The 102,477-nt window shown below is 37.9% G+C and carries 88 protein-coding genes, 1 tRNA gene and 2 pseudogenes; 30 read left to right on the top strand and 61 right to left on the bottom strand.

What is annotated here, in order from left to right; genetic code table 11:
* Positions 1–273: 273 nt before the first annotated feature.
* Entirely contained in the window at positions 274–705 is a 432-nt protein-coding gene (locus JEM65_RS09880; protein WP_199598991.1) for a TerB family tellurite resistance protein, read from the bottom strand.
* A gap of 233 nt (positions 706–938) precedes the next feature.
* Between JEM65_RS09880 and mfd the strand changes: the two genes are divergently transcribed.
* Both mfd and JEM65_RS09870 read left to right on the top strand, forming a co-directional pair.
* A complete protein-coding gene (gene mfd, locus JEM65_RS09875) occupies positions 939–4,298 on the top strand; it encodes a transcription-repair coupling factor (RefSeq protein WP_199598990.1) in 3,360 nt (1,119 codons plus the stop codon).
* 55 nt (positions 4,299–4,353) lie between these two features.
* Positions 4,354–5,676, top strand: coding sequence for a TlpA family protein disulfide reductase (locus tag JEM65_RS09870; RefSeq protein WP_199598988.1), 1,323 nt, complete (start codon positions 4,354–4,356; stop codon positions 5,674–5,676).
* Positions 5,677–5,830: 154 nt separating this feature from the next.
* Here JEM65_RS09870 and lysM read toward each other — a convergent pair whose 3' ends face one another.
* Positions 5,831–6,328 carry a peptidoglycan-binding protein LysM gene (gene lysM, locus JEM65_RS09865; RefSeq protein ID WP_199598986.1) on the bottom strand — a complete coding sequence of 166 codons (498 nt, stop codon included), beginning with the start codon at positions 6,326–6,328 and terminating at the stop codon, positions 5,831–5,833.
* A gap of 161 nt (positions 6,329–6,489) precedes the next feature.
* Complete coding sequence (locus JEM65_RS09860) at positions 6,490–7,443, bottom strand: nicotinic acid mononucleotide adenyltransferase (protein ID WP_199598984.1); 954 nt, start codon at positions 7,441–7,443, stop codon at positions 6,490–6,492.
* A 52-nt stretch (positions 7,444–7,495) separates the two neighbouring features.
* On the opposite strand from JEM65_RS09860, the gene JEM65_RS09855 reads away from it, so the two are divergent.
* On the top strand, positions 7,496–7,654 hold the full coding sequence (locus JEM65_RS09855; RefSeq protein WP_199598982.1) for a hypothetical protein: 159 nt from the start codon (positions 7,496–7,498) through the stop codon (positions 7,652–7,654).
* Positions 7,655–7,666: 12 nt separating this feature from the next.
* Entirely contained in the window at positions 7,667–8,668 is a 1,002-nt protein-coding gene (locus JEM65_RS09850) for an NAD(P)H-dependent glycerol-3-phosphate dehydrogenase (protein WP_199598980.1), read from the top strand.
* 160 nt (positions 8,669–8,828) lie between these two features.
* On the opposite strand, the gene JEM65_RS09845 is transcribed toward JEM65_RS09850, so the two are convergent.
* Complete coding sequence (locus JEM65_RS09845; RefSeq protein ID WP_199598979.1) at positions 8,829–9,224, bottom strand: hypothetical protein; 396 nt, start codon at positions 9,222–9,224, stop codon at positions 8,829–8,831.
* Between the two features lie 244 nt (positions 9,225–9,468).
* Between JEM65_RS09845 and JEM65_RS09840 the strand changes: the two genes are divergently transcribed.
* Positions 9,469–9,642, top strand: a complete 174-nt coding sequence (locus JEM65_RS09840) for a hypothetical protein (RefSeq protein ID WP_199598978.1) — start codon at positions 9,469–9,471, stop codon at positions 9,640–9,642.
* Positions 9,643–9,657: 15 nt separating this feature from the next.
* Here the strand turns inward: JEM65_RS09840 and JEM65_RS09835 are convergent, their stop codons facing one another.
* The 7 genes from JEM65_RS09835 to JEM65_RS09805 all read right to left on the bottom strand — a co-directional run bounded on the left by JEM65_RS09835 (position 9,658) and on the right by JEM65_RS09805 (position 18,121).
* Positions 9,658–10,257 carry a TetR/AcrR family transcriptional regulator gene (locus JEM65_RS09835; RefSeq protein WP_199598977.1) on the bottom strand — a complete coding sequence of 200 codons (600 nt, stop codon included), beginning with the start codon at positions 10,255–10,257 and terminating at the stop codon, positions 9,658–9,660.
* Between the two features lie 11 nt (positions 10,258–10,268).
* A complete protein-coding gene (locus JEM65_RS09830; protein WP_233530600.1) occupies positions 10,269–11,687 on the bottom strand; it encodes an efflux transporter outer membrane subunit in 1,419 nt (472 codons plus the stop codon).
* Positions 11,684–14,836 carry an efflux RND transporter permease subunit gene (locus tag JEM65_RS09825; protein ID WP_199598976.1) on the bottom strand — a complete coding sequence of 1,051 codons (3,153 nt, stop codon included), beginning with the start codon at positions 14,834–14,836 and terminating at the stop codon, positions 11,684–11,686. The genes JEM65_RS09830 and JEM65_RS09825 overlap by 4 nt, the downstream gene beginning before the upstream one ends.
* A 19-nt stretch (positions 14,837–14,855) precedes the next feature.
* Positions 14,856–15,980 (bottom strand): efflux RND transporter periplasmic adaptor subunit, encoded by a 1,125-nt coding sequence (locus JEM65_RS09820; RefSeq protein ID WP_199598975.1) that lies wholly within the window; start codon positions 15,978–15,980, stop codon positions 14,856–14,858.
* 3 nt (positions 15,981–15,983) lie between these two features.
* Positions 15,984–16,484, bottom strand: a complete 501-nt coding sequence (locus tag JEM65_RS09815) for a GbsR/MarR family transcriptional regulator (RefSeq protein WP_199598974.1) — start codon at positions 16,482–16,484, stop codon at positions 15,984–15,986.
* A gap of 124 nt (positions 16,485–16,608) precedes the next feature.
* Positions 16,609–17,628: a phenylalanine--tRNA ligase subunit alpha gene (gene pheS / locus JEM65_RS09810; protein ID WP_199598973.1), complete on the bottom strand. Its 1,020-nt coding sequence runs from the start codon at positions 17,626–17,628 to the stop codon at positions 16,609–16,611.
* A 136-nt stretch (positions 17,629–17,764) separates the two neighbouring features.
* Positions 17,765–18,121 (bottom strand): hypothetical protein, encoded by a 357-nt coding sequence (locus JEM65_RS09805; RefSeq protein WP_199598971.1) that lies wholly within the window; start codon positions 18,119–18,121, stop codon positions 17,765–17,767.
* Positions 18,122–18,241: 120 nt separating this feature from the next.
* Between JEM65_RS09805 and JEM65_RS09800 the strand changes: the two genes are divergently transcribed.
* Positions 18,242–18,787 carry a CvpA family protein gene (locus tag JEM65_RS09800; RefSeq protein WP_199598970.1) on the top strand — a complete coding sequence of 182 codons (546 nt, stop codon included), beginning with the start codon at positions 18,242–18,244 and terminating at the stop codon, positions 18,785–18,787.
* A 62-nt stretch (positions 18,788–18,849) separates the two neighbouring features.
* Here the strand turns inward: JEM65_RS09800 and JEM65_RS09795 are convergent, their stop codons facing one another.
* The 5 genes and pseudogenes from JEM65_RS09795 to JEM65_RS09770 form a co-directional block, all read right to left on the bottom strand.
* A complete protein-coding gene (locus JEM65_RS09795) occupies positions 18,850–19,476 on the bottom strand; it encodes a carbonic anhydrase (RefSeq protein WP_199598969.1) in 627 nt (208 codons plus the stop codon).
* Between the two features lie 210 nt (positions 19,477–19,686).
* Complete coding sequence (locus JEM65_RS22865; RefSeq protein WP_199598968.1) at positions 19,687–19,878, bottom strand: Na+/H+ antiporter NhaA; 192 nt, start codon at positions 19,876–19,878, stop codon at positions 19,687–19,689.
* Positions 19,875–19,973, bottom strand: a pseudogene (locus tag JEM65_RS23560) (Na+/H+ antiporter NhaA); the annotation flags it as partial. The gene JEM65_RS22865 and the pseudogene JEM65_RS23560, both read right to left, overlap by 4 nt.
* A gap of 125 nt (positions 19,974–20,098) precedes the next feature.
* Positions 20,099–20,759: pseudogene (locus tag JEM65_RS22860) on the bottom strand (Na+/H+ antiporter NhaA).
* A gap of 166 nt (positions 20,760–20,925) precedes the next feature.
* Positions 20,926–21,240 carry a hypothetical protein gene (locus JEM65_RS09770; RefSeq protein WP_199598966.1) on the bottom strand — a complete coding sequence of 105 codons (315 nt, stop codon included), beginning with the start codon at positions 21,238–21,240 and terminating at the stop codon, positions 20,926–20,928.
* An 87-nt stretch (positions 21,241–21,327) separates the two neighbouring features.
* Between JEM65_RS09770 and JEM65_RS09765 the strand changes: the two genes are divergently transcribed.
* Both JEM65_RS09765 and JEM65_RS22385 read left to right on the top strand, forming a co-directional pair.
* Positions 21,328–22,257, top strand: a complete 930-nt coding sequence (locus JEM65_RS09765) for a LysR family transcriptional regulator (RefSeq protein ID WP_199598965.1) — start codon at positions 21,328–21,330, stop codon at positions 22,255–22,257.
* 770 nt (positions 22,258–23,027) lie between these two features.
* Positions 23,028–23,375, top strand: a complete 348-nt coding sequence (locus JEM65_RS22385) for a transposase (protein WP_307810553.1) — start codon at positions 23,028–23,030, stop codon at positions 23,373–23,375.
* Between the two features lie 35 nt (positions 23,376–23,410).
* Here JEM65_RS22385 and JEM65_RS09755 read toward each other — a convergent pair whose 3' ends face one another.
* From JEM65_RS09755 to JEM65_RS09700, 12 genes are all read right to left on the bottom strand, one after another.
* Positions 23,411–25,789, bottom strand: a complete 2,379-nt coding sequence (locus tag JEM65_RS09755; protein WP_233530599.1) for a DUF2309 domain-containing protein — start codon at positions 25,787–25,789, stop codon at positions 23,411–23,413.
* A 2-nt stretch (positions 25,790–25,791) separates the two neighbouring features.
* Positions 25,792–27,258 (bottom strand): proton-conducting transporter transmembrane domain-containing protein, encoded by a 1,467-nt coding sequence (locus JEM65_RS09750; RefSeq protein WP_199598963.1) that lies wholly within the window; start codon positions 27,256–27,258, stop codon positions 25,792–25,794.
* A gap of 200 nt (positions 27,259–27,458) precedes the next feature.
* Positions 27,459–28,217 (bottom strand): tetratricopeptide repeat protein, encoded by a 759-nt coding sequence (locus JEM65_RS09745; RefSeq protein ID WP_199598961.1) that lies wholly within the window; start codon positions 28,215–28,217, stop codon positions 27,459–27,461.
* Between the two features lies 1 nt (position 28,218).
* Entirely contained in the window at positions 28,219–29,994 is a 1,776-nt protein-coding gene (locus JEM65_RS09740; RefSeq protein WP_199598960.1) for a BatD family protein, read from the bottom strand.
* Between the two features lie 28 nt (positions 29,995–30,022).
* Positions 30,023–30,400: a four helix bundle protein gene (locus JEM65_RS09735; protein ID WP_199598959.1), complete on the bottom strand. Its 378-nt coding sequence runs from the start codon at positions 30,398–30,400 to the stop codon at positions 30,023–30,025.
* A gap of 45 nt (positions 30,401–30,445) precedes the next feature.
* Positions 30,446–31,258, bottom strand: coding sequence for a tetratricopeptide repeat protein (locus tag JEM65_RS09730; RefSeq protein ID WP_199598958.1), 813 nt, complete (start codon positions 31,256–31,258; stop codon positions 30,446–30,448).
* Positions 31,259–31,507: 249 nt separating this feature from the next.
* Positions 31,508–32,542, bottom strand: coding sequence for a vWA domain-containing protein (locus tag JEM65_RS09725; RefSeq protein WP_199598957.1), 1,035 nt, complete (start codon positions 32,540–32,542; stop codon positions 31,508–31,510).
* An 86-nt stretch (positions 32,543–32,628) separates the two neighbouring features.
* Positions 32,629–33,633 (bottom strand): vWA domain-containing protein, encoded by a 1,005-nt coding sequence (locus JEM65_RS09720; protein WP_199599003.1) that lies wholly within the window; start codon positions 33,631–33,633, stop codon positions 32,629–32,631.
* Entirely contained in the window at positions 33,633–35,288 is a 1,656-nt protein-coding gene (locus tag JEM65_RS09715) for a BatD family protein (RefSeq protein WP_199599002.1), read from the bottom strand. Before JEM65_RS09715 ends, JEM65_RS09720 begins: the two co-directional genes overlap by 1 nt.
* Positions 35,289–35,301: 13 nt before the next feature.
* Positions 35,302–36,168 carry a DUF58 domain-containing protein gene (locus tag JEM65_RS09710; RefSeq protein WP_199598955.1) on the bottom strand — a complete coding sequence of 289 codons (867 nt, stop codon included), beginning with the start codon at positions 36,166–36,168 and terminating at the stop codon, positions 35,302–35,304.
* A 105-nt stretch (positions 36,169–36,273) separates the two neighbouring features.
* Complete coding sequence (locus JEM65_RS09705; protein WP_439953509.1) at positions 36,274–37,272, bottom strand: AAA family ATPase; 999 nt, start codon at positions 37,270–37,272, stop codon at positions 36,274–36,276.
* A gap of 151 nt (positions 37,273–37,423) precedes the next feature.
* Positions 37,424–38,227: a DUF4382 domain-containing protein gene (locus JEM65_RS09700; protein ID WP_199598954.1), complete on the bottom strand. Its 804-nt coding sequence runs from the start codon at positions 38,225–38,227 to the stop codon at positions 37,424–37,426.
* A gap of 256 nt (positions 38,228–38,483) precedes the next feature.
* On the opposite strand from JEM65_RS09700, the gene JEM65_RS09695 reads away from it, so the two are divergent.
* From JEM65_RS09695 to JEM65_RS09685, 3 genes are all read left to right on the top strand, one after another.
* On the top strand, positions 38,484–39,347 hold the full coding sequence (locus tag JEM65_RS09695) for an aldo/keto reductase (protein WP_199598952.1): 864 nt from the start codon (positions 38,484–38,486) through the stop codon (positions 39,345–39,347).
* A 151-nt stretch (positions 39,348–39,498) separates the two neighbouring features.
* Complete coding sequence (locus JEM65_RS09690; RefSeq protein WP_199598950.1) at positions 39,499–40,254, top strand: SDR family NAD(P)-dependent oxidoreductase; 756 nt, start codon at positions 39,499–39,501, stop codon at positions 40,252–40,254.
* Positions 40,255–40,351: 97 nt separating this feature from the next.
* Positions 40,352–41,485, top strand: a complete 1,134-nt coding sequence (locus JEM65_RS09685; RefSeq protein ID WP_199598948.1) for an ATP-binding protein — start codon at positions 40,352–40,354, stop codon at positions 41,483–41,485.
* 326 nt (positions 41,486–41,811) lie between these two features.
* Here the strand turns inward: JEM65_RS09685 and fbp are convergent, their stop codons facing one another.
* Entirely contained in the window at positions 41,812–42,816 is a 1,005-nt protein-coding gene (gene fbp / locus JEM65_RS09680) for a class 1 fructose-bisphosphatase (protein ID WP_199598946.1), read from the bottom strand.
* A gap of 122 nt (positions 42,817–42,938) precedes the next feature.
* Here fbp and JEM65_RS09675 point away from each other — a divergent pair, with 122 nt between their 5' ends.
* The 3 genes from JEM65_RS09675 to JEM65_RS09665 all read left to right on the top strand — a co-directional run bounded on the left by JEM65_RS09675 (position 42,939) and on the right by JEM65_RS09665 (position 46,604).
* Positions 42,939–43,433 (top strand): GNAT family N-acetyltransferase, encoded by a 495-nt coding sequence (locus JEM65_RS09675; RefSeq protein ID WP_199598945.1) that lies wholly within the window; start codon positions 42,939–42,941, stop codon positions 43,431–43,433.
* Complete coding sequence (locus tag JEM65_RS09670) at positions 43,420–44,679, top strand: aspartate kinase (protein WP_199598944.1); 1,260 nt, start codon at positions 43,420–43,422, stop codon at positions 44,677–44,679. The genes JEM65_RS09675 and JEM65_RS09670 overlap by 14 nt, the downstream gene beginning before the upstream one ends.
* Before the next feature lie 86 nt (positions 44,680–44,765).
* Positions 44,766–46,604: a GNAT family N-acyltransferase gene (locus JEM65_RS09665; protein WP_199598999.1), complete on the top strand. Its 1,839-nt coding sequence runs from the start codon at positions 44,766–44,768 to the stop codon at positions 46,602–46,604.
* Between the two features lie 74 nt (positions 46,605–46,678).
* Here the strand turns inward: JEM65_RS09665 and JEM65_RS09660 are convergent, their stop codons facing one another.
* From JEM65_RS09660 to JEM65_RS09600, 13 genes are all read right to left on the bottom strand, one after another.
* On the bottom strand, positions 46,679–47,134 hold the full coding sequence (locus JEM65_RS09660; RefSeq protein WP_233530597.1) for a DUF4870 domain-containing protein: 456 nt from the start codon (positions 47,132–47,134) through the stop codon (positions 46,679–46,681).
* A gap of 75 nt (positions 47,135–47,209) precedes the next feature.
* Positions 47,210–47,596, bottom strand: coding sequence for a VOC family protein (locus JEM65_RS09655; RefSeq protein WP_199598943.1), 387 nt, complete (start codon positions 47,594–47,596; stop codon positions 47,210–47,212).
* 204 nt (positions 47,597–47,800) lie between these two features.
* On the bottom strand, positions 47,801–48,259 hold the full coding sequence (locus JEM65_RS09650) for a DUF1801 domain-containing protein (RefSeq protein ID WP_199598941.1): 459 nt from the start codon (positions 48,257–48,259) through the stop codon (positions 47,801–47,803).
* Between the two features lie 39 nt (positions 48,260–48,298).
* Complete coding sequence (locus tag JEM65_RS09645; RefSeq protein ID WP_199598939.1) at positions 48,299–48,670, bottom strand: VOC family protein; 372 nt, start codon at positions 48,668–48,670, stop codon at positions 48,299–48,301.
* A 168-nt stretch (positions 48,671–48,838) separates the two neighbouring features.
* Positions 48,839–49,777 carry a 2-hydroxyacid dehydrogenase gene (locus tag JEM65_RS09640; protein WP_199598938.1) on the bottom strand — a complete coding sequence of 313 codons (939 nt, stop codon included), beginning with the start codon at positions 49,775–49,777 and terminating at the stop codon, positions 48,839–48,841.
* 448 nt (positions 49,778–50,225) lie between these two features.
* The gene (gene mgtE / locus JEM65_RS09635) at positions 50,226–51,599 is read right to left on the bottom strand and encodes a magnesium transporter (protein ID WP_199598937.1); all 1,374 of its coding nucleotides are present in this window, start codon (positions 51,597–51,599) and stop codon (positions 50,226–50,228) included.
* Between the two features lie 20 nt (positions 51,600–51,619).
* Positions 51,620–52,405: a 16S rRNA (adenine(1518)-N(6)/adenine(1519)-N(6))-dimethyltransferase RsmA gene (gene rsmA / locus JEM65_RS09630; RefSeq protein ID WP_199598936.1), complete on the bottom strand. Its 786-nt coding sequence runs from the start codon at positions 52,403–52,405 to the stop codon at positions 51,620–51,622.
* Between the two features lie 171 nt (positions 52,406–52,576).
* Positions 52,577–52,900: a DUF4286 family protein gene (locus JEM65_RS09625; RefSeq protein WP_199598935.1), complete on the bottom strand. Its 324-nt coding sequence runs from the start codon at positions 52,898–52,900 to the stop codon at positions 52,577–52,579.
* 180 nt (positions 52,901–53,080) lie between these two features.
* On the bottom strand, positions 53,081–54,865 hold the full coding sequence (locus JEM65_RS09620) for a tetratricopeptide repeat protein (protein ID WP_199598934.1): 1,785 nt from the start codon (positions 54,863–54,865) through the stop codon (positions 53,081–53,083).
* A 386-nt stretch (positions 54,866–55,251) separates the two neighbouring features.
* The gene (gene serS, locus JEM65_RS09615; RefSeq protein ID WP_199598933.1) at positions 55,252–56,520 is read right to left on the bottom strand and encodes a serine--tRNA ligase; all 1,269 of its coding nucleotides are present in this window, start codon (positions 56,518–56,520) and stop codon (positions 55,252–55,254) included.
* Positions 56,521–56,628: 108 nt separating this feature from the next.
* A complete protein-coding gene (locus tag JEM65_RS09610) occupies positions 56,629–57,984 on the bottom strand; it encodes an HTTM domain-containing protein (RefSeq protein WP_233530596.1) in 1,356 nt (451 codons plus the stop codon).
* Entirely contained in the window at positions 57,950–58,885 is a 936-nt protein-coding gene (locus tag JEM65_RS09605) for a bifunctional riboflavin kinase/FAD synthetase (protein ID WP_199598931.1), read from the bottom strand. Before JEM65_RS09605 ends, JEM65_RS09610 begins: the two co-directional genes overlap by 35 nt.
* 98 nt (positions 58,886–58,983) lie before the next feature.
* A complete protein-coding gene (locus JEM65_RS09600) occupies positions 58,984–59,526 on the bottom strand; it encodes a hypothetical protein (RefSeq protein ID WP_199598929.1) in 543 nt (180 codons plus the stop codon).
* 80 nt (positions 59,527–59,606) lie between these two features.
* On the opposite strand from JEM65_RS09600, the gene JEM65_RS09595 reads away from it, so the two are divergent.
* A complete protein-coding gene (locus JEM65_RS09595; RefSeq protein WP_199598927.1) occupies positions 59,607–62,858 on the top strand; it encodes a reprolysin-like metallopeptidase in 3,252 nt (1,083 codons plus the stop codon).
* Positions 62,859–63,391: 533 nt separating this feature from the next.
* The gene (locus JEM65_RS09590; protein WP_199598926.1) at positions 63,392–63,751 is read left to right on the top strand and encodes a toxin-antitoxin system YwqK family antitoxin; all 360 of its coding nucleotides are present in this window, start codon (positions 63,392–63,394) and stop codon (positions 63,749–63,751) included.
* A gap of 76 nt (positions 63,752–63,827) precedes the next feature.
* On the opposite strand, the gene JEM65_RS09585 is transcribed toward JEM65_RS09590, so the two are convergent.
* Positions 63,828–66,653, bottom strand: coding sequence for a TonB-dependent receptor (locus JEM65_RS09585; RefSeq protein WP_199598924.1), 2,826 nt, complete (start codon positions 66,651–66,653; stop codon positions 63,828–63,830).
* A 96-nt stretch (positions 66,654–66,749) separates the two neighbouring features.
* Positions 66,750–67,985, bottom strand: a complete 1,236-nt coding sequence (locus tag JEM65_RS09580) for a hypothetical protein (RefSeq protein ID WP_199598922.1) — start codon at positions 67,983–67,985, stop codon at positions 66,750–66,752.
* Positions 67,986–68,189: 204 nt separating this feature from the next.
* On the opposite strand from JEM65_RS09580, the gene JEM65_RS09575 reads away from it, so the two are divergent.
* Positions 68,190–69,533 (top strand): deoxyguanosinetriphosphate triphosphohydrolase, encoded by a 1,344-nt coding sequence (locus JEM65_RS09575; protein WP_199598920.1) that lies wholly within the window; start codon positions 68,190–68,192, stop codon positions 69,531–69,533.
* Here the strand turns inward: JEM65_RS09575 and dxs are convergent, their stop codons facing one another.
* Positions 69,534–71,312 (bottom strand): 1-deoxy-D-xylulose-5-phosphate synthase, encoded by a 1,779-nt coding sequence (gene dxs / locus JEM65_RS09570; RefSeq protein ID WP_199598918.1) that lies wholly within the window; start codon positions 71,310–71,312, stop codon positions 69,534–69,536. It lies immediately after the preceding gene.
* A gap of 61 nt (positions 71,313–71,373) precedes the next feature.
* Here dxs and JEM65_RS09565 point away from each other — a divergent pair, with 61 nt between their 5' ends.
* Positions 71,374–71,823: a nucleoside deaminase gene (locus JEM65_RS09565; protein WP_199598916.1), complete on the top strand. Its 450-nt coding sequence runs from the start codon at positions 71,374–71,376 to the stop codon at positions 71,821–71,823.
* Here JEM65_RS09565 and JEM65_RS09560 read toward each other — a convergent pair.
* Genes JEM65_RS09560 through aspS form a run of 3 tightly spaced genes read right to left on the bottom strand, consistent with a single transcriptional unit; the run spans position 71,820 to position 75,652 of the window.
* Positions 71,820–72,053, bottom strand: coding sequence for a hypothetical protein (locus tag JEM65_RS09560; protein WP_199598914.1), 234 nt, complete (start codon positions 72,051–72,053; stop codon positions 71,820–71,822). The genes JEM65_RS09565 and JEM65_RS09560 overlap by 4 nt on opposite strands.
* Positions 72,053–73,840 carry a chloride channel protein gene (locus JEM65_RS09555; RefSeq protein ID WP_199598912.1) on the bottom strand — a complete coding sequence of 596 codons (1,788 nt, stop codon included), beginning with the start codon at positions 73,838–73,840 and terminating at the stop codon, positions 72,053–72,055. Before JEM65_RS09555 ends, JEM65_RS09560 begins: the two co-directional genes overlap by 1 nt.
* A 57-nt stretch (positions 73,841–73,897) precedes the next feature.
* Complete coding sequence (gene aspS / locus JEM65_RS09550; RefSeq protein WP_199598910.1) at positions 73,898–75,652, bottom strand: aspartate--tRNA ligase; 1,755 nt, start codon at positions 75,650–75,652, stop codon at positions 73,898–73,900.
* A 757-nt stretch (positions 75,653–76,409) separates the two neighbouring features.
* Here aspS and JEM65_RS09545 point away from each other — a divergent pair.
* Entirely contained in the window at positions 76,410–77,144 is a 735-nt protein-coding gene (locus JEM65_RS09545; RefSeq protein ID WP_199598908.1) for a LytR/AlgR family response regulator transcription factor, read from the top strand.
* Positions 77,145–77,149: 5 nt separating this feature from the next.
* Positions 77,150–79,141, top strand: a complete 1,992-nt coding sequence (locus JEM65_RS09540; protein ID WP_199598906.1) for a tetratricopeptide repeat-containing sensor histidine kinase — start codon at positions 77,150–77,152, stop codon at positions 79,139–79,141.
* Between the two features lie 39 nt (positions 79,142–79,180).
* Here JEM65_RS09540 and JEM65_RS09535 read toward each other — a convergent pair whose 3' ends face one another.
* The 3 genes from JEM65_RS09535 to JEM65_RS09525 form a co-directional block, all read right to left on the bottom strand.
* Complete coding sequence (locus tag JEM65_RS09535) at positions 79,181–79,480, bottom strand: hypothetical protein (RefSeq protein ID WP_199598904.1); 300 nt, start codon at positions 79,478–79,480, stop codon at positions 79,181–79,183.
* A gap of 41 nt (positions 79,481–79,521) precedes the next feature.
* The gene (locus JEM65_RS09530) at positions 79,522–79,773 is read right to left on the bottom strand and encodes a hypothetical protein (RefSeq protein ID WP_199598902.1); all 252 of its coding nucleotides are present in this window, start codon (positions 79,771–79,773) and stop codon (positions 79,522–79,524) included.
* Between the two features lie 147 nt (positions 79,774–79,920).
* Positions 79,921–80,487: a DUF3109 family protein gene (locus JEM65_RS09525; protein ID WP_199598900.1), complete on the bottom strand. Its 567-nt coding sequence runs from the start codon at positions 80,485–80,487 to the stop codon at positions 79,921–79,923.
* A 133-nt stretch (positions 80,488–80,620) separates the two neighbouring features.
* On the opposite strand from JEM65_RS09525, the gene JEM65_RS09520 reads away from it, so the two are divergent.
* Genes JEM65_RS09520 through JEM65_RS09510 form a run of 3 tightly spaced genes read left to right on the top strand, consistent with a single transcriptional unit; the run spans position 80,621 to position 82,023 of the window.
* Complete coding sequence (locus JEM65_RS09520; RefSeq protein ID WP_199598898.1) at positions 80,621–81,208, top strand: MarC family protein; 588 nt, start codon at positions 80,621–80,623, stop codon at positions 81,206–81,208.
* Between the two features lie 10 nt (positions 81,209–81,218).
* Positions 81,219–81,428 carry a hypothetical protein gene (locus JEM65_RS09515; protein WP_199598896.1) on the top strand — a complete coding sequence of 70 codons (210 nt, stop codon included), beginning with the start codon at positions 81,219–81,221 and terminating at the stop codon, positions 81,426–81,428.
* Positions 81,421–82,023, top strand: a complete 603-nt coding sequence (locus tag JEM65_RS09510) for an FAD-dependent oxidoreductase (RefSeq protein WP_199598895.1) — start codon at positions 81,421–81,423, stop codon at positions 82,021–82,023. Before JEM65_RS09515 ends, JEM65_RS09510 begins: the two co-directional genes overlap by 8 nt.
* A 46-nt stretch (positions 82,024–82,069) precedes the next feature.
* Here JEM65_RS09510 and JEM65_RS09505 read toward each other — a convergent pair whose 3' ends face one another.
* From JEM65_RS09505 to JEM65_RS09485, 5 genes are all read right to left on the bottom strand, one after another.
* Positions 82,070–83,665: a S41 family peptidase gene (locus tag JEM65_RS09505; RefSeq protein ID WP_199598894.1), complete on the bottom strand. Its 1,596-nt coding sequence runs from the start codon at positions 83,663–83,665 to the stop codon at positions 82,070–82,072.
* Entirely contained in the window at positions 83,665–84,096 is a 432-nt protein-coding gene (locus JEM65_RS09500) for a deoxycytidylate deaminase (protein WP_199598893.1), read from the bottom strand. The genes JEM65_RS09505 and JEM65_RS09500 overlap by 1 nt, the downstream gene beginning before the upstream one ends.
* A 125-nt stretch (positions 84,097–84,221) precedes the next feature.
* Positions 84,222–84,812 carry a HupE/UreJ family protein gene (locus JEM65_RS09495; RefSeq protein ID WP_199598892.1) on the bottom strand — a complete coding sequence of 197 codons (591 nt, stop codon included), beginning with the start codon at positions 84,810–84,812 and terminating at the stop codon, positions 84,222–84,224.
* 1,072 nt (positions 84,813–85,884) lie between these two features.
* On the bottom strand, positions 85,885–87,102 hold the full coding sequence (gene dinB, locus JEM65_RS09490) for a DNA polymerase IV (RefSeq protein ID WP_199598993.1): 1,218 nt from the start codon (positions 87,100–87,102) through the stop codon (positions 85,885–85,887).
* A gap of 95 nt (positions 87,103–87,197) precedes the next feature.
* Positions 87,198–90,254 carry a DNA polymerase III subunit alpha gene (locus JEM65_RS09485; RefSeq protein WP_199598891.1) on the bottom strand — a complete coding sequence of 1,019 codons (3,057 nt, stop codon included), beginning with the start codon at positions 90,252–90,254 and terminating at the stop codon, positions 87,198–87,200.
* Positions 90,255–91,022: 768 nt separating this feature from the next.
* Here JEM65_RS09485 and JEM65_RS09480 point away from each other — a divergent pair.
* From JEM65_RS09480 to JEM65_RS09465, 4 genes are all read left to right on the top strand, one after another.
* A complete protein-coding gene (locus JEM65_RS09480) occupies positions 91,023–91,283 on the top strand; it encodes a hypothetical protein (protein ID WP_199598889.1) in 261 nt (86 codons plus the stop codon).
* Positions 91,261–91,551 carry a type II toxin-antitoxin system RelE/ParE family toxin gene (locus tag JEM65_RS09475; RefSeq protein WP_199598887.1) on the top strand — a complete coding sequence of 97 codons (291 nt, stop codon included), beginning with the start codon at positions 91,261–91,263 and terminating at the stop codon, positions 91,549–91,551. Before JEM65_RS09480 ends, JEM65_RS09475 begins: the two co-directional genes overlap by 23 nt.
* A gap of 77 nt (positions 91,552–91,628) precedes the next feature.
* Positions 91,629–92,399 (top strand): XRE family transcriptional regulator, encoded by a 771-nt coding sequence (locus JEM65_RS09470; protein WP_199598885.1) that lies wholly within the window; start codon positions 91,629–91,631, stop codon positions 92,397–92,399.
* Entirely contained in the window at positions 92,399–93,778 is a 1,380-nt protein-coding gene (locus JEM65_RS09465; protein ID WP_199598883.1) for an exonuclease domain-containing protein, read from the top strand. Before JEM65_RS09470 ends, JEM65_RS09465 begins: the two co-directional genes overlap by 1 nt.
* Positions 93,779–93,844: 66 nt before the next feature.
* Here JEM65_RS09465 and JEM65_RS09460 read toward each other — a convergent pair whose 3' ends face one another.
* The 3 genes from JEM65_RS09460 to JEM65_RS09450 all read right to left on the bottom strand — a co-directional run bounded on the left by JEM65_RS09460 (position 93,845) and on the right by JEM65_RS09450 (position 97,421).
* Positions 93,845–94,285 (bottom strand): DUF2147 domain-containing protein, encoded by a 441-nt coding sequence (locus JEM65_RS09460; protein WP_199598881.1) that lies wholly within the window; start codon positions 94,283–94,285, stop codon positions 93,845–93,847.
* Positions 94,286–94,294: 9 nt separating this feature from the next.
* Entirely contained in the window at positions 94,295–95,230 is a 936-nt protein-coding gene (locus JEM65_RS09455; RefSeq protein WP_199598879.1) for an outer membrane beta-barrel protein, read from the bottom strand.
* 562 nt (positions 95,231–95,792) lie between these two features.
* Positions 95,793–97,421: a sodium/sugar symporter gene (locus JEM65_RS09450; RefSeq protein WP_199598877.1), complete on the bottom strand. Its 1,629-nt coding sequence runs from the start codon at positions 97,419–97,421 to the stop codon at positions 95,793–95,795.
* Positions 97,422–97,709: 288 nt separating this feature from the next.
* On the opposite strand from JEM65_RS09450, the gene JEM65_RS09445 reads away from it, so the two are divergent.
* From JEM65_RS09445 to JEM65_RS09435, 3 genes are all read left to right on the top strand, one after another.
* Complete coding sequence (locus JEM65_RS09445) at positions 97,710–98,600, top strand: aldose 1-epimerase (RefSeq protein WP_199598874.1); 891 nt, start codon at positions 97,710–97,712, stop codon at positions 98,598–98,600.
* A gap of 10 nt (positions 98,601–98,610) precedes the next feature.
* Positions 98,611–99,759 (top strand): galactokinase, encoded by a 1,149-nt coding sequence (gene galK, locus JEM65_RS09440; RefSeq protein WP_199598872.1) that lies wholly within the window; start codon positions 98,611–98,613, stop codon positions 99,757–99,759.
* A 253-nt stretch (positions 99,760–100,012) separates the two neighbouring features.
* Entirely contained in the window at positions 100,013–101,035 is a 1,023-nt protein-coding gene (locus JEM65_RS09435; RefSeq protein ID WP_199598870.1) for a UDP-glucose--hexose-1-phosphate uridylyltransferase, read from the top strand.
* 72 nt (positions 101,036–101,107) lie between these two features.
* Here JEM65_RS09435 and JEM65_RS09430 read toward each other — a convergent pair whose 3' ends face one another.
* Both JEM65_RS09430 and JEM65_RS09425 read right to left on the bottom strand, forming a co-directional pair.
* Positions 101,108–102,037: a serine hydrolase gene (locus JEM65_RS09430; protein WP_199598868.1), complete on the bottom strand. Its 930-nt coding sequence runs from the start codon at positions 102,035–102,037 to the stop codon at positions 101,108–101,110.
* A 204-nt stretch (positions 102,038–102,241) separates the two neighbouring features.
* Positions 102,242–102,321: transfer RNA gene (locus tag JEM65_RS09425), tRNA-Leu, on the bottom strand.
* Between the last annotated feature and the right edge of the window lie 156 nt (positions 102,322–102,477).

Genomic DNA, 102,477 nt, shown 5'->3' with positions numbered 1-102,477 from the left:
TGTTTTTGAAACCAATTTGACTTAGAGTGATTGGTCAAATTTAATTTAGAATAACTACTGTTTATCAGTCAGTTACAATCAAGTCTTTGTTCTTTTCCCGATAGCTATCGGGACTAGAAGCGCAGCGCCTGCCTGCCGGCGAGGCGGGATCTTAATTCTTTATCGGACAATAATGATTTTTAAAATAAAATTTTGAAAAGGTGGCAATTCAAATAACATCCATAAACATATCTTAATACTTTATACTAAAAGCGCAGCCTTCTTAATTCTAAGTTATCTATTCATGTGTTTGATTTCATCAATAAAGGTGTCCAAATCAACCCCGTCAGCTACTAATGTTAAGGCTTTGTCCACAACGTATTTCACATTGTCGGTTCTAAAGCCAAGACCAATAGCGATTTTTTTCAATAATGTTTCTTCTTTGTCACCTTGTATATGATCTACATGCACCATACGGGCCAAATCAAATAAACGTTCTAAACGACTGTCATATGAGGTAGGTGGATTAATTGGGTGAGATTGATAGTCTTTTAAGATTAGTTTGTAATCTTCCTCACTAATATCCAAATTACGTGCTAAGCGATCTAAGAAAGCTTTCTCATCGTCAGTAATAACACCATCATCCATCGCTACTCTTACTATTGATGCAAAATGATCTTCATTACGCCTTTTAAACCCGCTATCAAATAAATCTGAAATTGACATATCTTTTTTGTTTTAATCCCAATGTAGGAAGTGTGCAAAACTACATTTTTTTTTGATTATGGGTGTAATAAATATAATGAAAATGCGCAGCTTCCTACAGCATAGCCAACTTGGGACATCTTTTTTGCCAACTTGAATTGATGACTATTGCCACGAATATTTAAGATGAAATTCACAATTTCAATAAGTTCCATTTAAAATCTAAACTTTATCTTTGCTCAAAATAAATTTTCTTGAGTAAATCATATCTCTCGCAATCTTATGCACAGACTTTGCAAACGCAAAATCTGCAAGCTGCTATTGCCGTAAATCAAAGTAAGACACGTTTAAAAGGGATTGTTGGATCTTCGTTAAGTTTTATCATCACAGAAGCTTTTAAAACTTCAGACCAACCCTTTTTGTTGGTTTTTAATGATAAAGAAGAAGCAGCATTTTATCTCAATGATCTCGAATTGCTGATTAATGCTAAAGACGTGCTGTTTTATCCTGGTAGCTACAGGCGTCCGTATCAAATTGAAGAAACAGATAATGCCAACGTACTTTTACGTGCGGAGGTTTTAAATCGGATTAATTCTCGAAAAAAACCTGCCATTATTGTTACCTATCCGGATGCCCTTTTCGAAAAAGTGGTGACCAGAAAGGAATTGGAACGGAATACGCTTAAAATATCCGTCAATGATAATCTATCCATTGATTTTGTAAACGAAGTGCTGTTTGAATACCAGTTTAAACGTGTGGATTTTGTGACTGAACCAGGAGAGTTTTCAGTGCGTGGAGGCATTGTAGATGTCTTTTCATTTTCGCATGACGAACCTTACCGCATTGAGTTTTTTGGTGATGAGGTTGACAGTATCCGAACCTTTGATGTCGAAACACAATTATCCACCGAGCAAATCAAGAAAATCAACGTTATTCCTAATGTTGAAAACAAATTTTTAAACGAAAACCGAGAGAGTTTTCTAAAATATATCGCTTCGAAAACAGTCATTTTCACTAAAAATGCGGATTTGCTTTTTTCAAGAATTGATGACTTTTTTGGTAAAGCTGAAGAAGCTTTTAAAACCTTATCCTCAGAAATTAAACACGCTTCGCCAGAAGAGTTGTTTTGTAGTTCTACCTTGCTTAAGCGACAAATGCTCGATTTTACTTTGGTTGAATTTGGAACGTCTACGGTGCTAGGTACGCAAACTATCGAATTTCATACTACGCCGCAGCCATCTTTCAATAAACAGTTTGATTTACTGATTGAAGACCTGAACAGTTATCACGATAAAGGCTACACCAATTATATTGCCTGTGTTAGCGAACAGCAAGCCAAACGCTTTCATGATATTTTTGAAGATGCCAATACGGAACGTCACCGAGCTTTAGAGCAAGGCGTCCATTATAAAACCATTGTATTGTCCTTATTTCAAGGGTTTATTGATCATGACAATGAAATTGTCTGTTATACAGATCATCAAATTTTTGAACGCTACCATAAATTCCATCTCAAAAACGGCTACGCCAAAAAGCAGGCCATTACGCTTAAAGAACTTACTAAACTCGATATTGGCGATTATGTAACGCATATCGATCATGGTATTGGTCGTTTTGGAGGGCTTCAAAAAATTGATGTTGAAGGCAAAAAACAAGAAGCCATCAAACTGATTTATGGCGAACGGGATGTGCTGTATTTGAGCATTCATTCCTTACATAAAATCACCAAGTTCAACGGAAAAGATGGGAAACCACCAAAAATCTATAAGCTTGGAAGTAACGCTTGGAAGGTTTTAAAACAAAAAACCAAAACCCGAGTCAAGGAAATTGCCTTTAATTTGATTCAAGTATATGCCAAACGCAAACTTGAAAAAGGCTACCAATACCATCCAGACAGTTCTATGCAATTAGAGTTGGAGGCGTCCTTTATTTATGAAGATACGCCAGATCAAAGTACCGCTACCGCTGATATAAAAGAAGACATGGAAAGCGAGCGCCCCATGGACCGCTTGGTGTGTGGCGATGTTGGATTTGGTAAGACCGAAGTCGCCATCAGAGCGGCCTTTAAAGCTGTTGATAATGGCAAACAAGTGGCTGTTTTGGTACCTACAACAATTTTGGCCTACCAACATTTCAGAACATTTACGGAACGTTTAAAAGATTTTCCGGTAACCGTAGATTATTTAAACCGATTCAGAACCGCGAAAGAAAGACGCGACACCTTGGAACGTTTAGAAAACGGTCATGTGGATATCATTATTGGAACCCATCAATTGGTGAATAAAAATGTAAAATTTAAAGACTTAGGCTTGTTGATTGTTGATGAAGAGCAGAAATTTGGTGTAGCCGTCAAAGAAAAATTAAAAACACTCAAGGATAATGTTGATGTATTGACGTTAACTGCAACGCCTATTCCAAGAACGCTGCAATTTAGTTTGATGGCTGCTCGTGATTTGTCTGTCATTACCACGCCACCTCCAAACAGGTACCCTATAGAAAGTCACGTGGTCCGGTTTAGTGAGGAAATCATTCGGGATGCTATAACCTATGAAATTCAGCGTGGTGGTCAGGTGTTTTTCATTCATAACCGGATAGAAAACATTAAGGAAGTTGCAGGCATGATCCAACGTTTGGTACCGGATGCTAAAATTGGCATTGGCCATGGGCAATTGGACGGTAAAAAATTGGAACAGTTAATGCTCGGCTTTATGAATAGTGAATTTGATGTGTTGGTCAGTACCACCATTGTGGAGAGTGGTTTGGACGTTTCCAATGCGAATACTATTTTTATCAATAACGCGAATAATTTTGGATTGAGTGATTTGCACCAAATGCGCGGGCGGGTAGGACGTAGCAATAAGAAAGCGTTTTGCTATTTTATAACGCCAGAATATTCGGCTATGACTGATGATGCCCGAAAACGTATCACCGCTTTAGAACAATTTACAGAGTTAGGCAGTGGCTTTAATATTGCCATGAAAGATTTGGAAATTCGAGGCGCGGGCGATTTATTGGGTGGTGAGCAAAGCGGATTTATTAACGATATTGGCTTTGATACCTATCAGAAAATCTTAAATGAAGCGATTGAAGAATTGAAGGAAAATGAGTTTAGAGACTTGTATCAAGATGATCAGGTGGAAAAAGAATACGTAAAGGATATCACCATTGATACCGATTTTGAGCTTTTGTTTCCAGATGATTATGTGAACAATATTACCGAGCGCTTGAATTTATACACCAAATTGAACGAGATCAAAACCGAGGAAGAGCTTCAGAAATTTGAAAACGACCTCATTGACCGTTTTGGAGAAATGCCCAAACAAGTGGTTGATTTGTTGAACAGTGTCCGCATCAAATGGATTGCCACAAAAATTGGTTTGGAAAAAGTGATCATGAAACAGGGGAAAATGATCGGTTATTTTATCAATGATCAAAACAGTGCATTTTACCAAAGTCACGGATTTACCCGGGTGTTACAGTTTATCCAAACCCGTCCTAACATCGCTAAAATGAAAGAAAAACAAACCCGAACAGGTTTGCGTTTATTACTTACTTTTGAACAGGTTAAGACCGTTAAACAAGCCTTGGCGGTGTTGCAGCCTATAGTGGCCTGATTATTGAATCACATTGAAAAACCTTAAGATGATTAAAAAATAAAATAGAATCCGCATGAAAAAAATAATGTTACTATTGGTGTTTCTACCAACCCTGTTACTGGCACAACACAGTATTGAAGGCACGTTTTCGCCAGCAAAAGATTTTACCTATGCCTTTGTGTATAAATCAAACCCTACCGGTTCTATATATATGGATCGTGCTAAAGTGGACGATAATGGACACTTCAAAATCGAGTTGGACAGTACCAGCACTACAGGAATTTATAAAATTGTGTATGGTATACCACAACAGGATCATAATTTTGATTTGATCTATAATGGCAAAGAGGATGTTGTTTTAGAGTTTAGCCTGACGGACGGGTTGGAGTTTAAAGAATCCAACGAAAATAAATTATGGGCATCTTATACGAATAGTATTGAGATGATCAACCGAGCCATCAGCAATTTCTACACACAACAAAGTGAGGATCAGGAGGCATTTAAGGATATTTTTAAAACCTTAAATGAAACACAGGAGGCTTTTGAGTTGGCTTCTAAAAATGCGATGGTATCTGTGTTTATACAGGCAAACCAACCTTATATCCCTGAAACATACGAGGATGTTTCTACCTATTCCAAAAATTTAAAAAACAGTTATTTAAAGAATGTAGATTTTAGCAATCCGCTTTTACAAAGTTCAGAGTTTTTGTCTGATAGAGTCATGGCGTATGTTTTCGGAATGACTCCAAGTCCGACAGAAGCATTTTACAAGCAACAAATTGACAATTTGACTTCTTATATCGGACCGGAAAATAGTGAAATAAAAATGGTGCTATTGCAAGCAGTATGGAACAATATGGTGCAAATTGAAGAGTCTGGGGTTGCTAATTATATTGCTGATACCTATTTGTTAGACCTCGCAAAAAAAGAGAATAACGACATGCTTTTGAGACAATTAAACATCTATAAAAACACGGCTTTAGGAACGGTTGCCCGAGATTTTCCCATTGAGGTCAACAAAAGTGGCAAGAAGGTCAAATCATCACTTCATGCTTTAAATGCGGCAGAACATTATGTGCTGGTTTTTTGGAGTAGTGAATGTTCCCATTGTTTAACGGAATTGCCCCAAGTTAGGGACATGGTTGATCAGATGCCGAAAAACAAAGTGAAGGTTGTGGCGTACGGGTTGGAAGATAATGACGTTAACTGGAAAAAGGAAATTCAAAACTATCCTGATTTTATTCAGGTTTTAGGAGTGGGCAAGTGGGACAATTTCATTACAGATATCTATGGCATTGAAGCAACACCAACGTATTTTGTGCTGGACAAGGATAAAAAAATCATTGCCAAACCACAGTCTTTGCTAGAACTGAAAACTTTTTTAAACACGCTGTAAAAAAAAATCCACACAAAAAAAGAAGCCGTCTCAAACTAGTTGAAACGGCTTTTTAAATTCTCTTTACTGGCTCCCGTACGGGACTGTTCTTTACATGCTTAAACCCCAGAATGGCTCAGTAAGTATTGAGTCACTTTCTTTTTTTATTTTTCCCTTATTCCAAACTCGGAATACGGAGTACTTGTCCCGGATATATTTTATCAGGATCTGACAGCATTGGTTTATTGGCATCAAATATTAACGGATATTTCATGGCATTGCCATAATATTGTTTGGCAATTTTACCTAAAGTATCGCCCGAAATAACAGTGTGGAATTGTGCTTCTGGTTCTACATGGTCCACCGTCATTTGGTCATCAACAGAGGCAATACCATTAGTATTACCAATAACCAAAACTACTTTTTCTTTGGTAGACTGATCCTGTGCCTTTCCTGAAACTGTTGCCATATCATCTTCAATATCTACTTTTAAATTCTCAACATTAAGTTGTAGATCTTTAATTGTTTCTTCTAATTTTTTGGCGCCAGCGCCTTCAGCTTTTAGCTCGTCTGCAGCGGCTTTGGCATGTGCTTCCGCTTTTTCTTCGGCATCTGTTTTTCCTACACCAAATACTTTGGCCCCAGCATTTTTAATAAATGAAAATAGTCCCATATTAATTTAAGTTTTTAAGAATTAAAATTGATTTAAAAGGTAATTTACAATAAGTATTTGAAACCTTGTGATGTGCCGTGTCAATATATTGTTAAAAAAAAGAACGCTCATCTGAAATACATCAGATGAGCGTTTCTAGAAGCTAAATAACCAACCAAAATTTAGCTTCTATTGTTTACCCTTGGGTTATCTTTTTTAGCAGTTTTCTGCTTGCGTTTTTTCTCTGTATTTGGTACATTTTGTTTATTCATTTGTCCTGCAACTTGACCTTCAGCATTTTTCAAATATTGAATATAACCTCGTCCATTAAATGCGTAAGTTGTGCCTGAATTTGCGTGGTACAACTCTATCTCCTGATCATCAATAACGCGCAATTCAAAGAATTCATTGTCAAAATAATCATAATCTAATGTTAATGTTTTGAGGTGCGTATTTCCTGTTACATTACCTACCCCATACACCCCAGTATAATCCCAATATATAGTATCAGGGTTAACTACATTAGTGTCTTGTGAACTTCTGAACTCAGAATCATTACCACCAGATAAAAACTGTAAATAATTTTCATTATCAAACTCGTTTACAGCACCGTTCTGGCTGGTATATGTTTTTTCCCATGCTTCGTATTCTTGTAAAAAATAATGGATGTTGTCATAAAATACAAAGTCATAATCAAAGGTAGATTTTTGATACCCGTGTAGAAAGTAAGACGTATCGTTATTAGGATTGTATAACTCAATCGTGTCATAATCTACTTGGTAAATATCAAAAGTTTGATAGCCATCTAAATCATGGTAGACATCTAAAATCATATCATAGGCATCATATTCACCAATATCTATCCCTAAACCATTGCCTTGACCGTTAGGACCAAATCCTACCAAATTATTGTTGGCATATAGTGTGCCGTTTTTAAACGATAATGTAAATGCAATCTGTAAAAAAGGCGTTTCTCCGTAACCCGTTGTCTGATTGATATCCACATACCACAAGTCATAAGATCCTAATAATTGATGTAATGAAATTGGTGGCTCTTCATACACCGTTTCCTTGGAGCAAGAAGTAAATAGGACTGCAAATATGGCAAATCCGGAAAGTAGTTTTATCATTTTCATCTGTTCAATTTTTATTTTAAAATCTTGGTTTGCCTAGCATAAATGCAATCTTATGAAAGAGCAAAACAGTGGAATAGCTTTGCTTTTATTCATAACCCAACAATTTAAAGATTATGTGGTGCTAGTTTTCAAAACACGTGCCAAATTTTTTGGTACTAAACTTTTTGAAATATTTTTACGCTTTATTTTATGTATTTTTGAATTTATATAATTAGAAAACTTTATGGATAGACCTGTAAAATACGCTGTTTTTGGATCAGGGAGTTGGGCAACAGCCATTGTGAAAATGCTGTGCGAAAATCTTGATGAAGTGGGATGGTATATGCGTAGCGCCTACATAAAAGAGCATTTAATAAAAGAGCAGCACAACCCGAGTTATTTAAGCTCAGTAGAGTTTAAAATATCACAACTTAAATTGAGCAACGACATTAACGAAATGGCTACCTATGCTGATGTGCTTATTTTTGTAATTCCTTCTGCTTTTATTCATGACGAATTGTTGAAAATGACAGTAGATGTTAAGGATAAAATTATCGTTTCAGCAGTAAAAGGCATCATGCCTGAAACCGGAAAATTGGTGGGCGAACATTTTCATGACGTGTATAATGTTCCTTTTGAAAATACCGCCGTCATCGCAGGGCCTTGCCATGCAGAAGAAGTGGCTTTAGAGCGCTTGTCCTATTTAACCATTGCTTGCGCCGATGAAAGTAAAGCAAAGGCCATTGCAAAGAACTTGTCCAGTGATTATATAAAAACCTCTACAAGCGATGATGTGATTGGTATTGAATATGCAGTGATGCTCAAAAATATTTATGCCATTGCTGCAGGTATCGCACACGGCTTGGGTTATGGCGATAATTTTCAGAGTGTGTTGATGAGTAATGCCATTCGCGAAATGAAGCGTTTTATAAAGAAACGTCATAAGATGAAGCGAAACATTAACGACTCAGCCTATTTGGGCGATTTGTTGGTAACGGGGTATTCGCTCTTTTCACGGAATCGGATGTTTGGAAACATGATAGGTAAAGGCTATACCGTTAAATCTGCTCAGATGGAAATGAACATGGTGGCAGAAGGGTATTATGCTGCAAAAAGCGCCTACAATCTTATCGAAAAGAACGAAAGGAAAGATAAATTGCCAATCATTACCGCTATCTATGCCATTTTATATGAAGGCAAAGATCCCAAGCGAACGTTTCAGAAATTGACGGATAAGTTAGATTAGGATCATCTCGTCTTCAGCTTCTATTTTGAAGCTGAATCCACTCCTCCTGAAAAAGGAGGAGCATTTTTAATTTGACCTAACAACTAGGTCATCACCATTAATTTTTTGGTCAGCAAAGTGTTTATTTAATCGAGTTAAACTGATGTGTGAAGGGGGTTTTTTATTTAGCCAGAACGCCCTTCACTGTCATTAAAGGAACCGTTTGGAATGCTTTTTCATTAATTGTGTTTTTTCTGAAGAGATAGGTCTTTTCAAACATGGTATTGCCTTCAAAAAACGTGACCTTAAACTCGTTATTCAATGCAAACAGGTCTTCTTGCATCAATTCAATCTTAGCATAACTCTTTTTGGGAAGGACGTCCAGTTTTTTTCTAAAAATGGAGGTCATTTTTTTGTCAGTATAACCACTGGTCACAATCAGCACCACTTCTAAATCGACGTCTTTGTCATTAATGATGTACGCATTCCAATCTTGGGTTTTGTAAATGTCATTGTATTCATTGACGATCGCAACATAAACGTCTTCAGCTTTTGGAATTTGGATGTCCTTTTTCATATGTATTCCCCATGGAAATGGGGCTCTCTTTAATTAGACAGCAAAGTTACTATTTTATGGAGAAAGTTGGTTTCAGGTTTGCTCTAAAACTGAAATTTATGAAAAATTGGATATTGATATAGTAGCCCTTATCAAAAAGTAATCATTCTTTAAGTGCAATTGCAGAATGTTTCTGCAGTTATTGGTGTTTTGAACCAATATTGTTTTTTTTTCAGATTTAAATACTGTCTTGTAAAGAATGTTGGTGAAAAACACCAACATTGGCGAAAGTGTTCCATCAACGCTTGTAATTGCAGAAAATGGAAGCCTTATAGATACATTTCGACATATGGAAGTGATCAATTTAGAATCGTATTCAAAGAATTTTTATGCCCTTGTTGGTGTTTTTTACCAACAAGTTCTTTTAAATATTAGCTAAAAGAGATTGATTATTCTAAGTTGAAACAAAAAACCGATTCTTATAACCATCAATTACAACGCCTTTTAAATTAAATATAATTAAGTGTTGTAGAATAGCATCACTAGAATATACATCAAAGAGATTATCATTTTTAAAAGCGATGTTATCAATACGCATAAAGTAAAGATCGCAGATCAGGTTAATTTGAACGTGTTTCTGAAGTAACCCTTTGTCTAAAGCGTTCTTCAATAAGGAAAGAATGGTGCCATGCACCAATTGCTCTGAAAAATGAGTGAATACTTTATCTGCCTTCGGATAATATTTTTTAATGCCGAATAGAAATGACGGCTTAAAATGCTTGAGATATTCAAAGCCTTTTTTGTAGATTAAGATGATCTTTACAATCGGATCTTCATTTGCATCACTTACAATGGTATCAATTTCTGCAAGATACTTATCCAGCAAATAAGACAAACTTTGCGTAACAAGATCTTCCTTGTTGTCAAAATATTTATAAATCGTCTTTTTTGAAATGCCCAAAGATCTTGCCAATTCATCTAAAGTAAAACGTTTACTTCCAAATTGAGTAAAGTTTAGGATTGAGCATTCCAAAAGATCCGATTTTCTAGTCATTGCAATTTCAATTATTTCCAACCACCACCTAGGGCTTCATACAAGTCAACAATAGATAATAGTTGCTGTAATTTGCTGTCAATTACATTCAATTCAGCACTTAAAGCACTTTGTCTTGCGGTCAATAAATCTAAATAATTAGCATAACCATTTTTCAACAATTCTGACGAATTAGTTTCTGCATTTCTCAAGGCTTCAACTTCAAGCGCTCTATATTCAAATTTTTGTGTTTCAGCGGTGTAGGTGTACAATGCGTTAGACACTTCATTGCCCGCAATTAGCAATGCTCTTTTAAATTCTAATAATGCTTGTTCTTGTTGTGCGTCAGCCACTTCTTTTTGAGTTCTTATTTTACGCTGATTGAAAATAGGCTGTGCCAATCCGCCAACAATATTTGCGAATAATGAATTGGTATTTAACAATTGGTCAAGCTCCAAACTTTGAAGACCTCCAGTAGCTGAAATTGTTAAGGATGGATAAAAGTTACTACGGGCCACGTTGGTCAGTTCAAAAGCTCTAACCAAATTGTATTCTGCCGCAATAACGTCAGGTCTGTTGCTAAGTAAGCTTGATGGAACTCCCAATTTTAAATCAGATTGCAATACTTGCGCATCTAAAATATTACGTTGGTATTCTTGAGGTTGTTGTCCCAATAAAATACTCAAGGTGTTTTCGGTTCTAAAGATGGCAGTTTCCAAATCAACTTGTAAGGCCCTAGCGTTATTGTACTGTGCAATATTTTGATCTACCGCTACCTGAGTCACGTTGCCCGCTTCTTTTAAGGATTGAATAATGTAAACACTGCTATCTCTAACAATCACGCTCTTTTTGGTTATTTCTAGTTGCGAATCTAAGGCCACCAATTGATAATACGTTGCGGCAATATCAGCCACCAATCGGGATTTTACCGCTTGGTGTGCTGCTACAGTTCTTAAATAATCAGCTTCAAACGCCCGCTTGTTACTTCTTATCTTTCCCCAAATGTCGGCTTCCCATGAAAGGCTGGCTGTCAAATCAAACTGATCTGTAGAAGTGTCAGATAGAAACGAACCAAATTGGCTATTCTTCGACAATTCTTGGTGCGTAACCGATGCGTTTCCGTTTATGGATGGAAGGTAAGCCGCCTTACCTTGTTTTACGTAGGCTTCTGCAGCCAATACCTGTTGGATGGCAACACGGATGTCAATATTATTTTGAAGCCCTTCTTCTATATATTGCACTAAATAAGGATCCGAAAATAATTCTTTCCAAGACAAATCGGCCATAGATAGGCTGTCTGTTGGTAAGGCATCTGTTCTATATAGATTCTGGGTTTCTTCTACGTGTGGTCGTTCATAGTCTTTTGCTACAAAACAACTTTGAAGGGTAAACGCTGAAACCGTCAGCGTCACCATATATTTAAATGTGCGGAGTTTTAAAATTGCTATCATAAGTTTGAATCGTCTTTAAGTGCTACTGTTTGTTGTGGAGCTCCAGAAATTTTTTCCTGTAGCCATTGGAAAAAGATGAACAAAATTGGAATGACAAACACCCCAAGAACAGTTCCTATCAGCAAGCCACCTACGGCACCTGTACCAATAGATCTGTTTCCTGCTGCGCCTACACCATTCGCAAATACCAACGGGGTTAACCCTAAAATAAAAGCGAAAGAGGTCATTAAAATTGGACGTAAACGTGCTTCAGCACCATTAACGGCCGCTTCTAACAGTGATTCTCCATTTCGACGTCGCTGCAACGCAAATTCTACAATCAGAATGGCGTTTTTGGCTAAGAGTCCCAGCAACATAATCAATGCAATCTGGAAATAAATATTGTTTTGCAAACCGGTAAGCTGTGTTACAAAGTATGCTCCAAATACACCTAGAGGCAAGGATAAGAGTACAGAGAAAGGAATTAAATAGCTTTCATACTGCGCTGCCAATAAGAAATAAACAAACACTAATGACAAGATGAAAATTGTGGTGGTTTGGTTACCAGCGTTCACTTCCTCACGGGTCAGACCAGAATAGGCTGTGGTATAATTGGCGGGCAAGGTTTGCGCAACTTCATCTACCGCTTTAATGGCATCACCAGAACTAAACCCGGGTGCTATGGCCGCATTTAAAGTTACGGAGTTAAACAGGTTAAAACGTGTTACAGACTGCGGTCCGTAAACTCTTTTCAAGTTGACAAATGTTGTAATTGGAGTCATCTCTCCAGTAGCGGTGCGCACATAAAGTTTGCCCAAATCGGCTTCTTCAGCGCGATCTTCAGGTAGCGCTTGTACATACACCCGGTACTGTTTACCAAATCTAGAGAAATCAGCAGCAAAGATACTTCCGATATATCCTTGAAGGGTTGAGAAGATATCACTAATTGGGACACCTAATTCTTTTGCCAATTCTGCATTGAGTTCTATCTCATACTGCGGGTATTTGGTGTTGAACGATGACTGCGCATATTGAATTTCCGGACGCTGCGACAGTTTGCCCACAAATTCTTGGGTTACTTTATCCAAATCATTAAAACTGCCTCCTGAACGGTCCAACAAATTGACTTCTACTCCGGCAGAGTTACCAAACCCAGGAATACTAGGTGGTGAGAAGAAAATAATGTTGGCCTCCGGAATCTGAGCGGCCACCCCAAACATCTGTCCGGTGATACGTGCTACAGAAAGCGAATCTTCGCCACGGTCTCCCCAATCATCTAATCTGATAAAGCCCAATCCGAAGTTACTACCGGCACCTCCCAAAAAGCTACTTCCTTCAATAAGAGATCCGCCCTTTACACCAGGAATTTTTATTAGTTTTTCATATAGATCAGCATTGACCTGATGGGTTCTGTCAATTGAAGATCCTGGAGGAAGTTCAACATTCACGAATACAATCCCTCTGTCTTCATCTGGTACAAATCCTGTTTTTACTACGGAAGAGGACCACCAAATGGCACCAACAGATAAAATTAAAATAGCTGCTGTAATCCATTTGTTTCGATATAAGAAATGAACAGACTTTCCGTATTTTGTAACGGTGGCATCAAAACCTCTGTTAAATCCATCAAAAAACCGCCCTAAGAAACCTTTCTTCTTTTTATTCTGTTTGTCATCATGGCCTTTTAAAAATAACGCACATAAAGCTGGACTTAATGTCAAGGCGTTAATTGCAGAAATGATAATCGCCACAATCAGTGTAACTCCAAATTGTTCATAGAAAACCCCAGTTGGGCCTTGTATAAATGTTACAGGAATAAATACGGCAGACATCACCAAGGTAATTGAAATAATGGCACCAGTAATATCGTGCATGGCGGCGACGGTCGCTTTTTTAGGATCATGTTCGCCTTCATCAATCTTAGCATGCACCGCCTCAACTACTACAATGGCATCATCTACCACAATACCAATGGCCAGAACGAGGGCAAAAAGTGTTAAGAGGTTAATAGAGTACCCAAATAGATTAAGAAAGAAAAACGTTCCAATAATAGACACCGGAACGGCAATGGCAGGAATTAAGGTCGACCTAAAGTCCTGTAAGAATATAAATACGACTAAAAAGACGAGTAAAAATGCTTCTGCTAAAGTGGTCACTACTTTTTCAATAGAGGCATTCAAGAAACTGTTGGTATTGTAGGGAATAAAAACTTCGATTCCTTTTGGCAAATCAGCTTTAATATCCTCAAGTTTTTTCTCAATCTCAATAATGATATCACGTGCGTTAGAACCTTTCGTTTGAAAGATCCCCATGTTAACCGCGGGTTTTCCATTAGTAATGGAACCACCGGCATAAGATTGAGCACCTAATTCAATATCAGCAACGTCTGATAGTTTTAAAAACTGTCCGTTACCAAGCGCTTTGATAATGACGTTACTATATTGTGCTTCAGTTTTGAAACGACCACCATATTTAATAACATAGCTAAATGCTTCACCGTCATTTTCACCGAAAGATCCTGCGGAAGCTTCCAAACTCTGCTCACGTAATGCAGCGGTAACATCTGTTGGAATAAGGCCATAAGCAGCCATTTTTTCTGGGCGTAACCAAATACGCATAGCGTAATCCTTAGAGCCAAAGACATTCACATCTCCAACACCGTTAACCCGTTGTAATTCTGGAATGACGTTGATTTTTAGATAATTTTGAATGTAAGTGTCGTCATAATCAGGATTATCACTGTAAAATGACATAAACATCAAAGCGCTTGTTTGTTGTTTTGATGTCGTAACACCTGTTTGCAACACTGCTTGTGGCAATTGAGAATTGGCACGTGCCACACGGTTTTGAACGTTTACTGCGGCAATATCCGGATCTACATTCTGATCAAAAAACACAGTAATTGATGCAACTCCTGTGTTAGAAGCGCTAGACTTAATGTACGTCATGCCTTCAACACCATTGATTTGCTCTTCAATAGGGATAATGACACTTTCCAAAATAGTTTCAGCATTGGCGCCCGGGTATGTGGCGTTTACTGAAATAGTTGGAGGTGCAATATCAGGGTATTGCGTAATTGGTAACGAGGATAGACCAAGGACCCCCAAAATCACGATAATAATGGAGACGACCGTCGAAAGTACTGGTCTTTCTATAAATATTTTAATCATAAGTTCTTATCTTGATTTCTTATCTGAATAATTTTTCGATAGGTTTTGCTACACTATCAAAAGGAATTTCCATAGGCTTCACCTTAGAATCTCCTCTCAATTTAGCCACACCTTTAGCGACTATTTTATCACCTTCTTTAAGTCCGTCAGAAATAACATACATATTATTAACATCGGCTTTGACATTGATACGTGTTGAAACCGCCATATCGTCCTCTGCCAATTTATAGACATAGTAACTACCTTGTTGCTCATAAGTAGATTCTTTAGGAACAACTACAACATCTGTGTAGGTTTTAGGCACTCTAATTTTTCCGCTATTTCCATTGGTCAATAATCTGGCGTCATTATTAAAAACGGCGCGGAAAGAGATAGATCCTGTATTGGCATTAACTTGAGAATTGATGGTCTCAACAGTTCCTTCTTTTTCGTATTCGGTACCATTGGCTAAAATCAGAGTTACTTTTGGAAGATTCTTTATTTTTTCTTGAATCGTATTGCCTTTTGCATTTTGAATGAAATCCAAATACTCTCTCTCATTCATTGAAAAATAAGCATACACATCACTAATGTCAGATACTGTGGTGAGTGGCTCTTGATTGGATGGGCTTACTAAAGACCCCTTACGTAGTCTGATGGAACCCACGTAACCATCAACAGGGCTCTTAATATTGCCATAGTCAATATTGGCACCAATACTGTTATAAGCACTTTGGGCTTGTTGCAATTTGGCCTGAGCAGTGGCCAGTTGTACGTCACTAATGATGTTTTTTTCTACCAATGGCTTGAGTTTGTCAACTTCTACCTGCGCAGCGTTAACATTTGCTTTTGCGGCGGCCGCATCCTGATTAAGTGATTGGGTTTCCAGTTTAAAAAGAGTTTGTCCTTTTCTTACTTTTTGACCCTCATCCACTAAGACATCTGTAATGTAACCTGAAATTTTTGCACGGACTTCACTGTTATTGACTCCTTCTATACTTGTTGGATAAGTGGTATAACCTGTTACTGTTTTTTGAGGAATGACAGTCACTTGAAAAGGCATTGGCCCTTGTGGCCCTTGTGGTGCTTGTTCTTTGTCTGCGCAGCTCAAAAAGAGAGCGATTATACTAAAAGAAATTACTAATGGAAGTTTGATTGTTTTCATTGATTATAGTTTAGTGTTTTTTGCTATTATTTTTGATCTTAATGTGGATACAGATTGGGTGACTTCTTCTAAGAATTGAATGTAGTTGTCGTGAAAATCAAGATCAAACTTTGGATTTTCTTGAAGGGTTTGACTATTAATTCGATTCTTATACACTTTAATTTCTTGATGTAATGCTCTCTGTTCTATCCAAGATTGCATCAATTCATCAATACTCAGTACGATGGTGTCTTCATTGATGGTGTAATATTTTTTACGATCTCCAGGTTTAGTGAAGTACACAATCTTCTTTAAATCAGCTAAATGGTTAAGATGTGTAGAAATGGTGCTTTTACTGGCACATAAATCGGTTACTAAATCTTCAAATGTGGTCCCTATTTTTCCCGTTAACACGATATAGGATAGAATACGAGCAGCTACAGGAGCCAATTGTTCCTTTTGCTCCATAAAAACACCCAGTCTTTCGACTAAATCTTGTTTTGCACTACGAATTTCATTAGTCATGTGTATGAATTTTGTGCAAAGATAAGTTAGGTTCGGAACAATCCGAACCAATCGAAGTTAAACAAATGTTAAATAAAAAAAACCGACGGATTAGCATCGGTTTATAAATTTAAAATCTAATTGTTTATAGTGAAGATTTAAATTGCTCTAAAAATCGGACGTCATTTTCACTCAATAATCGGATATCGCCAATTTGGTGTAACAGCATCGCAATACGATCAATGCCCATTCCGAAAGCAAAACCTGAATAAACTTTTGAGTCAATACCGCAGTTTTCAAGCACATGTGGATCTACCATGCCACAGCCCATAATTTCCAGCCATCCTGTACCTTTGGTAATACGATGGTCAATTTCGGTTTCCAATCCCCAGTACACATCTACTTCCGCACTTGGCTCTGTAAATGGAAAGTAAGAAGGCCGCAAACGGATTTTGCTTTTCCCAAACATTTCTGTGGTAAAATATTGAAGGGTCTGCTTTAAATCGGCAAAACTGACGTCTTTGTCTACATATAAACCTTCCACTTGGTGGAAGAAGCAATGTGAACGTGAGGAAATGGCTTCATTTCTAAATACACGCCCTGGAGAAATAGTTCTTATGGGTGGTGTATTGTTTTCCATATAACGCACTTGCACAGAACTGGTGTGTGTACGCAAAAGAATATCTGGATCTGTTTGGATAAAAAAGGTATCCTGCATATCGCGTGCCGGATGGTATTCTGGTAAGTTCAAGGCCGTAAAATTGTGCCAATCGTCTTCTATTTCTGGACCTTCACTGACGTTGAACCCAATACGGGAAAAGATATCGATAATTTGATTCTTTACAAGAGAAATAGGATGACGTGCCCCTATTGCAATAGGCTCTCCAGGACGCGACAGGTCGCCATAAATGCCTTTCACATCTGCCTTGCTGTCCAACTCCTCTTTTAAGGTGTTTACCTTTTCTTCAGCAGTGTTTTTAAGCTTGTTAATGATCTGTCCGAACGCTTTCTTTTGGTCGTTGGGTACGTTTTTAAATTCTGCAAAATAGACATTCAATAGGCCCTTTTTTCCCAAATACTTAATACGGAAAGCTTCAATTTCTTCTTTAGTTTGCGCGTCAAATGCTTCAGCCTCAGCAATACGTTCTTTTATCTTGTCTATCATAGGTCAAAAAATGAATGGCAAATTTACTGTTTTTTTGGATTTAAGCTTAGGGATTATTGTTGAAATCCTCATTATTTTGGAGATTATTATTCAAGAAGCAGATCATTATAACATTGGATAAAACGGTCAATCAAAACTATTGTATATAGTCTACTTCAACAAAATAATTAACAATGGCCTCCTTCATTAAGACACTTTGTTCTCCAGCTTTTAATGGTGGTAACTGTTCTTTTACTTTATAGTGTGGCCATTTATCCTCATCATAATAGTCAAATTCATAGTAGCCGTACGGTTCTAACAAACGACAAATGGCAATATGCATCAAATCTAATTTATGGTCTTTTTTGAATTTTTTATGGAGTTGCCCCAGTTCTTGAACACCAATTAAATATATGATGGCATCCAAATCTAAAGGGTCTCCCTCAGCAAACTGCTTAGATAATTTGTGAACCACGAGTTCCCAACGCTGTTTTAATTGTTCGTCTCTTGACATCTTTTTAGTTTAGAATTAAAATTTTTCTGGATTGCCCTTCACGTCAGTGATCAACTTCGAGAGGCTTCCCAAAATAATTTCTCGCAAAGTTAACTTATATTTGACGAAATTCTGTAAGATATGAGTGTTTTGGATATCGTTTTGACCGTCCTGATCCTTTTTGGTTTGGTGCGCGGACTGATGAAAGGTTTTTTTGTGGAAATTGCGTCTCTAGTAGCTTTGGTTGCCGGGGTATACGGTGCCATCCATTTTAGTAATTATGCTGCGACGTTTATTGACGAAAATTCTCAGTGGGATGAAAAAACCGTCAATATTGTAGCTTTTGCCGCGACCTTTCTCGTTATCGTATTGGTCATTGCGCTTGCTGGACAAGCATTGACCAAACTTGCCGACTTTGCCGCTTTAGGAATTGTCAATAAACTTCTTGGGGCAGTTTTTGGAGCCTTAAAAATGGCAGTCATCTTGAGTGTGGTCCTTAATGTTTTTGACAGTATGAATAGGGCCATTCCGCTCACTGACGAGAACAGTATTGAAGATTCCATGCTCTACGCCCCTGTTAAATCATTGGTGCCTGCAATTTTCCCTGCCATATTAGAAAAGAAAAAAGAATTTGAAGACGCTTCACAAGAGGAAGAAATTATAGAAACCGGAACGCAAGCAGATTAATAACAATCTGATTTGAATTGTTTTTAAATTGGGATCCGAAGGGCTGAGGTTGACTCTTGATATTAGTCTAAATGATAGATTTCCATAATATCATTGAGATACTTATTGAAATCTATTTTTAAATCGATGAGTTTCCCCGTATGAACATCAAACACCCAACCATGAACTTTTAGACCTCTGTCACGATTTGCCTTTTGAACGGCCGCCGTTTTTATCAAATTGAAGCATTGTTCTTGCACGTTCAATTCCACTAATCTATCATAGCGTTTTTCTTCGTCCTCAATGGCATTCAGTTTTTTACGATGCATACGATACACGTCGCGAATGTTACGCAACCACGGATTCAGAATTCCTAAATCAGCCGATTGCATGGCTGCTTTGACGCCGCCACAAGCATAATGTCCGCATACCACGATGTTTTTGACCTTTAAATGGTCAACGGCATAATTGACCACAGACATTACATTCAAGTCGATGCTGATAACCATATTGGCAATATTCCGATGCACAAAAACATCTCCAGGACCAAGCCCCATCAATTCTTCTGCCGTAACCCGACTGTCGGAGCATCCTATGAATAATAATTCTGGGTTTTGTCCCAATCCTAAATTTTCAAAGTAGTTTGGGTTATCAGACATTTTATTCTTAATCCATAACTCATTGTTTGCAAATACAGTATCTAAATCCATTATGCATTAATTTATCCTAAATTGATTTTGAAGTCCTTAAATGTAGTAAAAATAAAGGCTTTCAGAATTAAATCATAACTATTATAACTACTTACATAATTTGAAAGGGAAAGATGATATCTAAATTATTGATTTTCGCAACGCAAAAAACACAAGACATAATGAAAAATGAAATTAAAATATTCAAATCAGATATTTTTCTTCTGTGGATTAAAAAACCAATAATGGCATGGTAAAACAGATTCCGGACAAAAATGACACGCCAATAAAGTATTGGTTATTGATGTCATCTGGCACCTGTACCCATTTTAGTTTTTTAGCAGTCAGCACAATACTAGTAATCCCAACACTATTCCCCAATGCCAAGCATAGCAATAAGTTGACAATGAACGGTTTGCTCAAATCGTGGTGCTATTTAGCATGACGCCAGCATTTGCAAGTGCAAAAACAGGAATGATAAAATAGGCGACCCAATCGTGTAATTTGTGTTCTAAATGCTGTAATGGCGACTGCTATTTATGGGTTCAAGCTTCAAGTGTATAATATGCTCGATTTGTTCTTTAGACAACACAGGCTGCTGTAGTATTGACGTAGATTTAATATTTTTTGTGATATTTTCAGGTTAATCTACAAATAAAAAAGACGATATTTTTTGATGGATTAGTACAGAAAAAGCCAAGAAAATTCCTGTCAAAGTAGGATGGATGTCAGATTTAAGAAATAGTGTCCAGATGACAATTCCGAAAGTGAGCATCAAGAATTTAGAATAGAATCCTTTGTACGACAAAAAATATAAAACTACCAACATCCCACAAGCAATTGCCAGCAATGGGATTTGAATGTTGTTACTATAAAAAATAGCGATAACCATCACAGTGCCAATGTTATATACAATAGCAAAAGTAGTCAAAAATACTTTTAAACTCAAAGGCACGCGATTGCCCAAAACTTTCAAAACGGACAAGGCAAACGCAATATCCGTTGCCATTGGGACGCCCCAACCTTGAAAGATGATTGGATTATTATTTGAAATGAAAGAGAGCAATACAGGCACTAACATTCCTCCCAATGCGCCGTACATCGGAAACGCTAGCTTCTTTATGCTATTAAGTTCTCCAATTTTGAATTCTCCTTTAATTTCAAGACCAATCAAAAAAAAGAAAATGGTCATTAATCCATAAAATCAGTGGTTTATTAAGCTCAAAACTATCTGAAGTAAAATCAATTTTATAGTGCCAAAGTGTTTGATAACTATCACCCCATGACGAATTTGCCCAAATCAATGCCAGAATAGTGGCAACCAGAAGGAGAATGCCACTGAAGCTTTCAATCTTAACGAATCTTTAAAAAGGAGATAATAAGGAATTATTTACCATTAATTTTAAGTTATATCAGAACGTTAAAGGAATTGATGTGCCCATCTCGTGTCGTTTTTTGAAAAAAGCCGATTTATTTTGTCAGAATCATTTCGATGATGCTATTAATTTCAACATTATAGCCATTATCACGTGCTTCCACTATAAGTTTTGCAATCTTTTTCTTGGATTTTTTGAGGTCTTTGAGTCGTCCTTCAGAGTAACTTGTATCGCCATTAAAACGCTCCTTAATACTTAATCTCTGAACGTTGTGGAATCTAATTTTATCATGCAAAATGGAAAACAAAACATCAGCTGCTTCCGCAGGTTCAAATTTCCCCTCAATTAATTTAAACGATTTTTTTTTAGTAAAGGAATTGGTGGTTTTTTTGGCTGTGGTGTCTTCCATATCGCGATTTTTTGGTTTGACCAAATTTCGTTTATTTTAATCATAAGTTTTTATTTATATTTACTATACTATCTATAAATATATTTTATGAATTATACTTTGAATCAATTACAGATTTTTCTGAAAATAGTCGAAACAAAAAGTATCACAAAAGCCGCAGAGTTGCTTTTTTTAAGCCAACCTGCTGTTTCTATTCAACTGAAAAATCTGCAGAATCAATTTGAAATTCCCTTAACAGAAATAATTGGCCGCCAACTTTACGTCACGCCTTTTGGTGAAGAGATTGCAGATGCAAGCCGACGAATCATAACCGAAGTGGACGCCATGAAACATAAAACTATGGTGTATAAAGGTTTTTTGGCAGGACAATTGAATATCGCTATCGTTTCCACCGGAAAATATGTCATGCCTTATTTTCTTTCAGGATTTTTGCAGCAGCATGAAGGAATCGACCTAAAAATGGACGTCACCAACCGGTTTAAAGTCCTGAAGAGTATTGAACAGAACGAGGTCGATTTTGCACTTGTCTCTGTAATGCCTGATAATTTGCAGGTAGAAAATATTCCGCTGATGTTAAATAAACTGTATTTGGTAGGCAATGTAAAACGGGCAGAACGATTCCTGAAAGATGGCAGCATTGATATGGCAAATTTGCCACTCATCTATCGTGAGAAAGGCTCTGCCACAAGACGTTCCATGGAAAATTTCTTGAGTAAACACCATATTGATGTAACCAAAAAAATGCAATTGACCTCTAATGAAGCGGTTAAACAAGCGGTTATTGCGGGTTTGGGATTCTCTGTGATGCCATTGATAGGTATAAAAAGCGAATTGTTGAACAACGAGCTGAAAATTATTCCGATAAACGGACTTCCAGTGACAACCTTCTGGAACTTAATTTGGCTGAAAGGAAAAAAATTCACACCTGCTGCAAAAGCATATTTGGACTATTTAAAAACCCAAAAAGAAGACCTAATTTCACAAAATTTTCAATGGCATGAAGATTATGAACTTTAGGTCTTATACCAATTTAAACATATAATGTCGTTATATTTGTGTATATTTAAGGATGGCAAAACCACGCGAATTTACGATAAAAGAAAGTGCTTTAGAATTAAAGTCACTTCGTAAATAAACAGTCAAGTCACAGGTTTGAGAAACGGGTAATCTGGTTGGAATCGATCCAAAGCAAACGTTTTAAAACCAGAAAGCAACTGGTAGAGTATCTGGATATCAGTCCAAAGACCCACGAGCGCTGGGCCGGGAAGCACATCGTCCATGGCATCGAGGGCCTATTGACGGATGCACCAAAAAACCTTAAGTCAAGGATCATAACCTAAGAGATCCATGATGGATTTCAAAAACGGGCAAACTCAGGTACAGACCCCTTTTTAGGTTATTGGGATGCCCAGGCGTGGGTTTCCCGACAATACGGTGTAGAGGTCAAATACCATTTACTGCGCCATTACCTGATACAGCATTTAAGGACAAAGCTCAAGAGCCCCGTAAATCGCATTATAAAAAAGATGCACAAGCTGAAAAAGCTTTTTTAAAAACTCCCTGACACGCTGGATGACATTAGATTTAATCTAATAAAGATAAGTATGAGGTTGTAAACCTGTATTTTCAGGATGAGGCTAGGTTTGGGATGATGAACCATTTGGGAAAATACCCCACGGCCTCTGGTGTAAAACCAATAGTCACGTACCAGCATATTTTCAGGACCACGTATATCTATGGAAGCTATTCACCCATTAATTGGATAGTTTGGTTGGGAGATCAATGGTGTGAGTACCGAGATATTCGAGGCCTACCTAAAGGAATTTTCCCTGTACCGGCCAAAGGAATATAAAATAGTGGTCATTGAATGCAGGTTTCCATTCCACAAAAAAAACATAGCGGTGCCGGATAACATACACCTGCTTAGAATTCCGCCATATAGCCCAGAACTAAATCCGTGCGAACAGGTATGGCAATACATTAAAAACCGTTTCAAGAACCAGCGCTTCAAAACCAAGGAAAGCCTAAGACAATGGCTGCACGAGATGGTCTGTGAGATGAAGGCTGAAACAATCAAATCAATTACGGGAAACCATCACTATTTAGATGCATTGATAACGACATTTGAAATTTAAATTGGTATTGTTTTTTAGCTTTAACAATATAATTATTAAACAGTCACTTCTAAATCAGCAGGCGTTTTAAACATTTTTATCTGCTGCAAAGGCGCTTTTTCTTCTGGATGCCAATTAAAATCTTTTTTGTAATTTAACAATTGGTTATCAGCATCAGGGTTTATGATGGTCATATAAATCCAGCCGTTATCTAACAAACTCTTAAGATGTGCGTGCTTTTTTAAGATGGCTTCCACAGTTCTCAAAGGTGCTTGAATAACAACCGTAAGTCGCAACGGTTGGTGGTACATTTCAGTATCGGTCGCTTTTAAGGATTGCAGCGGCAGTCCCATTTTTAGGTCGCCACCATTACCTTGTACGACGCCAAACTTTCCTGTAATATTATGTGTTATCTTGGAGCCTCCACCAAACTTATCAGTATCAACAGTTGTGAAATAATAATGGTTGTTAATCCATTGGGTCACAACCATTGGACCGCACATTATGCCTTCAAGCGCAGCACCTTCAGAATCCAACTTATAATCATAAGAATGTAAAAAGCAACGGCCATTTAAATTACTATGATATGTCAAACTTCTTGAGCCAACAATAAAGCCAGCATTTTTTGCCAGTCCCCATTCTGGGCGCGTATCATCCCAGTCGGTTGCTTTTTTATGAGCTAATTTTACGCTGTTGATAGTTTGTAAGAGACGTTCTTCAGTAGCTGTTTGTTGGGCTTTTTTCAAATTCACTTTTAGGGCATGAAGTGCTTTTTCGTGAGATACTGGAACATTATTGTCAAACAGCACAATCGTATCTGTGGTTGTGTTGTGCTCGCCTCCAATAAATACCGTATTTACAGGAATGATAATGTCATGTTTTGTTTTCAAAACATCTCGGACTTCTGGTGTGTTGGCCAGTTGTGCAAGTAAGCGTGCATTGTGGCGTCCTGGACTTGCAGCACAAGCACCACAATCGAGACTGGATGCAAAAGGATTGTTAGTGGTATGGCTTCCGTGGCCGACAAAGAGGACCAACGGCGCAAAATTTCGCCAGCCAATCAAGTCGAAACCGCCTTTTACAATGGCCACTTTTTCATCGAGACTGATGTCTTTTCCTGCATTTGAATCGGAATGGTTATAGGTTATTTTAGGCTCACAAAACCCTTCATGGTCTATCTTATTACGTGTTCCTAATCTATAAAATGATTGTGGTGCGATGGTTTTGAATAGCAGGGAAATGCCATAGAAAAATCCTGCGCCTTCCACAAATCCGAAAGATGAAGGCAACATATTTTTAAGACGTTTCAAGATAAATTCCTTCGAATTTGAAAATTGTTTCTGATTAATGAATATGTCTTTTTTGGAAGATTCTTTAGTATTCGGCTGTTCCGTCATCAGATATGGAGAACCAACAATGGGAGGGCAAGATTTAGTGGTAATATTTGCTTCGTAATGTTGATAATCCATAGCAATTCCGAAGAAACCTGCATATCCAAACGTTTCATAAGCACCTTTGTTTTCGATATGTCTTCTTATGGCTTCTGAACGCGTATCGATACAAAATACCATTTGTGCGTCAAGGCCCGCCCCTTGCGCTTTATTTTTTTTCGTGGTGATGCTATTTGTTTTTAGGGTGGCGAATAAATTCTTTTGGAATGTTTGTTCCCAAGCTTCTAGCCACAAATGTTTTAATTTCAGGTCTGGAATTTCTAGGGGAGGTGTTGAAGCAATTTCAACATTTCCGTAGAGCACTTGAGCAAGGGTCAAGCGCACCGCGAGATAATCTCCAAAATTAATGGGATACTGTTGTTGCCATAAGGAGTTGGTGTCCAAACGATGTTTAATATATCCCATCCAACCAGACAATGGAGCCATATGCTGAAGAAATAAGGTCTTATAATCTGTTATAACGTTTGCGTCCAGCACATTTTTTAGTGCCTCCAAACTGTTGTTCGGTAATTGTTTAGCTACCGATTTTTTGATGGTTCCGTCATGAGATGCCAAAGCTTTCCAAGCCTTATAAAAGCCTTTTTCTTTGTTCGGCATTTGCCATTCCGCAAGACCTTCGTCCATAAATACTGACAACCATTTGGCCATCATCACATCTAATTCTTCATAAGGCGCCGTATTGACCGCCGCTTCTGAACTGCGCATTTGATTGAGATATGCACGCGAACTTTCTGTTAATCCATTAGCTTTCAGAATATTTTCGAGCAATTGTATATCAATATCCTGCTTTTCAAGAGCTTGTTGGTACATGTCAGCACTTGGGTAAGTTTTGGCATTCAATAATTTGGAAGCGTCCTCAACCGCCTTTTCAAAGGGAAAGTTTTCCTGACCTGATAACGGATTGGAGGTCACAAAGGAATACAGAGGCCATGTGGTTCCGAACGTGTTGGAGGCTTCACGGATGCTTGTTTGAAGATCTTTCATAATCAGTTTTGCTTATCTTTAAAAGATAGAATCGTTTTGCTGTAGGGTTGGGAATTGTTTAGAAGCTTGACGTAGATCCAAGCATTTTTTCTGTATATGCCAGAAAGCATCACATAAAAGGCTATTAAAAAAAACAATCCGAAAATGAGGTGGATGGGTTCTAAAGGTACAGCCGTATTTATCATGGGCATATCAGAAATTAGTGTGGTAACGCCATTAAACATGAACGCATAAGCTGCAATCCCTAGAATAATGACTAGAGGTCCTACTATAAGTTGTTTGGCAATAGAAAGACTGCTTTGATTTAAGATATTGTAAACCACTTGGCCAATGGTAATGACCACAATGAAAACGAGGAGTACTCCAGTGTCTAAGGTCATTCCTTTGCCCGTAAGAAAAGCGAAAAGTATACCGCCCAGGATGCTAGAGGTAACAATTAAGAGTGTTTGTAGCGGTTTCCATACTATGGCATCTGGTTGTTTCGGAATAGAGTTTTCAATTTCTTCGCCAGAAGACAAAAATAAATAGGCTTTATAGAATCCGTGTAAAATAAGGTGTGTGATGGCTGCACTGAAAAATCCGAGTCCGCATTGCATAACCATAAAACTCATTTGGGCACTTGTGGAGCATGCCAGTTTTTGCTTAACATTAACCTGCAATAACTTCGTGAATTGCGCAATGATAGCTGTCAAACAGCCGATGACAAAAATGAGTGAAAGCAATTGAGTTTCAAACCATAGTGGCGAAAATAAAGTCAGCAGAATTCCCGCCGCATTTACAAAACCTGCGTGCATTAACGCAGACGCTGGTGTGGGAGAGGTCATGGCAGACATCAGCCATGTATGAAATGGAAAAATGGCCGATTGTATCAAAGCTGCAATCAGGATGCAGAGGGCCGCAATTGTTGTGGTGCCTATTGATAGTTCATTCAGTTGCGATAGGATGCCGTTGATATTCCATTCGCCACTTTGAATGGCCAATAAAATAACCCCTAAAGCTAGAAAAAAGGTGCTGGCGATGTAGTTTTTTCGGGCAAATGAAGCGGCGTGTTTTGCTTCTTTCCATTCGCTGTGAATGCCAATTAATAAAGACATGGTCATCCCCATCAAAAACCAGAATCCCAAAAGTAAAAAAACGTGGTTTGCAATAACAAATGCCATCACAGACAATGTGAATCCAAAACTTATATACGTAAAGCGGTTTTGATGTTTAAATCCTTTTAAATAGTTTGAAGAGTAGGTCTGTATGATAGCACTGAAAAAGGAAACAATCATCCAAATGATGATGGATAAACCGTTGATTTCTATCCATTTTCCTAATTGCCAAATAGGAAGATTGGGAGCATACATTAACAGATATCCACAATTGGCCAAAAACAAAAACCACATGAGAGGAATAAGGGTTTTTGAAGGGTTCAAAGTTTTCGAAGAATCAGTTGAAACCGTATGGGAAATGGAAACTTGCGTCATATAAGTTAAAAGTTTGGTGTATTTATTTAAACTTGTAATTACAGTGCAAAGTTGAAAAAACTTTCTTATTGATTTTTATTTATATATAATATGAATAGCATAAAATAAATTTATGGACTAGAACTTTAAAATAACCGATTAGTTCTCACGTTAGCGAAAAATAGCTCGTAAAGCTCAATAAGAAAGAATAATAAGAAAATTTAATAGGTATTTAATAATTTGATATCCTCCTGAGCAATCCATCCCGTTTTGCCGTCAGAGAGTTTGATTTTCTTCCAATTGTTGACCGTATCCAGAATCTGTACTTTAGTGCCTTCATGAAGTTTAAAGGATTCAGAACTTCTAAGATTTGGTTCGCTCTTAACTTGACTTTCTTTGGCAAAAACAATTGCAGGCCGGTCATTCTTAACAAGATTGTAATTGTTGAAAGCTAAAGCTACAGCGCAACAAGACAGAATTAAAAAGGACATCGCACCTATAAAGGCCATGCGTTTTTTTGTAGAGCCGTACGTGAAATAAAACATCAGATAGAATACCACGAAGAGCAGCATCAGCGCCACGGACAGTTTTGCCCACCCATCGAAGGTCAGCCAATTGGTTATATTCTTCGCAAACTTGGAGAATCCTAGTTCAGGCGTTTTTTCAATGTCATCAATAGTCATATTGCGCGCAAACGCGATGTTATTCTGAATGTCCTTGTCATTAGGAGAGAGTTTTAGGGCCTTTTCGTAATAATAGATGCTAGGTGCAATATGATTGAGTTTGTAATGCGCATTGCCCAAGTTAAAGTACACTGCAGCCGAGTGCTCTCCTGTATCAATAATAGCTTCGTATTTTGAAATGGCTTGTTCAAAATCGGCTTTATTATATAAATCGTTGGCTTGGTCAAATAGGGCTTCGTTTTGAGCAAAACCCAATGTACCAATCAAAGATATCAGTATGTAAACAAAATGCTTCATGTTACTTAATCTGTTTGTCGATTACTGAAATTGTAGTTGCTGCCTTATCATAATCGTGTTGCATAGTCACCTCAGAGAATGGGGTGTAACGGGCCAATTCACAACTATCCAAAATAGATAGAAAATCATTTACTACAGTCTCATCCACTTCACGTTTTAAGAGAAGTGCATTGATGTGATCTTTACTTAAATCGCTAGTTTCAAGACGCAACTTGGCTTTTAAATAATTATGGAGCGCCTTTTCAAGAGCAATGTAAAAGGCCTCTTTTTGACCTAATGCTTTTTTAGCTTCTCCTAAATATTTTTTGGCAAGCCTATCGGCCTTACGTACTTTATTTCCACTAACATCGGCAGCACGTAACGCTTTTTTTCTACGGAATACCATGGCTAACGGAATGGCCATGAGCGGTAATAATAAAGAACTCCAATACCAAGAGGAGTTGAAGAACGGCTCAGAAGTTATAGGCTCAAGATTGGCTTTGCTTTTTACGAATGCAAACTGCTCATTGTTCATGATGACACGTTGTTTGCCTTCTCCAACATTGGCAATATTGCTATCTGAACTTGTGTTATTTGTTGGGCCTTCAATAACATTGACCACGAGTTGCCCTGAAGAAATGGTTTTATAGGTTTCTGTCTTTAAGTCGAAATATGAAAAATCCAAATTCGGGATTGGGTATTTTCCTTTAAACTGCGGAACGATGGTATAATTGTCTACAATACCGCCCTGCATTCCGTCCAAGGTCGTTCTAATGTTTTCAGTATGCTCCGGTTCATACACTTCTAAAGAGCTTGGTAAGGATAATTTTGGCAATTGAAAAAGCTTTAAGTTGCCTTTTCCAGTCACTTCTACTTGGGCTTGTAGAGATTCAGTAGCGTTTAAATCTGTTTTTGATGTGGTTAGTTTAAAATCGAAATCTCCAACAGCCCCAGAGAAATTTGCCGGTTTGCCATGTTCTGGAAGTGCTTTTACATTAAGTGTTTTACTACCCGCAGATACGGTTTTGTGAACCTCTGTGGTTAGAAGACTGCCAAAAAAATCACGTTTGCTAGTGGGCACTTGCACTGTAAGATCCAAGCTTAACGGTTCAAGCTCCAATTTACCCGATTTTTGTGGATATAATACCGTCTTTTTAACCACCAAATAGCGGTAATTACGACCTTTAAATTGCCCTTTTTGAATCTGGTTTCCTTTTAAGTCAATATTCTGACTCCAAAAATCATTGTATCGTGGGTTATTAATTTCTCTAAAATTACTCACCCCTATTTCTTCAGAGACATAAAGTTTGTAGACTACGGTAACCGCTTCATTGAGATACGGATTGGATTTGGAGATTTCAGCGATCAGATGAACATTGTCATCTGCAACGTTTTCAACATTGTCAGGATCGTTTGGTCGGCTTACGGCGGTAGAGATTTGAACCGTTACAGGCGATGTTTTATAGGTTTCTCCTTCAATCTCTATAGTAGCCTGATTGATGGTAATTGAGCCTGTTTTTTTAGGGGCTAAAAAGTAGCTGTAGGTTTTTGAAAATGAACGGACACCATTGACCCAAGAATGGCTGACCGATTGATTTGGCCCTCCAACAACAGTAAAATCAGCAAATGACGGTGGATTGAAATTATCACCATCCGTGTTCATTTCAAAATCTACGCGTAAACGCTCGTTAATACCCAATTGTGTCTTGCTTACTTTGGCCTCAAATTTTACTTGGGCTGAAACAAAGCTAGTGCTTGCTACAATTAGAAATAATGATATGTATGTTTTTAATTTCATATGTAAATTAAAAATTAACGAACAATGATTAACGATTAACGATTTTTGAATTATTGCTTTTAGAGGTTTTAATACTTGCGACAAATATTGAAATTAGTTGATTGTTCTCATCCAAAACCTTTGAGATTTTTTCTTTGTCGCCAATAAATAGATTGGCACGAAAGATAATTTTTAAGCAATTATGGCTTTCTCTCAACTCCTTTAAACAAATTCCCATTTTATGAACAAAATCTTTATGAGATTCAGCGCTTCTTGCTTCTCCGTAATTTAGAGCTGGGGAGCCAGAAGACCTAATCAATTGATTTCCATAATAATTCCCAGCATAATTATTTTTAATTTGCTCAACAATATCAATGATTAATACTGCAAAATCTATAACTCGGTCTTCTAAATCATTTGTCTTCATGATGTTCATTGATCATAAATCGTTAATCATAAATCAAAAATAAGTTTACCAGTCTTTTTCTGTTTTTACTTTAATGCCTTTTTGTTTTTCGGCATTCATTTTTTCCTGAACTTTCTGTTCCTGATTGTTCATGGCTTCCAATAAGTTCTTTATTTGTTGCGGAGATAGTTTTCCAGGCTGCGGTTTTTGTTGTTGGTTTTCATCTTTTCCTTCTTCATCTTTAGGTTTGCCCTCATCTTTTTTATCGTCGCCCTCTTTTTTATCCTGATCTTTTTGGTCGTCTTTTTTATTGTCCTGGTCCTGTTGGTCCTTGTTGTCTTTATCCTGATCCTTATCTTTGTTCTCGTCGTTTTTCTCTTTGTCCTTATCTTGGTTTTCGTCAGGTTGATCGTCTTTTTGCTGTTCAGCACATTCTTTAGCTAAACCAAGATTGTAACGGGTTTCATCATCCGTAGGATCATTTCTTAAGGCGTTTTTGTAAGCCTCAACAGCTTGCTTGCACTGTTTGTTTTTCATCAAAATATTCCCAATATTATGAAATGCCTTGTGTTTTTCTGATTTGTCTATAGCATTTTTAGCCGCCTGTTGTTGTCTGTATAAAGCCTCTTCGTAGTTTCCTTTTTTGTAATAGGAATTCCCTAAGTTGTAATTGCCGGCTACTGAGGTAGGCTGTTTGGAAATTGCTTTACGGTATTCTTTTTCGGCAGAAATGAAATTATCATCGTCCATGAGTTCATTGGCTTCATAAACAAAATCGTTAGACTTCTTTGTGGCCAATAGCTGCTCCTTCTCCTTCCCCTCATTTTGAGAAAATGCGAAAGATGTAAACAATAAGATGAGAAGTGTTAGGTGTTTCATATCTCTATAGCGTAATGAGCTTGTATTAAAACCGATGGATGCCCTTCAGAAGCTCAATTCAAATCAAAATCAAAATTTAATTTCCACATGTTTAAACCCGGGCATAAATCTAAAAAAACTAAAGGAATTAGGGTTATAATGTTTTCTTAAAATATGTGCAGAACCTTGTCTTTAACAGTCTTTTAACCGTAAATCGAGGTTTGTCAGAGTATTGTGGCGCAAATACGCCATGCCTGTCAAATTGCATCCCTAAAAATCTTCGTTAAATAAATTCAGGCGTTTCAACCAAGACGTGCGTCTTTCCAACAGTAGAACATCAATCATTAAAAAGAAAAGTGCTGCAGCTAAAAACCATTGAAATTGCGATTCAAAATCGGCAAATTGTGTGGATTCAAACTCTGTTTTGTCCATTTTATTTAAAATATCCCGGATATGCTCCACAACTTCAGTTGTGTTTTTTCCGTTGATGTACGCGCCGTTGGCTTCATTTGCAATGTTTTGTAAGGTGCTTTCGTCCAAACGCGTAATAACGGTTTCACCATTGCTATCTTTTTTGTAGTTGACAATAACACCATTCCGTTTCTCCGGTATTGGTCCACCTTTAGCATCACCCACACCTATGGTAAAAATCCGAATGCCTTCTTCACTAGCTTCTTGGGCAGCGTCGGTTGCCAAGGCTCCATGGTCTTCACCGTCAGAAATAATGATCAGTACCCGATTGGTGTCTTGATCATCATCAAAATAGGTTTTTGAAAGTTCAATAGCTTCATGGATGGCGGTGCCTTGAGAAGACAGCATGTCTGTATTCATGCTTTGAAGGAACATCTTTGCCGCAGCATAATCTGTGGTAATTGGCAATTGCGGAAAGGCTTTACCGGCATAGGCGATAATCCCCACACGGTCACTGGCCAAGTTATTGATGATCTGCGTGACCAATTGTTTTGATTTTTCCAAACGATTGGGCGCAATATCTTCGGCCAACATACTTTTTGAAACGTCAATGGCAAATACAATATCTACCCCTTCACGTTTGACGGTCTCTAGTTTACTACCCAATTTAGGATTGACCAACGCCATTACCAAACTGGCAAACGCAAGCGAGAGCACTACAACTTTTAAAATGGATTTGAAGAGTGAACTATCGGGACTTAAACGCCTCAATAAGGGTTTACTCGCAAATTTACGCTGCATCCGGTGTTTCCACACCTGCAATAGTAAAAACACAATAATGATCAACGGAATGACCATTAATCCCCAAAACCATATTTTTTCTTCTAATTGCATTTTCTAGTCTTCAGTCCGTAGTTTTCAATCGGCGCAAACACGCCCTGAATTCACGAATATTTTTTCCTGTAATTCTTTTGTTGTGGTTAATTAAAACTTCTAAATACTGTTGATCGTAATAAAAATTCAATAAGCAATAACCCAAAAGCTAAGAGTACGAGTGCACGGTACTTTTCTTCGTAATTATAGTATTTGAACTCTTCTACATCTGTCTTTTCCAATTTATTGATTTCATCATAAATGGCGGCCAGCTTTTTGTTATTATCAGCTCTAAAATATTTCCCACCCGTAACTTTTGAAATCTCTTGTAAGAGGGCTTCATCAATTTCCACTGGCACACGTCCGTATTGAAAATTACCATTACCCAATATGCCAATAGGCGATAAGGCCATTCCATTGGTGCCAATACCTATAGTGTACACTTTAATATCATATTCTACCGCCAGTTCACTAGCAATTTTTGGATCGATAAATCCAGAATTATTGACCCCGTCTGTCAATAAAATAATGACTTTACTTTTTGCCTTGCTATCTTTAATGCGATTCACCGAAGTTGCCAAGCCAGAACCAATGGCGGTGCCGCCTTCAATAATAGTATTGTACTTAATATCACTAAGCGCACGCAATACGATGGCTTTGTCGCTCGTAATAGGTGTTTTGGTATAGCTTTCTCCAGCATATTCTACAATACCGATACGGTCATTAGGTCGCCCTTTTATAAAATCTGAGGCTACTTTTTTAAGTGCTTCCAAACGGTTTGGGAGCAAATCTTTGGCCAGCATACTAGCTGATACATCTATTGCAATTACAATATCAATACCTCTGGTTGTTTTTGTTTTGGTAGATACATCTACAGTTCTTGGTCGGGCCAAAGCCGTAATCACTAAAGCGATTGCCAGCAATCTCAACGCAAATAAGGCGTGTTTTGCCTTGGGCAACCAAGATTGGGTGATTTTAAACCCTTTAATGGTTGATATTTTAAGTTCAGCGGTTTGCTTGTTGTGTTTTAAGACATACCATAAAATGAGCAATGGTAGGACTAGCAACAGCCAGAAAAACTCTTTGTTTAAAAATTCAATCCCTTCCAGCATCATTCTTCTTTTTTGAGTTCAACTGAATGTAAAACCCGATCCATAATGTCATTTGCATATGGGTCTTCTGCATCCCAAATCAAAATAATTTGTTGTAAAATATTTTGCGTTGTAAACGCCAATAACACATAATTTCCTTTTCTATACTGATCCGAAAGTGGGGTTGGAAAAGACGCAGAGCCAAAAACCTTCAAACCTTCAGCTGCGTTAGGGGTAATAAACTGCTCTCTTTTGACCAGAATATCTCTCACATTATTTTTCTCCAGCATTTGTAAGCTTCCATTAACCGCAAGGTTCAAGTCAATTTGGGTAGAATCAGCAACGTTGAATTTTGAGGTGCTCACCACAATATTTAAAGAGCTCAACAAGCTACCGTAGCTAAACATGGTGGTTTTAGCATTGGCCATAGAATCAATTGCTTTCGATTCTACACGTTCTAAAACTGCAGGTGTTGAGATGTAAATTGGCGGAATGCCATACGCACTCGATATCCAATCACCTTCAAGTAACTCTTTACTGTCATTGCCAATAATGGTATCTTTAACATAATCAAAACCGAATTTTATGGAGAACCCTACAAACGTTGCAAGAATCAAAAACAGAGAAAGTGCAGCGGTAATAATCACTTTTCGACGTTTCTTTTTTCGTGCTTGTTCTTCTTTGTATTGTTGATCCAATAATTTTTCTTCTTCCGTAGGTTCTGGCAAGGCTTCTTTTACATTGTCAATTTCTAAATCGATCGTATTTCTATCAATTTTTGCCAATTCAACATCTGGAGCAGATTTAGCGAATTTCACTAAATCGGCACGTTTCAGGATGGTTTCAATATTTCTGATGTCCTCTTTACTCAGTTCAATCTGGTTGCCGTCTTTCAGTAAATTTAAACGATGCACCAATTCATCAGTGGTACTTTCTAGCGCACGATCGTAAACTTTTTCATCTAAATAGCGTCTGATGATAAAGGTCAATTCAGAATAATAGCCCTTAAGTTCGGATTGTTGCAGGTAATCGGTTTCATCCAATTTTTTGAGGGCGAGTTTCGCGCGTTCATACGGTGGTAATAGTGCAATTTCCTCTTCTTCAGATAATGGTTTTTTACGCCAAATAAACCAATACATTAAAAATGCTGCTAAGGCTAGAATCGCTAAAATCAGCAAGGCGGTTTTCCACCAATCACTACTGCTTTTTTCAACTGCTATAAAAGGTTTGATATCATACAGTCCCTGTTTTGTTGAATCTACAAGGATGTTGTTGACTTCGACCTTTAGAGAATCCGTAAAGTATTCTTTGGTTCCAATGATTATTTTTTGTCGTGGAATGGTATAACTGCCAGAATCAAATTGGGTGAGGCCATATTTTTTGATCAAATTGTATTTGGCGCTGTTTTTCGTGGTATCTACTTTATACGATTCAATCATTTCCAAAGGCGAAAAGGTTTGACCCTCAGGGAAAACGACCAAATCTGTTGTGTCTGCCTCGACTTCAATTTTATAGCTAATTTGCTCGCCAATCTTGATTTTCGTAGAGTCTATGGACGACTTAACTTGGGCAAAAGAGAAAAAAGAAATGAGAAAAAAGAACATAGATAAAAAGACCGATGACCAATGACTGAGGACCGGTTTGTTTTTATTCGTAAATCTAAAATCGTAATTCATAAATTGTAAGTCGTTACGCTCTGCGTTTAAAATAGCCCAATAATTTAGTGACATAGCTTTCATCAACCCGACAATCTATAGTGCCCGCACCCGATTTTGAAAATGTGTCTTTAAAATAGCTGACGCGCTCAAGGTGGTATTTGCTATAATCTGTTCTGATCTTTTTTGAAGCCGTGTTGACCAACATAAATTCGCCAGTTTCTTCATCTTGCATTTGGACCAATCCTAAATTCGGAATGCTTTCTTCGCGTTGATCATACACTCTAATGCCAGTAATATCGTGTTTGTTGGCAGCAATTTTAAGCGTTTGTTTATAATCGTCCGCAATAAAATCAGATAATAAAAAAACAATCGCCTTTTTTTTCATCACTCCTGATAAAAACTGTAAAGCTTGGGTAATATCTGTTTTCTTACTTTTTGGTTTAAACTCGATCAGTTCTCTAATGATACGCAATACATGAAATCTGCCTTTTTTTGGCGGAATGTACAATTCAATGGTATCCGTAAATAGAATTAAACCAATTTTATCGTTATTTTGAGTGGCTGAAAAAGCTAAGGTTGCCGCAATTTCAGTAATAATTTCGTTTTTAAATTGTTCATCCGTACCAAACCATTCTGAACCAGAAATGTCCACCATAAGCATCATGGTCAGCTCGCGTTCTTCTTCAAAAACTTTAATGTGCGGTTCATTATAACGGGCGGTCACATTCCAGTCAATATTTCTGACATCATCCCCATACTGATACTGACGTACTTCGCTAAAAGTCATCCCTCTACCCTTAAAGGTGGAATGGTATTCCCCTCCAAAGATATGGTTAGACAAACGCCGTGTCTTGATCTCTATTTTACGTACTTTTTTTAAAAGCTCTTTTGTATCCATTTTTATTGAGTCTGCAGTTGGCAGTCTTCAGTTTTCAGTCGCTATGGTTCAGAATTTAGTTAGACGGGTTACTGCCCACTGCTTACTGCCCACTGTGGACTTTATTTATGGTACTTCAATTTCATTAATGATTTTGTTGATGATATCAACAGACGTGACATTTTCTGCCTCAGCTTCATAAGTAATACCAATTCTGTGGCGCAATACATCATGCACAACCGCACGGACATCTTCAGGAATTACATACCCACGTCGTTTGATAAAGGCATAGCATTTTGCGGCTACGGCTAGGTTGATACTCCCACGTGGCGAAGCTCCAAATGAAATTAATGGTTTTAAATCGGCAAGTTTATATTTTTCAGGATAACGCGTGGCGAAGATGATATCAAGAATGTATTTTTCAATTTTCTCGTCCATATACACTTCACGAACGGTTTGCTGTGCTCTTAAAATTTGTTCTACAGAAACTACGGCATTTACTTTTTCATAAGCGCCTTTCATGTTATTGCGCATAATAAGTTGCTCTTCGTCTATTTTTGGATAATCGATAACGGTTTTTAGCATAAATCGATCCACTTGCGCTTCCGGAAGCGGATACGTTCCTTCTTGCTCAATTGGGTTTTGGGTAGCCATCACCAAAAATGGTCTGTCCAATTTAAAAGTTTCATCACCAATGGTAACTTGCTTTTCCTGCATGGCTTCCAATAAGGCCGATTGTACTTTGGCCGGTGCTCTGTTAATCTCATCTGCCAAGACGAAATTTGCGAAAATCGGACCTTTTTTGATGGTGAAATCATTCACCTTCATATTGTAGATCAAGGTACCCACCACATCAGCCGGTAATAAATCTGGTGTAAACTGTATTCTGCTAAAGCTTGATTCAATAGCTTGAGACAGGGTATTGATGGCTAATGTTTTTGCTAAACCAGGAACACCTTCCAATAGAATATGACCTTGGCCCAACAGTCCGATCAACAAGCGTTCAATCATATATTTTTGGCCAACAATCACTTTGTTCATCTCAAAAGTAAGCAAATCAACAAAGGCACTTTCTCTTTCAATTTTCTCGTTAATGCTTTTGATATCAACTGTATCTTCCATCATATTAGGATTTTATTTTAGACTGAATAGGGTCTGGTTTTTTGAGGACTGCAAATTGTTAAAATTTTTATTGGATTGCTGTTAATAATTGGTTAAAAATTAAAGAGCAACACCATGGGTGTTGCTCTTTTAATACATTTTTATGATTTATGTTCTATTTAATCGTAATCACTCCTAGTGAAGTGTCTTTTTCTACAGTCACTTCCACATTCTTAAGAATTGAAGGCGTAAGCTGAGATGCCGGGTTTGGAGTAACGGTAACCGTATAGCTTCCAGCCGTTAAACCTAACAACAAAAAGTTTCCATTTGCGTCAGCATATGTTGTTACAACATCTACACCATTGGTGGCGCTAATTTGTGTTTGTACACCCAATGGTAAAACGCTACCAGAAATAGTTCCTGTTGTTGCTTCGGCACTGGCTCTAATTACTGGTTTCAAGTTGATGTTACCAGAATTTCCAGCAATAACAATGGATTTGTCCACATCAAAATCCAGTAAAAAGGTATAGGCCGTATTTGGCAACAAGGTTTGATTGAGTTTAATTTTTAATCCAGATTGTTGTGCACTTGGCGTTTTTAAAGGGAATGTCTCCCCGTCAATCACGACGGTATTATCATCACCCAAAATCAAACGGATCTGATTTAAGGTGCCTGAAAGCACTTCAAAATCGTCCACTAAAAGTACATTAACGCCTCCAGTTAATGTCAGTAGATCATAAACTCCAGTGTTAATGGCATTCAGGCTTTGCCAACCTTCCTCACCGTCGCCATTATCATTCACTTTGACCATCACGTCAACGATGTCAATATATACATGCTCATAATCACCAGGGGCATCCATCAATTTTATAGAAACTTTTGCATTTCCTTCTGCATCATTGGCAGCATCATCATCACTACAGCCAAAGGAGAAAAACGTTATAAGGGCTAATAAACTTGCTTTTTTTAATACATTCATGGTATTTGTAATTTATAGGTTTAGTGTATATACGCTTTCTTTAGAGAATTAGACTACAACGTTTTGGAGCCGCCCTTTATCGTGCTTAGTATCTGTTGGTTAGCGCTAAATAATTAAAAAGGCTGGCCCCTCATGTAAATATTTAACGACCTACGGGCGATAGACCAACGTCATAAATCTTAAAAACTAAACTAGATTACTCTTAGAGTTTTAAGTATTTTTATAGTTGAAAACAACTTAACTTAAAAAAGGAATTATGAAGTATTCTCGAATTATAGCAGGAACGATGACCTGGGGAAGGTGGGGCAAAAACCTCTCAACTATCGATATGGTGGAGATGATGCAATTTTGTATGGAACATGGGGTGACTTCTTTTGATAATGCTGATATTTATGGTGGATATACGACGGAAGCTGACTTTGGAAAAGCCTTTACTCAAAGCGGTATAAAACGCGAAAGCATGCAATTGATCAGCAAATGTGGGATTCAGCATCTCTCTGGAGGTCGAAATAACAAAGTAGGCCACTATAATTATGATAAAGACTACATTCTATGGTCAGTAGAGACATCATTAAAACAGTTACAAACGGAGTATTTGGATGTGTTATTGTTGCATAGGCCGAGTCCATTGATGCATCCTGATGAGATTTCAGAAGCAATTCAGATATTGAAACAGCAAGGTAAGATCAAGAGTTTTGGCGTGTCTAATTTTACGCCGTCTCAAGTAGATTTGATTGCAAAGAATGTAGCTGTAGAGGTCAATCAAATAGAATTTTCTTTAACACAACACGAAGCGATGTTTGATGGAACCTTAGATCAAATGATGATAAAAGACATGACGCCCATGGCTTGGTCGCCGTTAGGCACTGTATTTAAAGACGATACGGAACAAACCCGGCGCATACATAAACAATTGGGAGAACTGAGAGATAAATACAAGGCAACAGAGGGTCAATTGTTGCTCGCTTGGATTTTAAAACATCCATCAAAAATCCATCCGGTGGTGGGAACAACAACCCAATCGCGGATTCTAAACGCGGTAAAAGCGCTAGAGATAGATTTAGAATTGGAAGATTGGTTCTTGATGTTGGTGGCTGGCCAAGGACAGGCTATGCCTTGAGTTGGTAGGTGGTAGTCGGCAGTATTCAGTTTACAGTCTCCAGTGAGGCAGATGGCAGTTTGTTGTTGAGGAAAAATAGCCATTCAAATGATGAATATCATATAATAATAAAACTAAATAGAGATTTCTATTTTCACGAAATGACAATATTATGAATAGAAAAACAGCATTAATAACGGGCGCAACAAGCGGTATTGGACGCGCCACGGCTCATGAATTTGCAAAACATGGTATTAATTTAATTTTGTGTGGCAGACGACAGGAACGTTTGGATACCATAAAAAAGGCACTTGAAAAAATAACCGATGTGCATACTTTAAATTTTGATGTGCGTGATAAAGGCGCCACTTTTAAGGCCATTGCGTCGCTGCCAGAGAATTTTACAACCATTGATATTTTAATTAATAATGCAGGCAATGCGCATGGATTGGATCCCATTCAAACCGGAGAGACGGACGATTGGGATGCCATGATGGACATCAACGTTAAAGGACTGCTATATGTAAGTAAAGCCATTATTCCGCAAATGACGGCGCGCCAATCTGGTCACATCATAAATATTGGATCGTCCGCAGGAAAAGAAGTGTATGCCAAAGGGAATGTCTATTGTGCGAGCAAACATGCGGTTTTGGCGATTACTGAAGGGATGCGCATTGATTTGAATCCGTTTAGCATTAAAGTGGGCGCCATAAATCCAGGTCTAGTAGAAACTGAATTCTCACAAGTACGCTTTAAAGGCGATGCGGTTGCTGACTCTGTATATAAAGGGTATAAAGCTTTACAGCCGGAAGATATTGCAGAAATTATTTATTTTGCGATTTCCAGACCAGCACATGTGAATATTGCAGATTTATTGGTATTTCCGACGGCTCAGGCCTCGTCCACGGTTATTAATAAGAGTAGTTAATTTGAACACCGAAGGACAAAATTTTATTAAAATAAACTGGTACTGCATTAAAATAGCCAATAAGAATAACCAACAGCAATAACTAATAGCAATCACCTTGATCAACAAACGCCTTCTCATAAAAAATCTTCTTGCTCACAATGATGAGAACAGCTTCTATGATAAAAAGCGTCAGATTGATATTGGGGAAAAGGAAGGGAAAGCGAAATTTTTAAAGCATGTTTGTGCCTTGTCCAATACCAACCCGAAGAACAATTCATATATCGTCATAGGCGTTGAGGATGATGACAATAGTATTAGGGGTGTTGATTTTTTTGATGATAGTAAAATTCAAAACTTAATCAATGCGTATTTAATAAATCCGCCCATTGTTCAGTATGAAAATATTCCGTTTCCACATTTACCTGATGATAAAGTGGTGGGTTTGGTAACCATTAGGGCTATTGATGGACTTACTTCGTTAAAAAAGAATATCTGGAAATATTACGGTGGCTCAGTATTTTTCAGAGATGGCAGTATGAGTATGCCTAAGGTGTTTGAGGTTGAGATTAAAGATGTCAATTCTCAAATTGTGGAGGCCATTGAAAATAATTCCCAAAATAACATTCAACATACACTCGACGGCGTTTTCGATTTTTTAAATAAACGAAAAGATTACCATCCCCAATACAAAGTATTTAAAGAGTATTTTGTGCTGTGTTGGGCAGGGCAAAAAAAGATGCATCATGGAAAACCATTTTATAGTCGGGTAGATATTGAACTAATCAATGAGCAGGTTAGGCTGTTTTTTTCTACTTTAGATGAGGTGACCATCCGTTATGATGACGATGCGTTCAACATTGTAGAGTACGTGAACTTGGGGATCAATAATAGGTATCAATACTACCCCTTAGAGGAAACTCGCATCAGTTTTGGGAATAATGCCACGTATCAGATTGAAACCAAACTGCTTTTTGAAGCGCCCCAATTTGATAAAAAGGTTCTGCATCATATCTACAATACCAACAACACTATTTTAGAAAAACTCAAAAAAGGATTGACCTTGAATTCCAATGAGGAAAATGATTTGAAAAACTTACCTGCGACCTACCTTATTTGTTATCTCAATTTATTCCATGATGCGGTTGATAAGCTAAATGAGGCCAAACCCTATTTGAAAAATTATAGGCCAGAAGTGTATGAAAGTCTTAAAGAGTCTTTACGGGTTCTTAGGAAAGTGAAGTATAGTTAGCACTGGATTTTTCTTACCGTTTATCGATGTTTTTGGACTACAGGTGCAATTCAACTTTTTTATTGACTTATCATAGTTTTTAATAAATTAGTTTAAAAAAATAGTCGCATATTTACAGTGCTATTAATCAATTATATATACCCTGCTTCTCCTGATGATAATTCAGCATTGAAGCAGGGTTTTTTTTGTATAACATTTCGTCGATATTTTTAATTTCTTACAGAACGCCGTTAGCTCCCCGAATTTTATAAGCATCATCTTTATACCATATGCGTGTTACTGCATATTTTAAAATCTACAATTTTAGAAATTCTTAAATCGTTAAGTTACGCGTTGCGTATAAACTCCTCGCATTTTTCGACCATGTTTCTGCTGCCGCAAACAAAAGGCACGCGTTCATGAAGTTCGGTAGGTTGGATGTCTAAAATTCGCTGATTTCCATCACTTGCTTTTCCGTTGGCTTGCTCAGCCAAAAATGCCATAGGATTACATTCGTAGAGCAAACGCAATTTTCCTTTAGCATTCAAAGAACTTTTGGGATACAGATAAATACCGCCTTTAATCATATTTCTATGAAAATCTGAAACCAAAGATCCTATATAGCGTGAGGTATAAGGTCTGTCTCCTTCTTCCATTTGGCAATATTTGATATAGTTTTTAATGCCTTGCGGGAAATGGATATAATTTCCTTCATTAACCGAATAAATTTGGCCATCCACAGGAAACTCCATATTAGGGTGAGACAAATAAAAGGTGCCAATGGCCGGGTTGAGTGTAAAGCCGTTAACTCCATCTCCAGTAGTGTAGACGAGCATAGTTGAGGTGCCATAAACCACATAGCCGGCGGCTACTTGTTGATTTCCCGGTTGTAGAAAATCTTCAATAGTTACAGGAGTACCAATAGGCGTCACACGTCTGTAAATAGAAAAAATAGTTCCCACAGACACATTCACGTCAATGTTTGACGAGCCATCCAGAGGATCAATAAGCACTACATATTTATTCTGATGATTTTCATCTTGACTGTTAATCGCAATAAAATCATCTTCCTCTTCACTGGCAATTCCACAAACAATATTTCTGTTGGTCATGGTTTGGATAAACTTTTCGTTGGCATAAACGTCCAGTTTTTGCTGGTCTTCACCTTGAATATTCCTATCGCCAGCGGCACCAATAATATCAACCAACCCAGCTTTATTAACCTCATAATTAACCACTTTCGCGGCCAGTCTGATAGAGTTTATAAGACTTGAAAGTTCACCTGATGAGTATTTAAAGGAGGTCTGATTCTCAATAATGAATTCACCTAGAGTTTGATGTGTCCGAGACATGAAGTGTATTTGATTTGTTTCTGCAAATATCGTATTTTTTACCATACTACAACGTTTTCGCAAAAGTTAAATGGTTTTAATTTTACCAGTTTGCGTTATATTTGAAAACAAATTTTTTATAAATGATATTTAAAATAAGAAAGGCTGTTCCACAAGATATGCCTCAAGTACATGCGTTAATTACTGAATTGGCCATTTTTGAAAAAGAACCTGATGCCGTTGAAGTGACTATTTCAGAGTTGCAACAAGATGGTTTTGGAGAACATCCAGCGTTTCAGTGCTTCGTGGCAGAAGTAGATAAAAACGTAGAAGGCATCGCCTTAGTGTACTCCCGGTATTCCACTTGGAAAGGTAAAATATTGCATTTAGAGGATTTGATTGTGAGCCAGAAGATGCGTGGCAGCGGATTAGGTTCTGCACTATTGGACGAAGTTGTACGTTATGGAGATCAATTGGGCGTGAAACGCATCTGTTGGGAAGTGTTGGATTGGAATGAGCCAGCAATAGCATTTTATGAAAAGAAAGGTGCAGACGTTAAACGCGATTGGGATGTGGTCCATTTAACAGAAGACGGAATTAAGAATTATATAGCGACACTAAAGGATGCACGTATTTAAATTTGGTGGTGCCTCTGTAAAAGATGCGCTAGGGGTTAGAAATTTAGAAGCTGTTCTGAGAACAGTTGGGTTTGACAATACCTTAATCGTCATATCCGCCATGGGTAAAACCACCAACGCACTAGAGATTGTGGTGGGTAATTATTTCAATACTAAAAGTGAATTACAAAGTTCGGTTCAGGATGTCAAAAAATATCACAATGCCATTCTATTAGATCTTTTTGATACTGGAGTAGAGGAAACGCATCCTGTTTTTAATAAAGTATCCGTCTTATTTGACGAGTTACGCAGTTTTTTTAATCGAAACAAATCGCCCGATTATAATTTTGTCTATGATCAGGTCATTGGCTATGGCGAGTTGATCTCTACCTTAATTGTAAGTGAATACCTCAATAAGGTTGGAATTAAAAACAATTGGGTGGATGTGCGTGAGTTTATCAAAACAGATACGTATTATAGACGTGCCAACGTTAATTGGGAAGCCACCCAAGCCGCCGTAACGTCTAAGTTAAACACCTCGGTTTTAAATATTACCCAAGGCTTTATAGGTAGTGATGACAATAACTTTATGACCACCTTGGGGCGTGAAGGCAGTGATTATACAGCGGCTATTTTTGCCTATTGTTTAAATGCTGAGAACGTGACCATTTGGAAAGATGTGCCCGGTGTGTTGAATGCTGATCCTCGGTATTTTGAAAACGCACAGCTGCTCAATAAAATTTCCTATCGTGAGGCTATTGAGCTTGCGTTTTACGGCGCATCCGTTATTCATCCAAAAACGTTGCAACCCTTGCAGCAAAAGGAAATTCCGTTATTTGTAAAATCCTTTAAAAACCCGGAACATGCAGGCACAATGGTGGGGAAGGGTGCTGGAATAGAGCCGTTGATACCGTGTTTTATAGTTAAGAAAAATCAGGTATTGATTTCTTTATCCTCTTTAGACTTTTCTTATATCGTGGAAGAGAATATCAGTGAGATTTTCAAATTGTTGGCCTTGTATAAAATGAAGGTTGATGTGATTCAGAATTCGGCCATAAGTTTCTCGGTTTGTGTGGATAATGTGTACAACAATCTGCCCAATTTATTACAACATTTAAAGGCGAAATTTAAGGTGACATGCCATGAAAACGTATCCTTATATACCATACGGCACTATAATCAAGATGCCATTGCACAACTGGAAGTCGGCAAGACCATGTTGTTAAAGCAATTGACACAAGGAACTGTTCAAATGGTTACCCACTAATTTGACGATTAAAAGGGTGACTTAAATTGGACTTTGAGAGCCGTCACAGAAGATATTTATAAAAAAAATTGATTAGGTTTGTAGCCATGACCAAACAGCAGGATATCGGATTAGTAAGTGCAAAAGAAGTCGCGAAAGCCATCAATCTTGATAAGTATGGGGTTCTTGGTACTTTTAGCGGTTGGCTTCTCATGAAAGTCCTTAAAATATCTACGCTCAACAAGGTTTACAACCGCAATAAACACTTAAAAGACATCGAGTTTTTAGATGCTATTTTAGGCGATTTTCAAATCCGGTTTGAGATTCCTGAAGAAGACCTTAAACGATTGCCTAAAGACGGTGCCTTTATAACCGTATCCAATCATCCGCTTGGGGGTATAGATGGTATCCTTCTGCTCAAATTGATGTTGGAGCATCGTGAAGATTTTAAAATCATTGCCAATTTTCTTTTGCATCGTATAGAGCCTATGAAGCCGTACATCATGCCGGTCAACCCGTTTGAAGATCGAAAGGATGTGAAATCGAGTGTGGCAGGTTTTAGAACTGCCATTTCACATTTGCGTAACGGTCATCCGTTGGGCATATTCCCGGCCGGCGAAGTGTCCACATACAAAGACGGGAAATTGGTCATTGACCGCCCTTGGGAAGAAGCCGCCATGAAACTTGCTCAGAGGGCAGAGGTTCCTGTAGTGCCCATTTATTTTCATGCTAAGAACAGCAAACTTTTTTATAAGCTTTCCAAAATCAGTGATACGTTTAGGACAGCCAAATTACCTTCAGAAGTTTTGACGCAAAAAAGGCGCGTTATTAAGGTAAGAATTGGAAGACCAATCTCAGTAGCCGATCAAAGTGAACACACTACGCTAGAAGAGTTTTCTGATTTTTTACGAAGGAAAACCTATATGCTGGCCAATAGTTTTGACGAAAAAGGTAAATTTCTCAGTAATATATCCTCCACATTAAAAGTTCCAAAACCTATCAAAAATATTGTAACGCCTGTAAGTGTAGATAATATGATAAAGGAGGTTAATTATCTGCGTGAACATGACGGGCGACTCTTGGAAAGCAAAAATTACGAAGTTTTTTTTGCAGATTCTAAGAGCATTCCAAATATCCTGCGAGAAATTGGTCGCTTGCGCGAAATCACTTTTAGAGAAGTAGGTGAGGGGACCAATGAATCTATAGATTTGGATCCGTTTGATTCGTATTACCATCACATGTTTTTATGGGACAACGACACTAAAAAGTTAGCAGGCGCTTACCGTATGGGCTTAGGTTCAAAAATATTTGCCAAATACGGTATTGACGGGTTCTATCTTCAGGATCTGTTCCGTTTTGAACCTGAACTTTATAAAATGATGAGCGAATCCATTGAAATGGGGCGCGCCTTCATCATCAAAGAGTACCAACTCAAACCGATGCCTTTATTCCTCTTATGGAAAGGTATTGTACACACTACCTTGCGTTATCCAGAACACAAATACTTGATTGGCGGCGTGACTATAAGCGATAAGTTTACCAACTTCTCGAAATCGTTGATGATTGAGTTTATGAAATCCAATTATTACGATCCTTATATTGCGCAATATGTGCATCCTAAAAAGGAATTTAAGGTGAAATTAAAAGATGCCGACAAGGATTTTGTGTTTGATGAAACCGAAGCCGATTTGGTCAAGTTTGATAAAATTATTGATGAGCTGGAACCAGGCACTTTGCGTTTGCCAGTACTTATCAAAAAATACATCAAGCAAAATGCCAAGGTCGTGGCGTTTAATGTTGATCCATTGTTCAACAACGCCGTAGATGGTTTAATGTATATCAGAATTGCAGACCTGCCAGAAAGCACCGTAAAACCTGTGATGGAAGAATTTCAAGCGGAGATGGAGCGCAAGTTTGCGGAGAATGGTGATGCTCCTGAAGTTTAGACTTGCAGTAAAGAAATGAATACAGAAATTTTAAAAAGAGCCAAATTCTATCAATTTGGCTCTTTTTTTGAGCTTTAAAAGGATTTGAACCAATCCTGAAAATAGTCGCCTACAACAGGCGTCAATTTCTTTTCGCCATTAACAGCACCAATTAAGCTCATAATCCAGAGCACCAAAAGACCCAAGTTGAGGATCCAACCAACCAACGGGATAACGCTTAATACAATAGCACAAAGCATCAATCCCAGCATTTGCCGGATATAAAAGGATGCAAAATCGCTTTTCGTGTTATTGTTCATTACCAAAGCGACAATCCACCCAATTAGGGTGAGATGCGCAATTAATGCGATGTTTTTACCGTCTTTAGCTATGGCGTTGACATCATTTTCCAAATTACGGGTAGCGCGTTTCGCATCCTCTGTAAACTCGTTTGCACTTTGTTTTGTATGGTCTGTAAATTCTCTCTCGGTTTCTTGTGAATCGTCTAACATATCGTCAAGATCGTCACCTAAATTTTGATCGTTTGCCATCTTTAGTTTTTTTTAGAGATTAGTTGTAATGTATTTAAAATTAGAATATTAAAGATAGCAAAAATTCTTATTGTTTCAGAGGAAAGCCTGATCAATAGGTTCCCACAGTTCTATTTTGTTGCCGTCATTATCTAAAATCCAACCAAATTTACCATACTCATGGGTTTCCATGTCGCCCACAATGGTCACGCCTTCTTCCTTTAATACCTGAAGAAGTGCCTCCAAATTTTCAACCCGATAATTGAACATAAAGTCTTTTTTTGAAGGCTCATAGTATGTGGTATCTTCTGGAAAAGGACTCCATTGCGTAGAACAATCGTTACCTTCTTTGTCTTTCCACCAAAAAGTGCAACCATAGGCATCAGTGTCAAAGCCCAAATGTTTTTTATACCAGTCTTTTGAGGCGTTTGGATCTTTGCTTTTAAAAAACAAACCGCCAATTCCTGTCACTCGTTTTTCCATAATAATTCTCGTTTTTTAATGTATATCCACTTTTTATTATACTAGTGAAAAATCCGCGAACATCTCCGTAATCAGCGGGAAACAAAAATAAGCGTACGGAAAATTATCCCACAGATCTCGCAGATTTACGCTGCAAAATTTTTGATGAAATATACATGTTATTATAATGAAACAATTTATACCATTATGATGTTTTACGGACGATTAATTCTTTTTCACATGCGTTTCATAAACCGCAATCCACTCCTCAACCGTTAGTTTAGAAGCCAATTCTCCAATGAGTTCAAACGGAATGTCTTCCACTTTCTTAAACCGAATACAACTTTTACCCATATCTAATTTACGCTTGGAATGTTTAGGATACTCAGACACAAACCAATCGTGAATTTCCGGAATTGCATAAATTCCGCTATGGTATAAGTTGATGGATTTTTTTTGTGATGCCACACTCATAAAGGGTAAAGGATCTGAAAGCTTGCAATGATAGCCGTCAGGATAGATACTGTGGGGTACATAATACCCAATCATGCCGTATTGAATGCCTTCTTCAAAACCTTCCGGTAAATTATCGAGGATGGTTTTACGTAATGTTCTTAAGCTGTTCTTGCGGTCTTCAGGTACCTGATTGATATAATCTTCAGGCGAGATTGCTTCGTATTGCATGGTGTATAATTTAGTATTGCTTTAGGATGTTAACCATTTTTATACATGTTGATCGACTAGAATCATATTACAATCAGGATCAGATACCATAAAACTTGCAGGACCTGAAGTGCTTTCGTCAGCTTCAGAAATCAACGGAATTTGGTTTGACTTAAGATGTTTTTGCAGGTCTCTCACATCTGTAAACTTATCTAATTTGGTGGCGTTTTCATCCCATCCCGGATTGAAGGTAAGGATATTGTTCTCAAATATGCCTTGGAAAAGTCCTATTAAGACATTTCCGTTTTTCATAATGAGGTAATTCTGATCTAAATGACCCGCAAACACAGTAAAGCCTAGATTTTCATAAAATGCTTGTGATATGGTAAGGTCTTTTACGCTTAAACTTACTGAGAATGCTCCTAGATTCATGAGATTTTTGTATTTGTATTAAACACTGAAGGCTCAAAGATTGGTACTACAGAGCTAGTGTTTCAAATAAAGATACACATTGTAGAAATATTTAAAATTAATTTCGGTCAGAATTTTAGAGAAATCCCCTAAAATCAGCAACAGTAGACCGCATAAATTACCGTGCTACTAAAGTGTGAACTGATGTTTAATTTTATCAACGATTGTTTGGGCTAATTTCTCTTTGCTTTCAACCGTCCAGCCCGCCACATGAGGGGTTAAAAGGACATTCTTTGCTTTAATAAGGTATCGGAAGGCCTCAGGCATTTCTGACGTAAACAGATCTTCAAATGACGATTTTTCGTATTCCAAAACATCTAAACCTGCCCCTAGGGTTTTACCAGATTGTAAAGCTTTCACCAAATCTTTGGTCACTACACTTTTACCACGTGCCGTATTCAATAACCAGAATGGTTTTTTAATGGCATTGATGAAACCGGTATTGATCATGCCTAAAGTTAGTGGGGTTTGTGGGGTATGTAAGCTCACTACATCAACGCTCTCTTGAAATTCATTAAGTGATACTTGTCTGGCGTGGTCATCGCCCACATGATCTTGAATATCGTAACATAACACCTCGACCTCAAATCCGCGAAGTTTTTTAGCAAACGCTTTTCCCATATTGCCGTAGCCCATAAGCCCAACGGTTTTCCCGTCTAATTCAACACCTCTATTGTCTTCACGGAGCCAGTGTCCCGATCGCACTTCCTGATCCGCTTTATTGAGATTGTTAAATAGCGATAACAACATTCCTAAGGCATGCTCACCAACAGCATTCCGGTTGCCTTCTGGTGCTGCAATTAGGCGGACGCCTTTTTTTTGTGCATAATCACCATCAATGTTTTCCAATCCTGCGCCAACACGCCCAATGAATTTAAGGTTTGTAGCAGCATCTAAAAACGTTTTGTCAATGCTAAAACGGCTTCGGATGATCACGCCGTCATACACATGGATTTTTTCTTCTATGGTAGATTTAGAGGAGGTATAGTCTTCATCATTTTCAAAACCCAATGCTTTAAGTTGATTGATGAGTAACGGGTGATTGGTATCGAGGTGGAGGATTTTCATGCTAATTTCCTGAGAGGATAGGAGTTTTGTTTTAATAAGTTATAGTATCAAAATTAAGAAAAGCGTGGGTACTTTTGGGTGTGATCAGCATTATATTTTAAAACCCTTCCGTCTTCAATTCCTTTACTGGAATTGAATCCACCTTCCCTTGAAAGAAGGGAAGGAATTGTTTGATTATTTTATATTTTGAAGATTAAAGTATAAATTTAAATGCTCCTCCTTTTCAAGGAGGAGTGGCTTCTGATTCGGGGAAGAATCAGAAGACGAGGTGGTTTGATATTCAAGATGATTTTATATACTCTTGTGAGGCTTGTAGTTTGGTTAAAAACCCTTCCGTCATCAATTCCTTTACTGGAATTGAATCCTCCTTCCCTTGAAAAGAAGGGAAGGAGTTGTTTGATTTGTTTGGGTTTGGAAATTGGGCTGTAAGTTGAGGTGGTTTTATAAATTAAAAACCTAAAATCAGTTTTGCGATTAGGAAATAGGTCATAATCCCAAAAATATCATTGCTGGTAGTAATAAACGGTCCCGTAGCTACTGCCGCATCAACCCCGCGTTTATCTAAGAAAATAGGGATAAATGTACCAATTAAGGCTGCCATGACTATAACTGTTACAAGGGCAATACAAATGGTCATCGATTCGTAGTACGTTGTTTTAAATCCGAAATGACTGATGATCAAGACTACAAAGGCAATGGCAAGTCCGTTAACCAAGCCCAAGAGCATTTCTTTAAAAAGCCGTTTGATAATGTTGCCATCAATGGTGTCATTAGCTAATCCTTGTACTACAATGGCTGAAGACTGGACGCCTACGTTTCCGGCGGTTGCTTGCACTAGCGGAATAAATAATAATAAGGCCGGGAATTTTAACATCGCGTCGCTAAACCCGTTAATGATACTCGCGGCACCAATACCGCCAAACATACCAATAAGAAGCCATGGCAAGCGTGCTTTGGTCAGTTGCCAAATACTATCATCGGCCTCAACATCGGCGGTAATACCTGCTGCCAATTGGTAATCTTTATCGGCTTCTTCACGTAAAACGTCAATAATATCATCAATGGTAATACGGCCTAACAACACCATCTCATCATCCACTACCGGAATGGCTTCCAAGTCATATTTTGCCATTATTTTAGCCACTTCTTCCGGGTCTTCATCAACTTTTACATAATCCACACTTTTAATGTAGATATCGGCAATTTTTTCGCTGCTTTTGGCAACAATTAAATCTTTTAGAGAGAGACGCCCAACCAGCTTGTTTTGTTTGTTCACTACATAAATGGAGTGGACTCTGGTCACATCTTTTGCTTGGCCTCTTATACGGCGCAAACAACCCTCAACCGTCCAGGTTTCATAAACTTTAACCAATTCTTTGGCCATAAGTCCACCGGCGGTATCCTCATCATAAGCAAGTAGTTCAGTAATCTCCGCTTTATGACCTTCGTCTTCTATGTGATGGATCACTTCGCGTTGACGCTCTTCTGATAATTCTGCAATAATATCCGCAGCATCATCGGTGTCTAGCGCTCCAACTTCGTCTGCAATTTCTTTAGAAGAAAGGTTGCGCAATACTTTTTCACGATTGTCTTCATCCAACTCCATTAAGACTTCTGAAGTGGTTTCAGAATCTAGGAGTTTGATCACATACATAGCTTCATCAAGATCAACTTCATCAAGAATTTCAGCAATATCAGCGTAATGGAACTCCATTAAAAGCCTGTTTAACTCCTCGTCATCTCTAATTTTGATGAGGTGCTGTACCTGTTCAATGAGTTCGTCAGTAAGCTCAAATTGTATGTTCTCTCTCTCGTCAGTCAAATGGTGTGCTTTTTTAAGACTTAATTATCGTTTTCTATCAGTTGGGTCAGTGTGATAAACTTTGCTACGCTTAACTGTTCTGGGCGCTGGTCAAAGATAGGATTTGATTTTAAATTATCAGATAAATCGAATGATTTTAAACTGTTGCGAAGTGTTTTTCGACGCTGTTGAAATCCTGTTTTTACCACTCTAAAAAAAAGTTTTTCATCACAAGGAAGCGTGTAGTTTTCTTTTCGGATCAATAATAACACCCCAGAATCTACTTTTGGTGGCGGATTGAACACTGTTGGTGGCACCGTAAATAAATACGTCGCGTCATAAAAGGCCTGCGTCAGTACCGATAATATGCCGTACACTTTGCTGCCTTCTTTGGAACAGATGCGTAGGGCCACTTCTTTTTGAAACATGCCAGAAAACTCAGGAATCTGATCACGCATTTCCAAGGTTTTGAACAGAATTTGCGACGAAATATTATAAGGAAAATTCCCAATAATGGCAAAAGGTTGCTCTTTAAATACGTCTTTGAGGTTGTATTTTAAAAAGTCTTTTTCAATAATCCGATCCGCTAAATTGAGATAGTTGTTTTTGAGGTATGCTACGGAGTCTCTATCAATTTCAATAACATGGGTGGTAATGTCTCTTTTTAATAAATACTTGGTAAGAACCCCCATACCCGGACCAATTTCCAAGACGTGGTCATACCCTTTATACGACAGGGAATCGGCAATTTTTTCAGCAATACTTTCATCCGTCAGGAAATGCTGACCAAGGTGTTTTTTTGCTCTGACTTGATGATCTTTGGACACGAATAAGAATGGTTTAGTGAGAGTGAAAATTAGAAGCGCGAGGCCTGAATTTCAAAGTGCGAAGTTAGTGAGAATATTTTTTAAAAGTAGAATCCATCTATTTTCTCTATTCTCTTCTCTATATTCTCTTCTCTATATTCTCTTCTCTCTTCTCTGTTCTCTGATCTAAATTTAATCTGCCTTTACAGTGTATTCATCAATAAGTTCCAATTCCGTACGGAATGCCAAGACCTTATCGCCAAACATTTTTAAGGATTCGCCCCGCAATTTGTCCGCATCATTTTTATAATAATGTTCTAATGCTTCACGTGATTTGGCTCTGTATTGTACAGAATAAGTGACAGCACCTTCATGCTCTTCAACCAGCACTTTAGTCAGTTTTGCCTCGGTAAAATGACCTGTGGCCAATACATGGGGAATGTGTTCCTTAATCCAAGCTAACCATTTGTCGTGGACGCTGGCAGCTACATTTGAAGTGACGTTATATATAATCATACTATTAAAATTTAAAAAAATAAAGTACCAAATTTCAATGGTAACAGATGAAATTCTGGTGCGTCTTTATCCCATTACAGAATGTGTGCAAATTAAAGAAGTTCTTGGCTGTCATCAAAAAAAACAGTGTCTTTTTTAATAGAACTTCATTTCTTAAATTAAACTAAAAGTCCTTCTAATTTAATTTATTGCATCGCCCCGTAACCTCCTAAACTGCTTGCGGGCTTCCACAAAATAGATGCTGTCCTGATGGTTGAAGATGAGTTTCTCATATAAAGACTTTGCCAGATCAGGTTGGTCAAGAATGTTATTGTACAATTCGGCCAAATAATAATAGGCGTCATCGGCCAAAATACCATCACTGTAATGGGCAATGATGGCTTCATAATTGGCAATGGCTTTGTTATATTGTTTTTTCTGCTGAAATAATTCTGCTTGTTTAAAAAGTGCTTGATCTTCAATGCTCTCGCCTTTATGTTCAGTCAACACTCTGTCTAAAAGTGCAATTGCTGCATCGGTTTTGTTTTGAAAGGCCATCAAATCTGCTTTGGCATACAGTTTTAAGGCCACTTGAAGCGAATCTTCATATTTGTTATCTGAAATGAGCAGTTTTAAGTCTAAAGCATCATTCGCAATAAGTTGGGATGTGGAAGACTTCAATACTTTCAATTGGGATTCTGCCCATTCAAAATCGCCTTTGTAATAACTTGTTTTCGCCACTTTAAATCGCGCCTCCTGAGCTATTGGGCTGTTTTTTAAATTGGCTTGGATTTGGGTATAATAAATCAAACCTTCGTTAAACTTTTCCTGAAATACTAGAATGTTGCCCAAGGTCATTTTTACGGTAGCTTGTTGAGCTGTAGGGAGGTTGAGTTTTAAAGTTTCCTTTAAGAAAATACTGGCATCTTCAGGCCGGTTCAGTTGAAAGGCAAGAAAATTGGCATAGGCTATTTGTAAGGTCAAGGTTTGTTGAGCCCTGCCGTAGGTGAAAAACAGTTCTTGATATTTTTCTTCAATAGCTATTAAATCTTTGGGAGTCGCAGCATCAGTTGCAATGGTCAGTAAATAACGATTGACTTCTAGAATGGCCGAAATGTCTTGTGTATGCTCTAAGACATAATTAAAAATGTCAGTGGCAATCGTATTTTTCTTGTCGCTTAGTGCGGTCAAAGCTACCTCAATAATGCGGTTTAAGCTTTCCCGCTGCCTCATATACAGCGCTTTTTCTTGCGTAAAGGCTTTGTTGTAATCTTTTTCCTGAATGAACAGCCAACTGAGTAATTCGTACCAATAGGTATCAGGCTGGGTTTGTATTTTTCTGAGCAAAAGTTTTTTTAAGAGGATGTTGTTCTGGTTATCTTTATTTTCGGACACAAAATCACTAAACTCTCTTTTAATACTGTTCAGGAATTCTGGTCTAATATCTACGTAGGCCATGTAATTACTAAATAGTAGTTCAATATTGCCTTGTTCGCCATACGCGCTTGCCAATTCACGATAGTAGTTAAGGTTAGGGTCGAGTTCCATGCCCTTTTCATAACTCTTAATGGCATACTCCAATAAAGAATGCTGCTCAAATTGCCGCGCTATTAAGGCAGCATATTCCAGACGTTCTTCAAGTTTTGCAAGGGCTTCATTATAATATGCAGTGGCTTTGTCTACGTCATTGCGCAATTGAAAGTTATAACCCAACTCAATAATCAGTGACGGATTGCGGTATTGGGTCATTTTGGAGGTAATCAGCGCTTCAGCATCATCAAACTGTTCGAGTTCCTGATAGGTTTTAATCAAATGAAAAATATAGTTGTAATTGCCTGGCTGTTCTTTATAGAGCTTTTGGTAGGAAAGGAGTGCTTTTTGGAATTCGCCACGCTTGTAATAGTCCGCAGCCAGTTGTTCTTCATCGTTTTGTGAATACGATAAAAAGCCCATACCAAAGATAATCACCCATAAAAACGCTTTCATGAGACTAATTTATGTAAATATAAGCACTTAAGGGATCTTGGTATTGTGAATGTTTTAATAAAAGAAAAGCCCAAACGTTGGTTTGGGCATTACCATCAAAATAAATGTGCTATTAACCATTAATTATATAAAATGATTCAATTATCCTGTGTGGTTTTCTTTATTAGTGAGTTTTATGTGCTATCTAAATCAAAACTTTAATCATTAATACCACCAAAGAGATGAGTATTAAAAGGCGCATAAAATTTTTCATATGATGTCAATTTCTATTTCGAACCACTAACATGAAAAAATTTTATCGAAAAACAAAAAATATGACCATATTTTCGTCGAACAACGTCATTTTTTTGTATTTCATCTAAAAATTATAAGATATTACTTACAAATTAGATGCTGTCAAATCCTGTATATGATCTTAAGACTTCAGGAATTGTGATGCCATTTTCTGTTTGATAATTCTCTAAAATTCCAGCTAAAACTCTGGGTAAAGCTAAAGAACTTCCGTTGAGCGTATGCGCCAATTCATTTTTGCCTTCAGCATTTTTAAATCGCAATTTTAAGCGGTTGGCCTGAAAGGTTTCAAAATTTGACACTGAAGAGATTTCTAACCAACGGTCTTGTGCTGTAGAAAACACTTCAAAATCATAGGTCAGTGCTGAGGTAAAACCTAGGTCCCCACCACATAAACGCAAAATACGGTAAGGTAGCTGTAGTTCGTCTAAAATGCCTTTAACGTGCTCGACCATACCATCTAAGGCTTTGTAAGAATTGTCAGGATGCTCTACACGTAAAATTTCAACCTTATCAAATTGATGTAAACGGTTTAAGCCTCTTACGTGAGCACCATAACTTCCAGCCTCACGTCTAAAACACGGCGTGTAGCCTGTTATCCCAATTGGCAGTTCAGATTCATTTAACAGCTCATCTCTAAAAATATTGGTTCCAGGAACTTCAGCCGTAGGGATCAGATACAGGTTGTCTTCCGTAACGTGGTACATTTGGCCCTCTTTATCTGGTAACTGGCCAGTACCAAAGCCTGATGCTTCATTGACCAACAGTGGCAATTGGTACTCTGTATATCCGGCAGCTGTGTTTTTATCTAAAAAATAGGCAATCAAAGCACGTTGTAATCTTGCACCTTTACCTTTGTAGACAGGAAACCCTGCTCCGGTAATTTTGTTGCCCAATTCAAAATCAATAATGTCGTATTTTTTTGCCAATTCCCAATGCGGTATAGCGTTGGCGTGCAATTTTGGAATGTCTCCTTTTTTGAACACTTCTTCATTATCATCTTCAGTGCTTCCTGCAGGAACGCTTGTATGCGGCACGTTTGGAAGTTTGTAGAGCAATTGACTTAAATTTTCAACAGTAGTATTAAGGTCGTCGCCAAGTGTTTTTGAAGTCTCTTTGAGCTCTACTGTTCGTTCTTTTAAAGCATTTGCTTTATCTGCTTGTCCTGATTTGTACAAGGTTCCAATTTCTTTAGATAGACCGTTGGATTCTGCCAGGGTGTTGTCCAATTCCGTTTGTAAACGTCGTCTTGTTTCATCAAGTGCAATGACGTCATCAATCATTTGTGTAGCGTCAAGGTTTCTTTTTTTCAAGCCCTCAATCACTTTTTCTCGGTTTTCTCTAATAAATGGTACTTGTAACATAATTATTTAATTTGATGGTAAAAATAAGTAAATTTTAGGGCATCTGCATTGCCTTTAATGCACAGTTCAACTAATTTTCTCAGGGTAACTGCTTAGTATAAGTACGAACTATTCCTTAGGCAGTTTTTCTTCCTGAGATGGGAGTAACCAATTGCTGTGCCTTAATGGATGCCATTTTTCATTGGCTAAATCCACTTCCGGGTCTATGAGTTGTTTTAGTTCGCCACCATTGACTCTCACGGAAGCATTTACATAAACTTTCACCTCTCTACCTTGGTCTGCAAAAATTTGTTTGAGACGTTGGGCAAATTGCCAGATCACATCGGGTTTTGTGCTAACAGATCGCAATTGTTTTGGAGACAAGTAATCTTCTATTTGCACAGGGATTTGTAAATTGGTTTTAGCATCGACAACCTTAAATGTCGTATGGCCGCTCTTTGCACGGAGCATCATGCGCCAGGATAACCGATGTCCTTCTTCCGTCCATAATACATCGTCCTTAATAAACCAATGGCGCGAAGGCAAGGTCACCTGAACTATAAAGTAAATAACAAAGACGGCAATAAATGGTTTATGATAATTTGGAACAATGACCTCCCCTTGCTCATAATAGGGTTTCCTTTTTAAGAAAATACGGTGAATTGTAGTGGTTGGGAAAAAGAACAGTGCAAAGGCTAATGACAAGTAGGGAAAGATGCCAATCTGAAATACAAAGGAATTGAATAAATGAAAGAAAATAGAAGCAAAAAATGCAAATTTTCTAGTGCGTTTCCACAATAACAGTGGGATAATTAGGGCATCAAATAAAATACCCACATAAGCAATGGTGTAATGTGTCCATCTTTGCTGCAGCAGTTCGCCCACCAAAAAGTAATCTTTTTTGCTCTTCATTAAGATCTCAGCTACTGAGGCGTCTAACCAATCTGGGTAAATTTTTGCAATGGCGCCGTAAGTGTACACAATAAACATTTGAAGAATAAATACCAACGCACACCAACTGGGCATGGAAATCATCTTGATTTTTGGATTTAACCGCGCATCGACAGAAAGATATTTATGAGCCGGTTGAAATACCATAATGGCGCTCAAAAGAACCAACAGATAGTAGTGGTTGTTGTAGGAGGATTTTTGCATTAAATACGTCCCCGTCCAAAGCATTGTAAACGCCAACATGCTCCATCTGTACTTATACCCGATCATGATGAACAACCCACAAAGCCCCATAACCCCGTAATAGAAGTACATGCCATTGCCAGGTAAGGGTTGGAGCCACTCGAAGCCAATAAACGAAAATGTTACTTGAGGATCCATAAGGGTGCGACGGATCCAGCCCGTGTAAATAGCCCCAACGCTTTCCATTATAATCAGAAAGCCAAAAATAATCCGGAACACGATGAGTGCACTGTTATCGATATATTTAAAGAGCAGCCTAGACATTGCGCTGGGCAATAATTTGTTGGGCATTGGTACGGTCTTGTCTTAATTGGGCAATCAGCGCATCTACCGACTCAAATTTTCGTTCGTCCCTGAGTCTGTCCAAGAAGCTGATTCTTATTTTTTGACCGTAGAGGTCTTCATTAAAATCAAAAAAGTGGGCTTCAATGGTTTTTTTATTGCCATCAAAAGTTGGATTCATACCAATATTCATCATGCCATAAATGATCTTGTCCCTATACATGGAAGAAATAATATACACCCCATTTTTGGGAATCAATTTATAAGCTTCATCAACCCTAATGTTTGCAGTGGGGAATTCCATTTTTTTGCCAAACCCTTTGCCCCTTACCACCGTACCATTGATGTAGTAATCATATCCCAAAAATGCTGTAGCAGTTAAAATATCACCAGAGTTTAGGGCATTTCTAATTTTGGTAGAACTGACCGCCACATCATCAACATCCTGTGCCGAAATTTCCTCAACCTGAAATCCAAACTCAGATCCAAACACTCTTAAATCATCAATATTAGCAGCTCTATTTTTACCAAAATGATGGTCATAACCAATTATTACATGCTTGACATTAAGTTGGTCTACCAATACGTTTTTTACAAATTCACGTGCCGACATCTCAGCAAAGGCCATGGTGAACTCTTGTACAAAAATATAGTCCAGACCCAACGCCGATAAGATTTCTTTACGTTCAGCAATGGTATTCAGAAGTTTAATGTTTGCATTGTGTTGTAAAACCATCCGAGGATGTGGGAAAAAGGTCAATACAACAGAAATAAGGTTCTGTTCAGCAGCCCTTGTGGTCAGTTTTTTGATAATTTTTTGATGCCCAATATGGACGCCGTCAAAAGTGCCAATAGTAACCACTGATGGTGTTTTGGGGATAGAATGCTCTGTTGCTGTAATGACCTTCAAGTTGTTTATTTTTGTAAAAATAACTATTTAAGGGTTTAAAAAAAATTAGTACTGGTGAATTGAATCTTAGGGTATCACAATTTATAAGAACCGCTTCATTAAGGCTTTTTCAAGCTGAAAGTTTCCTCTATTTTGGAAATGATGTGGGGCACTTCAGTCGTTGTAAACGTAAGCTCCAAATGAAAACGTTCATTTTCTAAGGGTGTTAAATTCAAGGTCCCCGTATTAATTTGGTAAATACCCGTTTCGCCTTTGCAATAACACAACCGTTCAAAAAGCACATTGACTTGTTGCAGCGCACTATCCTTCAAAGTCAATGCTTGAAGAGCAGGTGGCAGCTCTATATACAGACGTTCAATATAATAGCCATCAAGAGTGTTTGGGGCCTCCGTGCGCTGATATTCAAAAGTTAAAAGTGTGGTGTCTTTTTCCAAATATTCAAGATACCCAATACCGAATTCGTCGGTTTTGAATACAACAGAAGTGTTTGGAGAACTTTTAAAACTGCAGTTTCCATCCTCTGGGCATATGGGCGTTACTGTATTTAATTTTTCAGTGTTTTTCAAATTGTTGGTATGGCTTTTACATGAAAACTCTATTGGTAATGCGATTAATCCTATAATAAGAATGACCGTTCTCATAAACTTGGAGAGATTTTTGTAAGTTATTTAATTTGAGTGTAACTTTCAGAACGTTAAATATAGTGGTAAAAAGGAATGAAATGAAAAATAAATATTTAAAAACAACCTTGTTTTTAACACTGATCTTCACTTTTTCAATGAGCTATGCTCAAAAAAGCGATTCTCCTTGGACAAAGCTATTTAAAGGTGATATCTCTCATAATAAACTACTACCTCAACAATCGGTTCCTGAAACAGCCTCCTACTATCAGTTAAACATGGACGTTGTAAAAATGAACTTGCAAAATACTCCCCCTAGAGATTCAGGCACCTTATCTAAAGCACTTCTTGCTTTCCCTAATGCTGATGGGACTATGGAGACCTTTAGAATCATGGAATATTCAGTAATGCATCCTGAACTTCAGTCACAATTTCCTGAGCTTCGGTCTTATGTGGGCTATAGTTTAAAAAATTCAGCCACAGTAATATATTTTAGTATTTCTCCACAGGGTTTGCACGCCATGACCTTATCCAATTCTCACGCTACTCAATTTATCAATCCGTATACCACTGACGGCGCTTATGAAGCGTTTTCACGGAACGCCCTTCCTTTAACAGATAATTTATTTGAATGTGGAGTTATTGATGATGGTCTTCCCAATCCGGTTGAATTGGACAAAACTGTAATTGCTGTCAAGAATGCCAATGATGGTATGAGACGTACCTTTAGATTGGCCATAGGAACCAGTGTTGAATATACCAATTTCCATGGTGGCACGGTTGCTTCTGCTTTAGCGGCAATCAATACGACCATGACTAGGGTAAATGGTATTTATGACAGAGAATTGTCCATCAGAATGACCTTGGTAGCCAATAATAACCTGTTGATTTCTACCTCTGACAACAGCATTTTTTCCAACGAAGGCAATATCGGTTCTATTACCGACCTTATTAATAGTAAAATTGGTGAAACTTCCTATGATATAGGCCATACATTTACAACCGGTTCTGGAGGAAGTGCCTATTTAGGCAGGGTTTGTACCAACTCAAAAGGAGGAGGCACCACGGGGCTTTCAAAACCTATTGGTGATCCTTATGACATTGATTATGTTGCCCATGAAATGGGTCATCAATTTGGCGCTACCCATACGTTTAACGGTTCAGTGGGTGAATGTTTGGGAAATAGGTCTAATGATTCGGCTTATGAACCAGGAAGCGGTTCCACCATTATGGCTTATGCGGGGCTGTGCGCTCCTCAAAACGTAGAACGCAATAGTGATAAGTACTTTCACCAGATTAGTCTTCAGCAAATTTGGACCAATATAACCCAAGGCAATAGTACCTGTGCTGTTTTAACCTCTACAGGGAATTCCGCACCAACAGCAATGGCAGGTGCTTCCTATACTATTCCAATTTCAACGCCTTATAAATTGACGGGATCTTCTACTGATGTTGACGGGACAAAATCACACACCTATACTTGGGAGCAATTTGACCTAGGGGAGGCTGGAAGAGCAACAGAGACAACTGAATTTGGCCCGATAGTACGGTCTGTCCAACCCTCAACCAGTCCTGTAAGATTTATACCAAAATTTGAAGATGTATTGGTCAATGACGGCACATCAACAACCTGGGAGAAATTACCGTCAATAGAAAGAACCATGACTTTTGCATTTACTGTGAGAGACAATGACACTAGAGGAGGGCAAACAGATGTTGATGTCATTACCGTGAATACGGTGGATGCTCCAGGGCCTTTTAAAGTAACTTCTCAAAACGATAGCATCCCTTGGGAAATTGGCGCCATAAAAAAAATTACTTGGGACGTTGCCAATACCAACGTAGCTCCCATCTCTGCACCAACTGTCAATATAAAATTATCTATTGATGGGGGTACTACTTTTCCTTATATCTTGGCCGCTAACGTGTCTAATGACGGGGTTCATGAAATTATGGTTCCCGCGGGCACTGAGACCAATCGTGCTCGAATTATGGTGGAAGGTGCAGGGCATATTTTTTACAATCTCAACACGTCTAATTTTAAGATCATCGGCGTAGATTATCTATTAAATTTCTCTCCAACGACAATGACGGTTTGTCAACCCGAAAACGCAGTTTATAAGTTTACATACAATACTTATCAAGGCTATACTGGAAGCACTGTATTTTCTGCTACAAATTTACCATCAGGAACAACAGCAACTTTCAGTCCAGCATCCGCAAGTGCCAATGGCACCTCGGTAACGATGACCATTACTGGAATTGGTGCACTTGTACCAGGAAATTACGAATTTTCAGCAGTAGGAACATCGGGTGCCATCACAAATAGCTCTGATTTACAACTGACCGTCTATAATAAAGTAATTGCACCAATTGTTTTACTAACACCTCTTAATGGTGCCTCCGGACTTTACCGTGATATAGAATTTACATGGGCAGAAGATTTTAATGCAGAAGAGTATCTCTTAGAAATTTCAACAAACAGTAATTTCAAAACTATTGTAGACGCGCAAACACTGACTGCCAACTCTTATGCAACCGTTTTAGACTTAGAAACTGTGTATTATTGGAGAGTTACTGGAGTGAATAGATGTTCAGGAAGGACTGTTTCTTCCATATATACCTTTTCTACTGGCGTTTCTACTTGTGTGGATGCGTTAAAAGCAACAGATACCCCAATTGTTATTTTGGCAGACAAAAGAGGAACATACACTTCATCCATTACGGTAACAGAGAGTTTGCCAGTAACGGATGTGAATGTCAAAGTCAATATACAACATGAATGGGTGAAAGATTTAGAACTTTTTCTAGTAAGTCCTCAGGGCACCACGGTGGTTTTATCCCGTGAAAATGGTGTGAATGAAGCTAAAAATTACGTTAATACTATTTTTGATCAGCAGGCAACAGATTCTATAACAAAAGGTACGGCCCCTTTTACAGGGTCTTATATCCCTGAGGGAGATTTGTCTGTTTTAAATGGCGAACTGTCTGCCGGAACTTGGACCCTGAAAGTGGTTGATCTTTTTGATACTGATGGCGGAACTATCAATGAGTTTACACTCCAGCTGTGCCTTGCACGACCTTTAGTCATTGAAGGAAGAAATTTTCTTGCTTTTGGACTTTTTCCGAACCCAAATAATGGTGAATTTACGGTAAAGTTGCAATCTACTTCAGAAGAAGATATCAGCATTGAGGTGTTTGATATGAGAGGGCGTAGAGTATTTGGAAATCGTTTTGACAATACAGCTAATTTTAGAGAAGTCATCCGACTGGATGCTGTACAGTCTGGAATGTATTTAATCAATATCTCAGATGGTTTAAAAACAGTCGTCAAGAAGATTTTGGTTCACTAATCACCGAATTTTAAATAGCATAAAAAAGGAGCTACATTTAGCTTCTTTTTTATGATCAATTGTTAAGTTAAATTATTGTATGGTCCACCCATAAGTTCGTATTGCGTAAATTACTCATTACCCGCGGCTATTTCTATATTTAAAATTCTGCTCACAATACATGAATCTGTTGGATTATTTCCATCATCTCCAACGAGATCAAGACCTTCTTCAAAAAAGAGTTTTCACAAAAAAAAACTGCCTTGGCCAAAGGCAGTCATCAGCATTCACGATAATGTAGTCGACAAAAACTAATAGATTATATGAAATACTAATTGTGGATGTCTATAGACACAAACAAATTTCAGCTTTTATTCTCTTGTAAATGTCAATTTATCATTAACAAATGACTTATTTAACAAACATGGTTAACTATCTGAAAAATAAATAATTATAAGATTAAAATTAATTTAATGTTAATTTAATGTTACCTAAACATTGTTTTAACGTTAATAAACCTTATATTTACATATAGTAATGTAAAACCCATAATTATGAGAAAGCAAATTTTATTTTTATTTGCCTTATTGATTACTGTGACCTCTTTTTCACAACAGAAAAGAGACTTAAAGCTCAATGAAAAAGCAAAAGTTATTGAAGTTACTTATTACCATGACAATGGCGTTGTAAGCCAAACAGGTGCTTACACTTTGGATGGTAAACTTCAGGGCGAGTGGTTGAGTTATGACACAGAAGGCAATAAAATTGTTGCAGCTAATTATGATAATGGAAAAAAAGTCGGCAAGTGGTTTTATTGGAATGATGAAACCTTAAAAGAAGTAGATTATAAACAAAATGCAATTGCAAAAGTAGTCCAATGGAATGAAAAAAGCTCCGTTGCTGTCCGCAACTGATCATTATGTACGTGTTAAAGAATAGAAAAGCATCCAATTTGGATGCTTTTTTTATTTATAACAATTTGGATGCACTTTAGAAATTTAAACTATATCCAATTGAAAACGCAGTTCCAGGTTGTCTAAATGAGAATCGCGCTTTTTCAGCACTGAAAGATTCATAGGAGCTCTCTTTTTTTGAATCTAAGATATTATCTACTTTAAGGCTAATGGAAGAATTTTTATCTTTTCCAAAGGTTTTGGATAAATTAAAATTTAAACTATTAAAAGGTTGAACGAACACATCTGGATTTTTTCCAAATCCTACAACTTCTAAAGTTTTACCTTGCACATTGTAGAATAAACCCGTTTCAAAACCTATCGTTTGGTTATTATAGTTTAATCCTGCATTCACCAAAAATGGCGATTGCCCTTGTAAATGTCTCGTATCATCAATAGTTTCACCATCACGTGCAAAAGCTTGTCTAGAATCAAATTCTTGATCTTCACCCTTAGCCATTTTAATTTTTGATTCAATAATGGACACATTTACATTGAGACTCAAATCTTTTAGTCCTTCGGTTATAAATCCAAAATTCTTTCTTACTTCAAATTCCAATCCATAAACTTTAGCAGACTTAGAATTTCTTGGTGTGAATTGGTTTGGTGCAGTTACCGAAAAAGCCACCAGCTCAACGGGATCTTTGAAACTTTTATAGAAGCTACTAACAGCGAACATTTGAGATTCTTCCCCGAATACTTCAAATCTGAAGTCGAAATTATCTATATATGATGGCACTAAATCTATATTTCCGAGGAAAAGTGTACCCGTCAATAAGTCAGAAATTTGTACTAAAGAATTTTCTTTAAAACTCGGTCTCGCTGTCGTTTTTGAGTATGATACTCTAAAGTTTGTATCTTCATCAAACTCATAAATTAAGTTAGCAGATGGAAAGAAGTCTAACTCATCCAATAATTGTTCATTATTTAAAATTTCACTTCCTGTATTGTTTTGACCAGTAAAAAAACTTGTAAAATATTCTGCTCTTAGGCCTATGATAGTTCTTAATTTATCACCTATTTTAAATTCGTTGGAAATGTATGCAGCTGTGGTATTCTGATTTGCATCAAAAGAATTTGCTGGTTCAAAGTTTCCACGAATATATGACCCAGAATTTGTCTGAGGAGTCCAAATAGTCTCATCGGTTAAAATGGCATTTGGATTGCCTCCAAACACCGTTGGGCTTAAGTTCAAGAATGCAATTTCATAACTGTAAATTGAATAATCACGTTGTTTGTAGCTATATAATCCACCAAATTTTAAGGATGCTTTTTTATTAAATAAATCATATTTTTTGGTAAAGTCAACTTTTCCAACAAGATTAACTTCATTTAAATCTCTCCAAATTCTATTTGGGAAACCTGCATCAGAACTAATGGTGAAACCTCCATTTGGTTCTTTGATAAACGTGGTTAATCTTACATCCTTATCATTTACTCTTGATGAGGTGGGTGCTATTTTCCATTCAGTTGTAAAAGAGGCATCCTCATTGCTGTGTTTTCCTGAAAATAGTAAATTTGATACTGAACGCTCAGTATATTCTAAGTTGTCTTTGACCACATCAATAGAATTTGAGATTTCAGTAGTTTGATCAAATAAAGCCGCTCTACTTTCACCATTTTGAATATGTAAAACATTCAGACTATACTTTGACTTTGAAGTTTTGTAGGTAACTCCTGTCAGTAAAGATGCCAACACATTATTAGAGCCATAATCTCCTATTTGACGTCTGTCAAAACGCAATTCGTATTGGTCACGTTCTTCCGGCTTTTGATAGATCCCGTTTTCAAACCCTTCATAAAATGTTGTTGTATTCTTATAGTCCAGAGATGCAATAACCCCTAATTTATTTTCGCCTACGTCAAATTGATTACCGTAATTAAAACCAAAACTAAAGTCAGGCATACTAGAAGTTCTTTCAGTGGCTAAAGTGGGATTAAAGGCGCGCGTAACGTTGTCTAATATACCGTTTTTTTGAGCAGCAGGATTAGGAATTTTTAAGTCCGTTGCCAATGGTAATCTTCTTGTGCCATCATCAAACCCTAAAAAATCTGTGTTACCACCTTCATAACTCAAATAGTTATCCTTAAAGTGCATACTTGGATTGAACCCTCCAGAAAATGACACACGCATTTGCTTCTTTGTAGGGAAATCTTTGGTGATAATATCAACCACACCACCGGTAAAGTCAGCAGGTAATTGGGCAGAAGCAGATTTGATTACCAAAATATTCTCAAGAATATTAGTTGGAAATATATCCATTTGGATGGTGTTTTTATCAGGGTCTAATCCCGGTATATCCATTCCATTCAGGACAGATTTGGTATAGCGGTCACCTAAACCACGAACAAATACGTATTTACCATCTTGGACAGAAACACCTGGAACGCTCTTAATTGCAGATGCTATACTACTGGCACCAATTTTATTGATACTTTCAATAGATAAACCATCCATAAGGGTGGCAGAATTTTTTTGTAAATTCAAAACCGATTGTTCAGAATTTCTTCTGGCCGTAGTTGTAATCACAACTTCATCCAATGACGCAGTTGATGGACTAATTGTAACGGTTAGTTCTGTTACACCTCCATTTTTAATAATAACACCTGTTACTTCTTTGGACTCATAACCAACAAATGAGAAAAGCAAGGTATAAGAACCTTCTTCTTCAAGTTCTAAAGTATAATTGCCATCAAAATCTGATGTGGTTCCTTTTTCAGTCCCTTTTATTAAAACATTTGCAAATGGTAGCACATCATTATATTCCCCATCTAAAATTTTACCTGTAATCTTCCCTGTTTGTGCATTTACAAATTGTAAAGCCAATAAACATATGACTGTAAGAATTGATTTTTTTAACATTATGGCTAATTTGTGTAAACTAATTTTATAAATGAATAAAATGTCCATGGCCTTTTAGGGCTAATGGACATTTATTTGTGATCTGTTATTTTTTAATTAAAAGGCATTTAAATACGCTGCATACGTCCATGAAAATACGGTAGTATTTGCACCAACAGTGGCAACACTTGGAGAGGCGATTGCTGTAGCATTATTTAAAAATTTAGCTTCGTCGCCTGGTAAGGCACCGGTAATGATGCTTGGTAGAGTAACACCAGAAGGAAGTACGATTTCCCATTTAGAAAATGCGATTCTTCCATTTGTCAATTCTGTTTGAGAATCTGCTCCGTTTACTTTTACAGTTGCTGTAGCAGAGAAACCATAGGCCAAAATATTGTTCATGTTGGCTATAAGACCATCTCTTAAATCAGCATATTTTGAAGTACCGCCAGCGTCACCAATGATGGTGACATTTTGAATGGTATAACCACCTTCAGTTGCTGAAGAACCAGCAGGGCCATCAAGCTCTAAAGCTGAATCAGAGTCAGCACCCAAAATTACCAAAGCGTTGTTAATTGTACCAGACCAAGCCTCATCAGCATCTAAACCATCATCACCTTGACCGTATGTTAATACATTTGATACATTAACAGTGCCTCCAAACCATTCAATAGAATCATCTTGGTTAGCAACTACTTCAATGTTATCAATAACAGTACTTGAACCAACACCACCTAAGGTTAAACCATTAATTTCGTTATCAGTTGCAATAGATATTCCACCATGGCGGATAGAAATATATTTTAACACACCAGAGTTGTCATTTGAAACGTTCCCACCATATTCACCATAACTTTCGGTAGCAGGAAGACCTTCAATACGGTTTGTCTGAATATCACCACTTACAGATATAGGCGCTTTTCCTAAAACAATTACACCACCCCATAAACCTGAGTTAGCCATCGTTAAATTTGAACCTCTTGTTTGTCCTACTTGGATATCATCTAATATAGAAGTGAAGATAATTGGTTCTTGTGCCGTACCTTCAGCCATTAATTTGCCGCCTTGGTCAATCACTAAAGCCGAAGCCAAAGATAACTGTCCCTCAGCTCCCTTAATAATTGTACCTTTGTTGATGGTAAGCGTGACACCTTCATCGACTACAACTTTTCCTGATAAAACATAAATATTGTTAGCAGTCCAAGTTTCATCTGCAGTAAGTATTCCTGTTTTAGTGATAATATCTCCAGTTTCACCTCCATCATCATCATTTGATATGACATCGTTATCAGCACAACTTGTAGCAAAATTTAACGCTAAAATCGATATCGCCAAGTAATAGAATTTTTTCATGATTTTTTTAATTTAGGATTGTTTGATTTAAAGTTTAAATTTTTTTTACAAAGAAAGCGACATTGTGTAAAAACTGTGTTACCTCAGTATTAAACCTAGGTCATATAAAAGTTAGGTTTATGTTAGTTTTAGGTGAATTATTACAAATAGGTGATCTAAATTTAACATTGAAAAATGTATCTTGCGTGCGCTTAAAGCATTACTATGAACTGGGAACAATTATTATCATTAAAACGATTTGGAGATACACACAAACGTATCAGAAAAGAACAGGATGAAACACGTTTAGGCTTTGAAGTGGACTATGATCGAATCATTTTCTCTTCAGAATTCAGAAGTCTTCAAGATAAAACCCAGGTCATTCCGATGTCGCAGACTGATTTTGTACACACCCGATTGACGCATAGTTTGGAAGTGAGCGTGGTAGGCAGAAGTTTAGGAAGACGTGTGGGTCAGAAAGTATTGGCTAAATATCCGCATCTTCAAAATATTCACGGCTATCAAGCTAACGACTTTGGTGCCATTGTAGCCGCGGCAGCTTTGGCGCATGATATTGGAAACCCGCCTTTTGGTCACTCTGGAGAGAAAGCGATTGGCGAATTTTTTAATAACGGCAAAGGCAAGCAGTTTAAGTCGCAATTAACCGATAAAGAATATCAAGATTTATGTGATTTTGAAGGCAACGCCAACGGTTTTAAAATATTGACCGAAAGTCGTGTTGGACGATTAGGCGGTTTACGTTTGAGCTACGCCACCCTTGGTGCGTTTACAAAATACCCTAAAGAATCTTTGCCAAAAAAACCAACCACACATATTGCGGATAAAAAATATGGCTTTTTTCAAAGTGAGAAAAATGCTTTTGAAGACGTGGCACAAGAACTTGGACTCATCAATCGTGGGAATGCTGAAGATTTGAGCTATTCCAGACATCCATTAGCTTTTTTAGTAGAAGCTGCCGATGATATTTGTTACACCATTATCGATTTTGAAGATGGGATCAACTTGGGATTGATTGATGAAGAATACGCTTTAGAATACCTAATCAAATTGGTAAGAGATACGATTAATACGAACAACTACCATGCGTTGTCCAATACGGAAGACCGCATCAGTTATTTGCGCGCCTTGGCTATTAGTACCTTAATTAATGAAGCTGTAGAATTGTTTATGAAACACGAAGAAGATATCCTGAACGGCACTTTTGAAAAAACATTGATGGATGTGTCTAAATATCAGGCTCAAATTAAAGACATTATTAAAGTGAGTGTTGAAAAAGTCTATCAATCGGCTGAAGTGGTGGATAAAGAAATCGCCGGATTTAAAATTATTGATGGCATTTTAGACGTGTTTACGGACACGATTTTAAATCACCATCAAGGCACCTTAGGCAGTTATAACAAATCAATTCTTAAGATTTTCCCCAAAACTTTAGATTTGAATCAAGAAAATATCTATCACAGCTTGTTGGGTATTTGTAATTATGTGGCAAAATTTTCAGACAGCAAAGCCATTATGACGCATAAAAAACTCCAAGGGACGCATTTTTAATTAGATGTCCTGGATTCGAGCTAATGCTGCTTCTAAAGTTTTAGAGATATAATCAGCATCTAGCTGCGATAATTCTTGTAATTGTTTTACCGAACCTTGTTCAATAAACGCATCAGGAATACCGAGCACTTTTATAGGAAGATGGTAGTCGTGTTCCGCAGCAAATTCTAGAATGGCTGATCCAAATCCGCCTTTTACCGTGCCATCCTCAATGGTGACAATATATTTAACGGTTGTAAAGATGTCGTGCAACAATGCTTCGTCCAAAGGTTTTATAAAACGCAGGTCGTAATGGGCAATATCCCGTGAATTGCTCACATTTAAAATGCCTTCTTTTGCGTTTTCTGCGATGAATCCTACGGTCAACACCGCAATATCTTTTCCTTCTTTAAGGATTTCACCCTTGCCAATAGCTAATTTTTCAAACGGCTGTTTCCAATCTGCGACCGATCCATACCCACGCGGATATCTGATGGCGATAGGGTGATCGAGACCCAATTGTGCCGTGTACATGATGTTGCGTAACTCCCGTTCGTCACGAGGTGCCATAATGATGAGCTTAGGAATGCACCGTAAATACGCCAAATCAAACACCCCGTGATGGGTAGCACCGTCTTCACCTACCAAACCTGCACGATCCAAACAAAAAATAACCGGTAAATTCTGCAACGCCACGTCATGAATGACCTGATCATAGGCGCGTTGTAAAAACGTAGAATAGATGTTGCAAAACACCACCATACCCTGTGTGGCCATTCCTGCTGAAAGTGTTACCGCGTGTTGTTCAGCAATACCTACATCAATAGCTCGATCCGGCATTTGAGCCATCATGAATTTTAAAGAACTTCCGGTTGGCATTGCGGGTGTAATGCCTACAATCTTCGGATTTTGTTCAGCCAATTCTACCAAGGTCAATCCAAAAACATCCTGAAACTTCGTAAGTGACGATGCTGATTTTGCAATTAATTCCCCCGTAAGCGAATCGAATTTTCCTGGTGCGTGATACGTCACCTGATTTTCTTCCGCTTGTTTTAAGCCTTTTCCTTTGGTGGTGATGACGTGCAAAAATTTAGGGCCTTTAACAGATTTCAATCGGTTTAATTCCAATATGATGGCATCCAAATCATGACCATCAATTGGGCCCGTATAATCAAAGTTTAATGCTTCAAAAATGTTATCCTGTTTTTCGGTGCCTTTTTTGACGTTGGTTAAATACTGCTTTAAAGCACCAACACTCGGGTCGATACCAATCGCATTATCATTAAGGATGACGAGCAAATTGGCATCGGTAACGCCTGCGTGATTAAGACCTTCAAAAGCCATCCCACTCGCAATAGACGCATCGCCAATGATCGCCACGTGATGTTTGTCTTCACCTTTTAATTGGGAGGCAATGGCCATTCCTAAAGCTGCAGAAATAGAGGTGGAGGAGTGGCCTACGCCAAAAGTGTCATATGTACTTTCATCCCGTTTAGGGAAACCGCTGATGCCCCCAAGCTGTCTGTTGGTATGAAAATTATCTTTTCTCCCTGTCAAAATCTTATGTCCGTAGGCTTGATGTCCCACATCCCAAACCAATAAATCTTCGGGCGTATTAAACACATAATGCAAAGCAATGGTCAGCTCTATCACACCCAAACTAGCGCCTAAATGTCCTTCTTTTGTGGCTACGATATCAATAATGAAGTTGCGTAGGTTTTTGGCTAGTTGCGGTAGGTCTTCCTGATTTAAAGCTCTTAAATCTGAAGGTGAATGGATATGGTCCAATATATTTTTCATCTGACTACAAATGTAGCATTTGAAATTGTATTTTTGATTTTTAACCTTTGAAGATTGCCTTGTGGAAAATCCTTTTGACGATGTCTATTTTATGAAAAAAGCTTTGCAGGAAGCTGAAATTGCTTTTGATAAAGGCGAAATTCCTGTGGGCGCCCTGATTGTAATTGATAATAGAATCATTGCACGAGCACATAATTTAACTGAATTACTCAATGATGTAACGGCTCATGCTGAGATGCAAGCCATTACAGCAGCTGCCAATTTTTTAGGCGGGAAATATCTTATTAACTGCACGCTTTATGTCACCTTAGAGCCATGCCAAATGTGTGCTGGAGCGCTTTATTGGAGTCAGATTAGCCGAATTGTGTATGGCGCCAGAGATCCTGAACGCGGTTGCATTGCTCTACATACAAAGCTGCATCCTAAGACCGTCATGGTTGGTGGCGTGTTGGAAGAAGAATCAGCGCAATTGTTGAAACGCTTTTTTATTGAAAAGCGCAATTTAAACTAGAACTTATTTTTTTCTTTGTTGCGCATCTTGTCTAAATTCTCTTTAGTGAGCATATAATCTTTGAAATTTCTGTCCTTCCAACGGTGATAGGTGAATAACGGAAACACTACAAGAAACAATCCCACAGTTCCAAAACCAATCATTTTTTGGGAATATGCAGTCTCAAAAATAAATCCGGCAGCAATACTGCCTATGGTGAGGATTACCAATACAATTATTAGATATTTCATTATTGTGTGATGTTAATTAATTTACGACGGTACATGGTGAGCAGTTTTGATTTGGAGATAAACCCCACATAAATCCCGTCATCTACTACGGGCAGGTTCCACGCATTGCTATCTTGAAATTTTTTCATGATTTCAGTCATTTTGTCTTTCTTAATGTCGATGGTGTCTGGTGGTGCTTGCATAACATCACGGGCAAATACTTCAGAATAGAGCGTGGGGTCAAACATAATTGGGCGGATGTCGTCCAGCAAAATGATCCCTTTTAATATATTGGATTTGGCGTCTACCACCGGAAATATATTGCGATTCGATTTGATTACCGCCTCGTGCACAATATCGCCCAAAGTCATTGTGGTGGTAATTTTAATAAAATTTGTTTCCACAACTTTATTGATATCCATCAATGTCAACACTGCATGATCCTTATCATGGGTAATGAGCTCTCCTTTTCGGCCCAACTCCATTGTGTAAACGGAATGTGGGTGAAAATATTTCGTAATGCCGAAGGATATGGCTGCCGTAAGCATCAGCGGTATAAATAATTCATAGCCGCCGGTGACTTCGGCAATCAAGAAAATAGCGGTTAAGGGTGCGTGTAATACGCCGGCCATTAAGCCCGCCATGCCAACCAGCGTAAAATTACTTTCTGAGACGGGATAATTTGTAAATCCACTGTGATTGATAAGTTTTGCAACACAGTTGCCCATAATGCTGCCCATAAATAATGTTGGTGCAAAAATACCTCCAACACCCCCAGCTCCAAAGGTAAGTGCGCTGGCAATAATTTTAAAAAACACCAAGCCTGCCAAAAGTAAAATCACCACCCAAATGTTCTCTAAATTGAGATTTAAAAAATTATTCTGAATGGCTTTTTGATGGTTCCCCGCAATTAAATTGTTAATAACCTCAAAGCCTTCACCGTATAAGGGAGGAATAAAATAAATTAACATGCCCAAAAGAGAACCTCCAATCACCAGTTTTTTAATGGGCGAGTCAATACGATCAAATAACCGTTGTATGCGATCATAAACCTCAGTAAAATAAATGGACGTAAATGCAGCGACAACTCCTAAGAGCAAGTAAAACGGCGCATCAGATAATTTAAAGCCTTCTTCGAGGCTGAAGGGTAGTAGCACATCATTACCAAGAAAAAAATAAGAGGTCAAAATAGCAGACAATGACGCCATTAACAACGGCAACATGGAGGCAATGGTTAAATCTAAACTGAATACTTCTATAGCAAAAATAATGGCTGCAATGGGGGCTTTAAAAATGGAGGACATAGCTCCCGCCGCGGCGCACCCAATCAATAAATTCCGCGTGGTTTGATTGACGTGAAATAGCCGTGCAATATTTGAACTTATGGCTGCCCCAGTAGCCACCGTGGGGCCTTCCAGCCCTACAGAACCTCCAAAACCCACGGTGAGCGGTGCAGTTAAAATAGACCCAAACATTTGATAGCGTTTCATGATGCCTTTACGCTTTGAGATCGAAAAAAGCGTTGAAGGAATCCCGTGACTTACCCTATGCCTGATGACATATTTCATGATGAGGTACACTAAGGTCAGGCCCAAAATGGGAAATAGAAAATAGAAAGCTTCATGGTAATACCGTACCAATTGCCCTTCCATGATATGTTGGATAAAATGCGTCAGGTTTTTTAAAACAACCGCACCAACACCTGAGGTGAAACCCACCAAAATACTTAAGATAACCACAAACTGGTTGTGGGAAATGTATCTAGCTCTCCAAATTAAGAGCTGCTTAAAAAGTGGTCGTTTAGGCATTTTTAAATCTACTAAAAAATTTGTCCCGATGGTTATCGGGACAAGGTTTAAATTTTACTAAGATTTGAGCTTAAGTCTTAAACTTAGTTCCTCTAGTTGTTTATCGTCAATTGGTGCAGGAGCGTCAATCATGACATCGCGACCATTGTTGTTTTTTGGGAACGCAATAAAATCGCGAATGGTTTCCTGTCCGCCCAAAATAGCGACCAATCTGTCCAGTCCAAAAGCCAATCCACCGTGTGGCGGTGCACCATATTGGAAGGCATCCATTAAGAACCCGAATTGTGCTTTGGCTTCTTCAGGAGTGAATCCTAAATAATCAAACATTAAAGCTTGGGTCTTTTTATCGTGAATTCTGATAGAGCCGCCCCCAATTTCATTCCCGTTCAATACCAAATCATATGCGTTGGCTTTTACCGCTCCCGGATCTGTATCCAACAATTCCAATTGTCCTGGTTTTGGTGAGGTAAACGGATGGTGCATGGCGTGGTAACGGTTGGTGTCTTCATCCCATTCCAACAACGGAAAATCCACTACCCACAATGGTGCAAATTCCTTAGGATTACGCAAGCCTAATCGCGTTGCCAATTCCATACGTAAGGCACTTAACTGTGTTCTTACTTTATGGGTATTTCCTGAAAGCACACAAATCAAATCTCCTGGCTTTGCACCGGTTAGTTCAGCCCATGTGGCTAAATCTTCTTGATCATAAAATTTATCCACTGACGATTTAAAGCTGCCATCGTCATTATAACGTGCGTAAATCATGCCTAGGGCACCAATTTGCGGACGCTTTACCCAATCAATCAATTGGTCAATTTCTTTACGTGTATAAGCGTTTCCGCCGGGTACTGCAATTCCAACAACCAATTCGGCCGAGTTGAACACTGCAAAATCTTTGTGTTGAGTGACCTCGTTTAACTCGCCAAATTCCATTCCGAACCGGATGTCTGGTTTGTCATTACCATACTTTTGCATGGCTTCGTCATACGTCATGCGTGGGAATTTATCAATTTCCACCCCATTCACTTCTTTTAATAAATGACGGGTCAAGCCTTCAAACGCATTCAAGATATCTTCTTGTTCAACAAACGCCATTTCACAGTCAATTTGCGTAAACTCTGGCTGCCTGTCGGCACGTAAATCTTCATCCCTAAAGCATTTCACAATTTGGAAATATTTGTCCATGCCACCTACCATCAACAGTTGTTTAAAGGTTTGCGGACTCTGTGGAAGTGCATAAAACTGCCCTGCATTCATACGGCTTGGCACCACAAAATCGCGTGCCCCTTCTGGTGTGGATTTGATTAAGTATGGTGTTTCAACTTCTATAAAACCTTCATTGGATAAATAATTGCGAACTTCTTGCGCTACTTTGGCTCTAAAGATCAAATTGTTTTTAACAGGATTTCTTCGGATGTCTAAGTAACGGTATTTCATGCGGAGTTCTTCGCCACCGTCAGTGTCATCTTCAATCGTAAAAGGAGGGAGAAGTGCCGAATTTAATAGGGTCAGTTCAGAAACCAAAATTTCAATATCACCAGTGGCAATGTTGGCATTTTTGGAGGTGCGCTCAATAACAGTTCCTTTAACTTGAATAACAAATTCACGTCCTAAATTTTGCGCTTGTTCCATCAAGGCTTTTGGCGTGCGCTCCTCATCAAATACAAGTTGCGTAATCCCGTAACGGTCGCGTAAATCTACCCAAAGTACAAACCCTTTGTCGCGACTTTTTTGAACCCATCCTGATAAGGTAACTTCGGTATTGATATGTGATGCTCTTAACTCACCACAGTTGTGACTTCTGTACATAGTATGAAAAATTGAAGTGCAAATTTAATGAAGTTCTATGAGTATCAGATAAAAAGGTTTAACAATTATGGGAGTTTTACATTTTAGGTTTATACATGCTGAACCTCGAAAAAGCGTCCCTCAAAATATGTAAAGGGGAATGCTTTTTATTCATTCTTATTGGTTTGCAAAAACTATAATTTCTTCGGTATTCATCAGTTCTGCATCAGCAATTTCTTGAGTAAATGCAACCGTGGTTTTAGCATCTTGGCTTTTGTTTATACAGTTATCGTCTGCAATTGCAATCTTAGAAAGTTCTTCGATTCGTTTGTAGTTTGATGAGGATGCGTCAGCGTGTTAGAGAGACACAAAAAAAGAGCACAATTTAAATGCTCCTTCTTATGCAAATAATTAAAGCAACTTTTGCCTTTTCTGAATTAAAAGCTAACAAAATTATCGGTTGGTTAAAAAAAAGTCAGAGACAAACTCTGACTTTTAACGATTAATAGCATTTAATCTAAAGTGAATCCCCACGATCACTTTTTATTTTAGGTAAAATAAATCCCTAATCTAAGATCTTAAATTTTAAGCGTACAATGAAGAAGGTTTGTATGGTTGGTATGAAAAAATGTATAGTTGGTGGTTCTTACCAAAATTGGTTGTTAATAAAAAGCGCTTACTCTTAAAATAGTTTCTGTAGCGTACACGTTATACATCAAACCCTGCTAATCATACATATTTGTTTACATGTCATTCTTAATAGTATTATATTTAAAGGATGGTAAAAGCTGTAATTGTTGACGATGAACCTAAGGCTATCCAAAGTCTCAGATGGGAACTCTCTAATTTTAGTGAAGATATTGAGGTTATCAAAACATTCACTAGCCCTGAAGATGCTATTGACTATATTGATCATAACATGTTGGATTGTCTGTTTTTGGACATTCAAATGCCAACAATGGATGGCTTCCAGTTTTTAGGGAAACTTACCAATAAGGATTTTGCAGTGGTAATTACTACAGCGTATAATGAATTTGCAATAAAAGCGTTAAAACATGAAGCCATTGACTATTTGCTAAAGCCCATAGATTCTGATGACTTGCAGGAAACGATAAAAAAGGTTAAAAAGTATAATTTTAAACTTGCAAATTCTAGTAAAATTGAGGAAGTCCTACTTGGTTTTAACGAAAAATTCAATCGAAAGAAAATCACCATTAATACGGATGGTAAACTTATTTTTTTGGATGTGGAAGATATTTTGTTTGTAGAATCTGACGGTAATTATTGTACCATCATTATGGAAAATTCACAGAAAATTGTAATTACCAAGAAGTTGAAAGAAATGAATGTCATCTTGCCCGAGAACCAGTTCTTTAGAATTCATAATTCTTACATCATCAACTTAAAAAAGATCAAAGAATTTATTAAAGGTGAAGGCTACGTCATTATGGAATCAAACCATAGAATTCCGGTGGCACGACAACGAAAATCAGACTTTTTAGAGAAGTTATAAACGATATGCAATTTATTTCCCTTAAACAAATAGCATCTACACAATGGCCTTATAGGGCTGGAGTTTTGGCGCTGCTGTTTTTTTGTACGATGGCTCCGCTTAGTGCGCAGAATGAAACTACAAAAGATGATGAGAGCGCCTTGAGAAATCTACAAAATTCCTGGCCAAAAACATACGAAACTATCGATTCTTTATTATCGAGATTTGACAATGATAGCTTGGTTTTAAAGGACTTAATTTTGAAATCTAAAGCTGCCAATGCTTTAGAAGTTGAGAGTTATGCGCTCAATAAATTAGGAGAAATCTACAGAAATATTTCAGCTTACGATGCTGCTCTCGAGTTGCATCTTAAGGCTGAAAAACGCGCGCAACAAGCCCATAATATTCAGTTGGAGGTGATTAGTCTCAATATGATTGGAGTGGTTTACCGCAGGATGGACCTCATAAAACCAGCGCTAGATTATCATAAAAAAGCCCTTGACATTGCAAATTCAGTTGAACATCAGACGCAAGAACTACAATCGAGCATAGCCGTTTCTCAAAACAGTATGGGCAATATTTATTTAACCTTAAAACAGTATGACTTAGCGATAGAACAATTTGAGAAATCATTGGTTATAGAGAAGAAATCAGGCAATAGGCTGGGGCTGGCCATAAATTATCATAATTTAGGATATGCTGATGAGGCCAAAGGGTTTTTAGATCTCGCGCTAGAAAACTATCAACGTTCTTTAAATTATAATGAGCAAATAAATTCAGAAGTTGGACGTGTTATTTGTTACACCAGTATCGGTCAGGTTTATATCAAGCAAAAAAAATACAATGATGCCAAAATTATCATTGAAAAAGGGTTGAAGAAAGCACTCCTGTTAGGCGATCAATTTTATATTTCCTATGCCTATATCAATTTGGGATGGGTTCAAAATGAACTGCAGATGTATAAAGCGGCCGAAGAGAATCTCAAGAAAGGCTTGGAAATCTCTGAAACTTACGGCTTAAAAACGTCTACCGTTGATGCCCATAAACGTCTTTCTGAATTATACAAGAAACAGAATGCTTATAAAACGGCTTTGTATCATTATGAGGAAGCGGTTGAACTTGAAAAAACAATTTTTACAGAGCGCAATATGCAGTATGTAAGCGATATTATTATTCAATATGAAAACGAAGCAAAAAACGACCAGATCCTAAAACTTGCGAATGAAAATGAATTGGTGAAATCAAGAATGCAGCGCAACCAAAGCATATTTTGGTTTGCAATTTTAACGTTGGCCATCATTGCTGTCAGCATGATTGTAATTAATAGAAACCGGCAGTTGAGACATGAAAAACAAATTCTAACCTTAGAGCAGGACATGTTAAGAAGTCAGATGAATCCGCATTTTATATTTAACTCCTTAAATTCTATCAAGCTGTATATCATTAATAATGAGAAAGAAAATGCAGTGTACTATCTGAACAAATTCTCAAAGTTTATCAGAAAAATATTGATTGCTTCTACTGAAAAAGAAATTTCTTTAGAAGATGAATTGGACACCATGCAATTGTATATGAACATTGAAAACATTCGGTTTTCCAATGAAATTCATTTTACAATAGATGTCGCTTCCGGAATAAATACCTCAAACATACGTGTGCCTTCGCTTATTTTACAGCCCTTTCTTGAAAACGCGCTCTGGCACGGACTTTCTTCGAAAAAGGAAGATAAGCAAATTAAGATGAAAGTTTACAAAGACAATGCCGAATTTGTTACAATTTCCATTACTGATAACGGGATTGGAAGAAAAGCGTCAGAACAAATTAACCATAACAGGGTACTTAAAAGAAAATCGGTAGGATTGGCCATGACCAAAGCACGTTTGACCAATTTCTCCAAAAGGTTTACGACAGTTTATAATATGGAAATTGAAGATTTGTATGACAATCAAAATCAACCCACAGGAACACGAATTGTGGTGAATATCCCAATCAGAACCAATAATTTAAAGAGTGCCTAAAGCGGCCAAAATAAAATATTGGGAAATACATAATTAGAATTAGAGTCCGAAAGGCTGGGCTGGAAGTTTGTTTTTCCAATCGTTTCCATATAGAGACGTCAAATACGCCGCTAGTTTTTTGTTATTGTTTTGTGCAACTTCATAAGATATCGGGTCTACAACGCAACTTCCACTTATTAATCCGATGCCATACTCCTCCTTAAAAGCATTAAAAGTTTCAGGACTTATGGCTACCAATCCATGAATTATAAAATTTACGGTGCCATTGGCAATATGCTCCGTGAGTTCTTCTGTGGAGAGGTTCGTAATGTCTTGGGTTGAGAACGTCCCTAGCGTCATGCTTTGTTTATTAAATGCAGCTTTCTTTTCTAATCTGATGGTTACGATGTTGTTTTTTTGGTGATTCGAGCAGGATAATAGGTGAACGCGGTCACTTCCTCTGAATGAAATCTAAATTCATATTTCCCTTTTTTAGGCAGATCAATAGTGAAACTGGCCAGAGTGGTAATATCAAATTGTTGATTGGTCTCCGTGATGTAGAATATCCCGTTAACAGTAGTTTGTTCAGTAAGGTTTTCAAAAACAACCGTAACCGTGACAGGATTGGCAATAGCAACGTTAAACGAGAACATCGTTATGAGCAGGTTATCTAAAATAGATACAATTTTGCAATAATTCTCAATCGTTCTAATAAAAAGAATTTATCGTGAAGCGTTTAACGATATCAGAAGAGGTCGCAGTCTTTACAACAAAAACCAATACTGGGACTGATACAGTCATTATTTCCGATTTTCGGCAACTTTTTCGAGTTCCATATACCAATCTTCTCCAAATTTTCTGATCAGGGCTTGTTTGACAAACTTATAGACAGGCACTTGAAGTTCTTTACCTAGGGTGCAGGCATCATCACAAATTTCCCACTTGTGGTAATTCACGGCAGAAAATTCAGAATAATCCTTTACACGAACAGGGTATAAATGGCACGACACCGGTTTTTTCCAATTTGTTTCACCTTGGTTGTGGGCTTCTTCGATGGCACAAAGAGCGGTGCCTTTGTTGTCGAACATTACATAAGCACAATCTGCACCGTCAATTAGTGGCGTTTCAAACTCGCCATCTTCAGTAGTGATAAACGTGCCTTGAGCTTCAACAGCGTCAATACCAGCCTGACGCATAAAAGGTTTCACCTTAGGATAAATGTCCTGCATGATTTTTGTTTCCTCAAAGTCTAAAGGAGCGCCAGCATCACCATCAATACAGCAAGCACCTTTGCAAGCTGATAAATTGCATACAAAATCCTTCTCAATGATGTCTTCTGAAACAATGGTTTTTCCTAACTGAAACATAATGTATTGGCTTAAAAATGAGGTGGTTTTTGATCGAAAATTGGGGAACAAAAGTAACCAAAATTTAGAGTTATTTAGTATAATAAATCGATATTAAACAACTACTTTTGCAAAAAATTAAAAGCCTAGTATTATGCAACTTGATTTTAAAGAAGTTTTTACAGCATTCATGATTCTTTTCGCCGTGATTGATATTATTGGAAATATTCCAATTGTTATCGATTTACGTAAGAAATTTGGGCATATTGAAAGTGGTAAGGCCTCTATAATTGCGGGTATAATTTTAATTATATTTCTTTTTATAGGTCAAAATATTTTGTCATTAATTGGGATTGATATCAACTCTTTTGCGGTTGCTGGCGCGTTTATCCTGTTTTTTATTGCGTTAGAAATGACCTTGGGCATCACCTTATATAAAAACGATGAAAGCAGTAGCATGACGGCAACGGTCTTTCCATTGGCATTCCCTTTAATAGCGGGTCCTGGTAGTTTGACAACCTTATTGTCTTTACGGGCAGAATATGCGGTAGAAAACATCATTGTTGCGGTTTTATTAAATGTTGTTGTTATCTTTATCGTATTAAAAACATCATCAAAAATTGAACGTTTTCTTGGTCCAAGTGGTATCAATATCATCCGAAAGATCTTTGGGGTTATTTTACTGGCCATTGCGGTAAAATTATTTGCTGCCAATATCAAGACCTTGTTTGAACTTGTATAATACATAAACTATGAAAATAGCAAGCATCATCTTATCTATAATTGCATTGGGGTTTATTGGTTTTAATGTGACCAAACTCGATTTCAACAATCTTTTTCAAGGCGACAGTATGGTAGCCATTATTACCATATTAACTGCCCTTTGTGCAATTATCTTATTGCAGATTCTCCGAATCTCAAAACGTATTGATACACTTTCAAAGCAAAAGCGCAATGCATGATGTGTTGATTGTTGGCGCTGGAGCTGCTGGCATGTCTTGTGCTTTGGTTTTAGGGTCGGCCAAGTCAAAACCATTTGCTGAGCATAAACGCATCGGATTAATTGCGCATCAAAGGACGTCTCACTTACAAAACGCGTTGTTCAATAATGTTTTGGGGGTTTCTCCGGGAACTTTAGGGGCCGATGTTTTGAGACAAGGGAAGGCGCAACTTGCCTCCTTGTATCCGCATGTAGATCAGATTGAAGCCGAAAAAGTACAGTCTGTTATAAAATCTTCTGAAGGCTATACCGTTACAACCAACAAGAATTCCTACACTTCTAAAGTTGTGGTTATTGCTGTGGGGTATACCCATCTTATCACTATTAAAGGCCTAGAGTCTTATATTGAGCCGCATCCAAACGCAGTTGCTGCAAAGGAGCGTATTTGGTTAAAAAATCAGGATCATGTTATAGAAGATGGTTTGTATGTAGCGGGGACTTTAGCGGGGTGGAGAAGTCAATATGCCATTGCCTGTGGTAGTGGAGCTCAAGTAGCTACTGATATTTTAACGCTTTGGAATGATGGGAATGATACCCACGTTCACGATAAAGTTTAAAAGAAGCGTCATAAAAATTCTTAAGTTACAAGTTCCTAAACAGCGCTTATTTTTTAGATTTAACCAACCTTAAAACTTCCTCAATCATATCATCAGTAGCATTTATAATTTCTTCAGAAGCGTTGGAGCCATATAACTGGTCCGCCAAAGCAGCCTTTATTAAGGTCTTCATCTCTTGATGGTAGGCTACAAAAGTTACTTGTCCCTTTTGTTTGCCATTCAAATAGTTTTGAAAACGAAGCACAATGTCATCACTTACTTCAAAATTGGTAATAAAATCTTTTTTAGAAACATCTAAATAATTCTTACGGTCTTTATCCAATTCTTCAAACACAAAATAATTGATAAGTCCACTGTATTTAATGAAATTTAAAGTTTCATTTTGAGTGCTGAGATCTAGAGGGACAAAAATATCAGGAATAATACCGCCGCCGCCATATACCACTTTGCCTTTGGGCGTGGTGAATTTTAGGGAATCAGCCACTTCGATGTTGATTTCATCATTGAATTCGCCGCTACTTCTACGTTTGTAATAGTCATTATAGTATTCTTGATTGTGGCCATTGTCATAAGGTCGTTGAATAGAGCGTCCGGTAGGGGTGTAATAGCGAGACACGGTTAAGCGTACGGCACTACCATCGCCTAAGGACATTTCTCGTTGCACCAAGCCTTTGCCGTAACTACGACGGCCAATAATGGTGCCTTTGTCATTATCTTGTAAAGCGCCTGCAACAATTTCGCTGGCAGATGCTGAGTTTTCATTGATTAATATAAAGACTTCGCCTTCTTCAAAATCACCTCTATCTGTGGCGAAGCTTTTCTCGACTCGACCGGATTTATTTTTAGTGAAGAGAATCAATTTGTCATCTTCCAAAAACTCATCTGCAATCTGTTCTGCAATGGCTAAGAAACCGCCAGGGTTGTCCCGTAAGTCCAAGACCAATTTTGTGGCACCTTCATCTTGTAATTTATCCAAGGCCCGTTTAAATTCCTTGTAGGTAGATTCCGCAAACCTATTGATTTTAATATAGGCGAGTTCTGGGGTGAGCATATAGGCGGCATCTACGCTGGAAATGGGAATGCTTGAGCGTTTGACATTAAAATCAATAAAACGGTTTTCACTTTTACGATAAATTTTTAAGCTGATCTTGCTGTTTTTGTCACCTTTTAGCTTCTGAATAATTTGGTCATTACTCCATTGACGACCAAAAATAGAATCACCATCGGCCATAATAATCCGGTCGCCACTTTTAATACCAGCTTTTTCACTAGGTCCTCCAGCGATTGGCCTGATGACGGTGATGGTATCTTTATAGGTGTAAAAGCTGACGCCAATGCCCACAAAATCACCTTTCATATTTTCCGTAACGCGTTGTAGATCGCGTTTAGGAATGTAAGTAGAATGCGGATCGAGTTTGTCTAAAATACCATTGACGGTAACATCTACAATGCTATCCGTATTAACGTCGTCCACATATTCATAATCAATATAATCAATAAGACGGTTCAGCTTATCTTTCTTGCTATTGGAAGTAAATAAACGGTCAGAGTTGTCCGTGAAATTGAGTTTTCCACCAATATAGACGCCCGCTGCAACAGCAACGCCAATAATCAATGGAATATATTTTTTCTTAAAAGCCATTATGCGCTTAAATCGTCTATATGTTGTAATTCTATGCCCGCTTTGGATAAAAATTCGAGACCAGAATCGTCTTTGTAGCCTTGGTGATATACCACACGAATGATGCCAGCCTGATGGATTAATTTGCTACATTCTTTACAAGGTGACAGTGTGATGTATAAGGTGGCGCCTTTACAGGATTGTGTGGAGGCCGCCACTTTTAAAATGGCGTTGGCTTCAGCGTGTAAAACGTACCATTTGGTGTAGCCTTCATCATCTTCGCAGTAGTTTTCAAAACCTGTGGGTGTACCATTATAACCGTCAGAAATGATCATCCGGTCTTTAACAATCACCGCGCCAACTTGTTTGCGTTGGCAATGTGATAATTTACCCCATTCTTTTGCTATTCTTAAATACGCCTTATCATAGCGCAACTGTTTTTTATTTAGCATTTATGTGATTTACAATTTTGAAAGTATAGTTTTAAAATGTGGGTAAATTGAATAGTACAAAACCTAGTACGAATATAAAAGCTTCGTATTTTAATTTGTATAATTTAGAGTTAAACTTTTTTGATTTATGCAAATAACTCACTGTTTATCAACATAGGGATGACTAACCCTAACACTACAGCAGAAAGCACCATAATCCAGTCGCGTTTTGTAATTCTGAAAATCGATTGGCATATAAACCCTAAAATCAGCACTGCAAATACAATAATAAACTGTGCCAATTCGATTCCGAGTGCAAACTCTACTAAAGGGATGAATTTGCTTTCTGCCCGGCCTACAAACATTCTAAATTCGCCAGCAAAACCAATCCCGTGTATCAATCCGAAAAACAAGGTTGTAAAAAACAGAGTTCCAATTTTTTCACTTGGTGCTTTTTTGCCTACCGTAAAGATATTGTATAGGGCAACAACCATGATGGTTATGGGAATTAAAAACTCCACCAACTTAGAACTGACACTCACAACACCGTAAACAGCGAGTATCAAACTAACAGTATGACCTAGGGTAAACATGGTAACGAGCAGCAATACGCGTTTCCAGTCCTTGAACATGTAAGGCACGGTAAGTACCAACAAAAACAGGACATGATCATAGGCATTGATGTCCAATACATGGTTCATGCCGTATTGCAGGTTAAACCAAAAATCGTCTACCATAAAATTGTAGTTTGGATAGCTTCAAAGGTACGATGATTGCTATGAGTGGCAAAATATATTTTGAGAAACGGGAAGTGGCGAAATGGGTGGGATTTTTTTTTTAGAGTAGAGAGAAGAGAATAAAGAAAAGAGAAAAGTTCATAGAGAAAAATCTCGAATATCCAACAACAAATCCAGAATCACGATTCACAAATGGTGACATTGGCCATTATTTTGTTTGCTATATTTTATCAAGATCTTAAATTCTCCTCCTGGTAAAGGAGGAGTGGATTCTGCTTCCGAAGAGAAGCAGAAGACGAGGTGGTTTTTATCTTGATTATTATTGGATAACGAATGTTGAATAGAGAGTAGAGAAAAGAGAGTAGAGAGTAGAGAATAGAGAAGTGTAAGAATAGATAAGAGACTTGTTAAAAGTTATGCTCAATTTTTGGTTATTGATTCTTGATTCCAGTAATTTAAAATATCCTTATTACTCACAAGAAAAAGAGTCAAATTTAATAATGAAGTATTCTCAAGTCTAACAGCGCAGCGGTCTATTCCCCAATAACCCGTCGGTCGGTACTCCAAATACCAAAAATACTAAAATTTCAGAATGAACCAGCCCCAAATCTAACAGCACAGCGGTCTTGATTCTCTATTCTAACAGCGCAGCGGTCTTAGTTTTTTCGGAATACTAAGTGAATTGCAGATAGTAATGAGAAGAGAATAGAGAATAGAGAAGAGAGAAGAGACTTGTTAAAAGTTATGCTCGATTTTTGGTTATTGATTCCAGTAATGTAAATATCCTTATTACTCACAAGAAAAAGAGTCAAATTTAATAATGAAGTAGTCTCAAGTCAAACAGCATAGCGGTCTATTCCCCAACAACCCGTCGGTCAATACTCCAAATACCAAAAACACTAAAATTTCAGAATGAACCAGCCTCAAATCTAACAGCGCAGCGGTCTTGATTCTCTATTCTAACAGCGCAGCGGTCTTGGTTCCTCTGGAATACTAAGTGAATTGCAGATAGTAATGAGAAGAGAATAGAGAATAGAGAATAGAGAAGAGAGAAGAGAGGTGTGTACGTTGACTACGCTTTTCGGTGGGGCAATAGCGGTGGGGGTTCTCCATTAAACGGATTCCATCTGCCAATGGTTCGGGCTTCCATGCCGGCGGCACTAATCACGACCCTGTCGCCATAACGTTCACGCATCTTGTCAATGGCTTCGCTTAAATGAAGAAATTTGGTGTCGTCATCAAACAAATTGACTTGATGTCCGCCTTCTACCAAATAACTGAATTTCACCCCAATCAATCGCACTAGGAGACGTCGGTTGTAGAGCTTTGCAAATAAATCCAAGACTATTGGAATGATGTTATGATCCATCGCGCTATACGGGATGCGTTGTTGTTGGGTATAGGTTTGAAAATCAGAATAGCGGATTTTAAAAGTGATGCACGCTGTTAATTTATTGCCACGCCGTAATTGATAGGCCAAATTCTCGGCCATAGCAATAATAATGCCTTTCAATTTGGTCACATCTGTAGTATCTTTATTGAACGTGCGTTCCGTAGAAATAGATTTGCGCTCATGGTATTGAATAACCGGCGAATTGTCAATGCCATTGGCTTTGTTCCAAATACCCAGGCCATTTTTTCCGAGCACTTTGTACATGAGTTCCATGGGCATTTCTTGAACGGTCCTGATTTGTTTGATGCCTAAATCGCAGAGCGATTTATAAGTTACCTCACCCACCATGGGAATTTTTTTGACAGACAAGGGCGCGAGAAACGGTTTTTCAGTACCTGAAAGAATTCTAATTTCATTATTGGGTTTTGCCTCGCCCGTAGCAATTTTAGAAACGGTTTTGTTGAGCGACAATCCGAAGGAAATGGGCAATCCTGTTTCGCGGATGATGCGTTGGCGCAACTCTGAAGCCAGTTTGTGACAGCCAAAAAACTTGTCCATCCCAGTCAAATCAATATAAAATTCGTCAATTGAAGATTTCTCGTATAATGGCACCGTGTCTTTAATAACATCAGTCACATCTTGGGAGAATTTGGTGTACGTGCCAGCATCACCACGAAGAATGATGGCTTCCGGACACAATTGTTTGGCCATCCGCATGGGCATGGCAGAATGCACGCCAAATTTCCGCGCTTCATAACTGCAGGATGCCACCACGCCTCTATCGCTAGTGCCGCCAATGAGCACGGGTTTTCCGTTGAGGCGACTGTCGAGCAGACGTTCACAGGACACGAAAAAAGTGTCTAAATCCATATGTACTATAGAGCGTTGGTTGGTCATTTTTAATAAGATAAAATGAGGAGTTGAGAACATTCATTGGTTTTCAAATCCTTAAAAAATAAAGTGATTGTGGGGTTGATTTTTAGATAACTTGTTTATTGGTAACTAACCGTCGGAACGGATAAAACTTCTGGTTTTGATTTTCCTTTTGATACCATTTTACTATAAATATCAATTTCTGCAGAAGGTGGAGGTGGTGGTTTGGTACTATACCTCGGATCTTCAATCACTGCCAAGCGTTCCATATGACTGACTTCAATAGAGACGCAATCAAATTCAATCATCACTTTGCCTGTAATACGATAAATGCCTTTGCCTCTAAAAGGGAATTTCGCTGCCACAGGAGGAAAGTGGACCGTATCTATAAAATCGCCATCCCGATCTAAAAAATTCCCAAAATGCATGATTTTGCCACTAGTAGTTTTGGTGTTTTTTGTGGTAATGAGATAACCTTCAATCGTGACGGTCTGCTCTTTCATAGTTTCCAAATGTTGCGCACGTAACGGGTTTACAGAGTGGTTTTCTAACAGATGAAACGGATTGCAAAGTGGAAAGCCCAACAATTCAATCTCATCAAAGGCATTTTCCAGCGCAGTACTTGGTAATTCTGGCGTCTTATAATGGATACGTTCCGTTTTAAATAATGTGACAACATGTTCTTGTACTACGTGTTTGCTGATTTTTAAATGGGCTTCCCAAAGCAATTCACGCTTGTTATTTCCCGTGAATCGGAACGCATTAATTTTCACCAAAATCGACACCTGTTCTATGGAAATGGGAACGCGCTCAATAAAGTTGTCCAAGCTTAAAAAGGCACCGTGTTCTTTGCGTTCTTTGACGATGCGTTTGATGGTTTTTGATTCAAACGATTGCAAAAACATAAAGCCGAGATAAATAGTTTTGCCATGAATAACTGTTTGCGTAAAACTGTGGTTGATGCAAGGCGCTTCAATAATTCCGCCGTTCATTCGGGCTTCATGAACATATAGTTCCGTGCTATAAAATCCGCCAAAATTATTGATCGTAGCCACCATATATTCCAAAGGGAAATAGGCTTTCATGAACAAACTTTGATAGCTTTCTACGGCATAGGAAGCGGAATGTCCTTTGGCAAAAGCATAGCCCGCAAAACTTTCTATTTGTCGCCAAATATCTTCTACAAGTTCATCTGGTTTTCCGGACTTTTTACAATTGTCAAAAAACTGTTGTTTCACTTTCATAAATTCTTCACGCGATCGGAATTTGCCAGACATGCCACGCCGCAGCATATCCGCTTCTCCCAGCGTGAGTCCGCCAAAATAATGCGCCACCTTTATCACATCTTCCTGATACACCATCACGCCATAGGTTTCGGGCATAATGTCGAGCAAGACTTTGGGTGCGTCTTTGCGACGCTCCGGGTCTCGGTATCGTAAAATATATTCGCGCATCATGCCGCTTTTAGCAACTCCAGGACGAATGACGGAACTTGCCGCCACCAAACCTAAATAATTATCCACCTGCAACTTTCGCATTAACATACGCATGGCTGGGGATTCTACATAAAAACATCCGATGGCTTTGGCATTTTTAAGTAAGTATTTAATGCGTGTATCTTGTTTGAAGCGTTTGATATCGTGAATATCGATGGGTGGTTTTTCAGGTTGGTTATAAGCCACAATTTCTGTTGCTTCCTTTATTTTACCGAGGCCGCGTTGGCTTAAAATGTCGAATTTATACAGGCCGATATCTTCTGCAACCACCATGTCAAATTGGGTGGTGGCATAGCCTTTTGGCGGTAAAAAAGTAGCACCATAATAATGGATGGGTTTTTCCGAAATCAAGATGCCGCCCGCATGAATGCCCAAATAATTAGGAAATCCTTGAATGTATTTGCTGTATTTGATGACCAGTTGCGACAATTGATCCAGTTGTTTAAGGTCGTATTTGCCTCTGGTCAGCATATCCATTTCTGATTTTGGTAAACCAAAAACTTTCCCCAATTCGCGCACGGAAGCTTTAAATTTAAAGGTGTTATAAACCGCAATCAGCGCCGTATTCTTGAATTTTTTGAAAATAAAATCGGTAATATCATCGCGGTCCCGCCAAGAGAAATCGAGGTCAAAATCGGGTGGATTTTGTCTAAAAACATTAATAAATCGTTCAAAATATAAATCGAGTTCCACAGGATCCACATCCGTAATGCGCAGCAAATAAGCTACAATACTATTGGCGCCACTACCGCGGCCTATGTAGAAATAATTTTTACTGCGGGCGTATTTTAAAATCTTCCAATTGATCAAAAAATAAGAGACAAAGCCTTTTTGCTGAATAATGGTGAGTTCTTTTTCAATCCGCGTAAAAATGCACTCTTCAGGTTTTTTGTAGCGGTAATGCAAGCCGTCATAGGTCAGTTTCTTCAGCAACCTGAAATCTAGGACTTCATTGCGGGTGTAAGAACGTTGGTTGTTCGGGTTTTCTTGAGAAAAGTCAAAATCCACACGACATTTTTCGAGAATTGACGCGGTATTTTCTAGAAGTTCCGGGAACTCATTATAGGTGTCACACAATTCCTGATACGGCAACATGGTATCAGTTGCTTGGGCTTGTTCGCTTTTTGGAAGCTTGCTCAATAAGGTGTTATTGTCAATGGCACGTAACAATCGGTGGGTGTTAAAATCCTTTTTGTTCTGAAATGATACGGTTTGTAAAACGACCAATTTGTTCCGCAACGCATTCCATTTGGAGAATTTAAGATGGTTTAAATCCTGTGGTTTGATCCCTAAAAACTCATGATCTTTAAGGTCGTAGGTTTTTTTATGGATGTAAGGATAAATCACAAAGACATCTCCCAATTCTGGGGCGATTTCAGGAATTTTTAATTCTGAATTGTGCAAAAACCCAGAAAGGTAGGTGTTGATGTTTTGGAACCCCGTATTGTTTCTTGCAATCAGAATAAATTGCTGCTGAACGCCATTCCTGAAATCAATACCCAGCACCGGTTTGATCTTGTATTTTGAAGATAATCGTGCAAAATCCAAACAAGCTGAAGTGCTATTAATGTCTGTCAGCGCTAAGGTCTGTAGCCCATTTTCTGAAGCAATGGCAAGCAGTTGCTCCGGCTTGATGGTGCCGTAGCGGAGACTGTAGTAGGTGTGACAGTTAAGATACATTTGTTTTCGGTTTGTTGGTCAGTTCGAGTGTTTTTTAAACACAGTTTTACTGTGTTTAAAAAATGTATCGAGAACAGGTTTAGTTTTTAATACGATTCTAAATTCTTTTGTCAAGCGTTGTTTTGATGACTTAAAAAAAACTATTCAATTGGTTTTAGTTTGTTTGTCAGTTCGAGTGTTTTTCAAACACAGTCTTCTGTGTTTGAAAAATGTATCGAGAACCGAGTTTAGTTTTTGATACGATTCTAAATTCTTTTGTCAAGCGTTGTTTTGATGACTAAAAAGAAATATTCGATTATTTCGGTTTGTTTGTCAGTTCGAGTGTTTTTCAAACACAGTTTTACTGTGTTTGAAAAATGTATCGAGAACAGGTTCGAAAATTAATTTTAGCATTCTAAAAAAATGGATTCGGTTCTCAATACGTTTTTCTTCTGTCATTTTGGTGGTGTACAAAGAAAATCTACTCGGTTCTCGATACGTTTTTTAATACCGTTTTTAGTGGCATGGAAAACACTCGGTTCTCGATACATTTTCTTATACCGTTAAAAACGGTATAAGAAAACACTCGAACTGACAAGATTATTATTTTTCAAAATTAACTATTATATGTAGTTAGTCTTGCTTATGTTTGTAGTAAATAAAATTAATGAATTTGTATACAATGGAATTTCAGATGTTTTGTAATTGAAATTTTGTTTTATTTAGGTTTGGAAATGATTGCAGAATGGTGCTTTTATAAAAAGGAAAGTTTGATTTAATTGTATCACTATGAAAACAGAAGCTTTAAAAATCAATGTAGCGCAACGTATCTTGAGTATTTCAGATGAGGGATTATTGCAAAAAATTAAAAACCTGTTGGATAAAGAAAATGTCTTTGCTTATGATTTGGATGGTAATCCAATAACAGGCGATGATTATATTCAGAATTTAGATGCTATCAATAGTGAAATTGATGCAAAAAAAGCCAAGTTATATTCTACAAATGATGTTTTAAGACACGTTGCAGATGACAATAAGTTGGCACTCTAAAGCGGTTGAAGATCTTAGCGAAAACATGCGGTATATAGCTGAGAAAAGCCCTCAAAATGCGCTCCATGTATTGAAAACAATTACGACACTTTGCGATAGTTTGGGGCATATGCCTTATAAATATCCCAAAGAACCTGTTTACAATGCAGAACGTATTCGTTTTGTGGCGCAATGGAATTTTAAAATAATTTATAGGGTTGAGGGAGAAGAGATTTATATTCTGAGAATATTTAATACCCGTCAAAAACCGAGTGACATTTTTGAATAGTTTAATTGTACTGAAAGTTCAAAAATTGGTAAACCACTATTAAAACTCCTTAAAGGAAGTGATGATAAAAAAATAAAATGAAAAACATCCAAGCAAACATAAAACACTTACGCTCACTCAAACAACTCTCTCAAGAGCGTTTTGCAGATGAGCTGGGTTGGTCGCGATCTATTGTGGGGTCGTATGAGGAAGGGCGTTCTGAACCACCCATTGACCGATTGATTGATTTGTCCAATTACTTCAGAATCCCGATTGACATTTTGGTCAAAAATGATTTGCGTAAAGCCAAAGACACCTCGTTTATTGATATTGGGAGTAAGCGCGTGCTGTTCCCTATAACCGTTAATGAGGACAATGAAGATCTCATCGAGATTGTGCCTGCAAAAGCATCTGCGGGGTATTTGGCAGGCTATGATGATCCTGAATATATTGAACAGCTGCAAAAAATAAAGTTGCCTTTTCTTCCTACAGGAACCCATCGTGCCTTTCCGATTAAAGGCGATTCCATGTTGCCCGTAAAAGACGGCGCTTTTGTGGTGGCAAAGTATGTGGAGGACATTCAGGATGTGAAAAATGGACGCACCTATATTGTGCTGACCAAAGATGATGGCCTGGTTTATAAGCGGGTTTATAATTTAATAGAAGAGAAACAGACCTTGATGTTGAGCAGCGATAATAAAGCCTATCAGCCTTATGAGGTTCCTATTGAAAATGTATTGGAACTTTGGGAATTTACCTGTTGTATCAACACTCAGGAATACGATGAAAAGGAATTGAAAATGAGCAGTATCATGGCAATGTTTCAGGAATTAAAAGTAGAACTGGAAGCGGTTCAAAAAATGGCCTAATGGGAAAAACCAAAGCAACATATACCATTATTGACGTCGAAACTACCGGACGTGGTAACAAAATCACTGAAATTTCCATTTTTAAATATGATGGCGAAAAGGTGGTTGATGAATTCACCTCCCTGGTCAATCCAGAGTCTTTAATTCCTGATTATATTACGGCATTGACGGGTATTGATGATGCTATGGTGGCGGATGCGCCAACCTTTGCTGAAATTTCAGAAGCGATTCTTGCCATTACTGAAGACACTATTTTTGTGGCCCATAATGTCAATTTTGATTATAACGTGATTCGTACTGAATTCAAAGCCATTGGCGGCGATTTCAGAAGGCGTAAATTGTGCACGGTGCGGTTGTCGCGCGCGTTGTTTCCAGGATTTCGATCGTATAGTTTAGGGAAATTGTGTGCTACAATGGAAATTGATTTAGTGGATAGACACCGTGCGCGCGGTGATGCCGAAGCTACCGTCACGTTATTTGAAAAACTATTGGCACATAAACATTCGGAGACTGTTTTTGCTGACTTTTTGAAAAAGGGTTCGAAAGAAGCCACCTTGCCGTCGCATTTGCCAAGCGCCATTTTTGAAAGTATTCCTAATGGTCCGGGCATTTATTATTTCAAAAACAAAAAAGGAAAAATCATTTATGTCGGTAAGGCCATCAATTTAAAGAAGCGCGTTTTAGGACATTTCTATGACAAGAAAGAAAAGGAATTAAACCTGTGTAGAGAAACGGCCCACATTGATTATGAGTTGTCGGGAAGTGATTTGGTGGCGCGACTGATGGAAGATGCGGCTATTAAACATCATTTTCCGCTCTATAACCAAGCCGCCAAACGTGTGCCAAAGCCTTATGCGGTTTTTAGTTATGAAGATCGTCGTGGCATTCAGCACTTGGCATTTAATACGCTTAAAGCGACACCGTTTCCATTGCAAATTTTTCACAGTATTCGCGATTGCAGACTGTATTTGGAGCAGGTGTGCGAGAAATTTGAATTGTGTCCCAAATACTGTCACTTGCAAGAGAGTGTCTGGACCTGTTCGCATTACAAATTGACCACTTGTAAGGGCGTTTGTAAAGATGAGGAATCGGTGGTCGATTATAATGAACGGGCGAATCTGGCCATTGAGTATATGGCAATCTCCAATCAGAACATCGTCTTAAAGGAAAAAGGACGGCATCAGAAAGAGGAGGCTTTTATATTGATTAAAAATGGGCTCTATCTCGGGTATGGTTTTGTAGACAAATCAGCACAGATTGTGCACACTGACGATTTGGAAACTTTCCTTATTCCGCAAAAAGAAACCATGGAAGTGCAGGGGATTTTGAGAAAACTGTTGTTACAGTCCTCCACGGTTCAAACGCTAGAGCTGCACTAACTTAAAGGGATATATAAAAAAAGCACTTAAGAAATTAAGTGCTTTTCGTTTTTTAGGGTGTAATCGTTAATCCGTTACCTGATACCATTTTTGGGTTCTGTAGAAAAAAGCCACATAACCACGAACGTTTAAGGTGTTTGGACTGTCTTTGTCTATCCACATTTTACATTTGTATTCTTTGCCTTTCTGCGGATCAAAGATAGTGCCGCCTTCATACTCATTATCGCTATTTTTTGACAAGCCTTTTACAATGACCAACCCTTCAATCGGCTGATTGTAATCTTTTCCTTCGCATTTAATGCAAAGTTTGCCCTGATCTTCCGGTAACAATAATTTGGTCACTTTACCGTAGATTTTCCCGTTGTGGTTATACAATTCAACGATGGATTTGATTTTGCCCGTTTCATCATCAACCGTTTTCCATTTGCCTGTAATTTGCTGTGCTTGGGCCAACGGCATGCTCAAAAGCAATCCAAGGCATAGTAGAAATGTTGTGATCGTTTTCATAAGCTACGTTTATAAAGTAAACCTTACGCCTACATTAAATCCTGTACCACTCGCATTGACAAACTGTGTTGGGATTTTTCTAGGTGCATCTTGGTTAGGTGGTGTGGTGGTACTTTGATCAAAATCGTCAGAAAATTCAAATTTCTTTTCGTAAACCGGTAAGTCGGCCAATTGCTGTCCCGGAACCAATTGAGATTGACCTCCAGTAATTGCTGTGGTAGAGTATTCTTTAATTTCTGCCGATTTACTTTTAATGCTTAAGTTTTTGATTTCTACTTCTCCAAAAATACTCAAGTTGTCATTGATAGGATAGGTAATACCCACAGCTCCAAAATACCCAACGCTAAATTTAGCTTGAACTTCACTAGTGGCCTGTACCAAAATATCCGTGCCTTCACCACCGCCATTTTTTTGTCTCGCCATGGTTTCAATGGTCAAATGGCCCGCTACAGGGACAATCAAACCTAAACGCGCATATGGACTAATGGTTTTAAAATTTGGAGTCAAGAAGATTCCCGGAGCCACATCAAAACCTCTTAAATAGGTATTGGCTTCAGAATTAACTTGCGGACTTCTTAAGCGTCCAATCATGGTTTTATCGCCATGAAAATAACTGATGCCTAATTCAGCACCAATATAAGGGTTAAACATATAGCCCCCGGTAACATTGACTTTTGCACCAGCGCCCGCTGTGCCATTCAATGATTTTACATTAATTGAGGAGCCGTCTGCATTCACCGTAATGTCCGTAGATTGTTTGATTCCTGTAAGTTCATTCGGATCAGCATTGTTGAATTCAGTTTTTCCAGATTGAAAACTGTAACCGGTACCAACGCGGATGTAAAAGTTTGAGTCTTCAATAGGGGTCATGTCATTTTGAGCTTGTGTAACGTAAGTTGTCGCTGCAAAAACACACGCCATTAAAGTTTTAGATATCATTTTCATAAGTGTTGTTTTAAGATGTATAAATTTTTTGATTTGGATTTGGTTTAGATTATATATTTCATAAACCATTATGTAAAGTTACGGAGAATAAAATACTGTAACACATTAAATCCTGACGCATATAACTAGTAAATAGCTGTGCTTAATTGGGTTGTTTAAGCTGATATCACTCAGAAACAACTGGTTGAAGGGGATTCGGTTTTTAGGAGGGATGCCACCCAGATTCAATTTGAAACGCTAAGCTTTTGGCACTTTGCGACTTATCAATCGGTGAGCTTTATCTGAAAAAAAACGTTAAATTTTTAAGGTGAGACTTATTTTGATCTTCAATAGACCTTCAAGCAAACTTCAAAAAATTGACCATTAATATAACAATCAAATCGATATAGGCCGTTGAATAGACTTATCCAAAAAAAAATGCATGAGTACAGTTTGTTTAGCTAACCCGGTTATGGACGTTCAAATCTTCTCCGTAATCGACATCTTTGTAAAAAATAAAGAAGCCCTTTCTCTTGAGAAGACAAAGGGCTTTATTTTAAGGATTATAAATTTCAATCCATCATTACCAGAACAAAGTATATAAAACAGCAGTAATAATACAAACTACCATGGCTCCAACATTGAACAAAGGCGTGGTTTTAAATAGGTCTTTTGTGATTACTATACCTTTTGAATCGTCAGCGCCTTTATTCTGAAGGTAGCTTAATACTATTATAATGATCATAGTAATGAGTGCTGTTATTCCCATCTGGTGCATCCAAGGTTCTAGAACAGCAATTGGTGCAAACTTAAGCGCTAAGGCTATTGGAATCGATAAAACAGCGCCCCAAATTGCAGCGTTATTGGTGGTTTTCTTCCAGAATAAACCTAATATAAATACGGCTAAAATCCCTGGACTTACAATACCTGTATATTCTTGAATAAACTGAAAAGCTTGATCGATACCTCCTAAAAGCGGTGCCACAATAACTGCTATAATTAAGGCTACGGCACCCGAAATACGACCAGCGTTTACCGTCGTTTTATCAGATGCTGTTTTATTGATGTATTGTTTGTAAATATCCATTGTAAAAATGGTTGACGTAGAGTTTATCATTGAGGCTAATGAAGATACTATCGCCGCAGCGAGAGCGGCAAAAGCAATACCTTTTAGCCCTACAGGTAAAAATTGCAATAACCAAGGATAAGCTTTATCAGCTTGCTCTGTAGTGGGTACATTTAACATGCCGGCTTCACCCAAATTAGCCATAATAGCGGGGTCATTAATCATAACATAAGCGGCGATACCAGGTATCACTACAATCAAAGGAATAACGAGCTTTAAGAACGCTGCCAATAAAATTCCTTTTTGGGCTTCTTTTAAAGACTTGGCAGCTAAAGTTCTTTGAATAATATATTGATTGAATCCCCAATAATACAAATTGGCAACCCACAATCCTCCTACTAACACCCAGATACCAGGGAGATTGTTATAGTTATCATTTGCCTCATCGAGTATCATGTGGAATTTGTCTGGTGCGGCTTCCCAAATGGTTGAGAAACCTGCCAAGGCACCTTCGCCTCCAGACACAGTGTTTAATGCCAAATAGGTAGTTACCAGACCTCCTAAAACTAAGAAAACTACTTGTATAACATCTGTCCAAGCCACAGCAGATAATCCTCCATAAAGGGAATAGGCTGCAGCAAATAAAGCTAAACCAATTATCGCATAGACCATGTCTACTCCCATTATCGTCTCTATTGCTAAGCCACCCAGATAAAGTACCGAAGCTAGATTTACAAAAACGTAAAGACCAATCCAAAAAACAGCCAATATGGTTTTAAGATTTGTTGAGAATCGTTTTTCTACAAACTCGGGGATTGTATAAAGTCCTTTTTCAATAAAAATGGGTAAAAAATACTTTCCAACAATAAGAAGCGTTAAGGCAGCCATCCATTCGTAGGACGCAATAGCTATACCAAGTGCAAAGCCAGAACCAGACATCCCGATAAATTGCTCTGCCGAAATATTAGCAGCAATTAAGGACGCGCCTATCGCCCACCAAGGCAATGATTTGCTTGCTAAAAAATAATCCTCTGCATTCTTTTGGTGCCCTTTTTTATCTCTGGAAACCCATAAACCTACCCCTAAAATAAGTGCCCCGTAGGCTATGAAGACTGCATAATCCCACGTATGAAAACCTGATGCCATAAATAGTTTGATTGAGTTAGTTTAGTTTTTTCATCTCAAATATATGTAAATATTCCGTTTGACTATCGGTTACATTCTTATTATTTAAAAACGAAATATGTTTTAGTAAGGCGTTTCTATATATTTGTAATACTGCGGTTCCTAGTAACGTCAATAAAACTTAAGGTAAAACGCTAAAATATAGACCACTATCAAATTGTGAGGAGTCATTCCAATTTAATTTACGCGAAGGGTAATGAACTAAAATGATATAACCTGTAAAAATTTAGGGTCTAAAAATTTTATAATATGTACATTATTACACAAAATAATCAGACGGGTATTGTTAAAATAAAAAGTGTCTCCCAGGGAGTTTATGCTAAAGTATGTCTTAATGACGGTGGCAGTTTGCAAGAACTGACTTTAAATAACTTGCCGCTCATTGTAGATTTGGCGCCATTAACTTACAGCACAACCTATGCTTCTGCTTTGTTATTCCCGTTTGCCAACCGAATAAAGGATGGTCAGTATCGTTTTAATGACCAACAATTTCAATTAAACACCAATAATAAGGAAGAGAATAATGCGCTACATGGGTTGGTATATAACAAATCTTTTTCAGTGACCCATCAATCTGCTCATAAAGAGGGCGCAGAACTTATAATGGAATATGACTACAAGCAGTTAGAAGATGGCTTTCCGTTTCCCTTTAAAATGCGATTAAAATATACGTTTACCAAAACTGGTCTTGATTTAAATGTTTCCGTTATAAATACATCGGATGCCACTTTTCCATTCACTATAGGTTGGCATCCCTACTTTTTAAGCCAAAACCTTGATCATAGTATTCTCAAATTTGAAAGTGGACACAAATTAAATATTGGCGATCGTAATATCGGACTCGATTTAGAATCCATATCACCTATTGATTCAGTAGTTTTAAGAAATAAAACCTTAGATGATTGTTGGCAGTTAAAAGGGACTGATGTGAGGTTTGAAACACCAAATTACAAGTTAAATCTGTCCTCGTCCCAAGCCGACAATTTTTTGCAGGTTTATACACCACCAAAAGAACATATAATTGCTATAGAACCAACAACAGGTGTTTCTGATAGCTTTAATAATAAACTAGGATTAAAATTTTTAGAGCCTAAAGAAATTTTCGATATTACTTGGACTCTAAAAATTCATACTAACTAAAAACTATACGATGATTGCAAATTTGGTTAAAGAGGTTGAAAGCTCTTTTAAAAAACAGTTTAAAACAGAACCGTTAATGGTGTTTTCTCCGGGTAGAATCAATTTAATAGGCGAGCATACCGATTATAACGAAGGGTTCGTGTTTCCTGCGGCTATTAACAAAGGCATCGCACTGGCCATTCAAAAAAGTGACGCTTCCACAAGTCAGGTTTTTGCCTTAAACAAAGAGGAGTTGCATGAATTTGATATGGAAACCCTAAAACCTTTGAACGATGGTGGCTGGCGAAATTACATTTTAGGTGTTATTGCAGAATTGCAGATGCTAGGGAAAAAACCTGCAAATTTCAACAGTGTGTTTGCCGGAAACATTCCTGGAGGCGCTGGCATGTCGTCATCCGCAGCCTTAGAAAATAGTTTTGTGTATGGTTTGAATGAACTTTTCGAACTGAACTTGACTAAAGAAACGATGATTCTGGTATCTCAAAAAGCAGAACACAATTTTGTAGGCGTGAAATGCGGCATTATGGATCAATATGCCAGCATGTTTGGCATAACGGACAGTGCTTTACTTTTAGATTGTAGAACGGTCACCGCGACACCTTATACCATAGATTTTAAAGATTATGAGTTGATGCTGATCAATACGAACGTCAAACACGACTTGTCAGAGAGCGCCTATAACGACCGACGCGCGGTGTGTGAACATGTTTCAAAGCTCCTCAACGTGGCCGCTTTAAGAGATGCCTCAAAGGAAGATTTGGAGGGTTTAAAATCTCAAATTAGTGCCACCGATTATCAAAAAGCCCTGTATGTGATTCAAGAAAATGAGCGTGTACAACGTTTTGCTGAAGCGATAGAACAAAACGATGTGGAAGCTTTGGGAAATTTGCTATATCAATCTCATGAGGGTCTAAGCAAGCAATATCAAGTAAGCTGTGCGGAACTCGATTTTTTAGTGGATCGAGCAAAAGAAAGTCCGAATGTTGCTGGTGCCCGCATGATGGGGGGCGGTTTTGGTGGCTGTACCATCAACTTGGTGCTGAAAAGTGAGTTTAAAAGCTTTAAAAAAGAAGTTTCTAAGCAATTTAAAGACGAATTTGGAACAGAGTGCTCTGTCTATAAGGTGAAACTATCGCAGGGGACGCATATAATTAAGTGATCGGGTAGACCATAGAATTAAGACCGATTCGCTGTTAGAATCAAGAATCAAGACTTATCGTCAAACATCAAGTGTAGTTGTCTTAAAACATCATGGTTTCCTGGTCTGCTGCGCTTTATTAGCCATAAAAAAAATAAACAATCATTACTGAAAGAGTCGTTACACAATCCGTATAGATGCAAAATTTTATAAGGTCGACTGTATTGAATCTGGCGCTAATCATTGTAAGTGATAATTAAAAAATATAAATAAGATGGATAACAATTTGCAAGACTATTCACATAAACGTTATAATATTCTCACTGGCGAATGGGTGTTGGTATCGCCACATAGAGCGAAACGCCCATGGCAAGGACAAAATGAAGCGGTTTCCAACGACAACCGTCCTGCACATGACCCTGACTGTTATTTGTGTGCCGGAAACACAAGAATTAACGGCGAAGAAAATCCGGATTATAAAGATGTCTTTGTCTTTACTAATGATTTTGCTGCCTTGCAAACAACCTCGCCTGTCTTTTCTGTAGATGAAGGCTTGTTTAAAGCCGAAAGTGAACAAGGTATTTGTAAGGTGATTTGCTTTAGTCCTGACCATTCCAAAAGTTTGGCAGATATGGAGGTAGAAGACATTACGAAAGTGGTAAAAACCTGGCAAGCAGAATATGAATTATTAGGCTCCAATGAAGCGATTAACTACGTGCAGATTTTTGAAAACAAAGGCGCAGTCATGGGCTGTAGTAATCCACATCCACATGGTCAAATCTGGAGCCAATCTACCTTGCCAAATGAAGTAGAGAAAAAGGATCACCACCAAAAAGCCTATTTTGATGCCCATAAAAGCAGTCTATTAAGCGATTATTTAAAGCAGGAACTTCAAGCAAACGAGCGTATCATTTATCAAAATAACGATTTTGTCGTGCTGACCCCATTTTGGGCGGTTTGGCCTTTTGAAACCATGATTGTTCCGAGGCACAACTATACCAATATTTCAGAATTATCAGAGGCTGAAAGTGTCGCCTTTGCGGATGCGATTTCTAAAATTACTAAGGCTTATGATGCACTGTTTCAAGTGTCATTTCCATATTCTAGCGGTATTCATCAAGCACCTACCAACGGACAGAATAACGCGCATTGGCATTGGCATATGAGTTTTTATCCGCCATTGTTGCGAAGTGCGACGGTTAAGAAGTTTATGGTAGGCTATGAAATGTTTGGCTCGCCACAACGTGATATTACGGCGGAACAAGCTGCGGATAGGCTTAGAGCGTTAGTCGTTTAGTGATGCTGCTATAATAAAAAGAAAGGGCTTCAATAGATCTATTGAGGCCTTTTTTAAATCTATATACGATGATTAGTATTTTATTCCCTTTACTAAATCTGTAAATCCTGCCGCAGGCTTCCAATCTGATTCTGGCTCAAAATACTTCCATAAATATGAGGAAATAGTTCTCTGTAATTTCCAAGCCTTATTGTCAAATTTCCAAGATGCATCGGTGTTGTTTTTCGTAGCGATATAAAATACATAATCGCCACTTGGTGCGTTTACCATCACCAATTCTGAGCGCGATTGATCTACCATACCTTGTTTTGCGGCAGTTTGTACGTGTGGTGGAATTTGAGAAACGGAATAGTCTGTATAGAAAGAATTGCTCATAATGCGGTACATTTCATCACTCGCGGCGGCATCAACCAACGTTCTATTTCTCATTTTTATGAGCAAGGACGCCATTTCACGAGGAGTTGTTTGTCCCCAACCATAAGTTTCCCAATCTTGGGTTCTACCTTCTGTTCTACTGTTCACTCGAGTATGCGCCAAACCGAGGTTGGCCATGGTTTTATTAATGGTCAGTCCGCCACCCACGAGTTCCTGACACCATAATGAGGTGGTATTATCACTCATCGTAATCATTAAGGACACCAGAGTACGCAAGTCTGTAACGGTGCTGTCTTTATAAAACTGCATGACCCCTGATCCGCCATAAACGCGTTTGGCATCATAAATTAAGGTGTCGTTGAGGTGGAACTTTCCGGCTTTGATTTGATTGAACACTTCAATTAAAATGGGAACTTTAACGATGCTGGCCGTTGGGAAAATCGTATCGGCATTGATGGCTGCTTCCTTTTGGGTTTTAAGATTATAGACGTAAATGCCCACATCCCCCTCAAAAGTTTTGATAAGTTCTGCAAGTTCGCTTTCCAAGGCGTTATCTGTTTGTTGTGCCGACATAAAAAAATGGCAGGAAACAATAAGAACGATGGAAGACAATAAGTTCGTTTTCATAAGCAAGGCATTTCAGTTGTAAATTATACCAATTTACAACTTTTGGGGTTATTGAAATCATATTTTATGATGGAGCTGTCTCTTGGGGTTATTAATACCAATTTATAGTATAATTTATTAAGTCCTAAGAAAGGATAAATTGTTGTACCTATGTTGTACCTGCAAACAAAAAAAGCTCCAACATTTCTGTTGAAGCCTTTGCAGTACTCAAGGCGGGAATCGAACCCGCACTCCGAAGAACTGGATTTTGAATCCAGCGCGTCTACCAATTCCGCCACTTGAGCAATTAGGACTGCAAAATTATAAAATAATTAATTATAAACAATCATTATTGACAGATTAAATTTAAGCTGCATTAGAAATCTTCCAAAATGCGGATCCATCAGCTTCTTAATACTCACGATTTTATTTCATTTTTCGTAACTATTCAGCCTATCTAA

It is taken from the genome of Gelidibacter salicanalis, assembly GCF_016469035.1.
Classification (GTDB): domain Bacteria; phylum Bacteroidota; class Bacteroidia; order Flavobacteriales; family Flavobacteriaceae; genus Gelidibacter; species Gelidibacter salicanalis_A.
This window is presented reverse-complemented; position numbering and strand designations above follow the sequence as displayed.

Excerpts from the sequence above, each read along its gene's own strand:
- JEM65_RS09735 (WP_199598959.1), bottom strand. The coding sequence starts at position 30,400 with ATGAAGACAAATGATTTAGAAGACCGAGTTATAGATTTTGCAGTATTA.
- JEM65_RS09620 (WP_199598934.1), bottom strand. The coding sequence starts at position 54,865 with ATGAAAGCGTTTTTATGGGTGATTATCTTTGGTATGGGCTTTTTATCG.
- JEM65_RS09530 (WP_199598902.1), bottom strand. The coding sequence starts at position 79,773 with ATGTTCTCGTTTAACGTTGCTATTGCCAATCCTGTCACGGTTACGGTT.
- JEM65_RS09475 (WP_199598887.1), top strand. The coding sequence starts at position 91,261 with ATGACAATAAGTTGGCACTCTAAAGCGGTTGAAGATCTTAGCGAAAAC.
- JEM65_RS09845 (WP_199598979.1), bottom strand. The coding sequence starts at position 9,224 with ATGAAAAAGGACATCCAAATTCCAAAAGCTGAAGACGTTTATGTTGCG.
- JEM65_RS09755 (WP_233530599.1), bottom strand. The coding sequence starts at position 25,789 with ATGAAAGATCTTCAAACAAGCATCCGTGAAGCCTCCAACACGTTCGGA.
- JEM65_RS09640 (WP_199598938.1), bottom strand. The coding sequence starts at position 49,777 with ATGAAAATCCTCCACCTCGATACCAATCACCCGTTACTCATCAATCAA.
- JEM65_RS09435 (WP_199598870.1), top strand. The coding sequence starts at position 100,013 with ATGGATAACAATTTGCAAGACTATTCACATAAACGTTATAATATTCTC.
- JEM65_RS09815 (WP_199598974.1), bottom strand. The coding sequence starts at position 16,484 with ATGACTAATGAAATTCGTAGTGCAAAACAAGATTTAGTCGAAAGACTG.
- JEM65_RS09510 (WP_199598895.1), top strand. The coding sequence starts at position 81,421 with ATGCATGATGTGTTGATTGTTGGCGCTGGAGCTGCTGGCATGTCTTGT.
- JEM65_RS09855 (WP_199598982.1), top strand. The coding sequence starts at position 7,496 with ATGAAAGAGCAAAACAGTGGAATAGCTTTGCTTTTATTCATAACCCAA.
- JEM65_RS09485 (WP_199598891.1), bottom strand. The coding sequence starts at position 90,254 with ATGTATCTTAACTGTCACACCTACTACAGTCTCCGCTACGGCACCATC.
- JEM65_RS09500 (WP_199598893.1), bottom strand. The coding sequence starts at position 84,096 with ATGCTAAATAAAAAACAGTTGCGCTATGATAAGGCGTATTTAAGAATA.
- JEM65_RS09660 (WP_233530597.1), bottom strand. The coding sequence starts at position 47,134 with ATGGCAAACGATCAAAATTTAGGTGACGATCTTGACGATATGTTAGAC.
- JEM65_RS09595 (WP_199598927.1), top strand. The coding sequence starts at position 59,607 with ATGAAAAATAAATATTTAAAAACAACCTTGTTTTTAACACTGATCTTC.
- JEM65_RS09880 (WP_199598991.1), bottom strand. The coding sequence starts at position 705 with ATGTCAATTTCAGATTTATTTGATAGCGGGTTTAAAAGGCGTAATGAA.
- JEM65_RS09430 (WP_199598868.1), bottom strand. The coding sequence starts at position 102,037 with ATGAAAACGAACTTATTGTCTTCCATCGTTCTTATTGTTTCCTGCCAT.
- JEM65_RS09555 (WP_199598912.1), bottom strand. The coding sequence starts at position 73,840 with ATGCCTAAACGACCACTTTTTAAGCAGCTCTTAATTTGGAGAGCTAGA.
- JEM65_RS09670 (WP_199598944.1), top strand. The coding sequence starts at position 43,420 with ATGCACGTATTTAAATTTGGTGGTGCCTCTGTAAAAGATGCGCTAGGG.
- JEM65_RS09480 (WP_199598889.1), top strand. The coding sequence starts at position 91,023 with ATGAAAACAGAAGCTTTAAAAATCAATGTAGCGCAACGTATCTTGAGT.
- serS (WP_199598933.1), bottom strand. The coding sequence starts at position 56,520 with ATGTTACAAGTACCATTTATTAGAGAAAACCGAGAAAAAGTGATTGAG.
- JEM65_RS09820 (WP_199598975.1), bottom strand. The coding sequence starts at position 15,980 with ATGAAAACAATCAAACTTCCATTAGTAATTTCTTTTAGTATAATCGCT.
- dinB (WP_199598993.1), bottom strand. The coding sequence starts at position 87,102 with ATGACCAACCAACGCTCTATAGTACATATGGATTTAGACACTTTTTTC.
- JEM65_RS09675 (WP_199598945.1), top strand. The coding sequence starts at position 42,939 with ATGATATTTAAAATAAGAAAGGCTGTTCCACAAGATATGCCTCAAGTA.
- JEM65_RS09465 (WP_199598883.1), top strand. The coding sequence starts at position 92,399 with ATGGGAAAAACCAAAGCAACATATACCATTATTGACGTCGAAACTACC.
- pheS (WP_199598973.1), bottom strand. The coding sequence starts at position 17,628 with ATGATAGACAAGATAAAAGAACGTATTGCTGAGGCTGAAGCATTTGAC.
- galK (WP_199598872.1), top strand. The coding sequence starts at position 98,611 with ATGATTGCAAATTTGGTTAAAGAGGTTGAAAGCTCTTTTAAAAAACAG.
- JEM65_RS09600 (WP_199598929.1), bottom strand. The coding sequence starts at position 59,526 with ATGAGAACGGTCATTCTTATTATAGGATTAATCGCATTACCAATAGAG.
- JEM65_RS09795 (WP_199598969.1), bottom strand. The coding sequence starts at position 19,476 with ATGGATTTAGATACTGTATTTGCAAACAATGAGTTATGGATTAAGAAT.
- JEM65_RS09750 (WP_199598963.1), bottom strand. The coding sequence starts at position 27,258 with ATGACGCAAGTTTCCATTTCCCATACGGTTTCAACTGATTCTTCGAAA.
- dxs (WP_199598918.1), bottom strand. The coding sequence starts at position 71,312 with ATGAAAAATATATTGGACCATATCCATTCACCTTCAGATTTAAGAGCT.
- JEM65_RS09800 (WP_199598970.1), top strand. The coding sequence starts at position 18,242 with ATGAGTGTTTTGGATATCGTTTTGACCGTCCTGATCCTTTTTGGTTTG.
- JEM65_RS09835 (WP_199598977.1), bottom strand. The coding sequence starts at position 10,257 with ATGACTAGAAAATCGGATCTTTTGGAATGCTCAATCCTAAACTTTACT.
- JEM65_RS09740 (WP_199598960.1), bottom strand. The coding sequence starts at position 29,994 with ATGAAATTAAAAACATACATATCATTATTTCTAATTGTAGCAAGCACT.
- JEM65_RS09525 (WP_199598900.1), bottom strand. The coding sequence starts at position 80,487 with ATGTTTCAGTTAGGAAAAACCATTGTTTCAGAAGACATCATTGAGAAG.
- JEM65_RS09870 (WP_199598988.1), top strand. The coding sequence starts at position 4,354 with ATGAAAAAAATAATGTTACTATTGGTGTTTCTACCAACCCTGTTACTG.
- JEM65_RS09645 (WP_199598939.1), bottom strand. The coding sequence starts at position 48,670 with ATGAATCTAGGAGCATTCTCAGTAAGTTTAAGCGTAAAAGACCTTACC.
- JEM65_RS09710 (WP_199598955.1), bottom strand. The coding sequence starts at position 36,168 with ATGGATACAAAAGAGCTTTTAAAAAAAGTACGTAAAATAGAGATCAAG.
- JEM65_RS09540 (WP_199598906.1), top strand. The coding sequence starts at position 77,150 with ATGCAATTTATTTCCCTTAAACAAATAGCATCTACACAATGGCCTTAT.
- JEM65_RS09505 (WP_199598894.1), bottom strand. The coding sequence starts at position 83,665 with ATGGCTTTTAAGAAAAAATATATTCCATTGATTATTGGCGTTGCTGTT.
- JEM65_RS09715 (WP_199599002.1), bottom strand. The coding sequence starts at position 35,288 with ATGAATTACGATTTTAGATTTACGAATAAAAACAAACCGGTCCTCAGT.
- JEM65_RS09520 (WP_199598898.1), top strand. The coding sequence starts at position 80,621 with ATGCAACTTGATTTTAAAGAAGTTTTTACAGCATTCATGATTCTTTTC.
- JEM65_RS09460 (WP_199598881.1), bottom strand. The coding sequence starts at position 94,285 with ATGAAAACGATCACAACATTTCTACTATGCCTTGGATTGCTTTTGAGC.
- JEM65_RS09695 (WP_199598952.1), top strand. The coding sequence starts at position 38,484 with ATGAAGTATTCTCGAATTATAGCAGGAACGATGACCTGGGGAAGGTGG.
- JEM65_RS09805 (WP_199598971.1), bottom strand. The coding sequence starts at position 18,121 with ATGTCAAGAGACGAACAATTAAAACAGCGTTGGGAACTCGTGGTTCAC.
- JEM65_RS09495 (WP_199598892.1), bottom strand. The coding sequence starts at position 84,812 with ATGGTAGACGATTTTTGGTTTAACCTGCAATACGGCATGAACCATGTA.
- JEM65_RS09585 (WP_199598924.1), bottom strand. The coding sequence starts at position 66,653 with ATGTTAAAAAAATCAATTCTTACAGTCATATGTTTATTGGCTTTACAA.
- JEM65_RS09445 (WP_199598874.1), top strand. The coding sequence starts at position 97,710 with ATGTACATTATTACACAAAATAATCAGACGGGTATTGTTAAAATAAAA.
- JEM65_RS09725 (WP_199598957.1), bottom strand. The coding sequence starts at position 32,542 with ATGCAATTAGAAGAAAAAATATGGTTTTGGGGATTAATGGTCATTCCG.
- JEM65_RS09560 (WP_199598914.1), bottom strand. The coding sequence starts at position 72,053 with ATGAAATATCTAATAATTGTATTGGTAATCCTCACCATAGGCAGTATT.
- JEM65_RS09580 (WP_199598922.1), bottom strand. The coding sequence starts at position 67,985 with ATGAAAAAATTCTATTACTTGGCGATATCGATTTTAGCGTTAAATTTT.
- JEM65_RS09825 (WP_199598976.1), bottom strand. The coding sequence starts at position 14,836 with ATGATTAAAATATTTATAGAAAGACCAGTACTTTCGACGGTCGTCTCC.
- JEM65_RS09610 (WP_233530596.1), bottom strand. The coding sequence starts at position 57,984 with ATGCCCAACAAATTATTGCCCAGCGCAATGTCTAGGCTGCTCTTTAAA.
- JEM65_RS09470 (WP_199598885.1), top strand. The coding sequence starts at position 91,629 with ATGAAAAACATCCAAGCAAACATAAAACACTTACGCTCACTCAAACAA.
- JEM65_RS09705 (WP_439953509.1), bottom strand. The coding sequence starts at position 37,272 with ATGATGGAAGATACAGTTGATATCAAAAGCATTAACGAGAAAATTGAA.
- JEM65_RS09690 (WP_199598950.1), top strand. The coding sequence starts at position 39,499 with ATGAATAGAAAAACAGCATTAATAACGGGCGCAACAAGCGGTATTGGA.
- JEM65_RS09720 (WP_199599003.1), bottom strand. The coding sequence starts at position 33,633 with ATGCTGGAAGGGATTGAATTTTTAAACAAAGAGTTTTTCTGGCTGTTG.
- JEM65_RS09850 (WP_199598980.1), top strand. The coding sequence starts at position 7,667 with ATGGATAGACCTGTAAAATACGCTGTTTTTGGATCAGGGAGTTGGGCA.
- JEM65_RS09770 (WP_199598966.1), bottom strand. The coding sequence starts at position 21,240 with ATGGAAGACACCACAGCCAAAAAAACCACCAATTCCTTTACTAAAAAA.
- JEM65_RS09830 (WP_233530600.1), bottom strand. The coding sequence starts at position 11,687 with ATGATAGCAATTTTAAAACTCCGCACATTTAAATATATGGTGACGCTG.
- JEM65_RS09590 (WP_199598926.1), top strand. The coding sequence starts at position 63,392 with ATGAGAAAGCAAATTTTATTTTTATTTGCCTTATTGATTACTGTGACC.
- lysM (WP_199598986.1), bottom strand. The coding sequence starts at position 6,328 with ATGGGACTATTTTCATTTATTAAAAATGCTGGGGCCAAAGTATTTGGT.
- JEM65_RS09545 (WP_199598908.1), top strand. The coding sequence starts at position 76,410 with ATGGTAAAAGCTGTAATTGTTGACGATGAACCTAAGGCTATCCAAAGT.
- JEM65_RS09730 (WP_199598958.1), bottom strand. The coding sequence starts at position 31,258 with ATGAAACACCTAACACTTCTCATCTTATTGTTTACATCTTTCGCATTT.
- JEM65_RS09575 (WP_199598920.1), top strand. The coding sequence starts at position 68,190 with ATGAACTGGGAACAATTATTATCATTAAAACGATTTGGAGATACACAC.
- JEM65_RS09455 (WP_199598879.1), bottom strand. The coding sequence starts at position 95,230 with ATGAAAATGATATCTAAAACTTTAATGGCGTGTGTTTTTGCAGCGACA.
- JEM65_RS09625 (WP_199598935.1), bottom strand. The coding sequence starts at position 52,900 with ATGATTATATATAACGTCACTTCAAATGTAGCTGCCAGCGTCCACGAC.
- JEM65_RS09515 (WP_199598896.1), top strand. The coding sequence starts at position 81,219 with ATGAAAATAGCAAGCATCATCTTATCTATAATTGCATTGGGGTTTATT.
- JEM65_RS09765 (WP_199598965.1), top strand. The coding sequence starts at position 21,328 with ATGAATTATACTTTGAATCAATTACAGATTTTTCTGAAAATAGTCGAA.
- aspS (WP_199598910.1), bottom strand. The coding sequence starts at position 75,652 with ATGTACAGAAGTCACAACTGTGGTGAGTTAAGAGCATCACATATCAAT.
- JEM65_RS09450 (WP_199598877.1), bottom strand. The coding sequence starts at position 97,421 with ATGGCATCAGGTTTTCATACGTGGGATTATGCAGTCTTCATAGCCTAC.
- JEM65_RS09700 (WP_199598954.1), bottom strand. The coding sequence starts at position 38,227 with ATGAATGTATTAAAAAAAGCAAGTTTATTAGCCCTTATAACGTTTTTC.
- JEM65_RS09650 (WP_199598941.1), bottom strand. The coding sequence starts at position 48,259 with ATGCAATACGAAGCAATCTCGCCTGAAGATTATATCAATCAGGTACCT.
- JEM65_RS09665 (WP_199598999.1), top strand. The coding sequence starts at position 44,766 with ATGACCAAACAGCAGGATATCGGATTAGTAAGTGCAAAAGAAGTCGCG.
- JEM65_RS09655 (WP_199598943.1), bottom strand. The coding sequence starts at position 47,596 with ATGGAAAAACGAGTGACAGGAATTGGCGGTTTGTTTTTTAAAAGCAAA.
- JEM65_RS09860 (WP_199598984.1), bottom strand. The coding sequence starts at position 7,443 with ATGAAAATGATAAAACTACTTTCCGGATTTGCCATATTTGCAGTCCTA.
- JEM65_RS09745 (WP_199598961.1), bottom strand. The coding sequence starts at position 28,217 with ATGAAGCATTTTGTTTACATACTGATATCTTTGATTGGTACATTGGGT.
- fbp (WP_199598946.1), bottom strand. The coding sequence starts at position 42,816 with ATGTCTCGGACACATCAAACTCTAGGTGAATTCATTATTGAGAATCAG.
- JEM65_RS09535 (WP_199598904.1), bottom strand. The coding sequence starts at position 79,480 with ATGACGCTAGGGACGTTCTCAACCCAAGACATTACGAACCTCTCCACA.